The organism is Kocuria sp. CPCC 205231 (genome assembly GCF_040980965.1).
GTDB lineage: Bacteria > Actinomycetota > Actinomycetes > Actinomycetales > Micrococcaceae > Kocuria > Kocuria rosea.
Genome location: NZ_JAVKPP010000002.1, coordinates 227,387 through 340,576, shown reverse-complemented (window position 1 = coordinate 340,576; position 113,190 = coordinate 227,387). Strand labels below are relative to the sequence as shown.

Genomic DNA, 113,190 nt, shown 5'->3' with positions numbered 1-113,190 from the left:
AGGAGTTCCGGGAGCGGCTGCGGACCCTGGAGGAGGGCGACCGGTGAGCCCGCTGACCCGCCGGCAGCTGCTGGCCCTGGGCGCGGCCGGCGCCGGCGCCGCGGCCGTGGGCGGGGCCGGGCTGTGGTGGACCGGCGGCGGGGGTGAGGCCATCGGCGGCGGCCGGGAGCTGCTGCAGCCCGAGGTGCTGTCCAGCCGGGACGGGGCCCTGGACCTGGCCCTGGCGGCGGCCCCCGCCCGGGTGCGGATCGGGGCGCGGACCGCGCACGTGCAGGCGTTCAACGGCTCCCTGCCCGGGCCCACCCTGCGGGTCCGCCCCGGCGACACGCTCCGGGTGGCGATGACCAACGGCCTGGACGACCCGACGAACCTGCACGTGCACGGTCTGCACGTCTCCCCGGAGGGCAACGGGGACAACCCCTTCGTGAGCATCGCCCCCGGGGACTCCTTCGACTACGAGTTCGCCCTCCCGGACGACCACCCGCCGGGCACCTACTGGTACCACCCGCACCACCACGGACACGTGGCCGACCAGCTCGCCGCCGGGCTCTACGGGGCCATCGTGGTCGAGGACCCCGACCCCGTCCCGGTGGCCCGGGAGCGGGTGCTGGTGATCTCCGACCTCACCCTGGACGCCTCCGGGGAGCCGGCCGAGGTGTCCCCGCCCGAGCGGATGATGGGCCGGGAGGGGCAGATCGTGCTGGTCAACGGTCAGGTCCGTCCCGGGGCCACCGCGGCACCGGGGGAGCGGGAGCTGTGGCGGGTCGTCAACGCCTGCCCGTCCCGGTTCCTGCGCCTGAGCCTGGACGGGCAGGGCCTGCGGCTCTCCGGCCGTGACGTCGGCCGGCTGCCCGAGGCGCTCGAGGTCACCGACGTGACCCTGGCGCCGGGCAACCGGGTGGAGCTGCTGGTGGACGCCCGGGCTGGCACCTCCGTCCTGGTGGCCACCCCGGTGGACCGCGGCAGCATGGACGGAATGATGGGCGGGGCCATGCCGGGGGACGGCCCCGGCAACGACGAGCCGATCGAGCTGCTCACCCTGGAGGTCACCGGGGACCCGGTCGAGCCGACCGGGCCCGTGCCCGCCGGGCCGGCGCTGCGGGACCTGCGCGAGGAGCCGGTCGAGGCCCGGCGCACCCTGGACTTCGCCATGGGCATGGGCATGGGCGGGATGATGGGCGGCATGCGCGGCCCCGGGCAGATGATGTCCTTCACGATCGACGGCCGGGAGTTCGACGCCGGGCGCACCGACCAGCGGGTCCGGGTGGGCACCGTGGAGGAGTGGACCCTGACCAACTCCAGCCCCATGGACCACCCGGTGCACCTGCACGTGTGGCCGATGCAGGTCGTGGCCGAGGCGGGCCGCGAGGTCTCCGGGCCGCAGTGGCAGGACGTGGTCAACGTCCCGGCCTTCGGGGAGGTGACGGTCCGGGTGGCCTTCGACGACTTCGCCGGCCGCAGCGTCTACCACTGCCACATCCTCGACCACGAGGACCTCGGCATGATGGGCACTCTCGAGGCCCGCTGAGGCCCGCTGAGGCCCGGCGAGAGTGGGGAAGCCCGGTGCGCGGATCCGCGCCGCGCCCGGACCGGCGCCCCGCCGGGCTCAGCCCATCGAGGTGAGGAGGTCGGCGCAGGCCTGCTCGCAGCGGCGGCAGGCCTCGGCGCAGACCTTGCAGTGCTCGTGCATCTCGGCGTGCTCGGCGCATTCGTCCCCGCAGGCCTTGCACGCGGTGCGGCACGCCTCGAGCAGGGCCCGGCCGACCTCGGCGTTGTTGCCGGTCTGACGGGAGAGTGCCTTGCCGGTGGCGGCGCAGACGTCGGCGCAGTCGAGGTTCTTGCGGATGCACTCGGTCAGCTCCGCGACCATGTCCTCGGCCAGGCAGGCGTCGGCGCAGGCGGTGCAGGTCTGGGCGCACTCGAAGCACGCCGCGATGCACTCGGCCAGCTTCTGCCGGTCGATGTTCCCCAGGTCCTTCGGGTAGGTCTCGAGCATCGAGGTCACGTGGGTCATGGTCTCGCTCCTTCGTCCGTCCTGCCGTGGTGCGGACCGGTCGGAACCGGACCGCCGTGCAACCGACAGTAAACTGCCGATCCGGCGTCGTGAAGTCCTGGGCGTTGAAGATTCCGTGAAGAAACCCCCGGCCACGGAGGGGGCGGACGAACCGGTCGGCGCCGGCCGCCGCTGCCGGTCACGCCGGGGCCGTCTCTCCGTCTCCGGCGCGTGCTCCGGCCTCGCCGAGCCGAGCGTCCCGCCTCCGCCGCGCTGACGGCTCAGCGGGTGCGGCGGGACACGGCGGGCGGGGGGCCGAAGCCGCTCACGGCGTCCCGCAAGGACGGCGGTGCGCCGTGCTCGGGCTGGTGGATCCGCTGCGGACCGCCGGAGGCGACCCAGCGGTTCAGCGCCTCCGCCCGCTGGACGTCCTCCAGCCCGCTCAGCCACACGGTGGGACCCACGTGCCCGCTGGGCCCGTCCCGCCGTGCGACGGCGACCAGCGCGGCCATCTCGCACCGGCCCAGGCACGGGGACGAGATCAGGACGGCCCCGGCCGTGCCCCTGACCACCTCCTGGAGGTCCTCCGCCTGCTCGGCGGTCCCGGTCATCCGGCGCAGGCCGGCGCACCGGTGACCCTGGCAGACCGCGACCAGGGGACCGCTGGCGTCGGTGCTGGTCCTGCGCGGGGCGCTCTTGCGGGTCATCGGGTGCCCTCCTGGGTCGGCGAACGAGGTGGCGGGCCGGCGGCTCCTAAACGCGCTGCCGCCGGTTTTGTTGTTGAGAATGAAACTCATTACCATAAGAACTCGTTGAGACCGGTTTTGGCAAGGGGGAAGCATGCGCGGTGCGACCGGAGTGGACGTGCGGGGGCTCGACGTGGCCCTGGCCGGACGGCCGCTGTTGCAGGGTGTGGGTTTCCAGGTGCCGCCCGGCCGGCGGGTGGCCCTGCTCGGCGCCTCGGGATCGGGGAAGTCCCTGACGGTGCTGGCCCTGCTGGGTCTGCTCGGGCACCGCTTCGGCGTGCAGGGCTCCCTGCGGGTCGCCGGCCGTGAGCTGCCGTGGCGGCAGGCTCCCGGGCGGCGTCCGGGAATGGCCGCGGTCTTCCAGGACTCCCAGGCCGCGCTGAACCCCGTGGTGCGCCTGGACCGGCAGCTGCTGCCCGCCGTGGCCCGCCGGCGCCGGCTCGGTGCGGCGGCCGCCGGCCGGGTCGTGGCGGACCTGCTCCACGAGGTCGGCTTCGAGGACCCGGCGCGGATCCTGCGGGCCCACCCCTCCCAGCTGTCGGGCGGGCAGCGGCAGCGGGTGTGCCTGGCGCTCGCCATGGCCGCCGCCCCGGACCTGCTGGTGGCCGACGAGCCGACCACGGCGCTGGACATGATCAGCCAGCGCCACGTGGTCGAGGCCCTGCGCCGGTGCACCGGCGCAGGCCGCGGCGGGCTGCTGTTCGTCACCCACGACCTGGCGGTCGCCGCCGATCTGTGCGACGACGTCGTGGTCCTGGACCGGGGACGGGTGGTCGAGTCCGGTCCGATCCGGCAGGTGGTCGGATCGCCGCAGGCGCCCTTCACGGCGGCCCTGGTCGAGGCCGCCCGCACCGGTCTCCGGTCCGCCGCGGCTCCGCCGGCTGCCGCCCCGCTGGGCGTGGCCTCGTGAGCCGGGCGGCGGAACCCGCCGCACTGCACGGTCTCGGGCTCACCAGGAGCTACGGCACGCGCTCCGGCGCCGTGGCCGCGGTGCGCGATGTCGACCTCGCGGTGCGCGAGGGGGAGTCGCTGGGCCTGGTCGGCCCCTCCGGATCGGGCAAGTCCACGCTGCTGTCCCTGCTGCTGGGCGTCGAGCGCCCGGACCGGGGCGAGATCCGCTTCGACGGCGTCCCCCTGACCGGCCGGCAGCAGATCCGGCGGGCCAGGCAGGCCGTGCAGTACGTCCCGCAGGACCCCGCGTCCAGCCTGGACCCGCGGCGCAGCGTCGAACGCCAGCTGCGGGAACCGCTGCGCCGCTTCCGCATCGCGGGCGACCACGCCCGCCTGGTCCGGGACGCCCTGGAGCGGGTCGGCCTCGGCGCCGAGCACCTGGGCCGGCGCGCCCACGAGCTCTCCGGCGGTCAGGCCCAGCGCGTGGCGATCGCCCGGGCCCTGGTGACCCGGCCGCGGATCCTCCTGGCCGACGAGGCGGTCAGCGGCCTCGACCTGCCGCTGCGCCACCAGGTGCTGGACCTGCTCCGGGAGCAGCACGTCCAAGAGGGACTGGGGCTGCTGTTCGTCTCCCACGACCTCACTGCGGTCCGCTTCCTCTGCCGCCGGGCGCTGGTGCTCGACCACGGGCAGGTGGTGGAGGGGGGCCCCGTCGACCGGCTGCTCGAGACGCCGCGCCACCCGACCACGCAGGAGCTGGTGGATGCGGTTCCGCACCTGGCCCCCTGAGCCGTCGGCCGCACCATCCCTGTCACCCACCACCGCTCACCCCCACCGAAAGGGCCTCCTGATGCCACCTCGCCCCTCTGCTCCCCGTCCCGCCCGGCGCCGCACCGGGCTCGGCCTCGCCGCGGTCAGCCTGCTGCTGCTCACCGGCTGCTTCTCCGAGGGCTCCGGCACCTCCTCCGCCGGGGGAGCCGGCGGCTCGACCGGCGCCCGGATCGAGCTCGCCATGCTGCAGCCGCCGCGCTCGGGGCTGTCCCCGCTGAGCGACGACGCCTTCAAGCTCTCCCGCTGGTCCACCGCCGAGACCCTGGTCCGGCTGGACGAGGCCGGGGACGCCCAGCCGATGCTGGCCACCGAGTGGGAGCAGCTCGACGACACCACCTGGTCCTTCACGATCCGGGACGGCGTCACCTTCCACGACGGCACCGCGCTCACCGCGGAGAACGCCGCCGCCTCACTCGCCCACGCGGTGGAGGCGGAGCCGGCCCCGCGCATCCTCGACGGGGTGGAGATGAGCGTGGCGGCCGAGGGCGACACCGTGCGGGTCACCACCGCCGAGACCGACCCGCTGGTCCCGCAGCGGCTGTCCAGCCCGCAGCTGTCGATCCTGGCCCCGGCCGCCTACGAGGGCGCCGCCGTGACCCCGGTGGGCCACGGCACGGGTCCGTTCGAGCTCACCGCCGTGGACGGCACCTCCGGGGCCACCCTGGAGCGCTACGACGACCACTGGGCCGGCGCCGCGGTCGCGGCCGGCATCGACGTGTCCTTCGCGCCCGACGGCACTGCCCGGGCCGCCGCGCTGCGCACCGGCGAGGCCGACGTCGTCGAGGCCGTGCCCGTGGGCCAGGCCGCCCAGGTCGAGGAGGACCTCCTCGAGGAGGTGCCGATGCCGCGCACCAACACGCTCTACCTCAACACCGAGGACGGACCGTTCGCCGACCCCGCCCTGCGCGCCGCCGCCCGGGAGGCCCTGGACCCGCGGCGCATCGTGGACGGGGTCTACGAGGGCCGGGCCGACGCGGCCGCGGGACTGCTGGGCCCGGCGATCCCCTACGCCGCGGAGGGCCGGGACACCGACGCCTACCGCGAGGCGCTGGCCGACCGCGCCGAGGCCGGGGACCCGGCCGGGCGGAAGATCACCATCGGCACCTTCACCGACCGGGCCGAGCTGCCCGAGGTCGCCGTCCAGCTCCAGCAGCAGCTCGAGGCCGCCGGCTTCGAGGTGGAGCTCGAGGTGCGCGAGTACCAGTACATCGAGGCCGACGCCCTGGACGGCGACTTCGACGCCTTCGTCCTCTCCCGCGCCACGGTGCTCGACTCGGGCGACCCAGTGGCCTACATGGTGAGCGACTTCGGCTGTGAGGGCTCGTTCAACCTCTCCCGGTTCTGCTCCGGGGCCGTCGACGACGCCCTGACCGCCGCGGAGCAGGCCGCTCCCGGCGAGGAGCGCCAGGAGGCGATCATGGCCGCCGAAGCGGCGATCCTGGCCGAGGACGCGGCGATCCCGATGCTCCACGAGCGCGTCATCCAGGGTGAGCAGGACGGCGTGGAGGGCGCGGTCCGCGATCCGCGCGAGCGCGAGCTGATCACGGCCGAGACCGCCGTCTCCGAGTGACGGGCCGAGTGACGGGCCGAGTGAGGGGACGGGGAGGGGCTGCGGCCCTGATCTCCCGCGCCGCGGCCTTCGCCGCCGTCGTCCTGCTGATCGGGGCCCTGCCGTGGCTCTCGGGCAGCAGCCCGGAGTACACGGTGCTGCGCGCCCGCTACGCGGACCGGCCGGCCACCCCGGAGGTGCTGGCCCAGATCCGGACCGAGCTGGGCCTGGACGGCGGCCCGGTGGCCGTCTTCGCCGACTGGGCGTCCGGCGTCCTCACCGGGGACCTCGGCACCTCCTGGATCAGCGGGCGCCCGGTCCTGCCCGGCGTCCTGGAGTCCATGGGGGTGTCCCTGACGCTGATGGGCGCGGCCCTGCTCGTCGCCCTGCTCGTGGCCGCCGTGACCTGTGTGCCCACCGTCCGCAGCGGGCTCGCCGGGCGCCCCGTCCGCGGGGCCGGGGCGGCGGCCGCCGCGCTGACCGCGCTGCCGGAGTTCCTGCTGGCGGCGGTGCTGCTGATCGTCGTGGCCGTCTGGGCGGGCTGGCTCCCGCCCTACGGATGGCAGGGGCCCGAGCACGTGGTGCTCCCGGCCCTGGCGCTCGGCCTGCCCGGGGGCGGGCTGATCGGCCGGCTGCTCTCGACCGCCCTGGCCGGCGCCTTCACCGAGCGCTGGGTGCACACCTGGGCCGTGGCCGGGCACTCCCGGCCGCGGATCGCGCTCGCGGCGCTGCACCGGGCCCTGCCCGGGGTGATCGGGCAGATCGCTCTCGTCGTCGTCGGGCTCACCGGCGGGGCGGTGCCGGTCGAGGAGGTCTTCGCGATCCCCGGCCTGGGCCGGACCCTGCTCGGGGCCGCGGCGGCCCAGGACATCCCCGCCCTGCAGGCGGGGATCCTGCTCCTGCTCGTGCTCGCCGCGCTGTGCGGTGCCCTGGCCGCCCTGGCCCGCCGGGCGCTGCTGGGGCCGGCCGCCCGCTCCGGGGACCTGCCCGTCCCCGGGCCGCCCCCGGGGCGGCGCCGGGCGTGGTGGACGGTGCCGGTCGTCTCGGGGGCCCTGCTGCTGTGGCTCGTCGTCGCCGGACTGCTCCGGGACCCCTACGCCTCCGCCCACTGGCGGCTCGAAGCGCCCTCCTGGGCGCTCCCGCTGGGGGCCGACGCGTCCGGCCGCGACGTGCTGGCGCGCGTGGGCCACGGCGCCCTGGACACCCTGGGCCTGGCCCTGGTCGTGGTCGCCGCCTGCCTGGTCATCGGTCTGGCCGTCGGGATGACCGGGACGTGGTCCACCGGGCCGGTCGAGGTCACCAACGCGGCACCGCCGATCATCGCCGGCATCCTCGTCGTGGCGGTGGCCGGCCCCTCCGCGGCCGGAGCCGCCCTGGCCGTCACCCTGGTGAGCTGGGCACCGCTGGCCGCCCACACCGCCGCCCTCGTGGCCGAGATCTCGGCCCGGCCCTACGTCCGGGTGCTGCCCCTGCTCGGGGTGGGCCGGACCCGCATCCTGGCCGGGACCGTCCTGCCCACCCTGCTGCCGGAGGTGACCCGGCACGCGGTCCTGCGCCTGCCCGGCACCGCCCTGGCCATTGCCGGCCTCGGCTTCCTGGGCCTGGGGCAGCAGCCGCCGGCCCCGGAGTGGGGGCTGCTGCTGGCCGAGGGCATCGGCTACGTCGAGCGCGCCCCCTGGACCGTGCTCGGGCCCGCGGGTGCCCTGGTGCTCGCCTCCGTCCTGGCAGTCTCACTCTCCAGCGCCGACGTCGCGAGGCGGACGGCCCGTCCTGGGCGGGGGCCTGCCGAGGCGGGACCTGCCGAGACGGGACCTGCCGCCACGGCGTCTCCTGCCGCGCTGTCCGTTCCGCGCCGGGGGGAGGGCGCCGTGCGGTCCGCCGTGCAGCCGGCGCGGCGCTGATCCCGGCGGCACCGGTCCGCCGCGGAACCGGTGCCGAATTGACCATCGTTCTCATTTTCTTGAGAATGGCTCTCATGAAACTTCGATCCACGCCGGAGGCACCGGCCCCCGCGGACCGCTCGGCGATCCGCACGGAGGACCTCACCGTGGTCCTCGGCGCCACTCCGGTGCTGCGCGGGGTCGACCTCGCTGTGGCCGAGGGCGAGGCCGTGGCCCTGATGGGCGGCAACGGCTCCGGGAAGTCGACCCTCATCAAGTCCCTGCTCGGGATCGTGCCCGTCGACTCCGGCGAGGCCCGGCTGTTCGGCGCCGACGTCACCGGCGCGCGCCGGGCCGTGCCGTGGTCGCGCATCGGCTACGTCCCCCAGCGCGTCGGCGTCGGCGCCGGGGTGCCGGCCACCGCGCTCGAGGTCGTGGCCTCGGGGCTGACGGGACGCCGGCGCCTCCGCCCCGGCCCCGGGGCCCGGCGCGCGTGCCTCGACGCCCTGGAGCAGGTGGGACTGGCCGACCGGGCGGGCGAGAGCGTGGCGATCTTCTCCGGCGGCCAGCAGCAGCGGGTGCTGATCGCCCGGGCGCTGGTGCGGCGGCCCCGGCTGCTGCTGCTGGACGAGCCCCTGTCCGGGGTGGACCAGGTCTCCAAGGAGGCCATGGCCCGCATCCTGGCGCAGCTGCAGGCCGACGGCACCACGCTCCTGGTGGTGCTCCACGAGCTGGGCGAGCTGGCCCCCCTGCTGGACCGCGCCGTGGTGCTGCGCCACGGGCGCATCGTCCACGACGGCAGCCCTCCGCTGCCGGCCCCCGGGCACGACGCCCCCGATCACGAGCACCTGCACCCCCACGGGGACGAGCACTCCGCCGTCCCGACCGCCCCCGATCTCCACGGAAAGCCCCAGTGACCATGATCGAGACCCTCGCCGCCATGCTGGCCAGTCCGCTGATGCAGCGCGGCCTGCTGATCGCCGCCCTCGTGGGCGTCTCCGCGCCGGTGATCGGCACCTACCTGGTCCAGCGGCGCCTGGCGCTGCTCGGCGACGGCATCGGCCACGTCGCCCTGACCGGGGTTGCTATGGGCTGGCTGGCCGGCTCGGCGGCCGGACTCACCCCGCACGACGCCCTCGCCGTGCCCGGGGCGGTGGTCGCCGCGGTCATCGGCGCGGTGCTCATCGAGGTGATGCGCACCAAGGGGCGCACCAGCGGCGACGTGGCGCTGGCCCTGCTGTTCTACGGCGGCATCGCCGGTGGCGTGCTGCTGATCGGGCTGGCCGGCGGCACGTCGGCGAACCTCACCGGCTACCTCTTCGGGTCCATCGCCACCGTCACCCCCCTGGACGTCTGGCTCACCGCCGGGCTGGCCGCGGTGGTCCTCGGCCTCGGGCTCGGACTGCGCCCGGCGCTGTTCTCCCTGTGCCACGACGAGGAGTTCGCCCTCGCCACCGGTCTGCCGGTGCGGGCGCTGAACATCATGGTGGCCGTCATGGCCGCCCTGACCGTCTCCGTGTCGATGCGCGTGGTCGGCGTCCTCCTGGTCTCCGCCGTGATGATCGTCCCGGTGGCCGTGGCCCAGCTGGTCACCCGCTCCTTCGCCGGGACCATGGGGACGGCCATGGCCGTCGGGGTCGGGGTCTGCGTCACCGGCCTGTCCATCACCTACTTCCACCCGCTGTCCCCCGGGGCCACGATCGTGGTGCTGGCCATCGCCTGCTACGTGCTGGCGCTGCTCCTCCGCCCCCTCCTGGGGCGCGCCCGGCGCCACGGCGCGCCGGATCGCCTCCACGACGTCGAGGACGACCTCCAGCTGCGAGGGGCGTGACCGTGTCCCGGACCACCCGGCAGCGCTCCGCCCTGGCCGAGCTGCTCGAACGGACCCCGGAGTTCCGCTCCGCCCAGCAGCTCCACGCCCTGCTGGGGGAGCAGGGGGAGTCCGTCTCCCTCGCCACCGTCTACCGCAACCTCGGCGCCCTGGCCGAGGCCGGGGAGGTCGACGCCCTCGCCGCCCCCGGCGGGGAGACCCGGTACCGCCGGTGCCGGCGCACCGAGCACCACCACCACCTGGTGTGCCGCCGCTGCGGCCGCACCGTGGAGGTGGCCGAGACCGCCGTCGAGCGGTGGGCCGCCCAGACCGCCCGCCGGCACGGGTTCACCGAGGTCTCCCACGCCATCGAGCTCCACGGGACCTGCGAGGCGTGCCGGCACGACGTCTGAGGGTCGGCCCATCGCGGCCGTTTTGACAATGATTCTCAGATTGACTGAGAATTGTTCTCATGACCCTGTCGCGTGCCCTCGCCGTCCCGCTGTCCCTGACCGCCGCTCTCGCCCTGTCCTCCTGCGCCTCCGGCTCGGGCGACCCGTCGGCCGCCGGCGGGGGATCGAGCGGGACCCTGAGCGTGCAGGCCTCCTTCTACCCGCTGCAGTACGTCACCGAGCGCGTCGGCGGGGACCTCGTGCAGGTGGACTCGTTGACCCCCGCCGGGGCCGAGCCGCACGACCTGGAGCTGTCCCCGGCCGCCGTCGACGGACTGCGCACCGCGGACGCCGTGGTGTACCTCTCCGGTTTCCAGCCGGCGGTCGACGACGCCGTAGCCCAGGCCGCCCCCGAGCACGCCCTCGACGCGGTGCACGCCGGGGTGGAGGGCGAGGAGGCCCACTCCGCCGAGGAGCACGGGGCCGCGGAGGAGTCCCACGGCGGAGAGGCGCACAGCGAGGAGGCGCCCGCCGGTGACGACGGCCACGGCCACGGCGGGGAGGACCCGCACTTCTGGTTGGACCCGGACCGGCTGGCCGCGGTGGCCGCGGAGGTCTCGCACGAGCTGGCCGAGGTCGACCCGGACAACGCCGCGGCCTACGAGTCCAACGCCGAGGAGCTGGCCGAGGAGCTGGCCGCCCTGGACGAGGAGTTCACCGAGGGGCTGGCCACCTGTGAGCGGGACACCATCGTGGTCTCCCACGACGCCTACGGGTACCTGGCGGACAAGTACGACCTCGAGCAGGTGGCCATCTCCGGGCTCGACCCCGACACCGAGCCCTCCCCGGCCCGGCTGGCCGAGATCGGCAAGGTGGTCGAGGCCGAGGGCGTCACCACCGTGTTCTCGGAGTCCCTGGTCAACCCGAAGGTCGCCGAGACCCTGGCGGCCGAGCACGGGATCGAGACGGCGGTCCTGGACCCGGTGGAGAACCAGTCCGACGAGAACGCCGACTACCAGCAGGTCATGCGCAACAACCTCGAGGCACTGCGCACCGCCCTGGACTGCGCCTAGGGCTGCACAGCCGCCTCCGCGGGGCCCGGGGACGCCCGCGAGGTGATGGACCGTCCCGAGACGGATCCGGCGGTCCCCCACCGCGCACGGGCGCGGTGGGGGAGAATGGGAACCGTGAACAGGACGACGGGGACCGCCGTGGGCGCAGCCTCTCCGCACCGTGCGGCGGACCCGGGCCCCGCCCGGTCCTGAGCGGGCGCCGCCGACGAAGGAGCCACGATGTCCTCACCTCCCGCGGGTCGTGTGCTGGTGGTCGACGACGAGGCCGACCTGGCGCAGCTCGTCGCGGGATATCTGCGCAAGGCTGGACTCGACGTCGCGGTGCGGCACGACGGCACCGACGCGGTGGCCGCGGTGCGGGACTTCGCGCCGCAGGTCCTCGTGCTGGATCTGGGGCTGCCGGGGATCGACGGGGTCGAGGTGTGCCGTCAGGTGCGGACCTTCTCCGACTGCCACGTGCTGATGCTCACCGCCCGCGACGACGAGATCGACAAGATCGTGGGCCTGTCGGTGGGAGCCGACGACTACGTGACCAAGCCGTTCAGCCCGCGCGAGCTCGTGGCCCGGGTCCAGGCCATGCTGCGCCGGGCCCGCACCGGCCCCGCACCCGCCCCGGCGGGGCCGGACCGGGAGCTCGTGGTCGGGGACCTGGTGGTGGACGAGGCCGCCCGGGAGGTCCGCGTGGGCGGGGAGCCGGTGGCGCTGACCCGGATCGAGTTCGACCTGCTGGCCGCCCTGGCGGCCCACCCGCAGGTGGTGCTCTCGCGCCGGCAGCTGGTGGAGATGGTCTGGGACGCCGCTTGGACCGGTGACGCACACCTGGTGGACGTGCACATCGGGCGGATCCGCAAGAAGCTCGGCGACGAGGCCGCCGGCCCGAAGTTCATCCAGACCATCCGCGGCGTCGGCTACCGGATGGGGGCCGGACGGTGAGCACCAGTGCCCCGTCCCGGACCCGGTCATGGAGATCGCTGACCGTGCGGTTGATGCTGGCACAGACCTCGGTGCTGCTCAGCGGGCTGGTGATCGTGATGATCACCGCGGTCCTGGTCGGGCCGGACATGTTCCACGAAGAGCTCATCGACGCCGGTCACTACGACGAGGCCGACGGACTGGATCACCTGGAGGACGCCTTCCGCTCGGTGAGTCTGATGGCCCTGGCCATCGGCGGGCTCACGGCCCTCTGCATCGCCGGGCTGCTCAGCTTCTACCTCTACCGCACCATCGGGCGGTCCCTGGCGTCCTTCAGCACCGCGGCCGAAGAGGTGGCCGCGGGCAACTACGGCGTGCGCGTGACCTCCGCCGCGCTGGGGCCGGAGTTCGACGCCCTGGCCGGCTCCTTCAACGGGATGGCCGCCAAGCTCAGTGCGGTGGACACCACGCGGCGCCAGATGCTCGCCGACCTGGCCCACGAGATGCGCACCCCGCTGGCCAGCCTCAAGGGCCATCTGGAAGGAGTCGAGGACGGGGTGGTCGCCCTCGACGAGCACACCACCGGGATCCTCAACGCCCAGATCACCCGCCTGGAGCGCCTGGCCCGCGACATCCGCCAGCTCACGGCCGCCGAAGAGGGCATGACCCGGCCGCAGCTCACGCTCCAGGACCCTCAGCACCTGGCGGACCTGGCGGTCGCGGCCATCGAGCCCGACGCCGCCGGCAAGGGCGTGTCCATCACCGCGCTGAGCACCGGCCCGGAGGCCGCCCCGGTGCCGCTGGACCCGGAGCGGATGGGCCAGGTGCTGAGCAACCTGCTGGAGAACGCCCTGCGCCACACCCCGGCCGGGGGCACCGTCGTCCTGAGCACCGACCACACCCCGGAGGCGGTCACCTACACCGTCACCGACACCGGGGAGGGCATCGGCGCGGAGAGCCTCCCGCACGTCTTCGAGCGCTTCTACCGCGCGAACACCGGCCGGGAGGCCCACCGCGGAGGCTCGGGGCTGGGCCTGGCGATCAGCAGGGCCCTGGTCGAGGCCCAGGGCGGAACGCTGGAGGCCACCAGCGACGGTCCCGGCCGCGGCGCCAGCTTCCGGATCCACCTGCCCCGCCGTCGCCCCGCCGGCTGAGCCCGCCGGACGCCGGCGACCTCCGGGTCCGCCGCCGGCCTCTCGGGGACCGCGCGTGGGGCTGGTGCCTCCGCCCGCAGGCTCAGACGGTCCTGAGCGTGCGGCTGTCGTCGCGGATCTGCCCGACGAGCTCCTCGAGCATGTCCTCCAGGGTGACGATGCCCTCGGTCCTGCCGCGCCCGTCGAGCACGAGGCCGAGGTGGGCCCCGGAGTTCTGCATCAGGGCCAGGGCCCGGCGCAGGGGCATGTCCCGGTCGATCGTGGGCAGCGCGCGGATCAGGGACGGGTCGATCGGGGTGTCCCGGGCGTCCTCGTCGATCTCGATCAGGTCCTTGATGTGCACGTACCCGGCGAGCTCCCCGAAGACGTCGAAGATGGGGAACCGGGAGAACCCGCCGGAGGCCACCGTCTCGGCCTGGGCGGGGGTGACCCCGGCGGGCAGGGTGGTGACCCCGTCCAGCGGGATCACGATCCCGGTCACGCTGCGCTGCTCGAAGGTCAGGGCCCCGAGCAGCAGCCGCTCGTCGTTGGCCTCCAGCAGACCGCCGTGGCGGGACTCCTCGACCAGGGCCGCGACCTCGTCACGGGTGAACACCGAGGTGACCTCGTCCTTGGGCTCCACCTTCAGCAGCCGCAGGATCACGTTGGCGACGCCGTTGAGCAGCCACAGCAGCGGGCGCAGGGCGGTGACGATGCCCACCAGGACGGGGGCCAGGACCATCGCCATGCGCTCCGGCCCGGCCAGGGCGATGTTCTTGGGCACCATCTCCCCGAACACCACGTGCAGGTAGGTCACCAGGGACAGGGCGATCGCGAAGGCGATCGGGTGCACGAAGGCCTCCGGGACGCCGATCGCGGCGAAGGGCACCTCCAGCAGGTGGGCGATGGCCGGTTCGCTGATGTAGCCCAGGGCCAGGGAGCAGATGGTGATGCCCAGCTGTGCGCCGGCCATCATCAGCGAGACGTTCTCCATGGCCCCCAGGGTCACCTTCGCGGCCCAGGACCCGGACAGCGCCCTGGGCTCGATGATGGTGCGGCGGGCGGAGATCAGGGCGAACTCCGCGCCGACGAAGAACGCGTTGGCGCCCAGGAGCACCACGGTCAGGATCAGGCCGGTGACCTCGCTCATCGGACGGACTCCTTCTGGTGGGCGGGCACTTCCACGGCGCGGTCCTCCGCGCCGTCCTCGGGTGCCGTCCCGTCACCGGGGCGGTGGACGCGGGCGTGCACCGCGGTGATGCGGTGGACGTCCAGCGCGGTGACCTCGAAGGTGATCGTGGCCTCCGGTTCACCGGGCGCGGGGGCGGCCGCCACCGTGACCCGGTCCCCGACCTCGGCCAGTCGGCCCAGGTGCAGGGTCACGAGCCCGGCGAGGGTCTCGTAGTCCTCGTGCTCGGGGACCGCCGCGCCGAGGTGCTCGGCCGCCTCGTCCGGGCGCAGCGCCGCGGAGAGGTCCCAGGACCCGTCCGGCTCCACCGTGACGGGCTCCGGCTCGGGGTCGTGCTCGTCGCGCACCTCTCCGACGAGCTCCTCGACCAGGTCCTCCAGGGTGACCAGCCCGGCGGTGTCGCCGAACTCGTCGATCAGCACCGCCATCTGCAGGCCCCCGGCGCGCAGGGTGTCCATCAGCTCGTCCAGCTCCACCGTGTCCGGGACGAAGGTCACCTCGTCCATGACCGCTCCCACGGTGACGGCGTTCCGCTCGCGGTAGGGCACGGCCAGGCCGTGGCGCACGTGCACCTGGCCCAGGACCGCGCCCTCGTCCGCGTCGAGGACGGGGAAGCGGGAGTGCCCCGAGGCCTTGGCCGCGGCCAGCAGCTCGTGCACGGACGCGTCCGGGGCCAGGGTGGTCATCTGACCCCGGGGGGTCATCACGTCGTGGGCACGGCGGTCGCCGAAGGCGAAGGAGCGCTCGACCAGCTCGGCGGTGGCCGCGGCCAGCGCCCCCCGCTCGGCGGAGTGGCGCACCAGCCCGGCGAGCTCCTCGGGGGAGCGGGTCGAGGCCAGCTCCTCCTGCGGCTCCACCCCGAGGGCGCGCACGATGCGGTTGGCGTTGCCGTTGAACAGCCGGATCGGCCAGGCCAGGGCTCTGGTGAAACCGCGCTGGAAGCCGCTCACGGCGCGGGCGGTGGCCAGCGGCTTGGAGATGGCCAGGTTCTTGGGCACCAGCTCCCCGAAGATCATGGTCAGGCCGGTCGCCAGCACCAGCGCCAGCACGACGGAGGTGGAGCGGGCCGCCACCGGGGACAGCCCGGCGTCGGTGAGCGGGCCCACGATCAGGGCGGCGATGGCCGGCTCGGCCAGGAAGCCGATGCCCAGGTTCGTCACGGTGATGCCCAGCTGCGCTCCGGAGAGCTGCGTGGACAGGGTCTTCATCGCCCGCAGCACCCCGCCCGAACGGCGGTCACCCGTGGCCGCTGCGGCCTCGACGTCGTTGCGGTTGACGGTGATCAGCGAGAACTCGGCGGCCACGAAGGCCCCGCAGGCGGCGATCAGGGCCACCCCGAGGAGGATCGACAGGACTTCCATCAGCCCCACCACCTCGTCACATCTGCACGGCCCGAAGGCCGGGGTCTGTCACAGGGCGCGTCGCAGTGGGCGCTCATGATCTCCGTATCTCACTCGTGCACAGGGCGGTCCAGCAACAGGGCCGCAGGAACCAGGAAATCTAGCAATCCCAGCCGGGAGAAGGCTGGGAAAGATGAAAGGCGGATGAGAACCGGCGCAGCCCGCCAGTAGGCTCGGGCCGTGACCGGACTCAGTGGAGCGGCCCTGCTCGAGGTGCTCAGCGCCGCCGCGACCAACGCCGGTCTGGCCCTGGTGGCGGCGGCCGTGATCATCCGCTGCCTGCACGTCCGGTGGCACCGGACCGAGGCGATCCACGTCCTCCGGGACGGGGCGCACTGCCTGCGCTGGCACACCACGCGCTACGAGATCCACGAGGAGCCCTGGCACCACCCGCCGGTGCCCGCTCCCGACTCCGGGGCCGAGGTCGTCGTCTGGTTCCACTCCCGGCACCCCGAGCAGTGGAGACTGAGCACCCCGCACCGCCCGGTCTGGGCGCTGGCGGTCTGCGGGGCGGGCCTGGTGCTCCTGGGACTGCTGATGCCGGTGTTCCAGTAGGCCCCGGCCCGATGCCCCGGTGCACCGCCGAACCTGTGCGTCAGCCCGGAATGTGGGGCGTCGTCACGTGGGGGCGTCCGACGGCAAATAGACTGTGAGGCGTTCCAGACCCCCGATCATGGAGAGCGTGAACCAGCCCGATGGGCCCATCGCCTGCGAGACCCGGGTCGTCCGACGACCCGGGCGACAGTTGTCCTTTTCCCGCAACAGCTGACCCCCGCCGCAGGCTCCGGCCCGGCTCTCCCGATCCAGGAGTGAGCCCCCGATGATCGGAGCGATTCTCACCCTGCTCCTCGGCATCGTCGTGATCCTGGCGATCATCGCCGCCAACGGGTACTTCGTGGCCCAGGAGTTCGCCTACATGTCGGTCGACCGCGTCAAGCTCGGCGCGCGCGCCGAGGCCGGCGACAAGGCCGCCCAGCGCGCCCTGAGGGTCACGCGCCGCACCTCCTTCATGCTCTCGGGCGCCCAGCTGGGCATCACCGTCACCGGTCTGCTCATCGGCTACGTGGCCGAGCCCATGGTGGGGGAGTCCGTGGGCGTGCTGCTCGGCGCCGCCGGGGTGCCGGCCGCGCTGAGCATCTCGGTGGGGACGGTGGGCGCGCTGGTCGTGGCCGCCGTCGTGCAGATGATCTTCGGGGAGCTGTACCCGAAGAACCTGGCGATCGCCAACGCCGAACCGCTCGCCCGCGGACTGGCCCGCTCCACCACGATCTACCTCGGCCTCTTCGGGTGGCTGATCACCGTGTTCGACCACGCCGCCAACGCGCTGCTCCGGCTGTTCCGGATCGAGCCGGTGCACGACGTCGACACGACCGCGACCGTGGAGGACCTCGAGCGCATCGTCGCCGACTCCCGCGAGAGCGGGGACCTGCCCGAGGAGCTGTCGGTGCTCATCGACCGCATCATCGACTTCCCCGACCAGGACGTGGAGCACGCCATGATCCCGCGGTCGCAGGTCGGCACGGTCTCCCCGGACACCACCGTGGGCGAGCTGCGCGTCCTCATGGCGCAGGAGCACACCCGCTACCCGGTGATCTCCGCGACCGAGGAGCCCCTCGGCGTCGTCCAGCTCGCCGATCTGCTGCGCGGCGGCGTGCCCGATGACGCCGCGGTCTCGACCATGATGGCGCCCCCGCTGGTGCTGCCCACGCTCATGTCGCTGCCGGACGCACTGGCGCAGCTGACGGAGTCGCGCAACGAGCTCGCCTGCGTGATCGACGAGTACGGCGGCTTCGCCGGCATCCTGACCGTCGAGGACCTGGCCGAGGAGCTGGTCGGGGAGATCACCGACGAGCACGACGACGAGCCGCCCGCCACCATCACGCCCGAGCACGGGGACACCTGGCGGATGACCGGCGACATCCACGTCGACGAGGTCGAGCGCGCGGTCGGCCACGAGCTGCCCGAGGGCGACTACGAGACCATCTCGGGCCTGCTCATCGCCCAGCGCGGTGAGCTCCCGGTCTCCGGGGAGGTGGTGCGGGTCGAGCTGCCCGACGACCCCCGCGATCTCGTCCTCGACCGGCCCGTCCACCGGGTGCTCGACGTCGAGGTGCTCGAGCTCTCCCGGCACGTGCCCAGCGAGCTGCTCGTGCGGCTCGTCGAGACCACCGCCGAGGGCGCCGACCCCGCGGAGAACACCACCGCCCGGACCGGCGCCGAGAAGGAGGAGGACCGATGAGCGATCCCCTGGTCGTCACCGCCGTGACCGTGCTGCTCATCGTGCTCAGCGCGTTCTTCGTCATCGTCGAGTTCGCCCTGCTGGGCGCGCGCCGCCACCGGCTCGAGGCCGAGGCGGCGACCAACCGCGCCGCCCGCGCCGCCCTGCGCGGCATCAACGAGCTGACCATCATGCTCGCCGGCGCCCAGCTGGGCATCACCGCGTGCACGTTCGCCCTCGGCGCCGTCACCAAGCCGGCGGTCGACGCGTGGCTCAGCCCCGTGTTCGTTTCCTGGGGCGCGCCCGAGGGGCTGGCCGACGGCGCCGCCTTCGGTCTCTCCCTGCTGTTCGTGACGTTCCTCCACCTCGTGGTGGGGGAGATGGCGCCCAAGTCGTGGGCGATCGCGTACCCGGAGACCTCGGCCAAGCTCATCGGCGTGCCCTCGCGCGGCTTCATCTGGGTCGTGCGGCCGCTGCTGGTGTGGGTCAACGCGATCGCCAACCGGCTGGTCGCGGCCAGCGGCGTCACCCCGGTGGACCGGGCGGCCGTCGGCGGCCAGGACGTCGACACGATCCGGCACCTCGTCGAGCACTCGGCCTCCGTGGGCGCGCTCGACCCGTCCTTCCGCACCCAGCTCTCCGGCGTGCTCGAGCTCGAGCAGCTCACCGTCGAAGCGCTGGTCGCACCGGGCGCGACGCCGACCACCGTGCCGGTCCGGGCCACCGCGGCCGACGTGCAGGCGGCCGCCGCCCGCTCGGGGCACCTGCGGATCCTCGTGGAGGACCCCGGCGCCGGCACGCCCGGAGTGGTCCACGTGCGCGACACGCTGCTCGAGCCCCCGGACCGGCCCGTCCGGGACCTGGCCCGCCCCGCGTTCGTGCTCGACGCCGACACCCCGGTCTACGAGGCCCTGGCCCGGATCCGCGCGGCCGGGGAGCAGTTCGCGGCTGTCGTGCACGAGGGCCGCTTCGTGGGAGTGATCACCCTCTCCGACGTCCTGCGGCGGGTCCTGCCCCGGGAACTCGCCGCCGACAGGCCCACGGGCCGGTGAGGAGGACGGGACCGTCCCACGACCGGGCGGCGGCGGCGTAGCGTAGAGCGTCCGGGCGCGACCGCCCCGTCGTCGTCCCACCGCCCCGCCGCCCCGCTAGGAGACATCACCCGTGGAACCCCTGCTGCTGGAGCCCCTCACCCGCTTCCTGACCGTGGAGCACGCCGCGGACCTCACCGGGCTGGCCGCGCGCATCCCGGGCTCGGGGTTCCTCTGCTTCTACCCCAACGACGAGGAGTACACGGGCTTCGTCGACGGCACGGGCCGGCTGTGGTTGCGCGGCGACGACGCCACGCCCGCCCGGGAGCTGCTGGAGGTCCTCGAGCCGCCGTTCCGCATCGCCTATCCGGTGGCCCCGGCCGTCACCGGCGACGAGGAGGCGGTCGTCTCCGCCGGGGTGCTCCAGACCCCCGAGGAGCTGGAGGCCTACCGGGCCCGCTTCGCCGACGTCGAGGGCGAGGCGGACCTCGACCACCAGGCCCACGCCGTGGACGCGGTCGGCCAGCACTGGACCCTCATGGCCGGCACCGAGCCGGGGGAGGTGCTCGCCCTGTGCTTCGGCCGGGACGAGGCGGGGGTCCCCTTCTCCGAACAGACCACCTTCACCGCCGAGTCCCTGCCCCTGCCGGTCACCGTGGTGGAGCTCGACTGACTCTCCCCTCGACCGGCCCTCTACCGGCCTCCTCGGAGGCGCCCTCGGACCCCGCGTGCCGGGCTCCGGGAAGGTCGCCCCTAGCGGAGGCGGCGGGTCTCCGCGACGGCCAGAAGCCCTCCGACCAGGAACACCACGGTGGCGGCGAGGACGACCAGCAGCGGGACGGTCCACCCCCCGGTGCCGGCGTTGAGGGCCCCGATCAGCGGCGGGCCGGCCGTCGCGGCGAGGTAGCCGCTGCCCTGGATGCGGGCGGAGGTCGCCGCGGCCTCGGCGTCCGTGCGCACGATGCGCGCGACGATCGAGAAGATCGTGGTGAAGCCCCCGCCCTGGGCGACGCCGCCGACGGCGGACCACACGAGGTAGCCCTCGGGGGCGATCAGCAGCCCGACCGGGAGGGTGATCCACAGTGCCCCGATGACGGCCACCGGCACCCACGCCGGGGCGCGGGCGGCCAGCAGCGGCACCCCGAGGGCGCCGGCGATGGCGGCGACCTGGAACAGGGAGGCCCCGGCCCCGGAGGCCGCCAGGCTCAGTCCGCGGGTGTCGGCCAGCAGGGTGGGCAGCCATGCGGTGACGGAGTAGTAGGAGATGGCCTGCCCGCAGAAGGCCAGCGTCAGCCACCAGCCGATGCGCCGGATCTGGGTGGTGCCCCGGGCCTGGCGCAGCGCCCCGGTGGCGGTGTCTGGCTCGGCGGGGGCGGGGGGCGTGTGCGGTGTGCCGGCCCGGCGGCGGGCCACGACCAGCCAGAACACCAGGGCCACCAGTGTCAGCGCGCCCCAGGAGGTCAGTGCTGCCCGCCAGCCGATCAGCGCGGCGAGCGGGGCGGTGCCCAGGGCGGTGATCATCGACCCGAGGTTGAGGGCGGCGGTGTAGGCGGCGGTCACCACGGGGATCCGGCGCCAGGGGACGTCGCGGCGGATGATCACCGGGACCACGATGTTGCCGACGGCGATCGCGGCGCCGATGACCACGGTGCCGGCCAGGACCACCGGGGCGGGTCCGGCCGAGCGGAGCACGGTCCCGGCCAGCACGCCGCTCAGGCACACCAGGACGGCCGCCTCGGGCCCGAAGCGTCCGATCAGCTTCGAGGCCAGCGGGGTGACCAGTGCGAAGAGCAGCACCGGCAGACCGGTGAGCAGGCCCGCGGTCGCCGCCGACAGGCCGAGGTCGGACTGGATCTGGGTGATCACCGGCGTCGGGGCGATGATCGGCCCGCGCAGGCTCAGTGCGACGAGCACGATGCCGACGACCACCCACGGCAGGGCGTGCGCGGGCACGGAACGCTGGCTCATCTCGGTCCTCCCCGACGGTGCAGTGATCTCCTGCCGGCGGGGCAGGTGCTCCTGCCAGCCTGCCAGATCCGCGCCCGGCCCCGGGACGGGCCGTCCCGTTCCCGGCCGGATCGGCCTAAATGAATGTGATGTGGATCACATGAGCGAGCCGAAATGAGATACCATGTCAGGTATGTCTCACCTCAGCCGGCTGCTGGACCTCGGATCGATCTGCCTGGACGAACCGGCGGAGGACTGGCGGGCCGCCATCGCGCTCGCCGGTGAGCTGCTCGAGCGCCAGGGCGCCATCAGCAGCGAGTACACGCAGGCCATGATCACCAGCGTCGAGGAGAACGGCCCGTACATCGTGGTGGCGCCGGGCTTCGCCTTCGCCCACGCCCGGCCCTCGGAGGCGGTCCACCGCACCGCGATGTCCTGGGTCCGGCTGGCCCGGCCGGTGGAGTTCGGGCACGCGGCGAACGACCCCGTGACCCTCGTCGTCGCCCTCTCCGCGAAGGACCAGAAGGAGCACCTCCAGGCCATGCGGACGCTGGCCACGCTGCTGGGCTCGCCGAGGACCCGGACCGCCCTGGACGAGGCGAGGACCCCGGAGGAGGTGCTCGCCGTGCTGACGGAGGAGGCGCCGTCCCGGCGACCGTCGACGACGGACGAGGCGCCGGCCGCGGAACCGGCGGCGGAACCGGCGGCGACCAGAGCGGCGGAGGCGGCCGCGGACAGCCGCAACAAGATCCTCACCGTCTGCGGCAACGGGCTCGGCACCAGCCTGTTCCTCAAGAACACCCTGGAGCAGGTGCTCGACCACTGGGGGTGGGGCAAGTACCTCACGGTCGAGGCGACCGACACCATCTCGGCCCGCGGCAAGGCCAAGGAGGCCGACCTGATCCTCACCTCCGGGGAGATCGCCCGCACCCTCGGGGACGTCGGCGTCCCCGTGAAGGTGATCGAGAACTTCACCAGCACCACCGAGCTCGACGCCGCCCTGCGTGAGCTCTACGACGTCTAGAAGCAGGTGTTCCCGTGAACTGGCTCGTCAGCATCCCCGAGTTCCTGGTCAGCGAGATCCTCGCCGTCCCGGCGTTCCTCATCGGCATCATCACCGCCGTGGGCCTGGCCGCTCTGCGCAAGAGCACCGGCCAGATCATCGGCGGCGCCATCAAGGCGACCCTCGGCTTCCTGCTGATCGGCGCCGGGGCCACCCTCGTCGTCGCCTCCCTGGAACCCCTGGGCGCCATGATCCTGGGCGCCACCGGTGCCCAGGGCGTGATCCCCACCAACGAGGCCATCGCCGGGATCGCCCAGGCCGAGTACGGGGCCCAGGTCGCGTGGCTGATGATCCTCGGCTTCGCCGTGAGCCTGCTGCTCGCCCGCTTCACCCCGCTGCGCTACGTCTTCCTCACGGGTCACCACGTGCTGTTCATGGCCACGATGCTGACCATCATCCTCGCCACCGCCGGGTACGGCAGCTGGGTGACCGTGCTGCTCGGCGCCGTGCTCCTCGGCATCCTCATGGTCTCCCTCCCGGCGCTCGCCCACCCGTGGACCCGCAGGATCACCGGCGACGACAGCGTCGCCATCGGCCACTTCGGCACCGCCGGCTACATCGCCGCCGGCGCCGTGGGCCAGGTCGTGGGGAAGAAGAGCCGGTCCACCGAGGACACGAAGCTGCCGGAGGGACTGCGCTTCCTCCGCGACTCCATGGTGGCCACCGCCCTGTCCATGGCCCTGATGTACGTGGTCCTCGCCGTGCTCTTCCTCGCCCGGGCCGGGACCGAGGAGGCCTTCACCGCGTTCGAGGGCGGCGCCACCGGGGTGGGCAACTACATCATGATGTCGATCACCCAGGGCCTGCAGTTCGGCGTGGCCGTGGCGGTCATCCTCTTCGGCGTGCGCACCATCCTGGGCGAACTCGTCCCGGCCTTCCAGGGCATCGCCGCCAAGGTCGTCCCCGGCGCCATCCCGGCCCTCGACGCCCCGATCGTCTTCCCCTACGCGCAGAACGCCGTGCTGCTGGGCTTCATCTCCAGCTTCGTGGGAGGCCTGATCGGGCTGCTCGTCCTCTCCGTCTGGCTCAACCCCGCCATCGGCCTCGCCCTGATCCTGCCGGGCCTGGTGCCCCACTTCTTCACCGGCGGCGCGGCCGGCGTCTACGGCAACGCGACCGGAGGGCGCCGCGGGGCCCTCGCCGGCGGCTTCGTCAACGGCCTGATCATCACGTTCCTGCCCGCCTTCCTGCTCTCCGTCCTGGGCGCCTTCGGGGAGGAGAACACCACCTTCGGCGACGCCGACTTCGGCTGGTTCGGGATCGCCGTGGGCTCCGCCGCCAAAATCGGGTCCGTCGGCGGCATCGTGGTCATCTCCCTGATCGGGATCGGGGTGCTGGTGCTGGCGATCGTGGTGCAGCGCAAGGTGGTCGACACCCACTGGGACCCGGCCGCCGGCCGTGCCTGGCCCGGGACCGCGGGCGCCCCGGAGACCGAGGACGCGGCGGCTCCGGGCGCCGCCCGCTCGTTCCCCAAGATCGCGCCGCCGAAGGGTGCGCCCGCTCCGCCGCCGCCCCCGAGCTGAGCCGCCGGGCCGGCTCCGCCGCAGCCTCGCGCCGATCCGCCGTGCCCGGGATCGTTCGGCGGTCGCCCGGCGGGCCGCGGGGTCAGGAGTTGCGGCCCCGCGCGGCCACGGTCCAGCGCTCCAGCAGGGCGCCCTCGCGCACCACGGCCACGTCGTCGACGAGGTTCATGGTCAGGCACACGTGGTTGGGGATGACGCGCAGGCGCTCGCCGAGGGCGGGCAGCGGGGCGTCCTCGGGCCAGACGACGGTGGCGTGGTGCTCGGACAGGGCCGTGATCCGGGCGTCCGGGTGGTCCATCAACCGCCCGCAGCCGGTGGCCCAGGCGGGCCGGTCGCTGCCGAGGACCTTGCTGCCGGCGTCCAGGACGGTCCGCCGCGGCACCCCGTTCCCGCCCTCGTGCCGGCTGACCACGGTCGCGGCCACGGTGAGGGCGATGTCCTCGAGGGCGCACCGGCCGAGCTCCAGCTGCTGGGCGTCGCCGAAGACGTAGACCCCCGGCCGCACCTCCGTGGCTGTGGCGCTGTCGGTCAGCAGCGCACTGGGCGTGGAGCCGCCGCTGCGGCGCAGCACCTCGAAGCCTGCGGCCGCCAGCTGCCCGGCCGCCCGGTCCAGGGCCTGCTGCTCCTGCGCGGCCGCCTCGACCGGCATGCCCGGGGCGTAGCTGTGGCCCGGGAAGGTGAAGACGCCCTCGACGCGCAGCCCGGCCCGGGCCGCGGCCCGGGCGACGTCCGCGGCGGCCTCCGGGCGGACCCCGCTGCGGTGGTGGCCGCTGTCGATCTCCACGACCACGGCCACGTCCCCCGCCGCGTCCCCCAGCTGCTCGCCCATGACGGCGGCGGCCTCGGCGGAGTCCACCCCCACGCTGATCCGGGCCGCGGCGCTCAGCCGGCGCAGGCGCTCCGCCTGGCGCGGGCCGACCCACAGCGGGTACGCGACGAAGAGGTCCTCGGCCCCGTGCGCGGCGAAGACCTCGGCCTCCCCGAGCGTGGCCACGGTCAGCCCGGCCGCGCCGGCGGCGAGCTGCAGCGCCGCGATCTCCGGGACCTTGTGCGTCTTGGCGTGCGGGCGCAGCAGCAGGCCCCGCTCGCGCACGGCCGCGGCCATCCGCGCGATGTTGCGCTCGAGCACGTCCCGGTCGATCAGGACGTCCGGGGTGTCGACCTCGTCGGGGATGCGGTGCATGAGTGTCCTTGCGCGGGGTCGGCCGTCTGCTGGGCTCCGCCCATCCTAGGACCCCTCCGCGTCGCCGCTCAGGCGAGCAGCCGCCCGAGGCCCGGTCCCAGGAGCAGGAGGGTGGGCACGATGACCAGGGCGACGGCCGCCGCGATCACGGCGGCGGTCCGCCCGGGCGGGAGCGGGGGAGAGCCCAGGCGCAGGATGCGGTCCCGGGCCTCGTCGACCAGGGCCCGTCCCTCCCCGGCGGCGGGGAGCCCCGGCCGGGAAGGGGCCGCGGCGTGGAACGCCAGGCCCGGCCCGCCGGCGCTGACCAGGGCGATCGCCCGGGCCAGCACGCCGTCCTCGACCGCGCGCCGCGCCCGGTCGTCGGCGAGCATCTCCACGAGCAGCCCGACCTCGCGCTGGGCGCGGCGGGCGATCGGGAACCAGGGCAGGGAGGCCTTCCACGCCCGGAAGAGCACGAGCACGATGTCGTGGCGCTGGTCGGCGTGGGCCCGTTCGTGCTCGACGACGGCGGACAGCTCGTCCTCCTCCAGCATCGAGACCAGTCCCACGGAGAGCACGGTCAGCGTGGTGAACGCCCCCGGCAGGCAGTAGGCCACCGGGGCCGGGTCGTCGAGCAGCCGGGTGCCCGGCGCGTCGGCCAGGGGCGTGCTCAGCAGCAGCACCAGCTGCGCGTGGCGCCGGCGCTCCCGCTCGGCCCGGACCACCGTGACGAGCAGGTTCAGCAGCAGGTGCCCGCCGAGCAGCAGCGCGCCCGAGAGCGCGAGGACCTGCAGCGGACCGAAGGCCCGCCCCAGGTCGTTGCCCTGGAACTGCGCGGAGAAGCTGATCCCGCTGCTCACCAGGTCCGGGCCGAAGGGGGCCAGGCCGAAGGTGACGAGGGCTCCGAGCATCGACAGCCCGCCGGCCAGGGCCACGGCCTGCCACAGGATCAGGGCCGTGGCGGGCGCCCGGGCGGGCCACCGCGCCCGGGCCAGGAGCACGGGGACCGGCCAGGCCAGGGCGACCGCGAGCGCCGCGAGCACCAGCGAGGTGGCGACCACGTGCTCAGGGGCCGCCGAGCAGCCGGCGGAGGGTCTGGGCCTCCTCGGCGCTGACCTGGCCGACGAAGCGCGCCAGGACGGCGGCGCGGTCGTCCGCGGCGCCGAGCACGTCGTGCATGAGGTTGGCCATGTGCTCCTCGCGCGTGGCGGCGGCGCGGTAGCGGTGCGGGCGGAAGGCGCGGTCGCGGTGGACGAAGCCCTTGCGCTCGAGCCGGGAGAGGACGGTGAGCACGGTGGTGGCGGCGCGCGGGCGGGCGCCGTCGCCGGAGTCCGGGAGCCGGTCCAGGAGGTCGTAGGCGGACAGCGGGGTGCCGGCCTGCCAGAGGAGCTCCATGACGGATCGCTCCAGTTCGCCGAGGGGGGCCGCGCGGTTCGGGTCGTTGTGTGGCACTGCCCGATTGTAGCCCGGCCCGGGCGATGTTCTACAGTGCGTAGAAATACTTCTACGCCGTGTAGAAGACGCGTGCCGAAAACCGGCGCGGAGGAGTTGGGGGAGGCAGCCGATGGATCCTCTGGAGATCGCCCGCTGGCAGTTCGGTATCACCACCGTCTACCACTTCGTGATGGTCCCGCTCACGCTCGGGCTCGGGTTGCTCGTGGCGCTGATGCAGACGCTGTGGGTGCGCACCGGCAACGAGCGCTGGCTGCGGATGACGAAGTTCTGGGGCAAGCTCTACCTGATCAACTTCATCATGGGCGTGGCCACCGGTCTGGTGCAGGAGTTCCAGTTCGGCATGGCCTGGAGCGAGTACTCCCGGTTCGTGGGCGACGTCTTCGGCGCCCCGCTGGCCATGGAGGGCCTGCTGGCGTTCTTCTTCGAGTCCACCTTCCTGGGCCTGTGGATCTTCGGCTGGGACCGGCTGCCGAAGAAGCTGCACCTCGCCTCCCTGTGGACGGCCGTGCTCGGCTCCGTGGTCTCGGCGTTCTTCATCATCGTCGCGAACTCCTGGATGCAGCACCCGGTGGGCGTCGAGATGGTCGACGGCCGCCCGGTGATGAACGACGTGTGGGCGGTCCTGACCAACAGCACGGCCCTGGTCGCCTACGCGCACACCCTGGCCGGCGCGGTGGCCGTGGGCGCCGCCTTCCTCGTGGGCATCGCCTGGTACCAGCTGTGGCAGCGCCGCCGGGACGGCATCGACACCGTGGACGGGCGGGGCCGCGTCGTCGTCGGGGAACGCCCCGACATCCCCGGCCGGGACCGCACCGACCACGGCGTGTGGCTGTCGAGCCTGCGCATCGGGGCGGTCGTGGCCGTGCTGGGCTTCGGGGCCGTCGCCGCGAGCGGTGACATCCAGGGCAAGCTGATGTTCGAGCAGCAGCCGCTGAAGATGGCGGCGGCCGAGGCGGCCTGCCACGACGGCACGGGCTTCTCCGTCCTGTCGGTCGGACCTCTCGGCGGGCAGGACTGCGACCAGGTGGTCGACGTCATCGAGATCCCCGGCCTCCTCTCCTTCCTGGCCCACGGCGACTTCGACACCGAGGTCAAGGGCGTGAACACCCTGATCCCGGAGTACGAGGCCGCCTACGGCACCCACCTGCCGGACGACCCGATGTACGGCGAGCGCGCCGGGCAGAGGATCGACTACCTGCCGCTGATGGAGGTCACCTACTGGGGCTTCCGCCTCATGATCGGCTTCGGGATGCTGGCCGCCGGCTTCGCCGCTCTCACGCTGTGGGTCGCCCGGAAGGGCACCGTCCCGGCCTCGAAGCCGCTGATGTGGGCCGCCGTGGCGTCCATCCTGGCCCCGTTCGGGGCGAACATCGCCGGCTGGGTGTTCACGGAGATGGGCCGACAGCCCTTCGTGGTGGCGCCCAACCCCAACCCGAGCGGCGTGGACGGCGTGTACATGTACACCGCCGCGGCCGTCTCCCCGGGCATCAGCGGGCAGGAGGTGATCTTCTCCCTGGCCGTGCTGGGACTGATCTACGCCGTGCTGCTCGTCGTGGAGGTCGTGCTGCTGACCCGGTACGTGCGGGGCGGGGTCGCCGCCGCGATGCCGGAGCTGGCGCACGGCTCCGGCCACGACGACGACCACGGCGACGGCCCCGGCGACGGCCCCGGCGGCGGCCACGGCGGCGCCTCCGGCCGGGGCGACGACGTGCTCGCCTTCGCCTACTGATGCCGGCGCTGCGACCCGCCGCCCCGAGCCCCACGACCGCCCGCCCGACGCAGAGAGCCCGCTGACATGGACTTCCTTCCCACCCTCTGGTTCATCGCCATCGCCGTGCTCTGGGGCGGTTTCCTGCTCCTCGACGGCTTCGACCTCGGCGTGGGCATGCTCATGCTCACCAGCACCCGGGACGAGCGCGAGCGCCGCCAGATGCTCAACACGATCGGCCCGGTCTGGGACGGCAACGAGGTGTGGCTGATCACCGCGGCGGCCGGGCTCTTCGCGGCCTTCCCGTTCTGGTACGCCTCGCTCTTCTCCGCCCTGTACGTCCCGCTGGTCTTCGTGCTCGTGGGACTGATCTTCCGGGCGGTCTCGATCGAGTACCGCGGCAAGGGCTCGAGCGACCGGTGGCGGCGGTGGGCCGACCGCGGCATCGGCATCGGCTCCTTCCTGGCCGCCTTCGGCCTCGGCGCCGCCCTGGCCCTGACCACCACGGGCCTGCCGATCGACGCCAACGGCGACCGGGTGGGCGGCGCCTTCGCCTGGTTCACCCCCTACGCGCTGCTCGGCGGGCTCGCCGTGGTGGGCTTCTGCCTCGCCCACGCCGCGGCCTTCCTGGGGCTGAAGACAGAGGGGGCGGTGCGCCTGCGCGCCCGCCGCCTGCTGGTGCGCCTCGGCCCGGCCGCGCTGCTCCCGTTCGCCGGCTGGGTGGTCGCGGTGCAGCTGCGCGACGGCACGTCCTGGACCTGGCTGCTCGTGGGGGGCGCCGCCACGGCGGCGCTCTTCGGCTGGGCCAGTGCACGCCTCGGCCGCGAAGGACGGGCCTTCGCCGGCTCCGCCGCCGTGCTCGCCCTCGGCCTGGGGTCGATCTTCGCCAACGTCTTCCCGGTGGTGCTGCCCTCCACGCTGGACCCGGCCTGGGACCTGACGGTCGCCAACGCCTCCAACAGCGACTACACGCTGGGGGTGCTGACGGTCGTGGCCGGCCTGGGGCTGCCCCTCGTGCTGCTCTACCAGGGCTGGAGCTACTGGGTGTTCCGCCGCCGCCTGACCACCGACCACCTGCCCGCCGCCCACGCCGTGCGGGCGGCCGTGGCCCCCCGCCCCGGCGCGACCCCCGGCGGCTCCCCGGCCACCGCCCCGTCCGGGGGCGACCGGCCGGCATGAGACGACCTCCCCTGGGCCCCGGCGGAGCCGGGGCCGTGCTCGCCCTCGGCGTCCTGGCGGCCCTCCAGGCGCTGGCGCTGGTCCTCATGGCCGAGGCGGTGGCCCGGGGCGTCGTCGGGGTGCTCGACGGCGCCCCCGAGGCCTGGCAGCGGGCCCTCGTGCTCGGCGTCGGCGCCGGGGCGCTGCGGGCCGCGACCACGTGGGCCGCCCAGTACGTGGCCGCCCGTGCCGCGGGGGACGCCAAGCGCGGCCTGCGCCGGGAGCTCGCCCGCCGGGTCCTCGCCGGCGGCGGCCACGACGTCGGGGCCACCACCGTGGTCGGCACGGTCGGCCTCGACGCCCTGGACGACTACTACGCGCGCGTGCTGCCCTCGGTGGTCACCGCCGCCGCCGTGCCGCTGCTGGTGGGGGCGCGCATCCTGTCCGCCGACTGGGTGAGCGCCCTGATCGTGGTGCTCACCGTGCCCCTGGTGCCCCTGTTCATGGTCCTGGTCGGCCTGCACACCCAGGACCAGGTCGAGGAGTCCTCCGCCGCGCTGCAGCGGCTCTCCCACCACCTCGTGGAGCTGGCCCGCGGGCTGCCCGTGCTCGTGGGCCTGGGCCGGGTCCACGAGCAGGCCGCGGCCCTGCGCGAGGTCTCCGAGCGGCACCGGGAGACCACCCTGGTCACCCTGCGCACCGCCTTCCTCTCCTCGCTCGTGCTCGAGCTGATCGCCACCCTCTCGGTCGCCGTGGTCGCCGTCTTCGTCGGCGTGCGCCTCGTCCACGGCGACCTCGACCTGCTGACCGGGCTCGTCGCCCTCCTGCTCGCCCCCGAGTGCTTCGCGCCCTTCCGGGACCTGGGCGCCGCCTTCCACGCCTCGCAGGACGGGCGGGCCGCCCTGCGCCGCTCCGACGAGATCGTCGGGGAGCCGGTGCCCGCAGACGTCCGCCGCGCCGGCCCGGACTCCTCCCGCGAGGGCCCGCCGTCCGTCCGGGTGCGCGGGCTGGGCGTGCACTTCACCGGCCGGAGCGGCCCGGTCCTGTCCGGGGTCGACGCCGTCGTCCCCGGCGGGTCGGTGCTCAGCGTGGAGGGCCCCAGCGGCAGCGGCAAGACCACCCTGCTCGGCGTGCTCGCCGGGACCGTGCCGGCCCAGGAGGGGAGCGTCGAGGGCATCGACCCGGCGACCGTGGCCTGGGTCCCGCAGCACGTGTCCACCGTGGGGGAGAACGTCCTCGACGAGGTGCTGCTCCACGCCGAGGACGAGGCCGCCGCCCGGGCCGTCCTCGCCCGGGTGGGGCTCTCCCGGCTCGCCGGCGCGGACCCGGACCGGCTCAGCCCCGGCGAGCTGCGCCGGCTGGGCCTCGCCCGCGGTCTCGCCCGCGTGGACGCCGGGGCCCGGCTGCTGCTGCTGGACGAGCCCACCGCCCACCTCGACCCCGCCAACGCCCGCCGCGTCGAGGCCCTCCTCGAGGACCTGCGCGGCCGGGTCACCGTGGTCCTGGCCTCCCACGAGACGGAGGTGACCGCGCTCGCGGACCAGCAGCTCCTGCTGGGGGCCGCGGCCGCCCCCCGCACCGGCAGCGGCCCCGACGCGCCCTCGACGCCGGGGGCCGACGCCCCGCCCGCTCCCGGCGGCCCGCTCCCGGAGCCGGGAGATCCCGCCCCGGACGCGGCGCACCCCGTCCCCCCGCGCGGCGCCCTGCGCGAGCTCGCGGCGTTCCTGGCGCCGGCCCCGTGGCGGACCGCCGGCGCGGTGGCCCTGGGCACCGCCGCGGCCCTGTTCGCCGCCGGGCTCACGACGCTCTCGGGCTGGCTGATCGTGCGCGCGAGCGAGCAGCCCGGGATCATGTACCTGATGGTCGCCGTCGTCGGCGTCCGCTTCTTCGGCATCGGGCGGGCCGTGCTGCGCTACGCCGAGCGGCTGCTCGGCCACGACGCCGTCCTCGCCTGCACCACCGAGCTGAGGGCGCGGCTCTGGGCGGGACTGGCCGTGCGCGGCGTGGCCTCCCGCAGCCTCGCGACCGGCGGCGCGGCCCTGGACCACCTCGTGGCCACCGCGGACCGGGTCCGGGACCTCGTGCCCCGGGTGGTGCTGCCGCCGCTGGTCGGGGCCGGGACCGCGGCCGGCGCCGCCGTCACGGTCGCGGCCCTGCACCCCGGCGGGCTGCCCGCCCTGGCCGTCGCGCTCGCCGGCGGACTGCTCGCCGGACCGGTCGTGGCGCTGCTGGCCGACCGCTCCGCCGCCCGCGGCGCCACCGTGGTGCGCTCCGGGGTGCTCCGCCGGTTCGCCGCGATGGTCGCCGCCGCCGACGAGCTGCGGGCCAACGGGCGCTCCGCGGCGATGCTCGCGCGGCTCGAGGCCCTGGAGGAGGAGGCCGAGGCCGCCGCCCGCCGCAGCGCCTGGGCGCTGGGCCTGGGCAGCGGCACGGCGGTGCTGGCCTGCTCGGTCTCGTCCGTGCTCATGCTCGCCGCGACCGCCGGCCCGGTGGGCGAGGGCACTCTCGCCGCGCCCGTGGTCGCCGCCCTCGTGCTGCTCCCGCTGGGGCTGCTGGAGCCGATGCTCGGCACGGTGGACGCGGTGCAGCAGTGGCCCGCGCTCTCGGCCTCGCTGCGCAAGCTCCGGCCGATCACCGCGGCGGCCCGCGAGGCCGCCGACACCCCGGCGGAGCCCGGCGGTGCGCCGCTGCCCGTGCGCGAGCTCGCCCTGCACGGGCTCACGGTGACGTGGCCGGGGGCGCCCGCCCCGGCGTTCCGGGGGCTCGAGGCGTCGGTGCGGCGCGGGCAGTGGCTCGTGGTGGAGGGGCCCTCCGGGGCCGGGAAGTCGACCCTGCTGGCCGCGCTGCTCGGCCACCTCCCGGCGGCCGGGGGGTGGTGGTCCGTGGACGGCGTCGACAGCCGGGCGCTCGACGCCGGGCGGCTGCGGCGCAGCGTCGCCTGGTGCCCCCAGGAGGCCCACCTGTTCGACTCCACGATCCGCGGCAACCTCCTGCTCGCCCGCGGCCGGGAGGACCCGCCGTCCGACGCCGAGATCCGCGCCGCCCTGGACCGGGTGGGCCTGGGGCCCTTCCTGGCCGAGCTGCCCGAGGGCCTCGGCACCCGGGTCGGCCCCGGCGGGGCGCACCTGTCCGGGGGCCAGCGCCAGCGCGTCGCCGTGGCCCGGGCCCTGCTCACCCGGGCCGACGTTGTCCTGCTCGACGAGCCCACGGCCCACCTGGACGCCCCCGCGGCGCGGTCGCTGCTCGCCGACCTGCGGCAGGGGCTCGCCGACCGCGTCGTCGTCCTCGTCACCCACCACCTCGCCGACGGATCCGCCGGGACGGACGCCCGGCTGCGGCTGCCGGGCCACGAGCCGGACCTCCGGCAGGACGCACGGCCGGTGCACGCCGTCCCGGCCGCCGGCTGATCCGTCCGGCGGGGGTGTTCGGCGGGGGCGTGCGGCTCAGGCGGCGGGCAGCAGCTCCGACCGGTCGACGACGTCCAGGCCGTGGGCCTCTCCGACCGAGCGGTGCGTCACGTGGCCGGCCATCGTGTTGAGCCCGGCGGCGAGCGCGGGGTCGGCGGCCAGCGCCGCCGTCGCGCCGCGGTCGGCGAGGGCGGTCACGTAGCGCAGCGTCACGTTGGTCAGGGCGTAGGTGGAGGTGTTGGGCACCGCGCCGGGCATGTTGGCCACGCAGTAGAACAGGGTGTCGTGCACCGGGAAGACCGGGTCCTGGTGGGTGGTGGGACGGCTGTCCTCGAAGCACCCGCCCTGGTCCACGGCGATGTCCACCAGGACGCTGCCCGGCTTCATCCGCCCGACCATCTCGTGGGTGACCAGCTTCGGGGCCCGGGCGCCGGGCACCAGCACCGAGCCGACGACCAGGTCCGCCTCGGTCACCGCGCGCTCCACCTCGTAGGCGTTGGAGGCGACGGTGCGCAGCCGCCCGGCGTACCGGTCGTCCAGGGCGCGCAGCCGGTCCACGTCGATGTCCAGGATCGTGACCTCGGCGCCCAGGCCCACGGCCATGGCGGCCGCGTTGGTGCCGGCCACGCCCGCGCCGATCACGGTCACCTGCGCGGGGCGGACCCCGGGCACGCCGCCGAGCAGGACGCCCTTGCCGCCGCCGGTGGCGGTCAGGGCCGAGGCCCCGGCCTGCACCGACAGCCGGCCGGCCACCTCGCTCATCGGCGCCAGCAGCGGCAGCCGGCGGTCCGCGGTCTGCACGGTCTCGTAGGCGACGGCCGTGACCCCGGCGGCCAGCAGGGCGCGGGTGAGCTCCGGCTCCGCGGCCAGGTGCAGATAGGTGAACAGGACCAGGCCCTCCCGGAACCGGTGGTACTCGGAGGCGATCGGCTCCTTGACCTTCAGCACCAGGTCCGCCCGGGCCCACAGCTCGTCCGGGTCCACCACGACCTCCGCGCCCGCGGCGGCGAAGTCCTCGTCGGAGAAGCCCGAGCCGAGGCCGGCACCGGCCTCCACGAGCACCCGGTGGCCGCGGCGGCGCAGCTCGTGCACACCGGAGACCGTGATGGCCACCCGGTGCTCGTCGGTCTTCACTTCGGTGGGGACGGAGATGATCATCGAGGGCCTTCCGCAGAAAACGTAGAATGGGTCTCCCAAAACTACGATCCGACACCGTTGCCGGGGCAGAAGTCGACGATCCTTCGGCAATCGGTGCAGAACTGGACGAACCATGGAGAAGGTGACCCCGCCCACGCGGGCCGCTCCGCAGGATCGGCGGCCCCGGGACGAGCTGGACGAGCTCGACCGGCGCCTGCTCGCGCTGCTGCGGGAGAACTCCCGGGCGACCAACCAGGCGCTCAGCGAGGCCCTCGGCGTGGCCCCGTCCACCTGTCTGGCGCGGATGAAGGGTCTGCAGCGCTCGGGCGTGATCCGCCGCTTCACGGTCGAGGTGGACCCCCGGGCGCTCGGGAGCACCATCGAGGCCCTCATCAGCGTGCGCCTGCGGCCGGGGGCCCGGCACCTGATGTCCGCGTTCGGCGAGGGACTGAAGTCGGTGCCGGAGGTGTCCCAGTTCTTCTTCCTGGCGGGCTCGGACGACTTCCTGATCCACGTCACGGCGCGGGACACCGACCACATCCGCCAGTTCGTCCGCGAGCACCTGTCCTCCAACCAGGCGGTGGCGGCCACGCAGACCAGCCTGGTGTTCGAGCACGTCCAGGGGTCCGTGGAGCCCTGACCGCCCCCGAAACCCTCAGCCGCGGCGGGGCGTCCCGGTTGCGGCGCCCTGCGCACGGGCCCGCACGGCGGCGGCCGCCTCCTCGGCCACGAGGTCCGCGTTGATCGCGGCGGCCGCGCCGACCCCCGCCCCCGCCGCGGAGGAGACCATGGCCGAGAGGTCGCCGGCGTTGCCGGCCGCCCACACGCCGGGGACCTCGGTGCTGCCCATCGGGCCCGTGGCGATGAGCGCCCCCGCGGGGTGGTCGGTCAGGGTGCCGCCGAGCTGCTCGTACAGCTCGGCCCGGGCCGCGAACCGGGGCGCCACGACCAGGGCGTCCACCGGGACCTCCTGCCCGTCGTCGAGGACCACGGCGCGCAGCGCGTCCCCGTCGGTGCGCAGCCGCTGCACGGGCCCCTCGACCACCCGGACCCCGAGGGCGGAGAGCTGCTCCCAGGCGTCGGGGCCGGGATCGGGCATCCGGTGCGGGAAGAAGGTGACGTCCTCGCTGAGCTGCCGGAACAGCAGCGTCTGGTGGATGCTCATGGGTCCCGCGCCGAGCACGCCGATGCGCCGTCCGCGGACCTCCCACCCGTGGCAGTAGGGGCAGTGCAGCACGCTCCGCCCCCACAGCTCGGCCACGCCGGGCACGTCGGGCAGCTCGTCGACCAGTCCGGTGGCGAGCAGCAGCCGCCGCGCGCGCAGCACGCCGCCGCCGGCGAGACCGACCGTGAACCCCTCCTCCTCCGCCCGGGCGGTGACGGCGCGGTCCCGGAGGATCTCCGCCCCGTACTGCTCCGCCTCCCGCCGGCCGGCGGCCAGCAGCTCGAGCGGCGGGATCCCCTCCCGGCCGAGGAGGTTGTGCGCGCCGCCGGCCGGGGCGTTGCGGGGTTCGCCCGCGTCCACCACGACCACCGATCGCAGGGATCGCGCCAGGGCGACGGCGGCGCTCAGGCCGGCCGCACCGCCTCCGACGACGACGACGTCGTACGCGGAAATGCTGTTCATGGTCTGCTTCCTCTCGTGCTGGTGGTTCATGGCCGGTGCGCCGCCCAGACGAGGCGTCCGGCGCGCAGCACCAGGTCCTCCCGGTGCAGGACCGCGCCGGGGGAGTCCTCGGTGAGCAGGTGCTCGAGGGCGAGCAGGTCGTCGGCGTCCAGCCGGCCGGCGAGGACCGGGAGGGCGCGGCGGAACGAGTGGTCCGCCCAGCGCCCCGTGCCGGGCGGGGCCGGCCGCGCCTCGACGCCGAACCGGCGCTGCCCCGCCGGCCGGAAGCCGGCCTCCTCCAGGCGGGGTCCCCAGTCGGGCACGGCGTTCCAGCGCGCCCGGGCGAGGACCTCGTGGCAGCGGCGCTCCAGGCCCGGGCGGCCGATCCCGATGTCCTCGGGCAGGAACCGCGGCAGCGCGTCCATCTCCACGACCGCCAGGAGACCGCCGGGGCGCATCCCGGCATGGAGCTCGCGCAGCAGCCGGTCCGGCGCGGCGAGCTCGTGCAGCGAGGAGGCCGCCCAGGCGAGGTCGACCGCCCCGACCCCGGGCCAGGCGGTGTCCAGATCGGCCTGCACCGTGCGGATCCGGTCGGACGGGCCCGGTGCGCCGGCCGCGGCGCGGAGCCGCTCGAGCCTCGGTGCCGACCGGTCGATCGCGACGATCTGCGCCGACGGGAAGCGGCGGGCCAGGAGCCGGCTGCCGGCGCCGGTCCCCGCGCCGATGTCCGCGACCGTGTCCGGCGTGCCGCGGACGTGCTGGCCGACCCAGTCGAGCACCTCCTCCAGCAGCGGGTCCAGGATCTCGGCGTCCAGCTCGAGCAGCTCGGCCAGTCCGTCGTCGTCGTGCTGCTCGGGGTGGGTGTGGTGCCCCGCCGTCGGGTGCGGGGAGTCGTGCGGTGTCATGCCTCCACGGTAGGCGGAGAATGCCTTTGAGGCATACACTCTTGCTCATGACGCAAGAACTCGACCTGGACGCCGTGATCCGTCGCCGCATCCGCGGTCTCCGGCTGGCGCGCGGCTGGTCCCTGGACGCGCTCGCGGCCCGGTGCCACCTCAGCCCGTCCACGCTGAGCCGGCTCGAGACCGGGCACCGCAGAATCGCTCTCGACCAGCTGGTGCCCATCGCCCGGGCCCTCGACACCTCGCTCGACCAGCTGGTCGAGTCCCCCGAGGACGAGGACGTGGTGATTCGCCCGCAGCCCAGCAGCACGCCGGGGCTGACCATGTGGCTGCTGTCCTCCGAGCGGGCCCTGCACGGGATGACCGTGGCCAAGATGCGCATCCTGCCGGGCCCGCCCCCCGCACCGGACCGGCTGGCGGTGCACCCGGGCCGGGACTGGTTCACCGTGCTCTCCGGGACCGCCCGCCTGCACCTGGGCGAGCGGGTCGTGGTGGTCGAGGCCGGTCAGGCGGCGCAGTTCTCCACGATGGTCCCGCACGCCATCATGGCGCAGGGCGGGCCGGTGGAGATCCTCACCGTGCTCGACCACGACGGCGAGCGCGCCCACCTGCACGCGGACGAGCCTGCCGAGGATCGGAGGGTGCGGGCGCCGGCCGACCGCCCGGCACCCGGCCGGGACGGACCCGACCCGGCCGGGTGAGGTGCGGCCGGGGCCGGGGCCGGGGTGCCCGGGCGGCGGGCCGCTCGGCTCAGGCGCCCGGTGCCGCCGGCGCCGTCTCGGCGCGCCCCGACCGCCCGCGCCGCGCGGCCGGACCGGCCGGGCCCGGGAACTGCGGGATCAGCGCCACGGACCCGGCGGCGACCAGGGCCACGGCGGCGAAGACGATGAAGTTCCACTGGAACGGCAGGGCCATCGAGCCGATCCAGCCGCCGATGAGCGGGCCCGAGATCGCGCCGATGCGGGCGAAGGACAGGGCCCATCCGGTGGCGGTGGCGCGGGAGTGGGCGGGGTAGTACTCGGCCACCCAGCCGGTGAGCACCAGCGAGGTGGAGATCGAGCCGATGCCGGCCAGGGCCACGAACACGTAGTTGACCACGATGCTGTTGGGGAACATCAGCAGCAGGATCCCCGCCCCGCCCAGCAGGTAGAAGACCACCAGGATCAGCTTCTTGCCGTAGGCGTCCGCGGCGCGGCCCAGGGCGATGCCGCCGGCGGCGGAGGCGAGGCTGAAGACCACCAGGAACGTCAGGGCCGGGCCGAGCTCGTAGCCGGCCGAGCGCATGATCGAGGGCAGCCACGTGTTGAGGCCGTAGACCAGGACCATGCCGCAGAACAGGGAGACCCAGAAGAACACCGTGGCGGTCAGGTAGCCGCCGGAGAACATCGCCGCCAAGGACTGCTTCCAGCCCACGGACCGCGCCTTCGCCTCCTCGGAGCGCACCGGCGTCCAGTCGCCCTCGACGAACGGGGCCACGTGCAGCCGCTCCGCCAGGCGGGCGGCCTCCTCGCGGCGGCCCTTGCCCATGAGGTACTCGAGGGACTCGGGCAGCAGCCTGGCCACCAGCGGCAGCAGGACCACGGGCAGGAACCCGACGCCGACCACCCAGCGCCAGCCCAGCGTGGGCAGCAGGACGATCGCCACGAGCGCCGCGGCCAGGATGCCGAGGGAGTAGCCGGAGTACATCACGCCGTAGTTGAAGGACCGGCGCCGCGGCGCCGAGTACTCGATGGTCAGGGCCGCGGCCACCGGGATGATCCCGCCCATGCCCAGGCCGCCGAGCAGCCGGAAGAGCCCGAAGACCTCCGGGGTCGGGGCCAGTGCGGCGCCCAGCTGCATGGTGGTGAAGATGGCCATCGAGACCAGCAGCATCCTCCGCCGGCCGATCCGGTCCGAGAGCGTGCCGATGACCATGGCCCCGATGAGCATGCCGACGAGGGCGTAGGAACCGAGGCCGCCGAGCTCCAGCGGGGTGAGGTTCCACTCCCGGTGCTCCGCGAGGGCGGGCAGCACGGCGCCGAGCACGCCGACGTCGTACCCCTCGGCCAGGATCGCGAGCCAGCAGGCGAGCAGCACCCGGTTGGTGGTCTTCGGCGGGACGGGCCACGCGGCGGTGGTGGGACTGGTCATGCGGGGAAGCCCTTCGAAAGGCGGCGGGACGCCGGGGCGCCGGGCGGGGCGCGGGCGCTCGCCGGAGTGACCGGGACCCCTCGATTCTAGGGAACGCCCGGGGCGGGGCGGTGGCGCCGGACGGGTGGCGGGGCCGGCGCGAATAATTGCCGTCCCCGCCCGGTTGTACAGTCGAACAGGCGCCGCCCGCCCGAGGGCGCGCCGTCCCCGCCTCGATCCAGGACCGTGAGATGACCTGTGCCCTGCCGTCCGTCCGGACGCCCCCGACCGTCCCGCCCGTCTCCGCCGGGGGCGACGACGACGCCCGCTGCCTCGGGGTGGACATCGGCGGAACGACCATCAAGTACGCGGTGGTGGACCCGGTCCGCGGCACCACCGTGGGCCCGGTGCGCCGGGTGCCCACGCCCGCGCCGGCCACCCCGGCCGCGGTGGTGGCCGTCCTGCGCGGGGTCCTGGAGAAGCTGGAGCGCGAGCCCGGGCCGGGCGGGCCCCTGGCCGGGGTCGGTGTGGGCGTCCCAGCCATCATCGACCACGGCATCGCCCGCTCCGCCGCCCACCTCGACGACTCCTGGATCGGCACGGACGCACGGGAGCTGCTCGCCGCCGGACTGGGGCGCGAGGTCGCGGTGCTCAACGACGCCGACGCCGCCGGGCTGGCCGAGGTGCGCTTCGGCGCCGCCCGGGGCGCGACCGGGACGGTGCTGGTGATCACCCTGGGCACCGGGATCGGCTCGGCGCTGTTCCTGGACGGGGAGCTGATCCCCAACAGCGAGTTCGGCCACGTGTGGCTGGACGGCCGGGACGTGGACGGCTGGGCCGGCGCCTCCGCCCGGATGGAGGAGGCCCTGGACTGGCCGACCTACACGGACCGGCTCCAGCGCTACCTGTCCCACCTCGAGCGCCTGATCTCCCCGGATCTCATCGTCCTCGGCGGAGGCATCAGCGAACGGCACCAGGAGTTCCTGCCGCACCTGCGGCTGCGCGCCCGCGTGGCCCCCGCGCAGCTGCGCAACGCCGCCGGCATCGTCGGCGCCGGCCGCCAGGCCCACCTCGGCGCCCTGCGGGCGTCCGGCCTCGTCGGCAGCCACTGAGCCGGACCGGGGGCATCAGCCCCTGGTGTGCTCCGGCATCGGAGGCGCCGCCTCGGGCCGCAGGGTGGTCTCCCGGACGGTTTTCCGGGCGTCCAGCGGGCCGGTGCCCGCGGCGGTGGACCGCCGGTCCGGCAGCGCGCCGGGCCGCCCCCGGTCCTGCTGCTCCAGCCGGCAGAGCGCGGCGTTGTTCATGTTGATCGTGATCACGGCATCGACCCCTCGTAGCTCATGTCAGTGAATGTAGGCGCGCGGCAGGGCCGCGGCGCAGACCTCGGGGCGTTCCGTGCGTCACACTCGGCTGTGTCGCCTGTCCGCCCAAGTCAGAAAGGGGTCACGTGCTCGGGAACTGTGACTCTGTGACGCCCGGCGACGGCTGGGACGCCGGCGTCTGCAAGTTCGTGCACCGCGGCCGGCGGCCCGTGGACCGATGCGAAGGACTCTTCCTCTGTGTGACGTGGCTCTCTATCATGGGAAGGGACAGCGTGGTCGAGCACACCCGCCCGGCACCGGGACCTTCTGCAGCTCCCGATGCGCTCGCACGACTGGAGATCCCCGCCATGAGTCTTTCCGAACTGACCCCTGTTCCCGACGACACGGGACCCCTCGACGTCCTCCCCGGCATCGGCGTGGGTCCGGTCGTCGACCCGATCTCCTCCATCACCGTCTCCCACGTGGCGCGCTACCGGATGCGCACCGACCGCGCAGGGCTGAACCTGCGGGCGGGCGAGAAGGTGCTGTGCGCACCCTACGACCCGGTCGAGCTGGGCATGGTCGTCCTGGTGCGCTGCGAGGCCGACGGGTACAGCCCAGGCGCCCTGGTCCCGGCGTCCGACGTCGAGTACCTCGAACCGGCCGGCCCGTCCTTCGGCCCGTTCGTCTGGGGCACTCCCGGCGTCCGCGGCTGAACGCCGCGTCCCGCCCGCCTGCCGCCGCGCCCGTCCTCGGGCCCGCGGCGGGGCCGGTCTCCGGCTAGGCCTCGGTGAGGGCGTCCGCCTTGTGGGTCGCGCGGGCCCCGGAGCTGTCGGACTCCACGATGTAGTGCGGATCGTCCGTGCTCGCGCGGTACGTGCGTCCGTCGAGCTCGAAGTCCTCGGTCTTCTTCTCGACGACCTTCCCCTCGGTCCTGCCCTGCGGGGTGTTCCACGTGACCCTGGTGCCCTTGCTCAGACCCATCCGCTGCTCCTCTGCTCGTCGATTCCGGCGCTCGTCCGGTCCGGTGCGCGTGCGCCCCGTGACCATCGCCCGTGCGCGGTCCTCAGCCTACGGAGCGCTCCGCGCCCCGGCCAGCGCGCCGCGGGCGTTCCGCGCGTCGTCGTCGTCGTCGGCGTCCCGCTCCCCGTCGGCGGCGCGCGGGGCGGCGGGCTCGTCGGCGGTGACCATAAGGCGGCCCTCGGCGAGCGCCTCCGGCTCGACGTCCTGCTCGATCGTGGTGGCCAGCGGCTTCTCGGCGACGAAGCACAGCACGGCGGCCGCCAGCAGGCCCAGGGGCATGATCCACAGGTAGATGGGCGTCAGGGCGTCGTTGTAGGAGGTCACGATCGGGTCCTGCAGCGCCTGCGGCAGGGACGCGACCACGGCGGGGGTGAGCGAGTTGGCACCCCCGGCGCCGCCCTCGAGCGCGGCCGCCGGGACGCGCTCGGCCATCAGCTCGGCCAGCCGGCTCGCGAAGACGCTGCCGACCACTCCCGAGCCGAGGGTGGCGCCGATCTGGCGGAAGAAGTTGTTCGCCGCGGTGGCCGTGCCGACCTGGCGCAGGGGGAAGGTGTTCTGCACGATCAGCACGAGCACCTGCATGGACAGGCCGAGACCCAGGCCGAGGACTGCGATGTAGAGGCAGACGTGCCACACCCCCTGCTCGGAGGTCAGGGTGGCGAGCAGCCCCATGGCCGCGGCCACGATCACGCTGCCGGCCACCGGCAGCCACTTGTAGCGCCCGGTCCGGCTCACGGCCTGACCGGCGAGCACCGAGGTCACGAGCATCGTGCCCATCATCGGCACCATCAGCAGCCCGGACCGGGTGGCGTCGACGCCGAAGACCATCTGCAGGTAGGTGGGCAGGTAGCCGAGGGCCCCGAACATCGCCACGCCGGTGAGCAGCCCGGCGAGGGTGGTGAGGACGAAGTTGCGCTCGCGGAACAGGTGCATCGGGATGATGGGCTCGGCGGTGCGCCGCTCCACGGCCACGAACGCCGCGGCGGTCACGAGCGTCCCGGCGATCAGGCCGAGGAGCACGGGGTCGGTCCAGGCGTACTTGCCGCCGCCCCAGGTGGCGAACAGGACCAGGCAGGTTGTGGCCACGGCCAGCAGCACCATGCCGCCGATGTCCAGGCGCGGCCGGCCGCTGTGCCGGGGCAGCTTGAGGAACAGGACGGCCCCGGCCAGCGCGAGCAGCCCGAGCGGGATGTTGATCCAGAAGACCCAGCGCCAGCCGGGCCCCTCGGTGAAGAAGCCGCCGAGCAGCGGGCCGGCCACCGAGGACACCGCGAACACCCCGCCCATGACGCCCATGTACCTGCCGCGCTCCCGGGCCGGGACCACGTCGGCGATCGCGGCCTGGGAGAGGATGATCAGCCCGCCGCCGCCGAGACCCTGGATCGCGCGAGCCGCGATGAGGACCTCGATGGTGCCGGCGAGCGCGCCGACCACGGAGCCGGCCATGAACACCAGGATCGCGCCCAGGAGCAGGGGCTTGCGGCCCATCAGGTCCCCGAGCTTGCCGTACACGGGCATCATGATCGTCGAGGCCAGGATGTAGGCCGTGATCACCCACAGCATCTCGTCGACCCCGTTGAGCTCGCCCACGATCGTGGGCAGCGCCGTGCTGAGGACGGTCTGGTTCAGCGCGGCCAGCAGCATGGAGAGCATCAGGCCGACGAAGAGCAGCGCGAGGTGCCGGGAGCCGGAGCCCGGTGCGGCGCGGTGGGCGGGGGCGCGGGTCATGCGAGCTTCTCCTGGAGACGGTGGAGGAGGGTGAGCGCCGACTCGTGGTCCTCGGTCGGCAGGCCGTGCGCCGGGGAGTAGCCCTCGGCGGTGATGGCGAAGCGCAGCGGGACGCCGCCGAGCAGGACCAGCATCCGGGCGACCTCGTCCACGCGGTGCTCACCGATCCCGGCCGACCACGCGGGGTCCCGGGCCAGCAGCTCCGCGAGGGTGTGGCGCACCAGGGCCTCGGCCTCGAGCATCAGCTCGTGCCGGCGGCGGCCCAGGCTCGGGTGGTCCTGCAGCAGCCTGCGGCGCCGCTCGGCGTCCCGTCCCGCGTAGGCGCTGCGGGAGACGGCCAGCAGCAGGCGCGAGACCTGACCCAGCAGGTCGTGCTCGAGGGCGAAGCCATCCAGCAGCTCCGGGTCCAGCGAAGGGGCCCGCATGCCCAGGACCGCGTCCTCCTTGGCGGGGAAGTAGTTGAAGAAGGTCCGCGGGGAGACGCCGGCCGCCGCGGCCACGGCCTCCACCGTGGTGCCCTCGACCCCGTGCTGCACCGCGAGGGCGGCGGCCGCCTCGTGGATCGCGGACCAGGTCTCGGCCTTCTTGCGGGCGCGCAGGGTGGGAGGGAGGTCGGCATTCATGCCCAAATTTTTGCACTTCTGCAAGTTTTGCACAACTGCAATATCTGCCCGGCCCGCCCGGCGGCGCCGGGCGGGCCCTCCGGCTCAGTCCTTCAGCGGGTCGTGGCCCCAGTTCATCAGGGAGTAGCGCCACCGGGTCTCGCGCACGTCCCCGTCGGGGCGCTGGGCCAGGTGGCGGTGGACGTAGCCGACCACCTTGCGCATGTGCTCGTGGTCGGCCTCGGTGCGCTCGCCCTTCGGCTTCTGCAGGATCTCCACGATCCGCCGCCCGGAGCGGTGGCCCACCGACTCCCCGCCGTCGCCCTGGCCCACCGAGGTGGACTCGTCGGTGTCCAGCCACGTCGACAGCTGCTTTGCGGTCATGTTGACGGCCTCGTCGAAGTCCTTGCCGGTGGTGTCGTCCTGCTCGCCCATGCCCTGCTCCTCGCTCTCGGACCGGGCGGCCGCCGTGTCGCCGCGCGCCCTCGGCGCCCGGGCACCCCGGGCACGAGGCCCAACCTACCGGCGGACCGGGGTGCCGGCGAGCAGTCGCCGGTGTCGAGCGCGGTGCCGCCGGCGGGCGGGTGCGGACGCCGCACCGGGCCGGGGCTACGCCGCGACGCCCACCTGGATCAGGGTGTTCCAGGGGTCCTCGAAGCGCAGCACGGCGCCGTCGTGCCGGGTGGGGATCCTGTGGTCCGCGAGCCGGGACGCCAGGGCCGCGACGTCGTCGGCGTCCGGCAGGTCGATGTTGACCTGGCCCAGCCCCAGCGAGGCCGCCCGCGGGCCGGCCCCGGCGCTCTGCCAGGTGTTGAGCGCGATGTGGTGGTGGTAGCCGCCGGCGGCGATGAACAGGGCGGAGCCGATGTCGCTCATGACCTCGAAGCCCAGGACGTCCACGTAGAACTGCCGGCCCAGCGGGATGTCGCCCACCTGCAGGTGCACGTGTCCCAGGGTGGCCGGCGGCGCCGGGGGTCGCCCGCTCTGCTCGGCCAGGTGCTCCTGGAGGAACCCGTTCGGGTCCAGGGGGTTGGAGGCCAGGGTCAGCAGGCCGGTGGGCTCCCGCCGCCACGTGTCGCGGGGGCGGTCCGTGTAGAGCTCCACCCCGTTGCCCTCGGGGTCGTCGAAGTAGAAGGCCTGACTGTAGAGGTGGTCGGCGCTGCCGGTGAAGGAGCGGGGCGCCACGGTCGCCACGGACGCGAGCGCCGCGGCCAGGGCCGGCTCGTCGTCGAAGACCACCGCGGTGTGGAACAGGCCGGCCTGCCCGCGGCGGGCCGGCGGGAGCTCCTTGACCTGGCGCAGCCGCACGACCGTCCGGCCGTCCCGGCCCAGGACCGCGGTGTCCCCGGCGTGGGCGAGCACGTCGAGGGTGACGGCGTCCGAGTAGTAGGCGACCATCGTGTCCAGGTCGGAGACCAGCAGCTCCACCGCGCCCATCCGGGTGTCCGCGGACAGCAGGTCCTCGGCGGGGCGCTTCGTCAGGCTCTGGGGAGCGGGGTTCTGGGGAAAGATCGGCATCGCGGGGTTCTCCGTCGGCAGGGGCGGCGCATTGGTTGATATGTCCCCAAGAATAGCCTCAGAAGCTTTCCGGTGCAAGTAAATGGTGGTGCTGTGGGCTCAGAGGATGAAGATCAGGGCGGCGATCACCGCCAGGATGCCCAGGAAGACGAATCCCCACGCCTTGAGGTTGTCGGAGTCGTCCTCCTCGGGCTCTGCCGGGCGCGGCGGCCACCCGCCGGGGCCGGGCCCGAACACCGGCCCGGAGGCGCCTTGGGTGCCGGCACCAGTACCGCCCGGGCCGGGTGCCCCGGGTTCGGGGTGCTGGCCCGGGAACTGCCCGGGCGGCGGCGGGGCCGGGCTCGCGGGGCTCACCCCCCACTGGGGGTTCCCCGGTGAGCCCGCCGGAGGGGCGCCGGGCGGGGGTGTTCCCGGGCGGATGTCACCGTCCGCGGCCGGGCCGGCCGCGGAGGAGGATCCCGCGGTCGGACCCGGCGCCGGGGGAGCCGCCGGCGGCAGGGTCTCGCCCGAGAGCACGGGGCCGTCCTCGCGGTGGCCCCGCTCCGCCTCGTTCAGCAGGGTCACGAACTGCTCGAGCGGCTCGGACCCGTCGTGCTCCCGCGCCAGGAAGCGCTCGGCGCGGCGGCGCACCACCTTGTAGACGCGCCCGTCGTCGGGGATGCCCAGGTCCCGGGCGGCCCGGGCCACGGCCAGCGGGGGCTGCTCCGGCAGGGGGTTGGTGCCCCACTCCAGGAGCCCGGTCAGCAGCGGGCGCTCGAGCACGGCAGCCAGGGCCGCCCGGGCGCCCGGCACCCGGGTCAGCTCCAGCAGCCCGCTCGGCGGCGCGGACGGGCACCCCGGCACGTCGCTGGGCAGCCGGGCGGCGCGCTCCAGCCAGAAGGTGTCGCCGAAGAGGGTGGCGAGCAGCACGGCGGCGGCGAGCCGGTCGTCGCTCGGGGCGGCGTCCTCCGGGAGGCCCTGCTCCCAGTGCGTGCCGAGGGCGCGGCGGGCGGGCTCACCGGCCAGCCGGACGCGCAGCTGCGCGTCCTCCGGGCCGCGGGCGGTCTCCGCGGGGCGCTCCACCGCGTGCCGCACCTGGGGGTCGAGCTCGGGGTCCATGGGCCACCTCTCCGTCGTCGTCCTGCGTCCATGCTCTCAGAACGTGCTGGACGGCGGCGGGGAGCCGACGGTGAGGCGGGCGGGGGGCCGCCCCGGGCTCAGGCGGGGAGCAGACCGCGCAGCTGCCCGGCGGCGGTGCGGGGATCGGGGGCCTCGGTGACGGCGCGGACGACGACGACGCCGCGCGCCCCGGCCTCCAGCACCTGCGGGAGCCGCGTCTCGTCGATGCCGCCGATGGCGAACCACGGCACGGGCAGGACCTCCGGGTCCGCGTCCAGCCGGGCCTCCGTCAGCTCGGCGACCGCGCGGACGAACTCCAGCCCGGTGGCCGGGCGCCCCGGCTTGGTGGGCGTGGCCCAGACGGGGCCGGTGCAGAAGTAGTCGACGTCCGAATCCTCCAGCGCCGCCGTGGCCTGTCCGAGGTCGTGGGTGGAGCGCCCGATCAGCACGTCGGGGCCCAGGAGCCGCCGGGCCTGGGCGGGGCTGAGGTCGTGCTGGCCCACGTGGAAGACGTCGGCGCCCACGAGCGTGGCGATGTCGGCGCGGTCGTTGACCGCGAACAGGGTGTCGTACTCGGCGGCCACCCGGCCCAGCAGCTCCAGCGCGGCGATCTCCTCGTCCGCGTCGATGCTCTTGTCCCGCAGCTGGACGACGTCAGCGCCGCCGGCACAGACGGCGTGCAGGAAGTCCTCGAGGTCGCCCCGGTCCCGGCGGGCGTCCGTGCACACGTACAGCCGGGCGGCGAGGAGTCTGGCCGTCCGGGTCTCTCGCAGGGAGGACTCGGCGGGGGCGGAGGCATCACGGGTAGGCTGGGTCACACGCTGATGATAGGTCAGCGGTTCTGCGGGAGCCCCACCGGGGGCTGAGAGGGCGTCCAGCGCCGACCGCCACACCTGATGCGGGTCATGCCGCCGGAGGAAAGGACGTTCCCTGTGACTGCCGCGCACCCCGCCCCCACGACCGCGCCCCACCCGCTGGTCGACCGGCCCGAGCACGTCCGCGCCGACGTCGCCGTCGTCGGCGCCGGGGTGATCGGCCTGGCCACCGCCTGGGAGCTGCGCCGCCGCGGCCGCTCGGTGGTCGTGGTGGACCCCGAGCCGGGCTCCGGCGCCAGCCGCGCCGCGGCCGGGATGCTCGCCCCGGTGAGCGAGGTCCAGTACCAGCAGGAGCCCCTGTACCCCCTCATGACCGCCTCGGCCGCCGAGTACCCGGCGTTCGTGGCCGCCCTCGAGCAGGCCGCCGGCGGGACGGTGGGCCACCGGGCCACCGAGACCCTCGTGTGCGGCGTGGACGCCGCCGACCGGCAGGCCCTGACGGACCTCCGCGAGCTGCAGGGGCGCCACGGCATGACCGTGGAGCAGCTGACCCTGCGCGCCGCCCGCACCCTCGAGCCGGCCCTGAGCCCGCGGCTGTCCGCCGCGCTGCGGATCCCCGACGACCACCAGGTGGACCCGCGCCGCCTCGTGGCGGGGCTGCTCGCGGCCCTCGTCGCCCCGGAGCTCCCGGAGCTCCCGGAGCCCGCCGGGCCCTCGCAGGCCCCCGGGGTCCCGCCCGTGCGCGACGGCGGACCGGCCCGCCTCGTCCACGGGCTCGCCACGGGGCTGCGCCGCCACGCCGAGGGCGCGGCGACGGGCGTCCGCCTGGCCGGCGGCGGGATGGTCTCCGCGACCTGGACGGTCCTCGCCCCGGGCGCCGGGCTCGGCGAGCTCGAGGGGCTGCCGGAGGACTGGCACCCGCCGCTGCGGCCGGTGCACGGGGACATCCTGCGCGCCCGGGTCCCCGCCGGGGCGCCGGAGCTGCTCGAGCGCACCGTCCGCGGCCTGGTGCACGGGGTGCCCGTCTACCTGGTGCCCCGCGCCGACGGGACCGTGGTGATCGGGGCGACCTCCCGCGAGGACGACCTGAGCGGCCCCAGCGCCGGCGGCGTGTTCCGGCTGCTGCGCGACGCCCAGGCGCTCGTGCCCGGCGTCGCCGACCTCGAGCTGATCGAGGTGCTGGCCCGCGCCCGGCCCGGCACCCCGGACGACATCCCGTACCTCGGCCGGGTCCGCGACCCGGACGGCTCGCCGGTGCCGGGGCTCGTGGTCTCCACCGGCTACTTCCGCCACGGCGTCCTGCTCGCCCCGCTGGCCGCCCGGCTCGCCGCGCAGCTGGTGGCCGGCGGGTCCGGAGCCGATCCGGCCGCCGACGCCGAGCACCTCGCCACCACCGACCCGCACCGCTTCGACCGCCCCGTCGAGGCCCGTCCAGGGGATCCCGCGCCGGCCGCCGCCGGGCCCGGGCCCCGGAGCAGGAGCACCCGATGACCGCCATCACCCTCAACGGCCGCCCGCACCGCGTGGCGGCGGAGGCGACCGTCGTCGACCTCGTCGCCGAGACCGTCGGCCGGGCCCTGGGGCCCGACGGCGCCCCGCTGGACGGCGGGCGCCTCGGCGTGGCCGTCGCCGTGGACGCCGCGGTCGTGCCCCGCAGCCGCTGGCGGCGGACCCCCGTGGCGGAGGGCCAGTCGATCGAGATCATCACCGCCGTCCAGGGAGGCTGACGTGACCGTCCCGCACCCCGACCCGCACCGCGACCCGCTCGTGCTCGACGGCACGGAGCTGGGCTCCCGGCTGATCATGGGCACCGGCGGCCTGAGCTCGCTGCACACCCTCGAGCAGGCGCTGCTGGCCTCCGGCACCGAGCTGACCACCGTGGCCCTGCGCCGCTACGCCCCCGGCCAGGGCGACTCCCTCTTCGCGCTGCTCGAGCGCAACGACATCCGGATCCTGCCCAACACCGCCGGGTGCTACACCGCCCGGGACGCGCTGCTGACCGCCGAGCTCGGCCGGGAGGCCCTCGAGACCGACTGGGTCAAGCTCGAGGTGATCGCGGACGAGGACACCCTGCTGCCCGACGTCGTGGAGCTCCTCGACGCCACCGAGCAGCTCGTGGCCCGCGGCTTCAAGGTCTTCGCCTACACCTCCGACGACCCGGCCGTCGCCCGCCGCCTCGAGGACCTCGGCGCGGCCGCGGTGATGCCCCTGGGGGCTCCCATCGGCACCGGGCTGGGCATCCTCAACCCGCACAACATCGAGCTCATCGCCTCCCGGGCCTCCGTGCCCGTGGTGCTCGACGCCGGGATCGGCACCGCCTCCGAGGCCGCCCTGGCCATGGAGCTGGGCTGCGACGCCGTGCTGCTGGCCAGCGCCGTCACCCGCGCCCAGGACCCGGTGGCGATGGCCACCGCGATGCGCCACGCCGTGCTCGCCGGCCGGCTCGCCGCCGGCGCCGGGCGCATCCCGGCCCGCCGCCACGCCCAGGCGTCCTCGCCGATGGCCGGGCGGATCGACGCGGACGCCGCCGGGGCCGGACCGGCTGACGGGCCGGCCGCCCGCCCGGCGGACGTGCCGCGCGGGGACTGGGCGCCCGTGGGGGAGCGGCCGTGAGCCCGCTGCCCCCGCTCGTGGAGCCCGGCCCCGGGCTGACCCGCGAGGAGCTCGAGCGATACGCCCGGCACCTGACCCTGCCCGGGATCGGGCCCCTCGGCCAGCGGCGGCTGCGGAACGCCCGCGTGCTCGTCATCGGTGCCGGGGGACTCGGGTCCCCCGCCCTGCAGTACCTCGCCGCGGCCGGGGTGGGGACCCTCGGGATCGTCGACGACGACGTCGTGGCGGTCTCCAACCTGCAGCGCCAGGTGGTGCACACCACCGCCGACGTCGGCCGCCCCAAGGCCGTCTCCGCCGCCGAGGCCGTCACCGCGCTCAACCCGCTGGTGGAGGTCCGCACCCACCCCGTCCGGCTGGACGCGGACAACGCCGTGGACATCGTCGGCCGGTACGACCTGGTCCTGGACGGCGCCGACAACTTCGCGACCCGGTACGTGGTCAGCGACGCCGCCGCCCTGACCGGCACGCCCTGCGTCTGGGGCTCCATCCTGCGCTTCGAGGGCCAGGTCAGCGTGTTCTGGGCCGGGCACGGACCCACCTACCGGGACCTCTACCCCGAGGCCCCGCCGGACGGGGAGGTGCCCAGCTGCGCCGAGGGCGGGGTCTTCGGCATGCTCCCCGCGACCGTCGGCGCGGTCATGGTCACCGAGGCCGTCAAGCTCGTCACCGGCACCGGGGAGCCCCTGCTCGGGCGGGTGCTGCTGCACGACGCGCTCGCGATGACCTGGCGCGAGATGCGCCTGGACCCGGATCCCGGCGCCGCCCCGGTCACCGCGGTCGCCGCGCCCGAGGCCGTGTGCGCGCTGCCCGGGGCGGGTCCCTCCGAGACCGTCGCGGCGGCTGAGCTGGCCCGGCTGCTGGAGCACCGGGAGCGCGGGGAGGCGACCTTCGCCCTGGTGGACGTGCGCGAGGACTGGGAGCGGGAGCTCGTGGCCATCGACGGCGCCGTGCCCGTGCCGCTGCAGGAGATCCTGGACCGCGGCGCGGACGCACTGCCCCGGGAGGCCCGCGGCGCGGACCTCGTGCTGCACTGCAAGGCCGGGGCCCGCTCCGCGACGGCGCTCGCCGCGCTGCGGCCGTTCTTCGCCGGGCGGGAGGAACGGGTCCGGCACCTCGAGGGCGGGGTGCTGGCCTGGGTGGCGCAGGTGGAGCCGGACAAGCCGGTCTACTGAGCCGGTCGGCGCCCCGGCCCCGTTCTCCCCCGCCCCTCTTCCGTCCGGGGCGGAGGGCGTGCCGCGCCGGAGCCGTACACCACGCGGGCCGAGGTGACGGTCTGTGACGTCGTCGTGACCTCCGATGACGTCCGGACGTCATCCGGTGGCACCGGACCTCGGTGGTCTGGTGCCATGTCAGACGTCACCATTCAGAGCGGCCGAGAGATCTGGCTCGACGACGCCGCAGCAACCCGTCCTTCCCAGGGGTCAGGGTGCTAACGCCAGAACCGATGGAGATCCCGGATCTGCAGTCGGTCCGTGACGTCAGCGTCCGGCGCTGCCGTCACCGGACCAGCCACTGGCGCGAGTGGGCGGCCGGCAATCCTCGGTGCGACCGAGAGGACCACCGCATGACCCCGAGCACGGTCGAGGAGACCACCGCCCATCCCCGCGCCGGCACGAATCCCGCCGCCGGCCTGCCCGCGGACTACGCCGGGCTGCGGGAGCACTTCCGGCCGCTGTTCGCGGAGATCGCCGCCGGCTCCCTGGACCGGGACCTCCGGCGCGCGCTGCCCTACGCGGAGGTCCGCCGGCTGGACCGGGCCGGGTTCGGCGTCCTGCGCGTGCCGGCGGCCCACGGCGGTCCCGGGGTCAGCCTCGAGGACTTCACCCGGCTGCTGGTCGACCTGGCCGAGGCGGACTCCAACATCGCCCACCTGTACCGCTCCCACCACGGCTTCGTGGAGTCCCTGCGCTTCCTGCCCCGGGAGCTCCAGGAGGTCTGGTACCCGCGGGTGCTGGCCGGGGCCACCGTCGGCAACGCCTCCACGGAGAAGGGCGGCAACGCGCTCGGCACCCTGAACACCGTGCTGAGCCGGACCGCCGAGGGCTGGGAGCTCACCGGCCGGAAGTTCTACGCCACCGGCTCCGTCTTCTGCGACTACACCCGCGTCTCGGCCGCGCTGGACGGCCGGGACGGGCGCCGCTTCGCCGTCGTCGCCACGGACGCCGAGGGCGTGACGCTCGAGGACGACTGGGACGGCTTCGGGCAGAAGCTCACCGGCACCGGCACCGCGGTCTTCGACCGGGTGCGCGTCCCGGACGACGCCGTGCTGGACCGCACCGCCGGCAGCGCGGAGGCCGTCCACGAGGCCGCCTTCTTCCAGCTCGTGCTGCTGGCCGTGCTGGCCGGCATCGCCCGGGCGGCCCGGCGGGACGCGGTGGAGACCATCGCCGGACGCCGGCGGACCTTCAACACCGGGCTCGGCCTGCCGTTCCGCGACGACCCGCTGATCCAGGAGGCCACCGGCCGGATCTCCGCCAAGGCCTTCGCCGCCGAGGCCACCGTGCTGCACGCCGCCCGCGCCCTGGACGACGGGATCGCCGCCGCCGCAGCGGCCGGCGCCGACCGGCCGGAGTTCACCGGGAGCCTCCCGGCGGCGCTGCACGAGTCCGAGATCGCCGTGGAGCACGCCCAGGTCACCGTGCCGGAGCTGGCGCTCGGCGCGGCCCAGGACCTGTTCCTCACCGTGGGCGCCTCCGCCACGTCCACGGCCAAGGGCCTGGACCGGCACTGGCGCAACGCCCAGACCGTGGCCACCCACAACCCGATCGCCTTCCGCGCCCGCGCCCTCGGCGACTACCTCATCAACGGGACCCTGCCGGAGGGCCTGAACGCCATCGGCGACGCCAGGACCGACGCCACGCCCGGTGCGACGACCGATGCCACGCCCGACGCCACGCCCGGTGCGACGACCGATGCCACGCCCGACGCCACGACCGTCGCCGACCGAACCCCAGGAGCCTGACGCATGAGCACCCCGACCCCGACCACGGCCGCGGCCGCCGCGGGACGCACCAGCGTCGTCCACGGCAAGAAGCGCGTCCTGGCCTCGGCCTTCGCCGGCACCACCATCGAGTGGTACGACTTCTACCTCTACGGCACCGCCGCCGCGCTGGTCTTCAACGTCCAGTTCTTCCCCATGGCCACCGAGCTCGGCGGCATCGTCGCGTCCTTCGCCACCCTCGCGGTCGGGGTGATCGCCCGGCCCCTGGGCGGGATCATCGCCGGGCACCTGGGGGACCGGATCGGCCGCAAGGCGCTGCTGGTGGCCTCCCTGCTGCTCATGGGCGTGGCCTCCACCCTGATCGGCCTGCTGCCCACCTACGACGTGATCGGCTGGTGGGCCGTCGTCGGGCTCGTGCTCCTGCGCATCCTCCAGGGCCTGTCCGCCGGCGCGGAGTGGGGCGGCTCCGCGCTGCTGAGCGTGGAGCACTCACCGGCCCGGCACCGCGGGTTCTTCGGCTCCTTCACCCAGATCGGCTCCTCCGCCGGCATGCTGCTGGCCACCGGCGCGTTCTTCATCGTGCAGAACGTCATGAGCGAGGAGCAGTTCGCCGCCTACGGCTGGCGCATCCCCTTCCTGCTCTCGGCCCTGCTCGTGGCGGTGGGTCTGTGGATCCGACTCGGCGTGGCCGACGCCCCGGAGTTCCTGGAGCACCGCGCCTCGGGCAACGTGGCCAAGGCCCCCCTGCGGGAGCTGCTCACCCACCACCGCCGCCCGGTGCTGGTCACGATCGGCCTGCGCCTGGCCCAGAACGCCGTCTACTACCTGGTGACGGTCTACATGCTGACCTACCTGCGGGACGTGCGCGGGGACAGCGCCGCGGGCGTGACCGCGGTGATGATCGCCTCGGCCATCGGCCTGTTCTCCACCCCGTTCTGGGCCTGGCTGTCCGACCGGGTGGGCCGGAAGGTCGTCTCGGTGAGCGCCTACGCGGCGATCGGCGTCTTCGGCTGGGTGCTGTTCGCCTTCCTCGAGACCGGCCCGCTCGCCCTGCTGCCGCTCGTGGTGATCCTCGGCATCAACCTCGTCCACGACGCGATCTACGGCCCGCAGGCGGCCTGGTTCGCCGAGCAGTTCCCCGTGCACGTGCGGTACTCGGGGGTGAGCTTCGGCTACCAGGTCGGCACCGTCCTGGGCGGCGGGCTGATGCCGATGATCGCCGCCCTGCTCTTCGCCGCCGGCGGGGACACCCCGTGGCTGATCGCCGGCTACCTCTCCGTGCTGGCCGTGCTCTCCGTCGTCGCCGCCCTGGCCGCGAAGGACCCCGCCCGCGACCAGCGCGGCACCGAGCTCACCGACCTGCACTCCGGCCGGACCGCGGCCGCCCCGGCCGCCGCGACCCCCGCCGCCGCGAGCGCCACCCGGACCACCCCCGAGAGGACCACCGTATGAGCCGCCCCCTGCTGCTGAACGCCTTCGACATGATGGTGCCCGTGCACCAGTCACCGGGACTGTGGCGCCACCCGGAGGCCGGGGTCACCGGCTTCGACACGCTCGAGTACTGGACGTCCCTGGCCCGCACCCTCGAGGAGGGCGGCTTCACCGCGCTGTTCCTGGCCGACGTCCCCGGCGTCTACGACGTGTACGGCGGCGGGACCGGGGCCACGGCCCGCGGGGGAGTGCAGTACCCGGTGCTCGACCCGCTCGTCGCGGTGCCGGCGATGGCCGCGGCGACCGAACGGCTCGGCTTCGGCGTGACCGCCTCGGTCACCTACGAGGCCCCCTACCTGCTGGCCCGCACCTTCGCGACCCTCGACCACTTCACCCGCGGCCGGGTGGCCTGGAACGTGGTGACCTCCTACCAGGACTCCGCCGCCCGGAACCTGGGCATGGACCGGCAGATCCCGCACGACGAGCGCTACGACCGCGCCGACGAGTACATGGAGGTCATGTACAAGCTCCTCGAGGGCTCCTTCGGCCCCGGGGCCGTGAAGGCCGACGCCGAGGCCGGGGTCTTCGTGGACCCGGACCTCGTGCACCCCGTCGGCCACGAGGGCACCTGGTTCTCCGTGCCCGGCCAGGCGCTGGCCCACCCCGGACCCCAGGGCACCCCGTTCCTGTTCCAGGCCGGCGCCTCGAAGCGCGGACAGCAGTTCGCCGTGGACCACGCCGAGGCCATCTTCTTCATCGGCAACACTCCCCAGCTCGTGCGCCGGTGGACCGACGGCGTCCGGGCCGAACTGGCCGCACAGGGACGGGCCGAGGACTCCGTGAAGACCTTCGCCATGGCCACCGTGGTGGTCGCCGAGACCGACGACGAGGCCCAGGCCAGGCTCGACGGATATCGCCGGCACGTGGACATCGAGGGTGCGCTGTCCCTGTTCGGCGGCTGGACCGGTGTCGACCTGGCCGGGGCGGACCCCGACGCGCCGCTCGAGTACGTGGCCACCGACGCCAACCAGTCCGCGCTCGCGGCGTTCACCTCGCTGTCCCCGGACCGGACCTGGACGGTGCGGGACCTGGCCGAGTTCGTGGCCATCGGCGGCCGCGGGCCCGTCATCGCCGGGGCCCCCGGCACCGTGGCGGACGAGCTCGAGCGCTGGCGCGAGGAGGCCGGCGTGGACGGCTTCAACATCTCGGCGGCCGTGCGGCCGGCGGACCTGGAGCGGTTCACCACGATGGTGTCGCCCGAGCTGCGGCGCCGCGGCCTGCTGCCGGAGCCCGGGTCCGTGCCCGCCGGCACGACGCTGCGCGAGGCCCTGACCGGCGCCGGCCCGAGGCTGGCCGACGACCACCGTGGGGCCTCCTACCGCCGCTGACCGCCGAGCCGTCGGGGCGCACCGCTCGACGGGTCCCGGGGTCGTCCGTCGTCCCGGTTCCTCGGGACGAAGCGCTCCTGCCCGGGAGAGGGCAGGAGCGCTTCACCGCGCCGAGGCGCAGGAGGTGACCCCCGGCCGCCGGGGAACGGCTCGCAGGGGTCGCTGCACCGGTGTGGGGGCCGGTGCCACCCGAAAACTACCAGACGGTAATATGGTGGCGCACCATCCTGTGCAGATGCATGAATTCAAGCGTCTCGGGGCCTCCCGACGTCCTAGCCTCCTTCCCCGTGTCTCGTGCCGCGACGACCGGGGTCGCGGGCAGTCATGTGCCATCGGAGAGGGGAACGAGACGCCACAGAAGTGTGCACGCCTGGTCTGCTAGAAGCCTCGGAGGATCACGTTCCAGTAGTCCCGGGGGAGGACCTCGAGGTCGAAGAACCAGGAGGCGCGGTTCGGGGCCAGCAGCGGCACGCCGGGGATGCTGGGCGCCAGTTCGTTGTCCCGGTCGAACTCGGCCAGCACGGCCCGGCCCCGCCGCACCGTCACGGGGGTCACGGTGTACCCGTCGTAGGAGGCCGTGGGCTCCCGGCCGTCCCGGGCGGCCAGGAGGTTCTCGGTGAGGATCTTCGTCTGGTGGCGCAGTGCCCCGCCGGACGAGGCGGTTCCCAGCGCGGCCGCGTCCCCGCAGGCCCACACGGTGGGCACGCGGCGGTGGCGCAGGGTCTGTGCGTCCACGTCCGCGTAGCCGCCCCAAGCGGTGCCCGGGCCCGGCGCGACGCCCAGCCCCGCGTCGGCGATCCAGGCCGGGGCCCGGTGGACGGGGCAGTGGTGCAGCAGGTCGTAGGACAGGTCCCGCGGCGCCCCGCCGACCGTGGCCCGCAGCCGGCGGGAGCCGGCGTCGATCGACTGCACGTGGGCGCTCGTCAGGACCGTGATGCCGTAGCGCCGGACCCAGGGCTGCAGCACCCGGTCCACGTCCGGCTGGCCGAACACGGTGGCGGTGGGCGTCAGCAGGGTCACCTCGATGTCCTGCAGAACACCCTGGCGCTGCCAGTAGTCGCAGGCCAGGTAGAGGATCTTCTGCCCGATCTGCGGCGTGGGCGCCGGGCCGTCCGGGATCGTGAACAGCGCCCGGCCGCGGCGCAGCCCGCGGATCGGCTCCCAGGTCCTGGGGGCCAGCTCCACGGTGTAGTTGGTCGAGGCGTGCGGGCCGGCCATCGCCTCGGCACTGCCGGGGACACGGTCCCAGTCCGGGGTGGAGCCCGCGCAGATCACGACGTCCCGGTAGCCGATGTGCTCGCCGGAGGACAGCGTGGCCGTCCGTGCCGCCGGATCCAGTGCCTGGACACGGTCCTGGATCCATCGCACGCCGCGAGGCATGACGCGGTGCTGGGCGCGGGACATCTGGGGCACGGTCTTCAGTCCGGCGCCCACGTAGGAGAGCAGCGGCCGGTAGTGGTGCGTGGACTTCGGCTCTGCGATCACGATGTCCGTGATGCCCTTGCGGCGCAGTCGTGCGGCCAGGGAGATCCCGGCATTGCCGCCGCCGATCACGAGGACGTCAGCGGCGTGATCCGAGGGTGCAGTGGTCATCGTGACTCCGTGGGACGAGGATGGCTCCACGGCCCCGATCGGGGCTGCCCGACCATTCGACCACGAGCCGCGGCGCCCACGCCCGGGCGGTGGGCATCCGAGGATTGAGAGGTTCCCTGGATGTCGATGTCGAGGAACTTGCCGGTCAGGGCGGCTGATCGCCGGAGCGAGGTCGGTGCCTGTTCCGCCAAGCGTCCGGATGAAGCGGCGTCCTTCTGCCGAATATGAATGGCGGCGCACCCTGTCCGGTGGGGAGGCATTCTGCGCATAGATTCTCGGACCATCGCTCACTGACAAAGTTGGGCAGCACTCGGGCCGTCTCATCGTCACTGAGCTGCTCCGGACGGTGCCCCGCGGGTTCGTCATTCCGGTTGGGGTGGCCGAAGAACTCACCGCACCGCCACGCAGCGGTCTCAGCGTGCCCCTTCAACTGAAAGCACCCTCCCTGAAGGCTGTGCGGTCCCTCGCCGTGCACGGCCACCGGCCACCGGAGACGCCCGGCTTCACCGAGCAGCGTGGCCGGCTTCCCAGGGCTGGCGACTGTTGAACCTGTACTGCGGTTGAGCTCGCCTCGGGAGTCCTATTCGTAGTACTCGAAGTGCGGCTCACCCTGGACGCCTGCGCGTTGCATCGCCTCCTGCAGTTCCGGCAGTGCCGTGAAGGCGCGGGCCTCGTCGACTGAATCGAAGTAGTGGAGCACGAGCACGTTGTCCGGATCATCGACCATGCGGTGCACTGACTCGCCGGTGATGTTGCTGAATGCCGGTACGTCCGAGACGGAGTCGTAGACCTTTCGCCAGGCGTCGTAGTCGGCCACGCGGTGCCGGATCAGGAGCAGTGCCATAGTGGTCTCCCCGAGGACTGGATTGACGGGCGCGCCCGACCCAATGGTGGGAGGGCGCTGGTGACTACGTGCCACGCTACGCCCCGCTCGGTCGCCCCGGAAGGGGCGACCGAGCCGGGTCCGGGGCAGGACGCGGATGACGCGTCGACACCTGCCGATTCATCAGTCTCTTATGAGCGATTCTCGGTCAGTGGTGCCGCTCGACGCCGCCAAGTGTCGCTTTCAGGAGCCGACCGCACTCTCGGGCCAGTTATCACGTGGATAGTGCGGTCGACCTGTGCTACTGAGACGAAGGATTTTGCTACAAACTCGCCGACCGGCCCAAACCGTCCATTCGGGTGTGAGCCGCGGCGACAAGTGGTGGTGTTGTGACAGAGCTATACGGCGGCATCGAGGTCTTGCCTCTCGATCGGAGTCGTCGGACCGGCCGAGCTCGAGGTAATCAACGGGTTGACCGGCCGCGGGCGACCGTCCCACTTCCTAGGTACTGGGACGCTCGGCGTCGAGATCTATGTTCGGGGACTATGGATATCGATTTGAGTGCCAGAAGTTAGGCCTAGAACTAAGTGCCAGCTAGGCCGTACGGAACCGACTTCCGGTACGCTGAGCGCATGGAATTGGGCTATGCGCGGGTCTCGACGGCCAAACAGGACCTCGACCGGCAGATCGATGCCCTCCGGCAGGTCGGGATAGCGCCCGAGCGGATCTATGTGGACAAGAAGTCCGGGGCCACCACGGAGCGTCCCGGACTGACCGCGGCCCTGGCCTACGCCCGGGAGGGCGATGTGATCGTGGTGCACACCCTGGACCGACTCGGACGCACCGTGCGCGACACCCTCAACCTCATCCACGACCTCGCCGAGCGAGGGGTGGGGGTGCGCAACCTGGCGGATCCAATCAAGGTGGACTCCACCAACCCGAACGACCCGATGGCCCAGCTGGCGGTGGTGCTCCTGGCACTGTTCGGACAGATGGAACGCACCTACACCCTCGAGCGCGCCGCCCACGCCCGTTCGGTGGCCACCGCCAAGGGCCGGCGGATCGGGCGGCCCTCGGTGGTGGACCCGGACAAGCTGGCCTACGCCGCACACCTGCGCGAGTCCGGGCACACGATGGCCGAGATCGTGGCCAAGACCGGGATCACCCGCACCACCCTCTACCGCCACCTCCCGCCCCGGCCCCCGGAGCCGGTGACCGCCGGACCGGTCACCGCCGCCGATCCCGAGTCCGGTCCGGCGGACTGACCCCCGTGGGGTGATGATGGTGGTGCAACTGAGTCCGCAGGAGAAAGCGGCACTGTTGCGCCAGCACCTCGATGACGGGGTGCCGCTGACCCGGCTCGCCGCCCACGCCCAGGTCTCGGTCCGCACCCTGCAGCGCTGGGCCGCCGAGTATCGGGCGGACTCCTCCGCGGCCGGGCTGCAACGCCAGGTCCGCAGCGATCGCGGTCACCGCCGGCTACCTGCGGAGCTGATCGCGGTGATCGAGGCCCTGGCGCTGCGCCGCCCGGCACCGACGACCACGTTCATCCACCGCCGGGTGTGCGACCTGGCCCCGGAGCGCGGCTGGGCGCCCCCGAGCTATTCGAGCGTGCGCAGCGTGATCGCCGCCATCGACCCCGGGCTGCGCACCCTGGCCCTGGAAGGAGACACCGCCTACCGGGACCGGTTCGAGCTGGTGCACCGGCGGTCGGCGGTGAGGCCCAATGAGCAGTGGCAGGCCGATCACACCCTGCTCGACGTCGAGATCCTCGACCACCGGGGGCGCCCGGTGCGGCCGTGGCTGAGCGTGATCCTCGACGACTACTCCCGCGCGGTCGCCGGCTACACCGTCTTCACCGGCGCCCCGAATGCCGAGCAGACCGCCCTGGCCCTGCACCAGGCCGTGCGGGCCAAACCCGACCCGCGGTGGCCGGTCCAGGGGCTGCCCGAGGTGCTCTACAGCGACCACGGGGCCGACTTCACCAGCACCCGACTGGAGCGGGCCTGCCTGGACACCCACATCCGGCTCATCCACTCCCGCGTCGGGGTGCCGCAGGGCCGGGGGAAGATCGAACGCTTCTACGGCACGATCACCACCGAGGTGCTCCCGCACCTGCCCGGCCACATCCCGCACGGCACCGGCGGCACCCCCACCTCACCACCCGCCCTGAGCCTGGAGCAGCTCGACGCGGTGGTCCAGCGCTACCTGATCGAGGACTACCACGCCCGGGTGCACTCCGAGACCGGACAGGCCCCGGCCACCCGCTGGATCGGGGCCGGGTGGATCCCGCGCACCCCGGCACGGGGCGAGGACCTCGACCTGCTGCTGCTCACCGCTGCGACCACCCGCATCGTCCAGCGCGACGGCATCCGCTTCCACGGCACCCGCTATATCTGTCCAGTGCTGGCCGCCTACGTCTCCGAGACCGTGACCATCCGCTACGACCCCCGCGACGCCGGTGAGGTGCGCGTCTACCACCAGGACACCTACCTGTGCCGGGCGATCGCCCCCGAACTGGCCGCCGAGACCATCACCCTCCAGCAGCTCCAGCAGGCCCGGAGCGCACGCCGCAAGGAGCTCAAGCAGCAGCTGCGCGCCCGGCGCAGCCTCGCCGACGCCCTGCCCGCCGACGACCGCTGGGCACCACCACCCGCCCCGGTTCCGGGCCCACCGGCTGACCCGCCGGTGGATCGGGCGCCCCGACACCGGTTGCGGACCTATGCCACCGACTGATCCCGACTCCTCCCGCAGCCTGTTGGGCAAGGGCGACGACGGCCGGCGCTTCCTCTCCGGCACGTTCGGGGAGATCAACGGGCTCACCTCACCCCCGCCCCCGGGCTCACCGCCGTTCCTGCCCACCCGCGAGCACCGCCGCTTCACCGAGTTCGCCGACACCGTCCGCACCCACCGCTACATCGGCCTGTGCTGGGGCCCACCTGGGGTCGGCAAGACACTCTCGGCCCGCCACTACGCCGGGGCCTCGCAATGGGAGCAGTGGCAACGAGACCTGGGCGAGGACCGCGACCCCGGCCCCATCCCCGAGCGGGTCCTCCAGGCCCGCACCGCGCTGTGGACCCCGACCGTCACCGCCAGCCCCCGACAGGTCGACCAAGCCCTGCCGCGGGCCTGCCAGCAGATCTCCTACGCCATCGACTACCACCGCCACGGCCGCGTCGACCCTTTTGTGCACCCCGACTCGCGCTCCTCCGGGCTCACCGAGCTGCTCATCATCGACGAGGCCGACCGGCTCAAGACCACCGGACTGGAACAGGTCCGCGACTACTACGACCGCCATACCATCGGGGTGATCCTCATCGGGATGCCCGGCATCGACAAGCGCCTGGGACGCTACCCCCAGCTCTACAGCCGTGTGGGCTTCGCCCACGAATACCGCCAGCTCACCCCCGAAGAGCTCACCGCCGTCCTGGCCCGTCGCTGGCACACCGATGGACTGGCCGACGGCGACGAGTTCACCCGCACGGTCGCGATCGCCACCATCGCCCGGATCACCGGCGGCAACTTCCGCCTCGTCGACCGCCTCCTCACCCAGATCAAACGCATCCTGGACATCAACCAGCTCGAGACCGTCACCCCAGAAGTCGTCGAAGCCGCCCGCGACGCACTCCTCATCGGCCACTGAGCAGCGGAGTGGGCCACCAAGGCAGCCCGCCATCCCAGAGTCCCTGCTGCCCACTGCGCACCATTCGTCTCGGGCACGTCCCGTCGGTACGGCTCCGACGTTGCAGTGGAAGTTTCCTATCGCCAAGTCCTTTGACGTTCTACCCTGAAGGCACGCGATGACGAAGGAGTCCGCCATGTTGCCCCTGCTTCCCTCCGCCACGACTACCACCGCTTCCTCCAGCTGGGTCTTTCTGACGGTGATCGCAGTCCTCGCCCTGTTGTGCATTGCCCTGCTGGTCATCGACCGACGCCGTCGCCGAAACTCTGGTGCCGACAACTCGGGGCCCCGTGATCGCAGTGTTGCCCCGGAAACCCACTCGGTCGGACTGTGGGGCGCCGGCGGAGGAGCCGGCACCGGAGACATGGGCTGAAGCCCGGCGCAGCAAGCCATCCCCCCCGACATGAAGAACGTGGAACGGCGACCGAGACAGGCCAGACCATCAATCACTTCGAACCAGGCTGACCAGCTGGCCCGCTACTGACTACCCCGCCCCGAAGCGGTCATTTAGCTCTGTCAGAACACCGCCACTTATCACTGCGGTTCACACCCCGCATGTTCCCGCGGTTTCGCCTGTCTCGCATCCTTGTGCTTTATCGATGCCCCTAGAATCGGATACTCAACGTTAGTTGCGAGACAGATGGGGTTGCTTTGGGGAAGCTGATCGGGTACGCCCGAGTGTCGACACGGCAGCAGGACGCTGACCGTCAAGTGTCTGACTTGCTGGCTGCCGGCGTGCGGCGCGATGACGTCTATGTGGACAGTGGAGTGTCTGGAGGGCGTGCGTCCCGTCCGGCATTCGACCGGGCGGTGGCTGCGCTCGAGGAGGGCGACACGTTGGTCATCACCACGCTGGACCGGTTGGGGCGGTCGACGCAGAACATGCTGGCCTTCGCCGAAGCGCTACGAGGGAGACGCGCCGGGCTGCGGGTGCTGAACCTTGGTGGGGGAGACGTGGACACGGCCACCCCGATGGGCTCGATGGTCTTTACCGTCATGGCCGCCCTGGCGCAGATGGAGCTGGAGATCAAACGGGAACGCATCACCGACTCGGTGGCCAAGCGCCGGGCTGCCGGCAAGGACCTCGGCGGGCGCCGCCAGACCTTCACCGACTCCCAGATCCGCAGCGCGCTGCGGCTCATCGAATCGGGGGAGCCGGCCACCCAAGTGGCTCGGGACCTCGGGATGTCCCGGGCGACCCTTTACCGGCGGATCCGGGAGCTGCCGCAAGCGACGACCATCTGAGGCCGTCATTGCCTGTGGACACCGAGATGCGCATGAGGCACCTGAGCTGGCATTTCATGGCGCGGGGTAAACGGGCATGGCAACCGCCTCTGGTTGCCTGTGCTCCGCATGGGCGCATCCGGGCCCGCTTGAGGCCCTCTTGCGTGCACAGTGACCGCCACGCAGGGTCGTGCGGGGGTCCTCGGCGTGCCAGGAGCTATGTTCGTATTCCCGAGGGCTCGGGCAGCAGAGTCCCTGCTCGAGAGGACATGATGAGCGAGCCACCCATCACCGTCGAGGCTCCCCTGCACGGGCCGTGGGGGCAGATCCAGGCCTGGTTGCAGGCCGGCCCTCCCGAGGCCCAGCGGCTGCTGGAGCAGGTGGCGTTCTCGCCGGTGTTCACCGACCAGTCCTTCGCCCCCGGCGACGAGGAGCTGCGCGAGCTCTGGGGCACCGGTGGGTGGGTCAGCTGGCTGGGAGGTCCCGCCGCAGCACCTCTGGACAGGTGGCCGCGCACGGTCGACGGCACCGCCCTGGCCCACGTGCTCACCCTGGATCTGGCCGACCTGTCCGGGGTGGTCGATGACCAGGGCAAGGCCGTGTGGCCCGGGCTGCGTGAAGGCCTGCCCACCGATGGGGTGCTGGAGGTTTTCCATGACCTACGCACCTTCGGTTACGACGCCGCCGACCGGGACACCGGTGCCTGGATGGTGCGCTGGGTGGTCGACCCTGCGCGCACCGAGCTGGTGGAGCCACCACCGGAGGCGGACACGCCCTCGGCGGCGTGCCAGGTGGTACTGGCCCTGCCCGGGTTCACCCTGCCACCGGCCGCCGATGCCGCCGGCGGGCCGGCAGAGGACTTTGAGACCGCCCAGGCTCTGGAGAAATCTCTGCAACGGGCTTGGCTGGCCCAGCGCACCGGCTCCACGCAGGGCCATTCGATCCCGGTCAGCCACGTCTACGGGCACAGCCAGTACGGGGAAATCCATGCCCGTGCCCTGCTGGATAAGGTGCTGCCGCTGAGTGTGCCCGGTGATGAGCACCGCCTGGTCCTGGACCTGGAAAGCTGGACAGCCCTGAAGGGGTGGTTCGGCGACGCCGGCAACCTGGAGGTGTGGATGCGCGGATCCGATCTGGAGTCCCGTCGCTTCGACCACGCGTGGTGCTTGATCCGCACCGACTGAACCGCATCCACGACCAAGGTGCTGAGCGACTCATGGATAGATTGACCCCATGCACAAACTGGTTCCCTCCCTAGCGCTAATTTTGCTGGGGCTCACCGTGACCGCCGCTCTGATGGCCAGCATCGCTACCCGGGCGATTCTGGTGGATGAGACCGGTTCACACGGGCACATTCTTATCGTCGAGTTCCTCGGCCTGGCCGCTGGTGTGGCACTGACCCTCTGGGGCCTGATGGGCGCATTCGTCACCGCAACGCGCCAGCCTCAGGTCTAGGGGGCCGCAAGATTAAAAGCCCAAAAAGGTCTGCTCCACGCCATCTGTCCCATTCGCAGAGCTAGTCCGTTGCAGTTGGGGTTACCTGGTGGGCACGGCAGAGCCTTCGGCTCCGGGTGCTGCCGGCCTGCTTCGGCGGCGGGAGAGCCCGGCGCCCAGCAGGACCAGGAGCACGGCGGGTATGGCGTGGATGACCATGAGCAGCGGTGTCGATTCCAGCATCTGGGCCAGCTGCTCCACCGGCATCTGCAGTGCGTACTGCCAGATGCCCAGCAGGTAGCCGTAGACCTGGTTCACGACGGCGACCAGGGCGGCGACCACGGCCCACAGGGCCACGGTGTACCGGGTGGGCACCCAGCGGTATCCGTCGACGGCCGCCCAGATACCGGCCGGCACGAAGCTCAGCAACCCGGCAACCAGACCGGGGGTGTTCGGGGCGGTGGCGAACCAGTCGTTGCGCAGGAACACCTCGAAGCTGCCCTGCAGCACGACCACGATCGGCACGACACGGATCAGTACCTGCAGCCCCGCGTGGCGGGGCCGTGGGCGGGTTCTGGTGGTGGGAGTGGGTGCAGGCTCCATCCACCCACGGTAGGCGTCCACCCCGGGTGCGCGGCGGAAGCCCTGGTGGCGGGCGTGGCCACACACCACCGTCACCTCGGAGGGGCGGGGCGTGTTCCCCATGGAGGGGACAGGTGCCCTCGGGTGCACCGGGCCAGTCCCGCGCACGGGACTGCCGCACCGGTAGGTGCCAGTGAGGATCTCATGCCGCGAGGGTCACGGCGAAGGGCCCTGTCTGGCCACCACAAAACCCCGGATGCCGCACCAGTCCTTTTTACCGGTTTACATATGGCCCGGTTAGCGGCCACTGACCTCTCCTACCCCTCGTCTTCTGAGGATGAGCGGTCAGTACTGGAGGGTCACATCGCGTTGGTGGGGCGGTTCAGGGCCGGGATCAACAGTGGTTGTGTCCGCTCCCTGTCATCTGCTGTGAATGGTGCAGCAGTCAGCCGTTGTACTGCTTCTGTCGTTGCTTGCGTTGCGTAGCGGGCGGCCTCGCTTTTTGCGCCGTCCATGGATGGGGCAATGTCGAGCAGTGAAGCGGCAGAGCGTATACCGGCTGCAGATAGCTCATCTTCCGTGAGCGTCATCTGCCCGGCAATCGCCACGACGGGGATGCCTCGAGCTGCTGCTAGTAAGGCAGCCGCAAGCGGAGCTTTGCCCTGCAACGACTGTTGGTCCATGGACCCTTCACCCACCACGAGCAGGTCCGCGCCTTCTAGTTGATGCTCGAGCCTTACGAGGTTGGAAACGAGATCGAAGCCGCGTTCTAGTCGCGCAGGGGTTAGGGCGAGGAAACCGGAGGGGAAGCCTCCGGCCGCTCCGGAACCGGGGCCCAGGAAGCGGGAATCGCTGGCCATAGGCCTCAACAGGGCCGCCCAGTGTCGGAGTGCCTCATCCAGTTCGTGCTGAGCTGCCGGGTCCGCTCCTTTCTGCGCGGCGAAGACGTGGGCGGCACCGTCGGGTCCGTGCAGCGGGTTCTGGACGTCCACCGCCAGCCGTACCCGTACCGTGCGCAGCCGCCGGTCCAGCCCGGAGGCATCCAGCCGGCTTGCGGTTAGCAGTCCTATCCCACCTAGGGAAACGGGAGCATCAACTTTGTCGAGTACTCGCAAGCCCAGGGCTCGCAGGGCGCCTGAACCTCCGTCAGTCATGGCTGATCCGCCTAGCCCGATGACGATGTCCGTGGCATGCACGTTCAGGGCGGCCTGGATGAGTTGGCCGCAGCCGTAGCTGTGCGCCGCCCGTGCCGAGGCGGGGCTGGGGTGAACCTGATCGAGCCCGCTGGCCTGGGCGGACTCGATCACTGCTGTGGCTGAGGCACCGGAGGAGTCCCGGAACAAGGCCCACCGCGCCCACACCTGCTGACCGAGTGCTCCGGTGACGCGTGCGCACCGTTCCTCAGCGCCCGCCGCGAGGGCAGCTTCGATGGTGCCTTCACCGCCATCGGCGAGCGGAACCGTGCTGACCTGGGCTTCGGGCCAGTGCTGCCGCACTCCTTCTGCCAAAGCGATCGCGGCTTCGCTGGCGGTCAGTGACCCCTTGAACTTGTCGGGGGCCACCACCACTCGGGGACGGGCGCTGAGAATCGGAGGCATGTCAGCCGGCCACCTGAGCAGGCTCGCTGGCCAGGGACGGCAGCACGATGGACTGCCACCGTTCCTTCATCAGGGTCAGGGTGGTGTCGGGATCCTGGTCGAAGATCTCCTGGTTGAAGATCTCCACCTCCACTGGTCCCGTGTACCCGGCGGTGGCGACCCATCGACCGATCGAGGTGAAGTCGATCACTCCGTCCCCCATCATCCCGCGGGAGAGCAGGGCGTCGGTCGCGATGGGCAGGTTGAAGTCGCAGACCTGGTAGGACGCCAGCCGGCCTTCTGCCCCGGCCCGGGCGATTTGGGTCTCCAGCTCGGGGTCCCACCAGACGTGGAAGGTGTCCACGACCACGCCCACGGCGTCCACCGGGTGCGGGGCCGCGAGGTCGAGGGCCTGCTTGAGGGTGGAGAGCACGGCCCGGTCGGCCGCGTACATCGGGTGTAGAGCCTCGAGCACGAGGCGCACCCCGTGCTCCCGGGCAAAGGGCGCGAGCTCGGCCAGGCGCTCGGCCACACGCTGCCGGGCGGCGACGACGTCCTTGTCCTGGCGGTCGCCGGTTCCGCCAAGGACGTGGGCGGCGGCGGGCAGGCCGCCGACCACCATGATCAGCTCGCTCGTGCCGAGAGCCTGGGCCTCGCGGATCGCGGCCTTGTTGCTCTCCAGCGCTGCTCGCTGGCCGGCCTCGTCGGCGGAGGTAAGGAACCCGCCGCGGCAGAGGCTGGAGACCTTCAGGCCGGCGTCGGAGATCATCCGTGCGGCGTTGTCGAGCCCGGCCTCGGCGACCCGGTCACGCCAAACGCCGATGTGCTCCAGGCCTGCCCGGGCGGTGACGTCCACGGCTTCCTGCAGAGTGAGGTTGCGGGTGGTGCCTGTGTTGAGTGACAACTGGAAATCGGTGGTCATGCTGCACCTCCGGTGCTGCCGGTGGAGGCGAGAGCCGGCGCGCCGATCCCTGTCCCCTCGAGAAAAATGGTCATCCGCCGTGCGGCCAGGTCGGGGTCCAACAGGAGCCCGGCCTGGTCTGCCAACTCGAACACCTGGACCAGGTGGGGTACGGAACGGCCCGAGTGCAGCCCGCCGACCATCTGGAAGCCGGGCTGGTGCCCGTTGAGCCAGGACAGGAACGCGATGCCGCACTTGTAGTAGAAGGTCGGGGCGCTGAAGATGTGGCGCCCGAGGGCTTCCGTCGAGTCCAGGATCGCTCGTGCCTGCTCCGGTCGCCCGGCGTCATAGGCCTGCAGCGCGGTGGACGCCGCCGGGTAGATGCCGGCGAAGATGCCCAGCAGCGCGTCGGAGTGCCGGGTGCCGTCGCCGTCGATGAGCTCGGGGTAGTTGAAGTCGTCGCCGGTGTAGAGGCGGACCCCTTCCGGCAGGGCCGCCCGCAGCCGGGTCTCGTGGGCGGCGTCCAGGAGGGAGACCTTGACGCCGTCCACCTTGTCCGCGTGGGAGCGGATGAGCTCCAGGAACGTGTCCGTGGCCGTGTCGACCGCTGCGCTGCCCCAGTACCCGGCCAGTGTCGGGTCGAACATCGTGCCGAGCCAGTGCAGGATCACCGGTTCCCGGGCCTCGCCCAGCAGCCGGGAGTAGACCCGCAGGTAGTCGTCGGCGCCCCGGGCGGCCTTCACGAGGGCGCGGGAGGACATGAGGATGACCTTTGCCCCGGCGCCTTCGACCACCTCGAGCTGCTCCCGGTAGGCGTCGACGACGGAGCGCAGACCGGGCTCGCCGGGGACGACGCCGGCCGGGTCCAGCTGGTCGGTTCCCGCCCCGCACGCGATGAGGTCGCGGACGGTTCTGCCCTCCAGAGCCGGATTCCCGGCGGCCAGCGCCGCTGAGGCCTCGGCGGTGGAGCGCCGGATCAGCTGCTGGGTGGCGGTCCAGTCCAGGCCCATGCCGCGCTGGGCGGTGTCCATGGCGTCGGCCACGCCCAGCCCGTAGGACCAGATGTCGTGGCGGAAGCCCAGGGTGGCGTCCCAGTCGAGCTGCGCCGGGGCCCCGGGGGTGTTGTCCCCCAGGACCAGCGGCACCACGTGCGCGGCGGCGTAGGCCTTGCGCGAGGTCAGGGGAGCCTGCGGGCGGGTCCAGTGCCCCGGTTCCGAGAGGACGTGGTCGGTGAGGGACCCGCCGGCGCCGGGCAGGAGCACGGCGCTCATCGGGCGGCCTCGGCGGTCTGCAGGCCGGCGGGGGAGAGGACGATCTCGGGGATGTCGATGGTGCGCCGCTGGGCCGAGGACTGCAGGCCCAGCTCGGCCAGCTGCACGCCGCGGGCTGCCGAAAGCAGCCCAAATCGGTGTTCGCGCCCGGCTACGACGTCGGCCAGGAACTCCTCCCACTGCAGCTTGAAGCCGTTGTCCAGCTCCGCGTTGGCCGGCACCTCCAGCCACTGGTCGCGGAAGGACTCGGTGACGGGCAGGTCCGGGTTCCAGACCGGTTTGGGCGTGTGGGCCCGCTGTTGGGCGACGCACTTGTTCAGCCCGGCGACCGCCGAGCCGTGGGTGCCGTCCACCTGGAACTCCACGAGCTCGTCGCGGTACACGCGCACGGCCCAGGAGGAGTTGATCTGGGCGACCACGGGGTCGCCCTCGGGGGTCTCGAGCTCGAAGACGCCGTAGGCGGCGTCGTCGGCGGTGGCCGGGTACTCGTGGCCCTGCTCGTCCCACCGCGCGGGGATGTGCGTCACGGCCTTCGAGGTGACGGACTTGACCGGGCCCACGATGCCCTCGAGGACGTAGTTCCAGTGGCAGTACATGTCAGTGGTCATGGAGCCGCCGTCCTCGCGGCGGTAGTTCCAGGACGGGCGCTGGGCCTCCTGGTGCTCGCCCTCGAAGACCCAGTACCCGAACTCCCCGCGCAGGGACAGGATCCGGCCGAAGAAGCCCTCGTCCACGAGCCGGCGCAGCTTCACGAGACCGGGGAGGTAGAGCTTGTCGTGGACCACGCCGGCGGTGACGCCGCGCTCCTGGCCGATCTGCGCCAGCTCGACGGCCTCGTCCAGGGTCTCGGCGGTCGGCTTCTCGGTGTAGACGTGCTTGCCGGCGCGCATGGCTTTCTTCAGCGTCTCCGCCCGGAGGCTGGTCATGGAGGCGTCGAAGACGATGTCCACGGTGGGGTCCTCGATGACCGCGTCCAGGTCGGTGGTCCACTGCTCCACGCCGTGTTGGCGGGCCAGCTCGGCGACCTTGGCCTCGTTGCGGCCCACGAGGATCGGATCCACGGTCACGCGGCTGCCGTCGGGCAGGGTGATACCGCCCTGGTCCCGGATGGGCAGGATCGAGCGCAGCAGGTGCTGGCGGTAGCCCATGCGGCCGGTGACGCCGTTCATGGCGATGCGAAGAACTCGGGTCTCAGACATCTCAACTCCTAGGTGTACATTTTGTAGGAAAGCGCTTTCCAACCTATGGTTAGTGCGATGTGATTGTCAACACACCCCCATGGAAATGTTCACGGCGGAGGCGGAGAGTCCGCTGGCCGCAGTAGAGAGAAGGAACCTTTGAGTGCAGTGACTCTCTCGCTGGTGGCCCGACACGCTGGCGTGTCTCTGGCGACAGCATCCCGGGTGCTCAATGGCTCTGACCGCAAGCCGGCGGAGGACATTGCCGAGCGTGTCCGTGCTTCGGCCAAGACGCTGGGCTATGTGCCCAACGCCCAGGCCCAGGCCCTGGCGCGGTCGACGACCGGGCTGATCGGCCTTGTAGTGCACGACATCTCGGACCCCTATTTCTCCTCCATCGCCAAGGGGGTGCAGCGCCGAGCCTTCGCTGATCGTCACCAGCTGCTGCTGGCCGCGGCCGATGGGATCGATGAGTTGAGCACGGTGGGGGCCTTCATCGCCCACCGCACGGAGGCGATCATCATGGCTGGTTCCCGGCGACAGGAGATCAATCCCGAATTGGTTGCAGAGCTGTCCCGCTACCAGCAGAACGGGGGCAGGGTGGTGACCATCGGCCAGTGGTGGTTGGACGGAGCCGGTGCGGTCACCATCGACAATCACAACGCTGGTCTTGAACTGACGGAGACCCTCATTCAAGCAGGCCATAGGCGTTTCGCATTCCTGGGAGGACCGGAGGACCTGGTCAGCGCAACAGATCGGCGCGACGGTTTCGCCCTCGCGATGGGCAGGACAGGCCTAGTAGCGGAATCGATCACCTCCAACGCGTTCACCAGTCAGGGCGGCTATGAGGCGGCGACATCCCTGGTGGAGCGTCGCGGCGCTGATGGTGCCCGGGGACTGACGGTCATCGCTGGAAACGACATCATGGCCTTGGGCGCGATCGCAGCCTTTCGACATGCCGGCCTCGTCGTGCCTGGTGACTTGCGGGTGGCCGGCTTCGACGACATCCCCAACCTCAGGGACTACTCTCCTGGTCTGACCACCGTGCGATTTCCCCTGGAGGAGATCGGTGTGATGGCCGCCGATATCTCGCTGAGCCACGCAGAACCGCGGACGGATCGGGTCGTGGGTGAAGTCATTCGACGGGAGAGCGCCTAGGGTTTCCATCCCGGGATCGTTCAGGAGGGTTCCATCGGCGGACGCGTAGCCCGGCGCCGGGCGGTTGACGGTGGTCATTGAAGTGACGGCATCTGCCGCGGTGACCTGTGAGGGGCACCCATTCACCTGAGCGATCCGTCGGAAGAATCTCGGTTTCGGCGCCGGGTCTGGCGCCCCATCCTGAGGACGTCTGTGGCGCGCATGCCGAACGTCAGCCAGCTCCGGGGTCGAGAAGGCAATCACTGAGATTCCTGATCGACCTCGGAGCTGGCTGGCGACTGCACCAGACGGCGGACCTTCGAATCAATACCTAGTCGCCTGCGTGGGAGGCTCCGAGCAGGTCTCGGACGCGGCCGGCGATCTGCACGAAATTCGGGTTCTCCATGCTCTCGGCGTAGTTGCGGTGATCGCCCAGAGGCACCTCAAGGGTCTCCAGGATCCGACCCGGCCGTGCGCTCATGACCACCACACGATTGGCCAGGTACACGGCCTCAGCCACCGAGTGGGTGACCAGGATGACCGTGGTGCCGGTCTCCCGCCAGATCCGGTGGAGCTCGATGTTCATCCGCTCACGGGTGAGGGCATCGAGGGCGCCGAACGGCTCGTCCATGAGCAGGACGTCAGGTTCGTGAAGAAGTGCCCGGCACAGGGAGACGCGCTGCTGCATGCCACCCGAAAGTTCGTGTGGCAGGGAGTTCTCGAAGCCTCGCAGCCCGGTCATCTCGATCAGGTCATCGGCGCGGCGGGCGGCCTTGGTCTTGTCCATGCCGCGCATCTCGGCCTGCAGCAGGATGTTCCCGCGGACGCTGCGCCATTCCAGCAGGGCTGCGCGCTGAAAGACGTATCCGATGTCCCGGCGAGGACCGGTGACCTGCTGGTCGCGCAGCTTCACCGTTCCGCCGGTGGCCCCGGTCAGTCCAGCGATCACCTTCAAGAGGGTGGACTTGCCGCAACCGGAGGGGCCCGCGATCGAGATGAACTCCCCGGGGGCCACATCGAGGTTGATGCCGTCCACAGCGGTGACCTGCCCGCGCTTGGAGGAGAAACGGACGCTGAGGTCTTGGATCGCGACCACCGGCTGGGTGGTGGCCAGGGGCTTCTCATCAATCGTGGTGCTCATGTGCTGTCGTCCTTACTCGGGCTGGTACTGGGAGTCGTAGTACTTGGCGGTGTCGCCGGCGGGATCCACCAGGCCCGCTCCGGAGAGGATCTTGAGCGTGGAGGCCCAGTCAGCGGGGTCGTTGACACCAGGGTTCTTGCCCTCGGTCTTCTCCGTGTTGAGCAGCTTGACGGTCTCGTTCCACTGGTCGAGGACGACCTCCTGCGCCGGAATCTGCGGGTCCTTGCCCTCCATGGCCTTGGCGGCTTCCTCGGGGTTCTCGATGGCCGCCTCGAAGGACTCCGAGACGGCGGCCATCATGTCGGTGGCCAGCTCAGGGTTGTCGGACAGGTAGTCGTCGGAGGAGATCAGCCCGTTGGAGTAAAAGTTGATCCCCTGATCTGCGTAGCGCAGATAGTTCATGGACTTGCCGCTCTGATGAGCCAGGGTGGGTCCCTGATCATGGGCGAAGCCGATGAGGCCGTCGACCTGCCCCGACAGCGTGGAGGCCATCTTGCCGGCGGGATCCAGGTTCTGCTGCTTGACGTCGTCCTCGGTCAGGCCCGCGGCTTCCAGGAACAGCGGGAAGGTGGTGGTGGGGGCGTCGCCGGCGGACACCGCGATGGTCTTGCCCTTCAGGTCCTCCACCGTCTCGATGCCGGTGTCCTCGAACACCTGCACCGCAGATGGGGTGGTCTGCAGGTAGACGCCCATGCTTTTGACCTTCACGCCCTTGTCGATGTTGGACAGCACTGCCGGAGTGTCTGCCCAGCCGAAATCGACGTGGCCCTGGCCGACGGCTTGGACCGTCTTGGTGGATCCCTGCCCGGCCTCGATCGTCAGATCGATGCCGTGCTTTTCGAAGATGCCCTCCTGAACGCCGTAGTAGAAGGGGGCGTGCTCCCCGTAGGGATACCAGTTGAGCATCAGCGTCGCGGACTCCATCTGCTCACCCTCAGCTCCTGTTGAATCGGCGGAGCTGTTGCTTCCGCAGGCAGACAGGGCCAAGGTTCCGACGGCCATCACGGCGATCAGCGACTTACGAGTGAAGTTCATGTCTTTCTCCATAACGTGGGCGGTTAGTGACTAACAAAGGAGGATGAATCAGGCTCCGGAGGTGGAGGCGGTGGTGCGCCGGGAGGCGTGCCAGGGAATGAGGAACCATTCGGCGATCTGGATGATGGCGAACAGCAGCACTCCGAGCAGGGACATGATGATCAGTGCGGCGAACAGCATGGCGGTGTCGATGTTGCCGTTCGCCTGCAGAATCACGTACCCCAGACCCTCGTTGGCTCCGACGAACTCCCCGACCACGGCGCCGGTCACGGCCAGGGTCGCTGCCACCTTCAGGCCGGACATCAGCTGGGGGAGGGAGGCGGGCAGACGGACCTTCAGGAACGTCTTGAGCGGATTAGCACCCATGGTCGACGTCAGCTCCAGGATCTCCGGGTCCACGGAGCGCAGCCCGGCCATCCCTGAGATGACGATCGGGAAGAAGGCCATGAGAACGGCGACAAAGATCTTTGGTTCCATGCCGAATCCCAGCCAGACCACGAACAGCGGGGCAATGGCGATCTTGGGAATGACCTGGGCGAACAGGATGATCGGGTACATGGTCTTTTCCAGCGACTTGGAATACACCATCAGCACGGCCACGATCTCGCCGAGCACGAAGGCGATGAAGAACCCGAGAATCGTCTCGATGCTCGTCACCGTGGTGTGCTGGGCAAGATAGCCGGCGTTGTCGACGACCGCACCCCACGTGTCCTGGGGGCTGGGCAAGATAAACGGCGCCACCCAGTTGCGGGCCGTGACCAGCCACCACAGCAAGCACAGGGCGACCACGAAGGTCACCGGACGCCACAGCTCCGCGCTCCACCGAGCAGCAACACGGGAGAGGGTGCGATGAGGACGGTTCTCCCCCTCTGGTGAAGGGCTAGAAGGCTTGGATGGTTCTCCGGCCACAGCGGTCGGATCCTGAATGTTGCTGGTGACAGTGGACATGGTGGATGCTCCGCATCGTCAGGAGTGGAGTGTGGAGAGAGCTTAGAAGAAAGTTGGGAATGCGCTTTCCCATGAGCGTAGGGTGACCCGCAACACATGTCAACGATGTGAAGTGCGCTGGCTCACACAGTCGCGCATGGGCATCCACTGTGGAGAACGAGCTGCCGAAGCCTCGGGGAACGCCGAAGACGGTTCACTCCTGTGCCACGGAGGACGAGGGCATCGGCGAAGCATCCGCTCAAGGACAAGCTTGACCTGGCACCGCTGCAGGGAGCGCGAGGCCCGTTCGCGACTCGACTGCCATCAACCTCGGTGAGACGTGCGGCCCCAGGTTCACCCCTGTCACCGAACCGCCCTGCCAAAGGCCCACAGGCACCGCTGTTGTTGTTCAGTTACGCACAGCGATCTGGAAATCGATTGCGGTTTTTGCACACAGATTGCGTGCAGCGCAATCACCGACGGAAAAGTCCAGGCTGGAAGCCGAATGGGCACGGCAGGCACAGGCGCCATTCGCGTCACGTGCGGCACGTCATTCTCCGGCGACCAAACAGGATAAGCCCAGGTCAGGAGCCGGCTGGGGGAGCATCTGAGCTGTTACCCGGAACCTCACGATGTGCAGAAACCGCGAATAAAGTCGTTGTGGCTTTACATATGGCCGGTTATTGGTCATCGCGATAGCCCAGATGTGACTGAATTATGTGACCGTTCCTTTTGTCAAAGGGTCAGGGACCATAGGCCAAGGCGGTGTTGAATGGGTCAGTCGCAGGGACAGCACGCCCGCATTTGATAAGGCCGGACGTCACAACTCTCGACCGACTCTTCCCTCGTAGGCTGGCTCTCACGCGCGAGGAACAGGAGGCCGAAATGGCCGAGACGACAGTGGCCGAGGTGCTGGCCGAGCTGGCCGCGCTCGAGGACCCCAGAGTGCGCGCGGTGAACGAGCGGCACGGCGACGACCACGGGGTGAAGCTCACCCAGCTGCGGGCGGTCGCGAAGCGCCTGGGAAAGCAACAGGACCTCGCGCTCGAGCTCTGGGGGAACGGGGACACCGCGGCGCGACTGCTGGCGCTGCTGATCTGCCGGCCGAAGTCGTTCGAGCGGGACGAGCTGGACGCCATGGTGCGCGAAACGGTCACCCCTAAGGTGCACGACTGGTTCGTGAACTACGTGGTGAAGAAAAGTCCGCACGCCGAGGACCTCCGCGTGGCGTGGCTGGCCGATCCGGACCCCGTCGTCGCGAGTGCCGGCTGGGCGCTGACCGCCGACCGCGTGGTCAAGACGCCCGAGGGCCTCGACCTCGCCGGCCTCCTCGACGTCATCGAGGCGCAGATGAAGGACGCCCCGGAGCGTCTGCAGTGGGCGATGAACACCTGCCTGGCGCAGATCGGGATCGAGCACCCCGCCCACCGGGCCCGCGCCCTCGAGATCGGCGAGCGCCTGGAGGTGCTCAAGGACTACCCGACGCCGCCGAACTGCACGTCCCCGTACGCCCCTGCCTGGATCGCCGAGATGGTGCGCCGGCAGGACGCTCCGTAGCAGCACCGGCCCGCAGTGGGGCTAGCGTGAGGTGAGTGCGGTCGTGCCGCGCTCACCAGTCCCGCCGTGAAAGGCCCACATGTTCCTCCGCTCCGGCACCGCGCCCCGCCGTCGTCCCGTGCTGCCCGCGAAGGCGGCCTTCTGGGTGCAGGCGTCCGTGCTGGTGGTGGTCATGGCCGCCTCGAGTGCGCCCAGTCCGCTGTACCCGCTGTACCAGGACCTGTGGGGCTTCCCGCCGGTCGTGCTGACCGTCATCTTCGCCGCCTACGTGGTGGCGCTGCTCGCCGCCCTGCTGACGGTGGGGGCCCTGTCCGACCACCTCGGGCGGCGCCCGGTGCTGCTCGTCGCCCTGGTCCTGGAGATCGCCGCGATGGCCGTGTTCGTGCTCGCGGACAGCGAGGCGACCCTGGTGGTGGCCCGCCTCGTCCAGGGCGTGGCGACCGGCACGGCGACCGGGGCGCTCGGCGCCTACGTGATCGAGCTGGAGCCGGAGGAGCGCCGGGGGCTGGGGACCGTGATCACCGGGGCAGGGCCGGTCCTCGGCCTGGCCGGCGGGGCGGTGGCCTCGAGCCTCATCGTCGCGGCCGCCCCGCAGATGATCGACCTCATCTTCCTCGTGCTGCTGGGATTGCTGATGCTGCAGGCCGTGGGCACGACGCTCGGCCCCGAGACCGTGGAGCGCGCACCCGGGGCGCTGGCCTCGTTGCGTCCGCGGGTCTCCTTTCCGCCGCAGGTGCGCCGCTCGGCGGTGTGGGTGCTGCCCGCCACGGCCGCGTGCTGGTCCCTGGGCGGTTTGATCATCTCCCTGGGGCCCAACCTGGTCCGCTCGCTGACCGGGGCGGACTCCGTGGTCCTGACGGGCCTCGTGGTCGCGGCGCTGACGGGCACCGGCGGGATCGCGATCCTGCTCTTCGGCGCGACGGCGCCGGAGCGGGTGCTCGCCGTGGGCATGAGCGTCCTGGTGGTGGGCATGGCCGCCACGATCGCCGCGCTCGTCGTCGGGTCCGTGGGGCTGTACTTCGCCGCGACGGTGGTGGCCGGCGTCGGCTTCGGCGCCGGCTTCCTCGGGGTGCTGCGCACGCTGCTGCCGCAGGCGGCCCCGCACGAGCGGGCGGGGCTGCTCTCGGCGATCTACGTGGTCAGCTATCTCTCCCACAGCATCCCGGCCGTGGCGGCCGGTGCCGTCGCGGGTGCGGTCGGTCTGGTGCCCACAGCCGTCGGCTATGCCGGCATGGTCATGGTGCTGGCCGTGGTCGTGCTCCTCGGCCTGCTGCGGAACCGCACGCGCCGCTCATGACCTCCGGCGGTGGTGGAGGACGAGCAGCCGCGCGTAACCGTCCGTGAGGTGGTCGATGAGGTCGACCTTCAGGTACTCGTGCTCCGAGAGCCGGCGCACGGTGTGCAGAGAGATCCCGTCGTACTGCACGGGGTGGGGCAGCTCGCCCCGCCCGCCGGGAGGCTCCACGTCCAGCCGCCACGCGTCCAGGTCCTTCTGGGGTGTGGGGTCGTGCAGCGGCGTACGGGTCCACAGCCGGCCGTCCGTGCTCACGACCAGGCCGCGGATCACGTGCCATCCGTCGCCGCACGCGACCCGGGAGAACGCGTGGCCGATCAGGGGGTAGGACCGGGCGCCCTCAGGGACGTGCACGAGCTTGGCCGGCTTCAGGCCCTCGCGGCGCAGCAAATCGCTCGCCTCGACCCCGACCTTCCGCACCTCGTCCAGGGCCCGCTCGAGGGCGGCCTCGCGCGCACCGCGGTCGTGCGGGGTGCGGCGGCGCGGCTCCGGCTGGTGCGGTGCCCGGGCGGCAGCGCGGGTACGCCGTTCGTCCTCGATGCTCATGCCAGCCCCTTGCCTCGGTGGCCTCGATTCTATGTGGTCCACCTCACTCGGGTCGGGATCCCGGCCGGACGGGATGTGCGTCAGTCCCGTGCGGGCAGCCGCCGCTGCGCCGCCGTGGGGAAGCGCTGCCGCGTCCTGGTGATGAGCTCAGGGCGGATGTCCGCGACAGTGAGCGAAGGGTCGGGGCCGAGCTCGGCAACGGTCGCGCCCATGGGGTCGACCACGAGGGAGTGCCCGATCGAGATCGGCTTGGCCTGGCACGAGCCCACGACGTAGGCCCCGTTCTCGATGGCCCTGGCCGTGGACAGCGCCTGCCACTGCCGCAGCTTGTGCTCGCCCGGCACCCACGCCGCGCAGCTCAGCAGGACCTGCGCCCCGACGTCGGCCAGGGACCGGGCCAGTTCCGGGAAGCGCAGGTCGTAGCAGGTCAGGAGTCCGAAGCGCAGCCCTTCCAGGTCGAAGACCACCGGTGTCGGTTCGGCGGCCGCCTGGATGAAGCGGGACTCCGCGTAGCCCTGGGCGTCGAAGAGATGGATCTTGCGGTAGCTCACCACCCGCCGCCCCGCGGCGTCGTGGACCACCAGCGTGTTGTGCGCGCGCCCCGGAGTGCCGGAGGCCTCGACCGTGCCCGCCACCACGGCCACCCCGTGGAGCGCGGCGAGGCGTCCCAGTTCCGTGTCCACGGGGCCGTCGAGCGGTTCGGCCACTTGGGGGAACGTCTCGTCGACGGCCTTCTTCAGGTACGTGGCGTACTCCGGCAGCACCACCATCCGGGCGCCGTGGCCGGCGGCCTCCTCGACGAGGCCCGCGATGGCCGTCAGGTTCGCCGCCACATCCGGGCCGGACCGGAGCTGGCCCAGGGCGATCCGCATCCCGTGCGTCCTTCCGCGAAGAGGAGTCAGGCGACCTCTTGGGTGACCTGCTGTTCCGTGGCCGACATCTCCGGCGGCGCCGTGCGGAAACCACGGGTGACCACGGCCAGTGCGATGATCCCACAGGCCAGCCAGATGGAGCCCAGCGTGAGGGCGTTCGCGTCGAGCTGGGAGAGCAGGAAGGCGCACACGAGGGCGCCTCCTGCGGGCACCACCACATAGCTCAGGACGTTGAGCTGGTTCCCGGCGCGGCGTTCGCGCACGAAGTGGAAGATCACGGCGAGGTTCACCAGGGTGAAGGCGGTGAACGCCCCGAAGTTGATGAACGACGTGGACGTGGCCACGTCCAGGAAGACGGCGATCAGTCCCACCGCCCCGGTGATGACCAGGTTCAGGACGGGGGTGCGGAAGCGCGGGTCCAGCCGGCCGAACACGCCCTTCGGCAGCACGGCGTCGCGGCCCATGGCGTAGAGCAGCCGGGAGGCGCTCGCCTGGGCGGCGAGGCCGGAGGCGAACTGGGCGACGACGAGACCGGCGAGGAAGACCGCCCCGAACAGCTGACCGCCGATCTGCAGGGCGATCTGGGACGCCGCGGAGGCGGTGTCCTCGAACTGGCCTCCGGGGTGGACCAGCTGCGTCACGTACGACACGACGACGAAGATGCCGCCGCCGATCAGAGCGATGAGCATGATCGCGCGGGGCATGTTCTTGCGCGGCTCGACGGCCTCCTCCGTGAGCGTGGTGACCGCGTCGAAGCCCAGGAAGGAGTAGGCGGCAATGGCTGCGCCGGCCGTGACCATCCCGAGGTCGGAGGTGCTGTTGAGGAACGGCTCGGTGCTCACCAGGCCGCCCGGTCCGCCGGACGAGACCACGTAGGTGATCGACAGCGCGACGAAGAACGTCAGGACCAGGAGCTGGAAGGCCATCAGCAGGTAGTTGGCCTTGTCCGCGACCTTGATCCCGAGCACGTTGAGCACCGTGGTGATGACGATGAACCCGATGATCCACGCGGCGAAGGGAACTCCGGGGAACTGGGCGTCGAGGTAGGAGGCGCCGATCAGCCAGATGACCATGGGCAGGAACAGGTAGTCCAGCAGCACCGCCCACCCGACGAGGAAGCCCGCGCGTGAGTCGATGGAGCGGCGGACGTACGTGTAGGCGGAGCCGGCCACCGGGAAAGCCGCGGCCATGCGCCCGTAGCTGTGCGCGGTCAGCAGCATGGCCGCCAGGGCCACGAGGTAGGCAGCCGGCGCCGCGCCGCCGGCGGCCTCGGAGATCACGCCGAAGATGCCGAGGACGATGATCGGGGTGAGATAGGCCAGTCCGAAGAGGACGAGCGAAGGCAGCCGCAGCGTGCGGGTCAGGGTGGTGGTGTCCATGCTGGGTTCCTCAGGAGTCGAAGGGTCGCGGTGTCCACGTCGCCGGGTCCATCCGGCCCCCGTAGACGGGAAGTTCGATGGGGCTCTCGCCGGCGCGGAACTGGGACCACATGCGGTTGATCCCCTCCGTGCCCTCGGTGCGCACGCGCTCGACCTGGCTCAGGTCCAGCTTCACCTCGAGCAGCTCCGGCCGGTCACCGGCGGCGGATGCGAGAATCCGTCCCTCCGGGTCGACGACCACGCTCTGCCCGGCGCCCACGGGCCCGGCGCAGTTCACGCTGACCATGAACACCTGGTTCACGATGGCGTTGGCCTGCGCCAGGACCAGTTCCTGGCGCCGGTCCGGGGTGGTGGTCTTCACGACGTTGAGGATGACGTCGGCACCCATCCAGGCCAGTTGACGGGTCACCTCGGGGAACCACGCGTCGTAGCAGATGTTCAGTCCCAGTCGTCCGACGCCGTCGATGTCGACGGTGCTGAACCGGTCGCCGGGATCGTACGGTTCGTGCGGTCGCCAGGGGAAGATCTTGCGGTAGTAGCCGGCGAGCTCTCCTGCGGGGGAGAGCACCAGCAGGGTGTTGAAGAGCTGACCGTCCGGGCCGCGCTCGCACACGCTGCCGGGCACCAGCCAGATCCCGAGGTCACCGGCCAGCTGCTGGAGCTCCCGCGTGCGGGGTCCGTCCAGCGGCTGGGCGCTGTCCTGCAGGGCCTCGGTGCGCTGCTGGTCGGGGTCGCCGTCCGCGAACAGATGCAGCTCGGGGAAGACCACCAGTTCGGTGCCAGTGCGGGTTCGGAGGATCTCGGTGACCTCGTCGGCGAAGGCGGACACGGGCTCGCCGATGAGGCGGGGGGCGGCCTGCGCTGCGACCAGGGGAAGCGTGCGGTGCATGTGGGATCCGATCTGCTGGGCCTGCGTACGCCGGTTATATTAGATCTAAATGATCTATTAAGGGAAGAGGTGTGATGCGGAGCCGTACAGTGGGCGGCGTGGCCCACGACAACGAACCGACAGGCGGCCTCGGGGACGGGGTGCTCGGCGGTCTCGAGCGGCGCAACGCCATCGAGGCCGTGCGCCTGAGGATCGGCATGGCCATCTCGTTGGGCATGCTGCACCCCGGGGAGCGGCTGCCGGACCAGGAGGACGTGGCCCGTGGGCTCTCCGTCAGCCCCATCACGGCCCGGCGGGCGCTGACGAGCCTGGCGGAGGACGGGGTGCTGGTCCGGCGACGCGGGCGCACCGGAGGAACGTTCGTCGCAGATCCCCCCAACGCCGAGGCACTGCGTCAGCTGGTGGTCCCTGCGGCGGAGACCGTGGAAGTGCACGGCCTCATCGATCGCCGGATGCTCATGGAGTGCGCACTGGCGCACTTCGCCGCCCTGCGGGCCACCAACGAGCAGGTCCAGCATCTCGAAGAGCTGACCCGCCGCATGGCCGAGGCGCAGAGCTGGTCCGCATACCACCAGGCCGACGACGAGTTCCACCGCTCCGTCGCAGAGGTCGCCGCCGTCGGGACGGCCACGGCGGAATACCTGAAGGTGCTGGAGCAGCTGTACGGCTACTTCATCCCCTACCCCATCGAGCAGCTGCACGTGTCGAACCACGACCACATCGGGCTGGTCCGGGCACTGGCCGCACGCGACTGCGCAACGGCCGTGGAGATCTCCCATCAACACGTGGACCGGCTGCACCGGACCATGTTCATGGGACTCCTGGAGGCTCACCCGGTGGGGAACTCCTCCGACCCCGTGTGACGCGCCGCCGGCCGGCCCGGACCGGGACCGAGGAGGCAGACGTACCATGTCAGCCACCGGCCCGCCCTGCCGATGCCGCACCCGGGCGGGGCCCCCGGCCCCGGGGACCTGGTCGGTGGATGCCCACGACGCACAGGAGGCCTCCGATGACCCGCACCGTCTTCTACACCGCCACCACCCTGGACGGCTACCTCGCCGACGAGCAGGACTCCCTCGAGTGGCTGTTCCGGCAGGACTCGGACCCCGAGGGCCCGTTCCGCTACGACGAGTTCATCGCCGGGGTCGGGGCGGTTGTGATGGGCCGCACCACCTACGAGTGGGTCCGCGCGCACCTGCAGGCCTCCGGCGAGGACTGGCCCTACGCCATGCCCACCTGGGTGGTCACCCACGCCGAGCTGCCGGGGATCCCCGGGGCGGACCTCCGCTTCGCCCAGGGGGAGGTGGCGCCGATCCACGCCGCCCTCGCGGAGGCCGCCGGCGGGAAGGACATCTGGGTCGTCGGCGGCGGCGACCTGGCCGCCCAGTTCGCCGAGGCCGGACTGCTGGACCGGCTGATGGTCTCCATCGCGCCGGTCACCCTCGGGGCGGGCCGCCCCCTGTTCCCCCGCCGCTTCGACCTGGAGCTGGAGGACGTGGCCCGGAACCGGGCGTTCGTCTGCGCAACCTACCGCGTGGTGGGCCCGATGGCGCCCGCGGGTGGAGGACCGACCGCCTGAACCCGGCCCCGGCTCAGATCTCGATCCGGTGCGCCTCCCGCAGGTTCACGAAGCGCTCGGGGTTCGAGGTCAGCACGATCACCTGGGTCCGCTCCCCGGCGGTGGTGATGGCCGAGGCCAGCCTCCGGAGCCGCTGCGGGTCGGAGTGGCCCAGGGCGTCGTCGAGCAGCACCGGCACCCCGTCCTCCGGGTCCACGAGCAGGGCGGTGGCGAGCCGGATGAGGATCACCAGCTGCTCCTTGGCCCCCGTGGAGAGGGAGGCGAACGGCAGCCAGTCGCCGTCGAGCTTGCGCTGCTCCACCTCCAGGGACCCGCTCACCTGGACCTCGAAGTCCGGGCCGTAGACCGACCTGCCGAGATGCTCCACCTCGGTGCGGAACGGCTGGACGTACTGGGCGTGGGCGCGCTCGCGGTGCTCCAGCAGCGTCCGCTCCAGGAGCAGGGCGGCCTCGGCCCGCCGCTCGATCCCGGCGAGGTGACGCCGGGCGGCCTCGAGCCGTGTCCCGGCCTGGTCGTGGGCCAGCTGCACCCGGTCCCGGCCCATGCCCTCGAGCCGGCCAGCCAGGGACTGGTGGCGTCCCCGCCGCTCGCCCAGCAGCGTCTCGAGCCCCTCGATCTCATCCGCGACGTGCTGCTGGTCGGACAGCACCCTCTCGGCGTCGAGGCCGGCGAGAGCCGTCTCGTGCCCGTCGATCTCCGCCTGGACCGCCGCCAGCGCCTCGGCCGCCGCGGTGGCGGCACGGTCCAGGTCTTCGTCCGGCACCTCGCGGCGGGCGTCCTCGAGCCGGGTCCGGGAGCCGGCGAGGGCGCGCTCCTGCTCGAGCGCGGCGCCCTGCAGGGAGTGCAGCGTCGTCTGGGCGGACTGCAGGGCGGACCGGGCGGCTTCGGCAGCGGCCTCGGCGTGGAGCGCGGCGTCCTCGGCGTCGTTGAGGGCGGCCTCGGCGGCCTCAACCGTTTCCTGGGCGGCACCGGCGGTCTCCGGCAGCGGAGCGCCGCGGTCGCGTCGGTCGCCGTACTGCTCGATCGCTGCGGCGAGGCGGTCCCGGTCGTCGCGCAGGCGGCTCTCGTCCTCGCCGTCGAGCAGCCGGTCGCGCTGGGCCACGGCCTCGCGCACCTGCTGCGCCAAATCCTGCGCGGCACGCCACTCGGTGCGGGCCGCGGCGACCGACTCGACCCCGTGTCGGGCCAGCAGCGCGGTGAACCGCTCGCGGGCCGTGCGGGCGGCGTCCCGGCGGGCCGCGATGCCCTGCTCCGGGAAGACCCGCAGCCGCCACTCGCCGGGGATCTCCACCTCGACCTCGTCCGTCACCGGGACGGACCACGGCTCCTCCGGGGCGATCTCCTCGGTGCTGTCGCCGCGAGTGATCGGGCGCGCGCGGCCCAGCGCGGTCAGCTCCACCCGGGCGCTGCCGGCCGCCAGCTCCGCCTCGGCCTTCTCCGCCGCCCGCTCGGCCCGCTCCAGCTCGTCCAGGACGTCCTCGTCGATCTCCGTGCCGGGACGGGACCGCAGCTCGGCCAGCTGCGCCCGGACCGCTTCGAGCGAGTCCAGGATCTCGAGCACGCGGCGGTGGCGCTCGACGTCGTCGAGGTGCTTCCGGTCCTCCCGGGCGGAGCGGTGGGCCGCCCGGGCCTCCTGCACGGCGGCCTGGGCCGCGGTCCGGCGCTCCTCGGCCTCCTCGGCGTGCTCCCGCACCGGGGCGAGCTCCTGCTCGCAGGACCGCAGGTCCTCGGCGAGTGCTGCGCTGCGCTCCTCGTCGGCGGTCAGCGCGGCCACGAGCTCCGCGCGGCGGGCCGAGCGCTCCCGGGCGCGGTCGAGCTCGCCCTGGGCGGCGTCCCGCCGGCGCTGGGCCTCCTGCCGCTGCCGCTGGACGGCCTCGATCTCCCCGGCGGCACGGTCCAGATCCGCCTTCTCCGCGCGGGCAGTCCCGAGCTTCCGGCCGGTGGCGGCGATCTCCTCGGTGAGCTCGGCGAGCTCCTCCTCGACCACCGCGATGCCCCGCAGCTCCTCGGCGGCCTCCGCGGCCGCGGTCCCGGCCGCACGGCAGTCGGTCTCGGCCTGGAGGTACTTGGCGTTCTTCTTCCGCGTCGAGGTCCAGTACCTGTCGCACTCCGCACTCACGCGTTCCAGGAGGGAGGCGACCTCGCGGTCGTCGCCCTGGGCCTGACCGGCGTGGCACTCCAGGGCCCGGCGCAGGGCCGCGCTGTCGGTGAGGGCGTTCTGGGTCAGCCCGCCGGCCTGCATGAAGCGCAAGGCCTTCCACAGCGCGGTGTCGGCCCCGCCCCACAGCTGCTCGGCGGCGTCGTGGGCCTCGCGGCTCGTGAGCTTGTGGCCGCTCCGGGGGCCCGAGATGTACTCCAGGGTGGTGGACGGCCGCTTCAGCCACTGCTTGGTGTAGACCACGCGGGTCGTCCCGATCGAGAACTCCGCCTCCACGAGGACGGGCACGTCCCGGCCGGCGGGCTTCGCCCCGGTGATCTTCTTGTGCTTGCTGTTGTCCGGGAGCTCGATCAGCGCGTCCAGGGCGTCGATCATCGAGGTCTTGCCGATCTCGTTGCGGCCGGTCAGCACCACGACCCCGGCGTCGGGGAAGACGACCTCGCGGGCGGTCACGCCGCGGAAGTTCTCCAGCTTGAGACGGTGCAGCTTCATCGGGTCGGTCCTCCCACGAGGCGGTACAGGAGCCGGAGCGCGTCCCCGGCGACGGGCGCGTCCTCGGACTCCGAGCCGGCCAGCTCGCGCAGCTCGGTCACGGCGTCGGCGGCGTACCCGCCGACGTCCAGGTCTTCGAACTCGTGCTCGTCCGGGATCACCACCAGGTCGGTGTGCCGCTCCCACGCGTTGAGGCTCGCGAAGATCTCCGCCTGCTCCTCGAGCAGATCGTCCAGCTGCGCGGACTCGGAGAGGTTCAGGGTGCCGGTGAAGACGGTCTTGAGGATGATCCGCTCCTTCGGGGTGAGGGCGGCGAGCTCGGCCCGCAGCGTCTCGACGTCGTCGGCGCCGTCGAGCTGCCGGTGGAGGACGCGGTGCTCCCACTGGCCCACCTCGTGGGAGGTGACGTCCACGGTGCTCCCGTCCAGCGCCACCTCGAGGACGTGGCCGCGGCCGTGCTCGCGGAAGCCCGTGGACTCGTGGGTGCCGGAGTAGTGGATGGCGCCGCGGTCGTCCTCGGGCCAGCGGATGTGCCGGTCGCCCAGCGCCACGTAGTGGATCGCCCCGCGGGCCAGGGCCTCGTCCAGGGGCGCTCGACGTACGGTCACCTGGGAGGTGCGGTCCGGGTCCAGTTCGTCGAGCATCCCGTGGCCGACGACGACGCGCAGCGTCCCGTCCGGGGCCAGCCCCTCCAGGGCCGGGGCGACCGGGTCCGCGTCGGGCCGCTTGCTGCGCCAGGGCGCGGCCACCAGCTCCACGCCCTCGGCAACCGGCCACGGGCCGGTGTCGTCGAGCAGGGTCACGTTGTCCGGCTTCAGATCACGGAAGGCGTCCTGCGCGTAGATCGAGCCCGGTCCGAGCGGATCGTGGTTGCCGGGCAGCAGGTACACCGGCAGCCCCACCGAGCCCATGGCGTCCAGGGCGCGCCCGACGTCCCGGCGGCTGAGGTTGGCGTGCTCGAAGACGTCGCCGGCCACCACCACGAACGCGCATCCCCGGGCGCGGGCCAGCTCCCCGATGCGGCGGATCGTCTCGACCCGGTCACCGGTGTAGCGGGACTGGGCCTCGCCCTCGAGGTAGTGCCGGGTCATGCCGAGCTGCCAGTCGCTCGTGTGGAGGAATCGGATGCTCGTCATCGAGGCTCCTCGTGCGGTCGGGGGGTGCTCTCCCAGGGGGTGGGTCCAGTGCCACGCTATCGGGATTGGCGGACACCGAAGGCCCCGGCACCCCGGCGTGTGCTTCGATGGGGCTCATGGAGTCGAGCAACCGGAACGACCTGTGGGCGGCCGTCCACGCCGAGCGCGCGCGCCTGGCCGAGGACCTGGCCGGACTGGACGAGACACAGTGGGCGGCGCCGTCCCTGTGCGGGCGGTGGACCGTGGAGGACGTCGTCGCGCACCTCACCGCGGCCGCGAGCATCGGCCGGCTCCGCTGGCTCCGGAGCGTGCTGGGCGCCCGCTTCGACTTCGACCTGCACAACCAGCGCCGCCTCGAGGAGCACCGGGGCGCCACCCCGGCCGAGACCCTCCAGCGGTTCCGGACCGCGGCCGGCAGCACCGCGGCGCCCTCCAAGGACACCGCGGCGTGGCTGGGGGAGGTCGTCGTCCACGGCCAGGACGTCCGCCGCCCGCTGGGGCTGCCGCGCACGCCGCCGGTCGGGACCGTGACCGCGGTGGCGCGGTTCTACGCGGGCAAGGACTTCGCGGTGCCCAGCCGCAGCGCCGCCCAGGGCCTCCACCTGGTGGCCACCGACGGTCCGTTCGAGTCCGGCGCCGGGCCCCTGGTCAGCGGGACCACGCTGGCGATCGTCATGGCGCTGGCCGGCCGCGCGGCGTACTGCGACGACCTGACCGGCGAGGGCATCTCGATCCTGCGGTCCCGCTGCTCGCCCGCCTGAGCGAGCTACCTGAGAGAGTGGGGAAGGGCCGGCCGCGCGCCGGTCCCGCACGACACCACGCACCCGAGCAGAGGAGACACCTTGGCCGAGACCATCGCCGGCATCACCGTTCCGGACTCCGCCCTCGTCCGCGAGACCACCGAGCTGGTCCGGCGGGCCGCCGACGAGAGCCTGTTCAACCACTCCCGCCGGGTCTACCTCTTCGGCATGCTCAAGTCCGCCGCACGCGGACTCGAGGTGGACCCGGAGCTCGCCTACGTGGGCGCGATGTTCCACGACCTCGGCCTCACCGACGAGTACCGCACCCAGGACCAGCGCTTCGAGATCGACGGCGCCGCGGCGGCACAGGCGTTCCTGCGCGACCACGGCCGCTCCGCCGAGGAGGCGCGCAACGTGTGGCTGGCGATCGCCCTGCACACCACGCCGGCCATCCCGCTGCACCTAGAGCCCGAGGTCGCTGTGGTCACCCTCGGCGTCGAGACCGACGTGCTGGGCCTGGACCTGGACCAGATCTCCGAGGAGCACCGCGCCGAGGTCGTCGCCGCGCACCCCCGGCCGGACTTCAAGAACAAGATCCTCCGCGCGTTCTACGACGGCATGGCCGACCGGCCCGAGACCACCTTCGGCACCATGAACGACGACGTGCTCGCCCACTTCGACCCCGACTTCCACCGGGAGGACTTCGTGCGCATCATCCAGGAGAACGCCTGGCCCGAGTGAGCACCGCGGGGTCTCCGCAGCCCGGCGGAGACCCCGCGGCCTGCGGGCCCGCAACGGGGCGGTCACACCGTTGTGCCGTCCTCGAGCCGGGGGGAGCATGGAGTCCCGGCCCGCCGAAGCTCCAGGAGTTCCCGTGGCGTACAGGTTCTTCCCCCACATCCCCGTCGCCGACCTGGAGCGCTCGCGGTCCTTCTACCAGGCCCTGGGCTGGCGCACGGCCCCCGGCATGGCCGAGGGACACAGCCTGATCCTGGATCTCGGGGAGGACTTCGGGGTCACGCTCGTCGAGCGGCGGTTCATGCAGCAGGCCATCGGCGAGGACCAGGAGCTCGCGGACCCGAGCCGCACGGTGAGCGGCAGCTTCGCCCTGCTCGTCGACATCCCCGAGGAGGTCGACGCCCTGGTCGAGCGGGCGGTCGCCGCCGGCGCCACCGCGGGGCACCGCAAGGACGACAGCTACACGAGCCACCGGGTGTTCGCCGACCTGGACGGCCACCGGTGGAACATCGTGTGGGCGGACCCGATCGTGGCGACCCGGGACTGAGGCATGACCCGTTCTTCGGAGCAGTATGTTGGAAACGTCAGATTCACAAGATTCACAAGATTCACCGACATTCACCGACATTCACAGGGGCAGCGTGGAGAATCCTTTTCGTCCCACGGCCGGGGCCTCCCCGCCCGAGATCATCGGACGGGCCGGAGTCCTGGACGAGTTCGCCTATGGACTGCGCCTCCGTTCGGGAGCGCCCGGGCTGCTGACCATCTTCACGGGGGCCCGAGGAGTGGGCAAGACCGTGATGCTGGGCGCCGCCGAGGACCTGGCCCGGGCCGAGGGCTGGGCCATCGTGTCCGAGACGGCGACACGGGGATTCATGGGCCGCATCGGCAACTCGATGCGTCGGCTGGCCGACGAGCTCGGCAGCGGACCCCAGGGCCGGCGGCTCACGTCCGTCACGGCGGCCGGCTTCGGCTTCACCACTCAGCTGCCACCACACCAGCAGCTGGAGTGGCGCGAAGAGGGGCTGCGACTCCTGCGCCTGTTGGAGGAGCAGCGGACGGGACTGCTCATCACCGTGGACGAGATCCATGCCGCAGACCGGCAGGAGATCGCCCAGCTGGCCGCGGACGTGCAGCACTTCATCCGGGCGGACCTGCCCATCGGTCTGCTCTTCGCCGGCCTGCCGGCGGCCGTGTCGGACCTGCTGAACGAGGGGGTGGCCACGTTCCTCCGCCGCGCCGACCGGATCGACCTGCACGCGGCCGCGGTCGGCGACGTCCAGCAGTCCTACCTGGAGACCTTCGCGGCGGGCGGCTTCGCCCTCGACGACGATCAGGCCCGCCGTGCCGCCGAGGCCACCGGAGGCTATCCCTTCCTGATCCAGCTGGTGGGGTACTTCCTGTGGCAGGAGGCGGAGAAGGTCTCCGCCGCGGTCACGGACACCATGGTGGACCACGCCGTGACCGCCGCTCGCCGCCGGAACGAGCGCGTGGTCATCGAGGCGGCGCTCTCGACGGCCTCCCCGCGCGATCTCGACGTCCTCCGGGCCATGGCGCAGGACGACGGTCCGTCCACCGCCGGGGACATCGGCGCCCGGATCGGGGCCAGGCCGAACACCGTCGGCAACTACAGGACCCGGCTCATCGACGCCGGATTGATCGAGCCCGCGGGGTACGGACTGGTCCGCTTCGCCATTCCCGGACTGCGCGAGCACCTGCGACAGCCTCCGCACCAGGACGTCCGGGGTGCCGGCAAACCGTCTGTCCCCTAATCAGGGGATAGAAGGGGATCCGAAGCGAAGGCCGTAACGCCGATCTCCGTCATGAAGCGAACGTTGGCAGTGGTCAACGGCTGATTTCGAGTCCTTGGTACCCATGTTGCCCTGCCGAGTGATCACCCTTCTTATGATGCACAGACAACGAATTACATGTGCACACACTTGGAGGATCACCATGAAGAAGACCGCAGCAGCAGTGGCCGCACTGGCCGTCGCCGGATTCACCGGACTGTCGATGGCCCCGGCCTCGGCGCAGATGTTCCAGAACTGCACGGCGGCGAACAACGCCGGCTACTACAACATCCCTGCCTCGTCCGCCGCCTACAGTCCCGACCTTGACCGCAACAGCGACGGCGTGGCGTGTGAAGGCGGCGGCACCACGGTCTACATCTCCCCGGCGGTCGACGCGCCGGTCGCGCCGGACACGTCCGACGTCGTGCAGAACACCGCCGTGTTCGACAACTGCACCGAGGCTCGCGCGGCCGGCCGGGTCAACATCCCCGCCGGTGACCCCGCGTACGGCCTGCACCTCGACGCCGACCGCGACGGCTTCGGCTGCGACGCCGACGGCACCGACGACGGCGTGCAGTACCAGGAGATCATCGACTGGGTGCCGGCGGACTGGGCCGACGGAGGCCAGGGCTACGACCAGGTCGGCCAGGTGCCCGCCGGCGGCGCCGACACCGGCGTTGAGGGCGAGTCCGCCGTGCCGGGTCTCGTGCTCGCGGGCGGTCTGACCGTGATGGCGGCCGCCGGTGCGACCGTCGTGGCCCGCCGCCGCGCCACCCAGGGCTGAGCTCCGGGCAGGTCCGCGACAGCGGGGTAGGTTCGTGCCCGTGCTGATGTTCTCCCGCGACCGCCGCAACAGCTTCCTCGCTGCTGCGGCGGTCGCTGCCCTGCTGCTCACCGGATGCGCCCAGGAGTCGCCGGCTGAACCAGGAGTGGGCGCGGCCGGTCCGGCGTCGTCGTCCTCCTCGTCCGTGCCTTCGCCCAGGGCGACACCGTCGGCGGGGGCGACCTCCGCGCACGCCTCCGCTCCGACGCCCGGGACGACCAGCGGGCCGACGGGTGAGCCGACAAGCGGCCCGCGGCCCATGGCGGAGTCGGAGCCGCTCTCGGTCGACATCCCCGCCCTCGGCCTCGGCTCCGAGCTGCTGCACCTGGGCCTGCGGGGAGACGGTGCGCTGGAGGTGCCACCCGGCGATCCCGGTTCGCCCGCGTCCTGGTACGACCAGTCGCCCACACCGGGAGAGCAGGGACCGGCGATCCTGCTCGGCCACGTCAACGCGACCGACGGCGGCCCCGGCGTCTTCGCCGGCCTGCGCGACCTGGTGCCGGGGGACACCGTCGAGGTGACCCGGGCGGACGGCTCCACCGCCGTGTTCGCCGTGGAGCGCGCCGAGCAGTACTCGAAGGACACCTTCGACACCCGTGCGGTCTACGGCAACACCGAGGGCCCCGAGCTCCGGCTCATCACCTGCGACGGCTACAACCTCTTCACCGGCGAGTTCGACGACAACTACGTCGTCTTCGCGACGCTCGTCGGCTGAACCGCGTGTTCCTGCCGGGCACAGCGCCCTGTCGGTCAGTCCGGACGGCGGCGCCCGCCCCGGCTCATCCGCGCCGGTAGGCGTGGCCCATCTCGGTGTGGGACCAGCGGGTCTCGATCCGGGCGTCGCCGCTGCGCCGCACGGCCTCGGCGGTCTCCCGGTCCAGCTCGGAGCGCCACTCCTCGATGGTGAGCAGGTCCGAGGACCGCAGCAGCGGCTGCCGGTAGATGTTCAGGGCCCGGGTCACCTCGCCCTGCTCGAGAGCGGTCCGCAGCTGCAGGACGTCGCTGGTGACGGCGGCCGGATCGGCGAAGCGGTAGGGGCCGGTGGTGATCACCGCCCCGAGCCGGCGGCGGACCCGGTGGATCTCGGTGCGGACCGTGCCGGGGGTGCCGTGCTCGCCGTAGAGCTCGTAGGCCATCTCCTCGGCGCTCCACCCGCGCTCGCGCAGGCTGAGCAGCGCGAGGATCTCCGCCGAGCGAGTCGGCAGGGGGAACCAGTCCCCGCCGCCCACCCGGGCCGCGGCCGGCTCGGCGAGCAGACGCAGCTCCAGGGACGGCGTGCCGGCCGTGCCGGCGGGGTGTCGTGAGTCCGTCCGGGCGGCGAGCAGCGTCTCGACGACGCGCGCGGCCGAGCGGACCAGGGCCCTGGTGTCCGGGGTGGCGGTGCCCCGCGGCCCGGACAGGTCGATGACGCCGAGCACCTCCCCGCTGCCTGGGTGTCGCACCGGGGCGGACGTGCAGTCCCAGGCGCTGTGGGACCGGGCGAAGTGCTCCGTGCCCCGCAGCTCCTCCGCGGCCCCGCTGCGCAGCGCCTGGGCGATCGCGTTGGTGCCCACGCCGTGCTCGTCCCAGCCGGCGCCCTCGACGAACCCGAGCCCGTCGGCGCGTCCCAGCGGTGAGCGTCCCCCGCGCCGCCACAGCACGGTGCCGTCGGGGCCGGTGAGGACCGCGACCCGGGCCTCGGCGGCGTCACGGACGACGCCCAGGAGATCGGCGACGACGTCGACGTGCGCCCCCAGCGGGGAGAGCGCGCGCAGCTGCTCGACCTCGTGGTCCGGGAGCACCTCCCGCGGGCCGTCCAGGTCCCGGGACATGCCCCGGGCGGCGCACCGCTCCCAGGCCGAACGCACCGGTTCCGGTGTCCTCGCCGATCCGCAGCTGTCCACAGCGCGCTCCTCCGTCCTCTGCGCCCGTCCTGACGTCACCGGGTTCGTCACGGCGTCCGTCGTGATGCAACGCCGAGGAAACCCCCTGGGCTCCACAGTGGTGACACGCATCACATCGGACCCTATGCCACTGGGCGTCCGGCGTACACCGAGGAGGAACCATGACCACGATCGACACCGGCGTGGGAGCCGGCACGGACACCGCCCGCTCCTGGCTGGCCGCCCTGGAGGACGCCCTCGCGGCCGGCAACGCGGACGCGGCGGCGGGCTTGTTCGCCGAGGAGAGCTATTGGCGCGACTTCCTGGCCTTCACCTGGAACCTGAAGACGCTGGAGGGCCGCGAGCAGATCTGCCGGATGCTCGCCCAGACCCTGCCGCACGTCCGGCCCTCCGGGTGGGAGGTCGAGGGCGAGCCCACCGAGGCGGACGGGGTGACGGAGTGCTGGGTGCGCTTCGAGACCTCCGCCGGCTCCGGGTGGGGTTACCTGCGGCTGCGCGACGGGAAGGCGTGGACGCTGCTGACCACGCTGCAGGACCTGCGCGGCTTCGAGGAGCAGAAGGGGCCGCGTCGGGACCGCGGGGTGGTCCACGAGATCACCCGGGAGCGCACCACCTGGCTGGAGCGGCGCCGGGCGCGGGAGGAGGCCCTCGGCCGGACGGAGCAGCCGTACTGCCTCGTGGTCGGCGGCGGTCAGGGCGGGATCGGCCTGGCCGCGCGGCTGCAGCGTCTCGGCATCCCCACGATCGTGGTGGACAAGCACGAGAAGGCCGGCGACGCCTGGCGCAACCGCTACAAGTCCCTGCACCTGCACGACCCGGTCTGGTACGACCACATGCCCTACCTGCCGTTCCCGGATGACTGGCCGGTGTTCCCCGCCAAGGACAAGGTCGCCGACTGGCTGATGCACTACGCCGACATCATGGAGCTCAACTACTGGGCGAGGACCGAGTGCCGGTCGGCCGAGTGGGACGAGCAGACCGGGACCTGGACCGTCGTCGTGGACCGCGACGGCGAGGAGGTCGTGCTGCACCCCACCCAGCTGGTCTTCGCGCTGGGCGTCTCCGGGTACCCGAGGATCCCTGACTTCCGGGGCGCCGACGTCTTCCGGGGCGCGCAGCACCACTCCTCCGCCCACGCCGGCGGCGACGACTGGGCGGGCAAGCGGGCCGTGGTGATCGGCTCCAACAACTCCGCCCACGACATCTGCGCGGACCTCTGGGAGCACGGGGCCGAGGTCACCATGGTCCAGCGCTCCTCGACCCACATCTCCCGCAGCGAGTCGCTCATGGACCTGGTCCTGAAGCCGCTCTACTCCGAGGAGGCGCTGGAGGCCGGCATCACCACGGAGAAGGCGGACATGCTGTTCGCGTCCTGGCCGTACCGGGTCCTGCCGGACGTCCAGCGGCCCGCGTTCGAGGCGATGGCCGAGCGGGACCGGGAGTTCTACGACGCGCTCGGGGCGGCCGGCTTCGACCTCGACTTCGGGGAGGACGGCTCCGGGCTGTTCCTGAAGTACCTGCGCCGGGGCTCCGGGTACTACATCGACGTGGGCGCCTCGCAGCTGATCATCGACGGACGGGTCCAGCTGGCCACCGGCCAGGTCGACCACCTCACGGAGGACGCGGTGGTCCTCGACGACGGGACCGAGCTACCGGCGGACCTCGTCGTCCACGCCACCGGCTACGGGTCCATGAACGAGTGGCTCGCGGACCTGATCTCCCCGGAGGTCGCCGACCGGGTGGGCAAGTGCTGGGGCTACGGCTCCGACACCACCCGGGACCCTGGGCCCTGGGAGGGCGAGCTGCGGAACATGTGGAAGCCCACCAACGTGGAGAACCTCTGGATCCACGGCGGGAACCTGCACCAGAGCAGGCACTACTCCAAGTACCTGGCCCTGCAGATCAAGGCCCGGATGGAGGGCCTGCCCACCCCGGTGTTCGAGCTCGAGGAGTCCCACCACCCCCGGTGATGCCGGCCCGGCCGCGTTGACGGGGCGCCGGAACGGATCGACCGTTCCGGCGCCCCGCCGGGCGGGTCACTCCTCGAGCTTCCGGGCCTGTTCGTCCCAGGCGGTGCGGGCGTCCCGGCCCGCGGTGGGGTGGTGGGTCTCCCGCAGGGCGCGGAGCGCGGCGGTGCGCTGCTGGGCGAGGGCCTCCGCGGCGGCCCTCGTGGCGGCGTCCTCGCGGGCCTGGGCCCGGGCGGCGGTCACGGCGTCCATGATGAGGTCCACGCCCAGCGCGCCGCCCTCCAGGTACGCGGCGCGGACCTGCCGGTCCGGGTGGTAGAGGTACTGGTCGTTGACCTGGCCGAGGGCGGTGTCGAACTCGGCGTCGGTCAGGTCGGAGATCATGGCGACCACCCGGTCCAGCCGGGCGTGCAGCTGGTCGAGCAGGTCGTGCCGCCGGGCGCTGCGGCGCAGGGACCACAGCGCCCGGCCGTGCGTGCGGAGCCGGTCCACGTCCCAGTCCGCCTGCGGCACCACGGACAGGGTGCCCGTGAGGAGCCGGGGATCCCGGGAGTCCTCCGGCGGGGGCAGGGAGCGGAGGTGCCACGAGATCCAGGCCGTGCGCATGTTGGACGCCCCGGCCGCCCGGGCCTCCTCCACCGACGTCCGCCCGGTCTGCGGGCCGGCGAGCGGCGGCCCGGCGTCGTCGTCCTCGGGCGCGGTCTGCCGCGCCGCGCGGTTCTGGCTCGTGATGACGCCGGCGCTGAGCCAGACCAGCAGGCCGACCAGGGCCAGGCCGAGCAGGGCCACCCCGCCGAGGAGCACGAACCGGAACAGGCCGACGAGCACCACCGCGGCGACCAGGGCCACCACCCAGACGGTGGCTCCGCTGCTGCTCCCGGTGTTGTTCATGACGGCTCCCGAACGACCACGTGCGTGCTGGGCGCCCATTCTACCGCCGCGGCCCCAGCGGTCCCGGGAGCTCAGGACCGCTGGGGCAGGCCCTCGCGGAAGACCCGCTTGAGCTCGGTCAGCTCCGGGCCGTGGCCGGTGCCCTCGGTGTTGAGCGCCGGCTGGTTCGCGGCGACCCAGTGCTGCTCGAGGGCGTCGACCTCGTCCTTCGTCCCGCACTCCGCCCAGCCGAGGAGCAGGTGCTCCTGCATCCACGCCGTGAGCCGCTGCTCGTGGGCCTCGTCGAGGACCACGCGGCCCCGCCCGTCCACGGCGGCGCCGTCCCGCCAGGACGGGTCCCCGGGCAGGAGGGCGGCGAGCAGCGTGCGTCGCAGCGCGGAGGAGCGGGTGCGCCGCAGGTGCTGGCCGGTGATCCGCCGGTGGAGGTCGCGCCGGGCGCGGCCCACGTAGAGCAGCTCGGCCCTCCCTGACGAGTGGCGGAGCCGTGGCACCGCGGGCAGGTGCAGCCCGGCCGCCTCCGGGGTGGGGGAGCGGGCGGTGTCCAGCCACCAGGCGTAGACGCCGCGGGCGTGGCGGACCTCCGCCGCCAGCGGCGTGCTGAGCGGGAGCGCGGCGAGGCCGGGCTGCGTGCTCATGGATCACCACCTCCCAGGGACGTTCTCTTCTGCAACTCTGCTTCGACTGTAGGCGCAGGACGCGGCGGTGCCCACCCCGCCCGACTCGCGCCGTTGTTTCCGGCGCCGCGCTTGCATACCTAGCGCTGCTAGGGTTCAATGCGTAGCACACCTAGGTATCAGGAGGCGCAGTGCGCATCGACAAGGACCTGGTCGCCGCCTCGGCCACCCCGCTCGTGCTGGGGATCCTGGCGGACGGCGACCTGTACGGCTACGCGATCCTCAAGCGCGTCAGCGAGCTCTCCGGCGGCTCCATGCAGTGGACCGACGGCATGCTCTACCCGCTGCTCCACCGGCTCGAACGCCTCGGCCACGTGTCCTCCTCGTGGGGCACGTCCGAGGCCGGGCGCCGGCGCAAGCACTACGCGATCACGGACTCGGGCCGGGCCGCGCTCGCCGACCGGCAGGAGCAGTGGACGGTCGTGGCCGACGCGCTGCGTCAGGTGTGGCAGGCCGCGCAGCAGCCGCCCGCCACGACCGAGCGGTGGGCGTGATGGAGCTGCACGCGGAGCAGGAGGCCCAGATCGGGCGGTGGCGCGGCTGGGTCCAGCGCCGCCAGGCGATCTCCCCGGCCGACGTCGACGAGCTCGAGGACCACCTGCGCGAACAGGTCGCGGACCTGCGGGCCACCGGGCTCGACGACGACGAGGCCTTCCTCGTCGCGATCAAGCGCATGGGCAATCTCGACGCCGTCTCGCACGAGTTCGCCCGCGAGCACTCCGAGCGGCTGTGGAAGCAGCTCGTGCTCCTCCCGGAGGACGCCGAGGAGGCCGGCGCACCGCCGTGGCGGGAGCTGGGCGTCGTCCTGGCGCTCGCGGTCGGGGCCGGGCTGGCGGTCAAGGCCGGCACCGCCTGGCTCGGCGACGAGGCGGTGCTGGCGCGCAACCTCGGTCTGCTCGTCCTGCCCTTCCTCGCCGGCTACTTCGCGTGGAAGCGCCGGCTCACCGCGCGCGTGGTGGCGGGGCTGCTCGTCCCGTTCGCGCTGCTGGCGGTGGTGCTCAACGTCTATCCGTTCGTCCCCGGCGGGTCCACCGAGCTGCTCGCCGTCCTGCACGCGCCGGTGGTCCTGTGGCTGCTGGCCGGGATCGCCTACACGGGCGGGAGGTGGCGCTCCGACAGCCGGCGGATGGACTTCGTCCGCTTCACCGGCGAGCTCCTGATCTACTACACGCTCCTGGCCCTGGGCGGGGCGGTGCTGGTCGGACTCACGTTCGGGGCCCTCCAGGTCCTCGGGATCGACCTGGAGCCGGTGCTGGAGGACTGGATCCTGCCGTTCGCCGTGCCCGGGGCCCTCGTGGTGGCCGCGTGGCTGGTCGAGGCCAAGCAGAACGTCGTCGAGAACATCGCCCCGGTCCTCACGCGGGTCTTCACGCCCCTGACGATCCTGATGCTGCTGGCCCTCCTGGTGGTGCTCACGGCGGCCGGCGGGCTCGTCGACGTCGACCGCGGGCTGCTGATCCTGATGGACGCGATCCTCGTGCTGGTCCTGGCGCTGCTGCTCTACTCGATCTCCGCCCGGGACCCGCTCGAGCCGCCCGGTATCTTCGACGGCCTGCAGCTGGTGCTCGTCGTCGCGGCGCTGGCGGTGGACGCGGTGATGCTGACCGCGATGCTGACCCGGATCGCCGAGTTCGGCTCCAGTCCCAACAAGATCGCCGCGCTCGGGCTGAACCTGCTGCTGCTGGTGCACCTGCTCCGGGCGGGGTGGCTGAGCGCCGGGTGCCTGCGGGGACGCCGTCCGTTCGCGGAGCTCGAGCGCTGGCAGACGCGCTACCTGCCGGTCTACGGCGTGTGGGCCGCGATCGTGGTGGTGGTGTTCCCGCTGGTCTTCGCCTTCGCCTGAGCGGCGGGCTCCGCGCTCGCGCCGTGGAGCGGCTGCCGCGGGCGGAGGGGGGCCTGCGCGTCCCGGTGGCAGGGGAGTCGCCCCCCGACGACTGACCAGTTGGTCCGAGGCCCGCTGCCACCAGGACGGCGGCATCATGATCGTCGTCGTGCCGGCGGCCTTGCGGCCGGTCGTTCCGACGCGATCCTCACGCGGCGGCTCAGCCCCCCGGCTGATCACCTGCGTGATGCATCAACACTAGCACTGGCTTATTACCTGATCGATTCGCATTCTGTCCACAGTTGCGCCGACTTGCCCCGGAGATCCGCCCCGCGCGTTCAGCGCATCCACTCAGTGGACCGCCGGGCTTGGCGGGCGCGCCGTCGTCGTCTTCGATGGGGCCATGGACTCCGTGACCCGACCGCAGCAGCCTGCCCCCGCGCACGACGTCGCGGCGAAGATCCCGCCCGCCTCCGAGGTCGCCGGTGTCTTCGGTCTCTCCGACGGGGAGCGTCGGATCTGGGCCGCGGCCAAGGCCTGTCTGGACGTGCGGAACAACGACGTCCACAGCCTCTATGCCTACGGCATCGCCCGGCAGCTGCTGCCCCTGGTCCCCGAGGCGGACCCGGAGGTGGTGCTGCCGGCCATCCTGCTGCACGACACCGGCTGGTCCCAGGTCCCGCGGGAGCTCGTCCTCTCGGCGATCGCCCCGGGCGGCGGCCGGCCGGACCTGGTGCGCACGCACGAGATCGAGGGGGCGCGGATCGCCGCCGAGATCCTCGAGGGCGTCGGCTATGACCCTGCGCTGACCCGGCAGATCACCGCGATCATCGACGGCCACGACTCGCGCCGCGAGGCGCTCTCCGCCTCGGACGCGGTGGTCAAGGACGCCGACAAGATCTGGCGTCTCACCCCGCACGGGATCACCACGGTGATGGGCTGGTTCGGGCTCAGCCACGAGCAGGCCCACCGGCTCTGCGGCTACCGTGTGCATGACCACCTCTTCACCGATGCGGGGCGGATCATGGCGGCGGGCTTCGCCGCCGTCGCCTCGATCGACGACGAGCCGGAGCGCCTCGCCCTGTCCTGAGCGCCCGGCGCAAAGGAGACGCGCATGGCCGGCGGGTCCAGCGAGCCCGGGCGCTCGGTGCTCTCCAAGGCGCTGTCCGTCCTGGAGGCCTTCGAGAACGACCGTCGGGCTCTGACGCAGCGCCAGATCGTGGAGCTCACCGGCCTCCCGCAGTCCACCGTGCACCGGCTGCTCGCGGAGCTCGTCGAGTGGGGGGCGCTGAGTCGCGACGCCAACGGCCGCTACCAGATCGGCATGCGCCTGTGGGAGCTGGGGCAGAACGCGGGCCGGCAGCTGCGGGAGATCGCCCGGCCCTTCGTCCTGGACCTCTACTCCCTGACCCGCGAGACCGCGCAGGTCGCGGTGCGGGACGGCACTGACGCGCTCTACATCGATCGCGCCTACAGCTCCAAGCGGGTGCCGCGGGCCTCCCGGGTGGGCGGGCGCCTGCCGCTGCACGCCACCGCCGTGGGCAAGGTGCTGCTGGCCCACGAGGAGGACTGGGTGCGCGACGCCTACCTGCAGCAGGACCTGGCGGCGGTCACCCCGCACACCCACGTGGCGCCCGGGCGGCTGGCCGAGGAGCTCGAGGCTGTGCGGGAGCGGGGCTGGGCCGTGACCGCGGAGGAGGTCCGGCTCGGGGCGTGCTCCATCGCCGTGCCCGTGTTCCACCGGGAAGGCAGGGTGGGGGCGGCCCTGGGGCTGGTCATGGCCTCCAACCAGGCCGCCACCATGAGCCGTCACCTGCCCACGCTGCGGGGCGTGGCCCGGCAGATCGAGGCCGCCACCGCGCACGTGCCCCTGAACACCATCCGGCGGGTCGCCGACCCGAGGGGCGGCGTCCGCCCCTGACCCGGGGCGATGCTCCGACGGGCGGGACCGTAGGCGGACGATATCCACTCAGTGGATGAGCGGCATAGGTGTGACCCGGCTCACGGGACATGCTGGGGATCAACCGCACTGCCTGTCCCGAAGGAGCAGCGATGACCACCGCACAGGACCAGACGCCCACGACGGCCGCCGCCGGCGGGTGCCCCGTGGCCCACCACGGCTACGAGCCCTTCCAGCAGAACGACCCCTTCCCGGCCTACCGGAACCTCCGGGCCGAGGAGCCGGTGATGTACGACGAGCGGATCGGCTACTGGGTGGTGACCCGCTACGAGGACGTCAAGGCCGTGTTCGGGGACTGGGAGACCTTCAGCTCCGAGAACGCCCAGGCCCCGGTGCGCGAACGCGGCGCCGAGGCCAGGCGGATCATGGAGGAGGGCGGGTTCACCGCCTACTCGGGCCTCTCCGCCCGCGTGCCGCCGGAGCACACCCGGATCCGGGCCATCGTGCAGAAGGCGTTCACCCCGCGCCGCTACAAGAGCCTCGAGCCGTTCATCCGCGACAACGTGGCCCGCCTGCTGGAGCGGATGCTCGAGCGCGAGGACCGCACCGGGGACCTCGTCCGGGACCTGGCCTACGACGTGCCGACCATCACGATCCTGACGCTCTTCGGCGAGGACATCGACCAGATCGAGAAGTTCAAGCGCTGGTCGGACTCCCGCGGCGCCATGACCTGGGGGGACCTCTCCGACGAGGAGCAGGTCCCGCACGCCCACCACCTCGTGGAGTACTGGCAGAAGTGCCTGAGCCTCGTGGAGAAGGCCCACCGGGAGGGCGGCGACCACCTGGTGGCCGACCTCGTGAAGGCCCAGGAGGCCGGCGGCGAGATCTCCGACCACGAGATCGCCTCCGTGTGCTACAGCCTCCTGTTCGCCGGCCACGAGACGACGACGACGCTGATCTCCAACACCCTGCGCATGCTGCTGGCCCACCCCGAGCAGTGGCAGCGGCTCCTGGAGGAGCCCAAGAAGATCCCCTCCGCCGTGGAGGAGGTGCTGCGCACCAGCCCCTCGATCGTCGCGTGGCGCCGCAAGGCCCTGCGCGAGGCCGAGGTCGGCGGCGTGACGATCCCCGAGGGCGGGCAGCTGCTGCTGGTCATGGGCTCCGCCAACCGGGACGAGGCCGTCTTCGAGAACGGCGAGGAGTTCGACATCGACCGGCCGAACTCCCGCGAGCACCTGGCCTTCGGCTACGGCATCCACTACTGCCTCGGCAACATGCTCGCCAAGCTCCAGACCCGCATCACGGTCGAGGAGACCCTGCGGATCGCGCCCCACCTGCGGCTCAGCGAGCCGGACGCCATCACCTTCGGCGAGAACCTGTCCTTCCGAGCACCCGTCGCGGTGCCCGTCACCTGGGAGTCCTGAACCGTGCAGAACACGCGATACATCGAATTCTTCGACGGCGGCACCGAGCCGCGCCTCGAGCGCCTGGGCGGCAAGTGCGCCTCCCTCGTGTCCATGACGGCCGCCGGCATGCCGGTGCCCCCGGGCTTCGCCGTGACCACGGACCTCTACGACGCGTTCCTCGAGTCCGCCGGGATCAAGGACGACATCCGGCGGCTGCTCGACGGGATCGACCCCGACGACGTCGCGCACGTCGAGGAGGTCTCCGCCCGGATCCGCGAGGAGATCTGCTCCCGCCCGGTGCCGGAGGACCAGCGGCAGCAGACCATCGACGCCTACGAGGCGCTGCAGGCGCGCTTCGAGCAGCCCGCGCCGCTGGCCGTGCGCTCCTCCGCGACCGCCGAGGACCTGCCCGAGGCGTCCTTCGCCGGCGCCGCGGACACCTACCTGTGGCTGACCGACCGGCAGTCGGTGCTCGAGCACATCCGCAAGTGCTGGGCGTCCCTCTACACCGCCCGGGCCATCCTCTACCGGCTGCGCAACGGCATCCCGGAGGACGGGCTGTCCATGGCCGTGGCCGTGCAGAAGATGGTCAGCGCCGAGACCGCCGGCGTCGCCATGACGCTCGACCCCTCCACCGGGGACCGCTCGAAGATCACCATCGACGCCTCCTGGGGCGTGGGCGAGATGGTCGTCTCCGGGCAGGTCACCCCCGACAACCTGCAGCTCGACAAGGTCACCTTCGCGGTGGTCACCGAGCACATCGGCGACAAGCACGCGGAGCTCGTCCCCGACGCCGCCAGCGGCTCCCTCATCGAGGTGGAGGTCGACGCCGAGCGGCGCGCCCGCCGCTGCCTCACCGACGACCAGCTGTGGCAGGTCGCGGAGATGGCCAAGCGCGCCGAGCAGCACTACGGCTGCCCCCAGGACATCGAGTGGGCCTTCGACCGGGACCTGCCGGCCGGGGAGAACCTGCTGCTGCTGCAGTCCCGTCCCGAGACCGTCCACTCGAGCACCCCCGCGGAGACCGCGCAGGCGGCGGGGAAGCCGGGTCTCGGTGTCGTGGCCGAGCGGGTCGGCGCCGCCGACGACGTCGCGGTCAGGTCCTTCCCCAGCCCCTTCAGCGTGCAGACCCCGGACGGGGCCGAGGGCTGGGAGCAGCTCTACCCCTACTACCTCGTCTTCCAGGAGGCCCTCAAGGACCAGGACGGCGAGGAGTTCTGGTTCCAGAACTCCCAGCAGTGGCCCGTGGTGCTCAAGCCCTTCGAGACGATCGGGTGCGAGTTCGCGATCCGACAGCTGGGCGAGTACAACTCCCGGCACCTGCTGATCCCCACCGCCAACGGCATCGACTACCGCATCCACCAGGGCTACCTCTACATGAGCCCCATCGCGGTGCCCGAGGAGGAGGTCGCCGAGCGCGCGGCCCACTTCGAGGAGCGCGCCGGCCACTACTACCGCAACTGGGACTCCCTGCTGGAGCAGTGGTACGTCAAGGTCAAGGACACCATCGGCGAGATGGACCAGCTCGAGTTCCGGCCGCTGCCGCAGATGGTGCCGCTCGAGGACGTCGTCTCCGGCAGGGGCAAGGACGGCTCCGAGGAGCTGTTCCGCTCCTACGACCGGCTGATCGACCTCGCCTACCAGCTCTGGCAGTACCACTTCGAGTTCCTCAACCTCGGCTACATCGCCTACCTGGACTTCTTCGGCTTCTGCAAGGAGGTCTTCCCCAACATCCCGGACCAGAACGTCGCCACCATGGTCCAGGGCGAGGACATGGAGCTGTTCCGCCCCGACGACGAGCTCAAGAAGCTGGCCCTGCTGGCCCTGGACCTCGGCCTCGAGGACATCTTCGACTCCCCCGAGGACGCCGACGGCACGCTGGCGCGGATCGAGGCGGCCGACGGCGGCGAGCAGTGGCTGGCGCAGCTCGAGGAGTCCAAGGACCCCTGGTTCAACTTCACCGTGGGCAACGGCTTCTACGGCCACGACCGCTACTGGATCGACCACATGGACATCCCGCTGACCTTCATCGCGGACTACATCCGCCGCGCCAAGGACGGCGCTCAGCTGATCCGGCCGACGGACGAGCTCGTGGCCGAGCGCGAGCGGATCATCCGCGAGTACCGGGACATGCTCGGGACCGAGCAGCAGGAGGCCTTCGACGAGAAGATCGCGCTGGCCCGCACGGCGTACCCCTACGTGGAGAACCACAACTTCTACATCGAGCACTGGGGCATGGGCACGTTCTGGCGTAAGGTGCGCGAGCTGTCCGCGCTGTTCGTCGACGCCGGGTTCTGGCAGGACCCCGCCGACATCCTGTACCTCAGCCGGGAGGAGGTCCGCGCGGTGCTGTTCGACCTCGTCAACGCGTGGGGCATCGGCGCCAAGCAGCCGATCGGGCCCGCCTACTGGGGCGCCGAGATCCCGCGCCGGGCGCAGATCGTCGACGCGCTCAAGGCGCACCGGGCGGCCCCGGCCTTCAACACCCCGCCGGAGTTCATCACCGAGCCCTTCACCACGATGCTCTACGGCATCACCACCGACCAGGTCGCCCAGTGGCTGGGCCAGGACGAGCAGCCCGAGGGCGTGTTCACCGGCATGGCCGCGTCCCCGGGGGTCGTCGAGGGCATCGCCCGCGTGGTCACCTCCGCCGACGAGCTGGGCTCCCTGCGGGACGGGGAGATCCTCGTGGCCCCCAACACCTCCCCGTCCTGGGGCCCGGTGTTCGGCAAGATCAGGGCCACCGTCACCGACATCGGCGGCATGATGTCCCACGCGGCCATCGTGTGCCGGGAGTACGGGCTGCCGGCGGTGACCGGCGCCGGCTCGGCCTCGCTCGAGATCCGGACCGGGCAGCGGCTGCGGGTCGACGGCACCAAGGGCGTCGTGACCGTCCTCGAGCAGAGCGCGGAGGAGGCCGGACCCGTCGACGGCATCGAGGAGACCCGGCCGGAGACCCGGCCGGAGACCGTGCTGGAGGCGGCGTCGTGAGCCCGTCCCCCGAGACCCCCGCGCCCGGCGCCGCCGGCCCCCGCGCCGACGGCTCCGCGCCCACCGTGGTGGTCACGGGCGGGGCCGGCGGGCTCGGCCGGGCCTTCGCGCTCGGCTTCGCGGGCCGCGGTCACGACGTCGTCGTCGCCGACGTCAACGCCGAGGGCGCCGCGGAGACGGCCCGGCTCGTCGAGGCCGAGGGCCGCCGCGCCCTGGCGGTGACCGTGGACGTCACCTCGCCGGAGTCGACCGAGGCCATGGCCCGGGAGGCCGCGGCCTTCGGCGGCGGCCGGATCGACGTGCTGGTCAACAACGCCGCGATCTACGCGACGGTGACGCGCTCGCCGCTGGAGGAGATCGACCCGGCCGAGTGGGACCTCGTGATGGGGGTCAACCTCAAGGGGCCCTGGCTGTGCGCCCGCGCCTGCAGCCCCTACCTCGGGGAGGGCTCCAGCGTGATCAACCTGTCCTCGGCGACCGTCTACAGCGGCTCCGAGAACTGGCTGCACTACGTGGCCTCCAAGAGCGGGGTCATCGGGCTGACCCGGGTCATGGCCAAGGAGCTCGGCCGGCGCGGGATCACCGTCAACGCCGTCGCCCCCGGCTTCACCCTCACCGAGGCCAGCTACGGGCTGATGCCCGATGCCGCCACGTACGGCGTGGACCGCGGCGCCCTCAAGCGGGCCAGCGAGCCGCAGGACATCGTCGGGGCGGCCCTGTTCCTCGCGGGCCAGGACAGCGACTACATCACCGGCCAGACCCTCGTGGTCGACGGCGGCCGGCAGTTCATCTGACCACCGCGCCGGCTCCCGCCGGCGCCACCGAAAGGCCGAACCCATGCCCACTGTCACCTTCACCGACCACGAGGGCGCCCAGCGCGTCGTCGACGCCACCGCCGGCGACTCCGTGATGGAGACCGCCGTGCGCAACGGCGTGCCCGGCATCGTCGCCGAGTGCGGCGGATCCCTGTCCTGCGCCACCTGCCACGTCTTCGTCGACGAGCAGGACCTCGGGCAGCTGCCCCCGCTGGAGGACATGGAGGACGAGATGCTCTACGGCACCACCGAGGACCGCCGGGAGAACTCCCGCCTGTCCTGCCAGCTCCCCGTCACCGAGGAGACCGACCTGCACGTGACGACCCCCGAGACGCAGGTGTGACCATGGCTCACGACCAGAACCACGGGCTGCTCATCATCGGCGCCAGCCAGTCCGGTGTCGCCCTCGCCGGGTCCCTCCGGGCCCTCGGATACGAGGACCCCATCACCCTGCTCGGCGACGAGGACCACCGCCCCTACCAGCGCCCGGCCCTGTCCAAGGACTTCCTGCAGGACAAGGTCGACAAGGAGAAGCTGATCTTCCGGGCCCGCCAGTACTGGGAGGACCACGGGATCCGTCTGGTCCAGGGCGAACGGATCGAGCGGATCGAGAAGAACCCGGACGGCTCCGGGACCGCCCGCTCCAGCACCGGCGCCGAGTTCCCCTTCGACCGGCTCGCGCTGACCGTCGGCGCCCGCGCCCGCCGGCTCGACCTCGAGGGCACCGAGCTGGACGGGGTGCTCTACCTGCGCAACGCCGACGACGCCCTGGGGCTCAAGGCGAGGATGCCCTCCGCCGAGCGCCTCGTGGTCATCGGCGGCGGGTTCATCGGCCTGGAGGCCGCCGCGAGCGCCCACGCCATGGGCAAGCAGGTCACGGTCCTGGAGGTCGGCCCGCGGCTCATCGGCCGCGCGGTGGGGGAGGAGACCTCCCGGTTCTTCCTCGAGGCCCACCGCGCGGCGGGCATCGACGTGCGGCTCGGCGTGCAGCTGTCCCGGGTCGTCGGTGCGGACGGACACGTCACGGGTGTCGAGCTGGGCGACGGCACCGTGGTCCCTGCCGACATCGTGCTGGTCGGCATCGGCGTGGTGCCCAACACCGAGCTCGCCGAGACGATGGGTCTGGTGTGCGAGAACGGGATCCGCGTGGACGAGTACGCCCTGGCCTCCGACGGGCACACGGTGGCCATCGGCGACTGCGCCAACATGCCCAACCCGACCCCCGGCGCCCCCGCCGACGAACGGCTGCGCCTGGAGAGCGTCAACAACGCGGTGGAGCACGCCAAGGTCGCCGCGTACTCGCTCACCGGCCGCCGCGAGGAGTACCGCTCCGTCCCCTGGTTCTGGTCCAACCAGGGCGCGCACAAGCTGCAGATCGCCGGGCTGTCCGTCGGCCACGACCGCACCGTGGTCCGCCGCGACGGGACCGACGGGAAGCTGTGCGTGCTCTACTACCGTGACGGCCGGCTGATCGCCGCCGACTGCGTCAACAGCGGTGTGGACTTCCTGGACGTGAAGGCCGCCCTCACCAAGGGCCTGACCGTCCCGGCCGAGGACGCCACCGACACGGACCGGCGGCTCAAGGAGATGGCCGTTGCCGACGCCCCCGAACCCCTCCCCTCGACTCCCAGGAGCTGACCCCCATGCCCATCGACACCGCCCTGGCGGTCGACACCTCGCCCATCAGCACGACACCCTCGACGGCCACCGACCTCGACCCGATCTGGGCGCGGGTCGTTCCCGAGACCCGCGCCCGCAACAACGACATCCACCTGCCCATCTCGCTGGCCTACGCCGAGCGGCTGTGCGCGGTCCACCCCGAGGCGGACGCGCTCGTGGTCCGGGTGGCAATCCTGCTCCACGACACCGGCTGGGGCCGGGTGGACGAGGAGCGGATCCTCTCCGAGGGCTTCTCCGGGGACTGGCGCAAGGCCGACATCCGCTACGAGCACGAGCGCCAGGGATGCCTGATCGCCGAGGAGGTCCTCCCGGAGCTGGGCTACGACGAGGCGTTCGTCGCCCGGGTGACCGCCATCATCGACGGCCACGACACCCGGCCCGAGCCGCGGTCCCTGGAGGACTCGCTCGTGCGGGACGCCGACCGGCTGTGGCGCTTCGACCACACCGGGATCGCCCTGGCGCACCACTGGTTCAAGATGACCCCCTCGGCCTACATGGACCGGCTCGAGGCCGAGATCGTCCCCGAGCTGCAGACCTCGGCCGCCCGCCTCATGGCCGAGGCCGACCTGGCCCGCTCCCGAGCCCTCCTGAAAGCGAGCGTCCTGCGATGACCACCACCGGCACCACCGTGCCCGGCACCCGCGCGGAACCGGCACTGCCCTACGCCCACGTCGACGACCACTTCATCGACGGCGCCTACGTCCGCTCGACCGGCGAGCAGCGCAACGACGTCGTGGACCCCACCACCGAGCAGGTCTGGGCGTCCGTGCCCAACGCCACCGCGGAGGACCTCGACCGTGCCGTGACCGCCGCGGACCGCGCCTTCGCCGGCTGGGCGGGGCTGAGCCCCGCGGAGCGCGCCGCGGTCCTGCTGCGGGCCGCCGACGAGATCGAGGCCCGCCGCGAGCCGATGGCCCTCACCAACACCCGCGAGAACGGCTCCCCGATCTCCGAGACGCTCGGGGCCGCGGCCAACGCCGCCGGGATCTTCCGCTACTTCGCGAGCCTGGCGCCCTGGCTGGAGCGGGAGGACGTGCGCCCGTTCCCCAACGGGGCCGGCCAGACCCGGGTGTACCGGGACCCGGTCGGGGTGTGCGCGCTCATCGCCCCGTGGAACTTCCCGATCAACCTGGTCGTGGCCAAGCTCGCCCCCGCCCTGCTCGCCGGGTGCACCGTGGTGATCAAGCCGGCCTCGCCCACGCCGCTGTCCGTGCGGTTCGTCGTGGACGCGCTCGCCGCGGCCGGCGTGCCCGCCGGCGTCGTCAACCTCGTCACCGGCAACGGCCGGATGGGCGACCAGCTGGTCCGCCACCCGCTCGTGCGCAAGGTCGCCTTCACCGGCTCCACCCCCGTGGGGCGGAAGATCGCCGCCGCCTGCGGCGAGCAGCTCAAGCCGGTGACCCTGGAGCTGGGCGGGAAGTCCTCCGCGATCGTGCTGCCGGACGCCGACCTCGAGCACATGTCCTCCGTGCTGATCCGCTCCTGCCTGCGCAACACCGGGCAGACCTGCTACATCTCCACCCGCATTCTCGCCCCCGAGAGCCGCTACGAGGAGGTGGTCGAGATGGTGGGGCGGACGATCGCCGCGGCCGAGCAGGGCGACCCGCTGCGGGAGACCACGGTCTTCGGGCCGATGGCCAACCGAGGCCAGTACGACATCGTCCTGGGCTACCTGGACACGGCCCGCCGGGAGGGCGCCCGCGTGGTGACCGGCGGCGGTCCCGCCGAGGGCACCGGGTTCTTCGTGCGGCCCACCGTGCTGGCCGACGTCACCCCGGACATGACCGTGGCCCGGGAGGAGATCTTCGGACCGGTCATCACCGTCCTGAAGTACCGGGACGTGGACGAGGCGGTCGACCTCGCCAACAACACGCCGTTCGGTCTGGGCGGCATCGTCTTCTCCGCCGACGAGGAGCACGCCCTCCAGGTGGCGCGGCGGATGAACACGGGGTCCGCGGGCCTCAACTTCTTCGCCTCCAACCACGCCGCGCCCTTCGGCGGGCGCGGGGACTCCGGCCTGGGCGTGGAGTTCGGCGTCGAAGGCCTCAGTGCCTACCTGAGCCCGCAGTCGGTGCACCGCAGAGTCAGCTGACGGGCTGGGGCACCGCCGCGCCCGACGGCGTGCTGGTCCTCCGGTCCTGCGGTGGGGGCGTCCGGCGCTCAGGCGCTCGTGCGCACGACGAGCTCCGGGGGGAGCCGGACGCTCTCCACGTCCCGGCCGTCGAGAACGTCCATCAGCATCTCGAAGCCCTGCCGGCCGATGCTGTGCATGGGGGAGCGCACGGTGGTGAGCCCCACGCTGCCGGCCAGCGGCGTGTCGTTGAACCCGACGAGGGCCAGGTCCTCCGGGACCGTGATCCCCTCCCGGGCGAACACGCCGAGCGCGCCGATCGCCGCGAAGTCGTTGACCGCGAACACCGCCTCGGGCAGCGGCCCGGCGGCCAGGATCCGGGCGGCGGCCGCGCTGCCGGCCGGGGCGTCGAAGCCGCCGGGGACCACGCGCTCCGGGTCCACCCCGAGGCCGTGCCCGGCGAGCGCGTCCAGGAAGCCGGCGCAGCGGTCGATCGACGTCGAGGCCCGCGGATTGCCCGCGATGAGCCCGAAGGTCCTCCGGCCGGACGCGACGAGGTGCTCCGCGACCATGCGTCCTCCGGCGTAGTCGTCGCAGGTCACGGACCGGTGCCCCGGGGACCGTCGGCTCACCAGCGTGAAGGCCACGCCGCGCTCGGCGAGCTCGTCCAGGAAGGGGTCCTCGAACAGGGCGTCGCCGAAGATCAGGCCGTCGGCACGGCGGTCCAGCAGCTTCTCCCCCTTGGCGCGGTGGGCCGCGGGGTCGTCCAGGGAGTTGGAGACCACGGTGAAGTAGCCGTGCTCGGAGGCGGCCTCGTCGATGCCCTCGTACATCGTGGCCAGGACGTAGTCCTGCAGGCGGGGCACGACGACCCCGATCATGTGCGACTTGGCCGTGCGCAGCGACGCGGCGTAGGGGTTCTTGCGGTAGCCGCGCTCCTCCGCGAGCGCGAAGATCCGCTCCGTGGTGTCCGGCGAGGCCCACTTGGAGCCGAGGCCCTTGGGGTCGTTGAGCACCCGGGAGACCGTGGAGGGATTGAGGCCCAGCTCGGCCGCCAGGGCCTTCAGCGTGACCGCCGGTCGTGCGCCCATGTCCACCTCCTCGCGGCTGTTTCCACACAGTAACGGACGTTAAATTCTCGTGAATGTGTTGCGCATCACTCTAGAGGCGCTCTATGGTCGATCCCAACATCGTACGCAATCGATTGCGGCATTCGTTTGCATAGATCGTTGACGCTCCCGCGGAGCGGGACGACCCCACGGAAGGGAGGCGGCACGTGCCACACATCCAGCTGCTCGGCACGGGGGGCACCATCGCGTCCCGGGGCGGCGGGTCCACGGGCTCCGTGGCCACGGACACGGCGGCCGACCTGTCCCGGAACCGGTACGGCGAGCTCACCGTCTCCGCCCGGGACGTCCTCACCACGGGCAGCTACCGGCTCACCCTGGGAGAGCTGCGGGCGATCGCCGAGGCGGCCCGGGACGCGCTGGCCGATCCGGCCAACGACGGCGTGGTGGTCACCCACGGGACCGACACCCTGGAGGAGACGGCGTTCCTGCTGGACCTGGTGCACGGCTCCCCGAAGAGCGTGGTGCTCACCGGCGCCCAGCAGCCGGCCGACAGCCCGGCCCCGGACGGCCCCCGCAACGTCGAGGAGGCGGTGCTGGCCGCCGCCTCGCCCGAGCTGCGGGGCAGCGGCGCGCTGATCTCCTTCGACGGGACGGTCCGCTCCGCCCGCGGCGCCCGGAAGGCGCACACCACCGCGAGCAGCGCCTTCCAGGGCGGCGCCGAGGTGGCGCACATGGCCGGGTCCGAGCTCGTCGTCACGGCCAGGCCGGTCCGCCGGGAGCCGCTGCCGCTGCCGCCGGCGGCCTTCGACAGCACCAGGGTCGAGATCATCACGGCCCACACCGGCGCCACCCCGGACCTCTTCGACTTCGCCGTGCGCTCCGGCGCGCAGGCCGTGGTCCTCGCCGGATCGGGCGTCGGCAACGCGGGCCCCGGCTTCGCGGAGTCGGTGGCCCGTGCGGCCGGGGCCGGCTGCGCCGTGGTGCTCAGCACCCGTGCCCCGTGGGGACCCGTCGTCCCGCTCTACGGCAACGGCGGGGGCATCGACCTCGTGGCGGCCGGCGCCGTCCCCTCCGGGGACCTCAACCCGCTCCAGGCGCGCGTCCTCGCCGCCCTCCTGCTCTCCCTGGGGACCTCGGCCGCCGAGTTCCCCGGGGCCTTCACCGCCCACCTCTAGAACACCACCCACCTCTAGAACACCACCCACCACCAGAGGAGACATCATGTCCAAGAAGATCTACGTGTCCGTCGGCATCGACGTCGACGCCGTCGGCGGCTGGCTCGGCTCCTACGGCGGCGAGGACTCCCCGGGCGACATCTCCCGCGGCCTCTTCGCCGGCGAGGTCGGCGTGCCGCGGCTGCTCCAGCTCGCCCAGCGCCGCGAGATGCCCGTCACCTGGTTCTGGCCCGGCCACTCCGTGGAGACGTTCCCGAAGGAGTTCGACGCGGTCGTCGCCGCCGGTCACGAGATCGGCGTCCACGGCTACAGCCACGAGAACCCCATCGCGATGACCCGCGAGCAGGAGACCGAGATCCTCGACTACTGCACCGACCTCATCGAGCGGCGCTCCGGGAAGAAGCCCGTCGGCTACGTGGCGCCCTGGTGGGAGTTCTCCGGGGTGACCAACGAGATCCTGCTCGATCGCGGCTTCCTCTACGACCACTCGCTCATGCACGACGACCACACCCCGTACTACGTGCGGGTCGGGGACACCTGGACCAAGATCGACTACGACGCGGCCTCGGCCCAGGAGTGGATGAAACCGCTGGTGCGCGGCGAGGAGACCGACCTCATCGAGATCCCCGCCTCGTGGTACCTGGACGACCTCCCGCCGATGATGTTCATCAAGTCCAGCCCGAACAGCCACGGCTTCGTGTCCCCGCGGGACATCGAGCAGCTGTGGAGGGACCAGTTCGACTGGGTCTACCGCGAGATGGACTACGCGGTCTTCCCCCTCACGATCCACCCCGACGTCTGCGGACGCCCGCAGAACCTGCTGATGCTCGAGCGCCTCTTCGACCACATCCAGGGTCACGACGGCGTGGAGTTCGCGTTCATGGAGGACGTCGCCCGCGACTTCGCCGCCCGCAGTCCCCGCACCTCCGCCTGATCCCACCGGCACGAAGGAACACCGCCATGTCCGCTCTGCGCTCGAACCCGACGCCCTCCGGCGTCGAGCCCTGGAACGTGCCCATCACCCCGAAGGTGGTCAAGCAGGTCTCGATCGTCTGCTTCATCGCCTGAGTGGCCTCCGTCTACGACTTCACCCTCTTCGGCACGCTGCTCCCCGTGATCGCCGAGGACTTCGGCTGGTCGGTGGCCGAGTCCACCGCGATCAACACCTACGCCACGATCGGCGTGTTCATCGTGGCCCTGGCCGTGGGCACGATCATCGACAAGATGGGCCGCAAGAAGGCGCTCATCGTGCTCATGCTCGGCGGCGCCGTGGCGTCCGGTCTCACCGGCGCCGCCATCGGCGCCGCGAGCCTGGTCATCATCCGCTCCTTCTCCGGCTTCTCCATGTCCGAGGAGGTCGTCAACGCGGTCTACCTCAACGAGATCTACAAGGAGGCCAAGAGCCGCGGCCTCATGTACTCGCTCGTCCAGGGCGGCTGGCCGGTCGGCGCGCTGGTCTCCGCGGGGCTGTCGGCCCTGACGCTCCCGCTCATCGGCTGGCGCTGGAGCTTCGTGGTCGCCGCGGTGCTGTCCCTGATCGTCGTCGGCCTGGCCCTGCGCCTGCCGGAGTCCCCGACCTTCGCCGCGATGAAGGAGGTCCGGCGGCGCCGGGCCGCCGGCGACACCGCCGGTGCCCACGCGCTGGCCGACGAGCACGACCTCGAGGAGGCGGCCCACCACGCCACCGGCGTGAAGGACGTCTTCACCCCGGAGCTGCGCCGGCACACGACCTGCCTGTCCCTGGCGTGGTTCTTCAACTGGTTCGGCATCCAGGTGTTCTCCGTCCTGGGCACCACCATCCTGGTCGAGGCCAAGGGCGTCTCCTTCGACAACGCCCTCATCATCCTGGTGCTCTCCAACGCGGTGGGCTTCGTGGGCTACGTGTTCCACGGCTGGCTGGGCGACAAGATCGGCCGCAAGCCGACCGTGGTCCTCGGCTGGATCGCCGGCGGCATCGTCAGCCTGGCGATGCTGCTGGGCCCGGGCACCTCCGGCTACATCATCCCGCTGTACGCCATGACGCTGTTCTTCCTCACCGGACCGTACGCGGCGCTGCTGTTCTACATGGGCGAGTCCTTCCCGCCCCAGGTGCGCGGCATGGGGGGCGAACGTGGCCCACGTGATGGCGCCGCTCGGCGGCATCGCCGGCTCCGGGCTGCTCACCATCCTGCTGACCGCAGGGGTGGACACGGCCACGGCGGCGATCATCACCGGCTCCGGCGGGCTGATCCTCTCGGCGCTGTGCATGGCCGGGACCCGCACCCTGAAGGACGCCCACCTGAAGACCACGGTGATCGCATGAACCGCGACGACGGACTCGAGGGAAAGGTCGCCGTCATCTCCGGCGGCGGCAGCGGGATCGGCCGGGCGCTGGCGGTGGCCTACGCCCGGGCCGGGACCCACAGCGTCATCGGCTACCTCCCCTCGGACCCCCACGACGCGACGGACACCGTCCGCGCCGTGGAGGCCGCGGGCGGGCGCTGCACGGCCGTCCCCATGGACGTGCGCAGCTTCGAGGACACCGAGAAGCTCGCCCAGGCCGCGCTCGACGAGTTCGGCCGGCTGGACATCTCGGTGGCCGCGGCCGGCATCCTGCGCCGTGCCGCGCTCGCGGACATGACCGACCAGGCGTGGGACGACATGATGGCCGTCGACCTCTCCGGGGTGATGCGCGTCTTCCGCTCCTGCAGCACGCGGATGACCCACGGCGGGGCGATGGTGGCGACGTCGTCGATCGCCGGCGGCGTCTACGGGTGGGAGGAGCACAGCCACTACGCGGCGGCGAAGTCCGGGCTCATCGGCCTGTGCCGCTCGCTGGCCGTGGAGCTCGCCCCCCGGAAGATCCGGGTCAACGCCGTCATCCCGGGGCTGATCGAGAGCCCCCAGTCCCTGGACCCGGTGAACTCGCTGGGCCGCGAGGGCCTCGACGCCGCGGGCTCGATCATCCCGTGGGGCCGCGTGGGCAACGTCGACGAGGCCGCGCGCACCATCCGCTTCCTCACCGGCGACGACTCGGCCTACGTCACAGGTCAGCAGCTGATCGTCGACGGCGGGCTCACCGTCCGCTGGCCGAGCTGAGCCCACCAGGAAAGGCAGACATGGAACAGCAACTGACCGGAAAGGTCGCCGTCGTCACCGGCGGCGGCAGCGGCATCGGCGCGGCGATCGCCCTGCTCTTCGCCCGGGAGGGCGCGGACGTGGCCGTGCTGGACCGCGACGAGCAGCACGCGGCGGCCGTCGCGGAGGAGAGCGGCAGCTTCGGCGGGCGCACCACGGCGATCGCCGTGGACGTCACCGACGGCGAGGCGGTGCAGCAGGCGATGGCACGGGTCGTCGAGGAGCTCGGCGGGATCGACGTCCTCGTCAGCGCCGCCGGCATCCTCGACGAGACGCCGCTGCTGGAGATGACCGAGGCGACGTTCGACAAGGTCCTGGCCGTGGACCTCAAGGGCGTCTTCCTGGCCGCGCGCTGGGCCGCGCCCCACATGGTGGAGCGCGGCGGCGGGCGGATCATCAACATCGCCTCCCAGCTGGGCATCAAGGGCGGCACCGGCCTGACGCACTACGTGGCGGCCAAGGCCGGGGTGATCGGCATGACGAAGGCCATGGCGCTGGAGCTCGCCGAGCACCGCATCCTCGTCAACTCGATCGCGCCCGGTCCGGT

Annotated in this window: 105 protein-coding genes and 2 riboswitches (2 of these 107 only partly in view); of the genes, 65 read left to right on the top strand and 40 right to left on the bottom strand. The window is 72.6% G+C overall.

The features are described from left to right. Both RF640_RS03220 and RF640_RS03215 read left to right on the top strand, forming a co-directional pair. Positions 1-47, top strand: the final stretch of a protein-coding gene (locus RF640_RS03220) for an SHOCT domain-containing protein (RefSeq protein ID WP_017831871.1). It extends 226 nt beyond the left edge of the window; the window shows 47 of its 273 coding nt (coding positions 227-273); its start codon lies off the left edge, out of view; it ends in the stop codon at positions 45-47. Further along, the gene (locus tag RF640_RS03215) at positions 44-1,528 is read left to right on the top strand and encodes a multicopper oxidase family protein (protein WP_368826580.1); all 1,485 of its coding nucleotides are present in this window, start codon (positions 44-46) and stop codon (positions 1,526-1,528) included. Before RF640_RS03220 ends, RF640_RS03215 begins: the two co-directional genes overlap by 4 nt. 78 nt (positions 1,529-1,606) lie before the next feature. On the opposite strand, the gene RF640_RS03210 is transcribed toward RF640_RS03215, so the two are convergent. Both RF640_RS03210 and RF640_RS03205 read right to left on the bottom strand, forming a co-directional pair. Then, positions 1,607-2,014: a four-helix bundle copper-binding protein gene (locus RF640_RS03210; protein WP_017831873.1), complete on the bottom strand. Its 408-nt coding sequence runs from the start codon at positions 2,012-2,014 to the stop codon at positions 1,607-1,609. Positions 2,015-2,274: 260 nt separating this feature from the next. Continuing rightward, on the bottom strand, positions 2,275-2,700 hold the full coding sequence (locus RF640_RS03205) for a hypothetical protein (protein WP_017831874.1): 426 nt from the start codon (positions 2,698-2,700) through the stop codon (positions 2,275-2,277). A 133-nt stretch (positions 2,701-2,833) separates the two neighbouring features. On the opposite strand from RF640_RS03205, the gene RF640_RS03200 reads away from it, so the two are divergent. The 10 genes from RF640_RS03200 to RF640_RS03155 all read left to right on the top strand — a co-directional run bounded on the left by RF640_RS03200 (position 2,834) and on the right by RF640_RS03155 (position 13,231). Next, positions 2,834-3,649: an ATP-binding cassette domain-containing protein gene (locus tag RF640_RS03200; RefSeq protein ID WP_368826578.1), complete on the top strand. Its 816-nt coding sequence runs from the start codon at positions 2,834-2,836 to the stop codon at positions 3,647-3,649. Further along, positions 3,646-4,419 (top strand): ABC transporter ATP-binding protein, encoded by a 774-nt coding sequence (locus RF640_RS03195; RefSeq protein ID WP_368826577.1) that lies wholly within the window; start codon positions 3,646-3,648, stop codon positions 4,417-4,419. Before RF640_RS03200 ends, RF640_RS03195 begins: the two co-directional genes overlap by 4 nt. Positions 4,420-4,480: 61 nt before the next feature. Further along, positions 4,481-6,031 carry an ABC transporter substrate-binding protein gene (locus RF640_RS03190; RefSeq protein ID WP_368826576.1) on the top strand — a complete coding sequence of 517 codons (1,551 nt, stop codon included), beginning with the start codon at positions 4,481-4,483 and terminating at the stop codon, positions 6,029-6,031. Between the two features lie 20 nt (positions 6,032-6,051). Then, entirely contained in the window at positions 6,052-7,911 is a 1,860-nt protein-coding gene (locus RF640_RS03185) for an ABC transporter permease subunit (RefSeq protein ID WP_368826575.1), read from the top strand. Positions 7,912-7,985: 74 nt separating this feature from the next. After that, positions 7,986-8,807, top strand: coding sequence for a metal ABC transporter ATP-binding protein (locus tag RF640_RS03180; protein ID WP_017831879.1), 822 nt, complete (start codon positions 7,986-7,988; stop codon positions 8,805-8,807). A 2-nt stretch (positions 8,808-8,809) separates the two neighbouring features. Then, complete coding sequence (locus tag RF640_RS03175; RefSeq protein WP_035924571.1) at positions 8,810-9,721, top strand: metal ABC transporter permease; 912 nt, start codon at positions 8,810-8,812, stop codon at positions 9,719-9,721. A gap of 2 nt (positions 9,722-9,723) precedes the next feature. Continuing rightward, positions 9,724-10,113: a Fur family transcriptional regulator gene (locus RF640_RS03170; protein WP_109222976.1), complete on the top strand. Its 390-nt coding sequence runs from the start codon at positions 9,724-9,726 to the stop codon at positions 10,111-10,113. A gap of 59 nt (positions 10,114-10,172) precedes the next feature. Continuing rightward, positions 10,173-11,165 carry a metal ABC transporter substrate-binding protein gene (locus tag RF640_RS03165; RefSeq protein ID WP_229587801.1) on the top strand — a complete coding sequence of 331 codons (993 nt, stop codon included), beginning with the start codon at positions 10,173-10,175 and terminating at the stop codon, positions 11,163-11,165. Between the two features lie 219 nt (positions 11,166-11,384). Beyond that, on the top strand, positions 11,385-12,098 hold the full coding sequence (locus tag RF640_RS03160) for a response regulator (protein WP_368826573.1): 714 nt from the start codon (positions 11,385-11,387) through the stop codon (positions 12,096-12,098). Positions 12,099-12,151: 53 nt separating this feature from the next. Then, entirely contained in the window at positions 12,152-13,231 is a 1,080-nt protein-coding gene (locus RF640_RS03155; RefSeq protein WP_017831884.1) for a cell wall metabolism sensor histidine kinase WalK, read from the top strand. Positions 13,232-13,313: 82 nt separating this feature from the next. Here the strand turns inward: RF640_RS03155 and RF640_RS03150 are convergent, their stop codons facing one another. Beyond that, positions 13,314-14,360, bottom strand: a complete 1,047-nt coding sequence (locus RF640_RS03150; protein ID WP_368826571.1) for a hemolysin family protein — start codon at positions 14,358-14,360, stop codon at positions 13,314-13,316. Next, positions 14,357-15,760 carry a hemolysin family protein gene (locus RF640_RS03145; protein WP_368826569.1) on the bottom strand — a complete coding sequence of 468 codons (1,404 nt, stop codon included), beginning with the start codon at positions 15,758-15,760 and terminating at the stop codon, positions 14,357-14,359. The genes RF640_RS03150 and RF640_RS03145 overlap by 4 nt, the downstream gene beginning before the upstream one ends. 219 nt (positions 15,761-15,979) lie before the next feature. Here RF640_RS03145 and RF640_RS03140 point away from each other — a divergent pair, with 219 nt between their 5' ends. From RF640_RS03140 to RF640_RS03125, 4 genes are all read left to right on the top strand, one after another. Then, on the top strand, positions 15,980-16,354 hold the full coding sequence (locus RF640_RS03140; RefSeq protein ID WP_017831887.1) for a hypothetical protein: 375 nt from the start codon (positions 15,980-15,982) through the stop codon (positions 16,352-16,354). Positions 16,355-16,619: 265 nt separating this feature from the next. Beyond that, positions 16,620-18,038, top strand: a complete 1,419-nt coding sequence (locus tag RF640_RS03135; RefSeq protein WP_368826567.1) for a hemolysin family protein — start codon at positions 16,620-16,622, stop codon at positions 18,036-18,038. Further along, positions 18,035-19,069, top strand: coding sequence for a CNNM domain-containing protein (locus tag RF640_RS03130; protein WP_017831889.1), 1,035 nt, complete (start codon positions 18,035-18,037; stop codon positions 19,067-19,069). Before RF640_RS03135 ends, RF640_RS03130 begins: the two co-directional genes overlap by 4 nt. 112 nt (positions 19,070-19,181) lie before the next feature. Beyond that, a complete protein-coding gene (locus RF640_RS03125) occupies positions 19,182-19,721 on the top strand; it encodes a hypothetical protein (protein WP_017831890.1) in 540 nt (179 codons plus the stop codon). A gap of 80 nt (positions 19,722-19,801) precedes the next feature. Here RF640_RS03125 and RF640_RS03120 read toward each other — a convergent pair whose 3' ends face one another. After that, on the bottom strand, positions 19,802-21,016 hold the full coding sequence (locus RF640_RS03120; RefSeq protein WP_368826564.1) for an MFS transporter: 1,215 nt from the start codon (positions 21,014-21,016) through the stop codon (positions 19,802-19,804). A 172-nt stretch (positions 21,017-21,188) separates the two neighbouring features. On the opposite strand from RF640_RS03120, the gene RF640_RS03115 reads away from it, so the two are divergent. Further along, positions 21,189-22,019, top strand: a complete 831-nt coding sequence (locus RF640_RS03115) for a PTS sugar transporter subunit IIA (RefSeq protein ID WP_272026321.1) — start codon at positions 21,189-21,191, stop codon at positions 22,017-22,019. 14 nt (positions 22,020-22,033) lie between these two features. Next, positions 22,034-23,581, top strand: a complete 1,548-nt coding sequence (locus RF640_RS03110; RefSeq protein ID WP_272026320.1) for a PTS ascorbate transporter subunit IIC — start codon at positions 22,034-22,036, stop codon at positions 23,579-23,581. Positions 23,582-23,663: 82 nt separating this feature from the next. Here RF640_RS03110 and RF640_RS03105 read toward each other — a convergent pair whose 3' ends face one another. The 3 genes from RF640_RS03105 to RF640_RS03095 all read right to left on the bottom strand — a co-directional run bounded on the left by RF640_RS03105 (position 23,664) and on the right by RF640_RS03095 (position 26,195). Further along, the gene (locus RF640_RS03105; RefSeq protein ID WP_017831897.1) at positions 23,664-24,764 is read right to left on the bottom strand and encodes an alanine racemase; all 1,101 of its coding nucleotides are present in this window, start codon (positions 24,762-24,764) and stop codon (positions 23,664-23,666) included. Between the two features lie 68 nt (positions 24,765-24,832). Next, positions 24,833-25,804: a M56 family metallopeptidase gene (locus tag RF640_RS03100; RefSeq protein ID WP_368826561.1), complete on the bottom strand. Its 972-nt coding sequence runs from the start codon at positions 25,802-25,804 to the stop codon at positions 24,833-24,835. Between the two features lie 4 nt (positions 25,805-25,808). Further along, a complete protein-coding gene (locus RF640_RS03095; protein ID WP_368826559.1) occupies positions 25,809-26,195 on the bottom strand; it encodes a BlaI/MecI/CopY family transcriptional regulator in 387 nt (128 codons plus the stop codon). Between the two features lie 112 nt (positions 26,196-26,307). On the opposite strand from RF640_RS03095, the gene RF640_RS03090 reads away from it, so the two are divergent. The 3 genes from RF640_RS03090 (at position 26,308) to cydC (ending at position 32,471) form a co-directional block, all read left to right on the top strand. Continuing rightward, on the top strand, positions 26,308-27,927 hold the full coding sequence (locus RF640_RS03090) for a cytochrome ubiquinol oxidase subunit I (protein ID WP_368826557.1): 1,620 nt from the start codon (positions 26,308-26,310) through the stop codon (positions 27,925-27,927). Between the two features lie 66 nt (positions 27,928-27,993). Further along, the gene (cydB, locus tag RF640_RS03085) at positions 27,994-29,085 is read left to right on the top strand and encodes a cytochrome d ubiquinol oxidase subunit II (protein ID WP_368826555.1); all 1,092 of its coding nucleotides are present in this window, start codon (positions 27,994-27,996) and stop codon (positions 29,083-29,085) included. Beyond that, a complete protein-coding gene (gene cydC, locus RF640_RS03080; RefSeq protein ID WP_368826553.1) occupies positions 29,082-32,471 on the top strand; it encodes a thiol reductant ABC exporter subunit CydC in 3,390 nt (1,129 codons plus the stop codon). The genes cydB and cydC overlap by 4 nt, the downstream gene beginning before the upstream one ends. Positions 32,472-32,507: 36 nt before the next feature. Here cydC and ald read toward each other — a convergent pair whose 3' ends face one another. Then, positions 32,508-33,629, bottom strand: a complete 1,122-nt coding sequence (gene ald, locus RF640_RS03075; protein WP_368826551.1) for an alanine dehydrogenase — start codon at positions 33,627-33,629, stop codon at positions 32,508-32,510. A 112-nt stretch (positions 33,630-33,741) separates the two neighbouring features. On the opposite strand from ald, the gene RF640_RS03070 reads away from it, so the two are divergent. After that, positions 33,742-34,248 (top strand): Lrp/AsnC family transcriptional regulator, encoded by a 507-nt coding sequence (locus tag RF640_RS03070; protein WP_035930346.1) that lies wholly within the window; start codon positions 33,742-33,744, stop codon positions 34,246-34,248. A 15-nt stretch (positions 34,249-34,263) separates the two neighbouring features. Here the strand turns inward: RF640_RS03070 and RF640_RS03065 are convergent, their stop codons facing one another. Then, positions 34,264-35,235, bottom strand: a complete 972-nt coding sequence (locus RF640_RS03065; RefSeq protein WP_368826549.1) for an NAD(P)/FAD-dependent oxidoreductase — start codon at positions 35,233-35,235, stop codon at positions 34,264-34,266. Between the two features lie 26 nt (positions 35,236-35,261). Continuing rightward, positions 35,262-36,119: a trans-aconitate 2-methyltransferase gene (locus RF640_RS03060; protein ID WP_176337178.1), complete on the bottom strand. Its 858-nt coding sequence runs from the start codon at positions 36,117-36,119 to the stop codon at positions 35,262-35,264. 47 nt (positions 36,120-36,166) lie between these two features. On the opposite strand from RF640_RS03060, the gene RF640_RS03055 reads away from it, so the two are divergent. Beyond that, on the top strand, positions 36,167-36,817 hold the full coding sequence (locus RF640_RS03055) for a helix-turn-helix domain-containing protein (protein WP_368826547.1): 651 nt from the start codon (positions 36,167-36,169) through the stop codon (positions 36,815-36,817). A gap of 49 nt (positions 36,818-36,866) precedes the next feature. Here RF640_RS03055 and RF640_RS03050 read toward each other — a convergent pair whose 3' ends face one another. Then, positions 36,867-38,246 carry an MFS transporter gene (locus RF640_RS03050; RefSeq protein WP_035930331.1) on the bottom strand — a complete coding sequence of 460 codons (1,380 nt, stop codon included), beginning with the start codon at positions 38,244-38,246 and terminating at the stop codon, positions 36,867-36,869. Positions 38,247-38,476: 230 nt separating this feature from the next. Between RF640_RS03050 and ppgK the strand changes: the two genes are divergently transcribed. Then, positions 38,477-39,337 carry a polyphosphate--glucose phosphotransferase gene (ppgK, locus tag RF640_RS03045; RefSeq protein ID WP_035930328.1) on the top strand — a complete coding sequence of 287 codons (861 nt, stop codon included), beginning with the start codon at positions 38,477-38,479 and terminating at the stop codon, positions 39,335-39,337. A gap of 15 nt (positions 39,338-39,352) precedes the next feature. Here ppgK and RF640_RS03040 read toward each other — a convergent pair whose 3' ends face one another. After that, on the bottom strand, positions 39,353-39,544 hold the full coding sequence (locus tag RF640_RS03040; protein ID WP_035930325.1) for a hypothetical protein: 192 nt from the start codon (positions 39,542-39,544) through the stop codon (positions 39,353-39,355). A gap of 350 nt (positions 39,545-39,894) precedes the next feature. Between RF640_RS03040 and RF640_RS03035 the strand changes: the two genes are divergently transcribed. Next, entirely contained in the window at positions 39,895-40,242 is a 348-nt protein-coding gene (locus RF640_RS03035) for a hypothetical protein (RefSeq protein ID WP_035930322.1), read from the top strand. A 64-nt stretch (positions 40,243-40,306) separates the two neighbouring features. Here RF640_RS03035 and RF640_RS03030 read toward each other — a convergent pair whose 3' ends face one another. The 7 genes from RF640_RS03030 to thiE form a co-directional block, all read right to left on the bottom strand. Beyond that, complete coding sequence (locus RF640_RS03030; protein WP_133411606.1) at positions 40,307-40,510, bottom strand: DUF2945 domain-containing protein; 204 nt, start codon at positions 40,508-40,510, stop codon at positions 40,307-40,309. Between the two features lie 87 nt (positions 40,511-40,597). Then, a complete protein-coding gene (locus tag RF640_RS03025; protein ID WP_081994567.1) occupies positions 40,598-42,277 on the bottom strand; it encodes an MDR family MFS transporter in 1,680 nt (559 codons plus the stop codon). Continuing rightward, complete coding sequence (locus RF640_RS03020) at positions 42,274-42,900, bottom strand: TetR family transcriptional regulator (RefSeq protein WP_052133089.1); 627 nt, start codon at positions 42,898-42,900, stop codon at positions 42,274-42,276. Before RF640_RS03020 ends, RF640_RS03025 begins: the two co-directional genes overlap by 4 nt. Before the next feature lie 84 nt (positions 42,901-42,984). Further along, positions 42,985-43,314 carry a DUF3140 domain-containing protein gene (locus RF640_RS03015; RefSeq protein ID WP_035929510.1) on the bottom strand — a complete coding sequence of 110 codons (330 nt, stop codon included), beginning with the start codon at positions 43,312-43,314 and terminating at the stop codon, positions 42,985-42,987. Between the two features lie 174 nt (positions 43,315-43,488). Next, the gene (locus RF640_RS03010; protein WP_229588604.1) at positions 43,489-44,397 is read right to left on the bottom strand and encodes a VOC family protein; all 909 of its coding nucleotides are present in this window, start codon (positions 44,395-44,397) and stop codon (positions 43,489-43,491) included. Between the two features lie 99 nt (positions 44,398-44,496). Continuing rightward, entirely contained in the window at positions 44,497-45,495 is a 999-nt protein-coding gene (locus tag RF640_RS03005) for a hypothetical protein (RefSeq protein WP_176337181.1), read from the bottom strand. A 98-nt stretch (positions 45,496-45,593) separates the two neighbouring features. Next, entirely contained in the window at positions 45,594-46,223 is a 630-nt protein-coding gene (gene thiE / locus RF640_RS03000; RefSeq protein WP_368826591.1) for a thiamine phosphate synthase, read from the bottom strand. A gap of 105 nt (positions 46,224-46,328) precedes the next feature. Then, positions 46,329-46,432, top strand: a riboswitch (TPP riboswitch). Between thiE and RF640_RS02995 the strand changes: the two genes are divergently transcribed. From RF640_RS02995 to RF640_RS02965, 7 genes are all read left to right on the top strand, one after another. After that, positions 46,428-47,801 carry an FAD-dependent oxidoreductase gene (locus RF640_RS02995; RefSeq protein WP_368826542.1) on the top strand — a complete coding sequence of 458 codons (1,374 nt, stop codon included), beginning with the start codon at positions 46,428-46,430 and terminating at the stop codon, positions 47,799-47,801. It overlaps the preceding riboswitch by 5 nt. Then, complete coding sequence (gene thiS, locus RF640_RS02990) at positions 47,798-48,037, top strand: sulfur carrier protein ThiS (protein WP_109244369.1); 240 nt, start codon at positions 47,798-47,800, stop codon at positions 48,035-48,037. The genes RF640_RS02995 and thiS overlap by 4 nt, the downstream gene beginning before the upstream one ends. 1 nt (position 48,038) lies before the next feature. Beyond that, entirely contained in the window at positions 48,039-48,923 is an 885-nt protein-coding gene (locus RF640_RS02985) for a thiazole synthase (protein ID WP_368826540.1), read from the top strand. Next, on the top strand, positions 48,920-50,095 hold the full coding sequence (gene moeB / locus RF640_RS02980) for a molybdopterin-synthase adenylyltransferase MoeB (protein WP_368826539.1): 1,176 nt from the start codon (positions 48,920-48,922) through the stop codon (positions 50,093-50,095). The genes RF640_RS02985 and moeB overlap by 4 nt, the downstream gene beginning before the upstream one ends. 184 nt (positions 50,096-50,279) lie before the next feature. After that, positions 50,280-50,374: riboswitch (SAM riboswitch) on the top strand. Between the two features lie 113 nt (positions 50,375-50,487). Continuing rightward, positions 50,488-51,885, top strand: coding sequence for an acyl-CoA dehydrogenase family protein (locus tag RF640_RS02975; RefSeq protein WP_368826537.1), 1,398 nt, complete (start codon positions 50,488-50,490; stop codon positions 51,883-51,885). Positions 51,886-51,888: 3 nt separating this feature from the next. Then, a complete protein-coding gene (locus RF640_RS02970; RefSeq protein WP_368826535.1) occupies positions 51,889-53,316 on the top strand; it encodes an MFS transporter in 1,428 nt (475 codons plus the stop codon). Next, positions 53,313-54,683 (top strand): LLM class flavin-dependent oxidoreductase, encoded by a 1,371-nt coding sequence (locus tag RF640_RS02965; protein WP_368826533.1) that lies wholly within the window; start codon positions 53,313-53,315, stop codon positions 54,681-54,683. The genes RF640_RS02970 and RF640_RS02965 overlap by 4 nt, the downstream gene beginning before the upstream one ends. Before the next feature lie 378 nt (positions 54,684-55,061). On the opposite strand, the gene RF640_RS02960 is transcribed toward RF640_RS02965, so the two are convergent. Together RF640_RS02960 and RF640_RS02955 are read right to left on the bottom strand one after the other, a co-directional pair. Continuing rightward, positions 55,062-56,276, bottom strand: coding sequence for an NAD(P)/FAD-dependent oxidoreductase (locus tag RF640_RS02960; RefSeq protein ID WP_368826531.1), 1,215 nt, complete (start codon positions 56,274-56,276; stop codon positions 55,062-55,064). A 580-nt stretch (positions 56,277-56,856) separates the two neighbouring features. Next, on the bottom strand, positions 56,857-57,120 hold the full coding sequence (locus tag RF640_RS02955; RefSeq protein ID WP_017831920.1) for a hypothetical protein: 264 nt from the start codon (positions 57,118-57,120) through the stop codon (positions 56,857-56,859). A 611-nt stretch (positions 57,121-57,731) separates the two neighbouring features. On the opposite strand from RF640_RS02955, the gene RF640_RS02950 reads away from it, so the two are divergent. The 6 genes from RF640_RS02950 (at position 57,732) to RF640_RS02925 (ending at position 63,460) form a co-directional block, all read left to right on the top strand. Beyond that, on the top strand, positions 57,732-58,364 hold the full coding sequence (locus RF640_RS02950; RefSeq protein ID WP_368826529.1) for a recombinase family protein: 633 nt from the start codon (positions 57,732-57,734) through the stop codon (positions 58,362-58,364). A 55-nt stretch (positions 58,365-58,419) separates the two neighbouring features. Further along, entirely contained in the window at positions 58,420-59,835 is a 1,416-nt protein-coding gene (locus RF640_RS02945) for a Mu transposase C-terminal domain-containing protein (protein ID WP_368826527.1), read from the top strand. Further along, a complete protein-coding gene (locus tag RF640_RS02940; protein WP_368800849.1) occupies positions 59,822-60,742 on the top strand; it encodes an AAA family ATPase in 921 nt (306 codons plus the stop codon). The genes RF640_RS02945 and RF640_RS02940 overlap by 14 nt, the downstream gene beginning before the upstream one ends. 690 nt (positions 60,743-61,432) lie before the next feature. Continuing rightward, the gene (locus RF640_RS02935) at positions 61,433-62,026 is read left to right on the top strand and encodes a recombinase family protein (RefSeq protein WP_368826524.1); all 594 of its coding nucleotides are present in this window, start codon (positions 61,433-61,435) and stop codon (positions 62,024-62,026) included. A 251-nt stretch (positions 62,027-62,277) separates the two neighbouring features. Then, positions 62,278-63,189 (top strand): DUF1963 domain-containing protein, encoded by a 912-nt coding sequence (locus tag RF640_RS02930; RefSeq protein ID WP_368826522.1) that lies wholly within the window; start codon positions 62,278-62,280, stop codon positions 63,187-63,189. 49 nt (positions 63,190-63,238) lie between these two features. Further along, on the top strand, positions 63,239-63,460 hold the full coding sequence (locus RF640_RS02925) for a hypothetical protein (protein WP_368826520.1): 222 nt from the start codon (positions 63,239-63,241) through the stop codon (positions 63,458-63,460). Between the two features lie 81 nt (positions 63,461-63,541). Here the strand turns inward: RF640_RS02925 and RF640_RS02920 are convergent, their stop codons facing one another. From RF640_RS02920 to RF640_RS02900, 5 genes are all read right to left on the bottom strand, one after another. Then, positions 63,542-64,042, bottom strand: a complete 501-nt coding sequence (locus tag RF640_RS02920) for a hypothetical protein (protein WP_368826518.1) — start codon at positions 64,040-64,042, stop codon at positions 63,542-63,544. A 338-nt stretch (positions 64,043-64,380) separates the two neighbouring features. After that, a complete protein-coding gene (locus RF640_RS02915; protein ID WP_368826516.1) occupies positions 64,381-65,619 on the bottom strand; it encodes a glycerate kinase in 1,239 nt (412 codons plus the stop codon). A gap of 1 nt (position 65,620) precedes the next feature. Continuing rightward, positions 65,621-66,520, bottom strand: a complete 900-nt coding sequence (locus RF640_RS02910; RefSeq protein ID WP_368826515.1) for a sugar phosphate isomerase/epimerase family protein — start codon at positions 66,518-66,520, stop codon at positions 65,621-65,623. Continuing rightward, a complete protein-coding gene (locus RF640_RS02905; RefSeq protein ID WP_368826513.1) occupies positions 66,517-67,770 on the bottom strand; it encodes a dihydrodipicolinate synthase family protein in 1,254 nt (417 codons plus the stop codon). Before RF640_RS02905 ends, RF640_RS02910 begins: the two co-directional genes overlap by 4 nt. Next, complete coding sequence (locus RF640_RS02900; RefSeq protein ID WP_368826512.1) at positions 67,767-68,969, bottom strand: Gfo/Idh/MocA family protein; 1,203 nt, start codon at positions 68,967-68,969, stop codon at positions 67,767-67,769. Before RF640_RS02900 ends, RF640_RS02905 begins: the two co-directional genes overlap by 4 nt. Positions 68,970-69,116: 147 nt before the next feature. Between RF640_RS02900 and RF640_RS02895 the strand changes: the two genes are divergently transcribed. Beyond that, positions 69,117-70,106, top strand: coding sequence for a LacI family DNA-binding transcriptional regulator (locus tag RF640_RS02895; protein WP_368826510.1), 990 nt, complete (start codon positions 69,117-69,119; stop codon positions 70,104-70,106). A gap of 310 nt (positions 70,107-70,416) precedes the next feature. Here RF640_RS02895 and RF640_RS02890 read toward each other — a convergent pair whose 3' ends face one another. From RF640_RS02890 to RF640_RS02880, 3 genes are read right to left on the bottom strand one after another with little or no spacing between them, the layout of a single operon-like run. Beyond that, positions 70,417-71,226: an ABC transporter ATP-binding protein gene (locus RF640_RS02890; RefSeq protein ID WP_368826508.1), complete on the bottom strand. Its 810-nt coding sequence runs from the start codon at positions 71,224-71,226 to the stop codon at positions 70,417-70,419. 12 nt (positions 71,227-71,238) lie between these two features. Continuing rightward, a complete protein-coding gene (locus RF640_RS02885) occupies positions 71,239-72,261 on the bottom strand; it encodes an ABC transporter substrate-binding protein (RefSeq protein ID WP_368826506.1) in 1,023 nt (340 codons plus the stop codon). 48 nt (positions 72,262-72,309) lie between these two features. Continuing rightward, on the bottom strand, positions 72,310-73,209 hold the full coding sequence (locus RF640_RS02880; RefSeq protein ID WP_368826504.1) for an ABC transporter permease: 900 nt from the start codon (positions 73,207-73,209) through the stop codon (positions 72,310-72,312). Positions 73,210-74,073: 864 nt separating this feature from the next. On the opposite strand from RF640_RS02880, the gene RF640_RS02875 reads away from it, so the two are divergent. Continuing rightward, positions 74,074-74,745, top strand: a complete 672-nt coding sequence (locus tag RF640_RS02875; protein ID WP_368826502.1) for a DNA alkylation repair protein — start codon at positions 74,074-74,076, stop codon at positions 74,743-74,745. Between the two features lie 79 nt (positions 74,746-74,824). Further along, entirely contained in the window at positions 74,825-76,042 is a 1,218-nt protein-coding gene (locus RF640_RS02870; RefSeq protein WP_368826500.1) for an MFS transporter, read from the top strand. Here RF640_RS02870 and RF640_RS02865 read toward each other — a convergent pair. From RF640_RS02865 to RF640_RS02850, 4 genes are all read right to left on the bottom strand, one after another. Beyond that, positions 76,037-76,585 (bottom strand): hypothetical protein, encoded by a 549-nt coding sequence (locus RF640_RS02865; RefSeq protein WP_368826498.1) that lies wholly within the window; start codon positions 76,583-76,585, stop codon positions 76,037-76,039. The two genes, RF640_RS02870 and RF640_RS02865, sit on opposite strands and share 6 nt — an antisense overlap. Positions 76,586-76,665: 80 nt before the next feature. After that, positions 76,666-77,457 carry a carbon-nitrogen hydrolase family protein gene (locus RF640_RS02860; protein ID WP_368826496.1) on the bottom strand — a complete coding sequence of 264 codons (792 nt, stop codon included), beginning with the start codon at positions 77,455-77,457 and terminating at the stop codon, positions 76,666-76,668. A 26-nt stretch (positions 77,458-77,483) separates the two neighbouring features. After that, positions 77,484-78,836: an APC family permease gene (locus RF640_RS02855; protein ID WP_368826494.1), complete on the bottom strand. Its 1,353-nt coding sequence runs from the start codon at positions 78,834-78,836 to the stop codon at positions 77,484-77,486. A 10-nt stretch (positions 78,837-78,846) separates the two neighbouring features. Then, positions 78,847-79,725 carry a carbon-nitrogen hydrolase family protein gene (locus RF640_RS02850; RefSeq protein ID WP_368826492.1) on the bottom strand — a complete coding sequence of 293 codons (879 nt, stop codon included), beginning with the start codon at positions 79,723-79,725 and terminating at the stop codon, positions 78,847-78,849. Between the two features lie 98 nt (positions 79,726-79,823). Between RF640_RS02850 and RF640_RS02845 the strand changes: the two genes are divergently transcribed. Next, complete coding sequence (locus RF640_RS02845) at positions 79,824-80,588, top strand: FadR/GntR family transcriptional regulator (RefSeq protein ID WP_368826491.1); 765 nt, start codon at positions 79,824-79,826, stop codon at positions 80,586-80,588. A gap of 146 nt (positions 80,589-80,734) precedes the next feature. After that, entirely contained in the window at positions 80,735-81,304 is a 570-nt protein-coding gene (locus RF640_RS02840; RefSeq protein WP_368826489.1) for a dihydrofolate reductase family protein, read from the top strand. A 13-nt stretch (positions 81,305-81,317) separates the two neighbouring features. Here RF640_RS02840 and RF640_RS02835 read toward each other — a convergent pair whose 3' ends face one another. Continuing rightward, on the bottom strand, positions 81,318-83,954 hold the full coding sequence (locus RF640_RS02835) for an AAA family ATPase (protein ID WP_368826487.1): 2,637 nt from the start codon (positions 83,952-83,954) through the stop codon (positions 81,318-81,320). Further along, a complete protein-coding gene (locus RF640_RS02830) occupies positions 83,951-85,090 on the bottom strand; it encodes an exonuclease SbcCD subunit D (RefSeq protein ID WP_368826485.1) in 1,140 nt (379 codons plus the stop codon). The genes RF640_RS02835 and RF640_RS02830 overlap by 4 nt, the downstream gene beginning before the upstream one ends. A 116-nt stretch (positions 85,091-85,206) precedes the next feature. Between RF640_RS02830 and RF640_RS02825 the strand changes: the two genes are divergently transcribed. The 6 genes from RF640_RS02825 to RF640_RS02800 all read left to right on the top strand — a co-directional run bounded on the left by RF640_RS02825 (position 85,207) and on the right by RF640_RS02800 (position 89,896). Continuing rightward, complete coding sequence (locus RF640_RS02825) at positions 85,207-85,851, top strand: maleylpyruvate isomerase family mycothiol-dependent enzyme (RefSeq protein ID WP_368826483.1); 645 nt, start codon at positions 85,207-85,209, stop codon at positions 85,849-85,851. Between the two features lie 81 nt (positions 85,852-85,932). Beyond that, a complete protein-coding gene (locus tag RF640_RS02820) occupies positions 85,933-86,571 on the top strand; it encodes an HD domain-containing protein (RefSeq protein WP_368826481.1) in 639 nt (212 codons plus the stop codon). Between the two features lie 133 nt (positions 86,572-86,704). Beyond that, positions 86,705-87,115: a VOC family protein gene (locus RF640_RS02815; RefSeq protein ID WP_368826479.1), complete on the top strand. Its 411-nt coding sequence runs from the start codon at positions 86,705-86,707 to the stop codon at positions 87,113-87,115. Between the two features lie 94 nt (positions 87,116-87,209). Beyond that, positions 87,210-88,340: an AAA family ATPase gene (locus RF640_RS02810; protein WP_368826477.1), complete on the top strand. Its 1,131-nt coding sequence runs from the start codon at positions 87,210-87,212 to the stop codon at positions 88,338-88,340. Between the two features lie 181 nt (positions 88,341-88,521). Then, complete coding sequence (locus RF640_RS02805) at positions 88,522-89,142, top strand: excalibur calcium-binding domain-containing protein (RefSeq protein ID WP_368826475.1); 621 nt, start codon at positions 88,522-88,524, stop codon at positions 89,140-89,142. Between the two features lie 298 nt (positions 89,143-89,440). After that, positions 89,441-89,896, top strand: a complete 456-nt coding sequence (locus RF640_RS02800) for a class F sortase (RefSeq protein ID WP_368826473.1) — start codon at positions 89,441-89,443, stop codon at positions 89,894-89,896. 64 nt (positions 89,897-89,960) lie between these two features. Here RF640_RS02800 and RF640_RS02795 read toward each other — a convergent pair whose 3' ends face one another. Next, positions 89,961-91,028, bottom strand: a complete 1,068-nt coding sequence (locus RF640_RS02795; RefSeq protein WP_368826471.1) for a GAF domain-containing protein — start codon at positions 91,026-91,028, stop codon at positions 89,961-89,963. 197 nt (positions 91,029-91,225) lie between these two features. Between RF640_RS02795 and RF640_RS02790 the strand changes: the two genes are divergently transcribed. Further along, positions 91,226-93,034 (top strand): flavin-containing monooxygenase, encoded by a 1,809-nt coding sequence (locus RF640_RS02790; protein ID WP_368826469.1) that lies wholly within the window; start codon positions 91,226-91,228, stop codon positions 93,032-93,034. Between the two features lie 66 nt (positions 93,035-93,100). On the opposite strand, the gene RF640_RS02785 is transcribed toward RF640_RS02790, so the two are convergent. Together RF640_RS02785 and RF640_RS02780 are read right to left on the bottom strand one after the other, a co-directional pair. Beyond that, positions 93,101-93,922, bottom strand: a complete 822-nt coding sequence (locus tag RF640_RS02785; protein WP_368826468.1) for a hypothetical protein — start codon at positions 93,920-93,922, stop codon at positions 93,101-93,103. A 71-nt stretch (positions 93,923-93,993) separates the two neighbouring features. Next, complete coding sequence (locus RF640_RS02780; protein WP_368826466.1) at positions 93,994-94,557, bottom strand: GIY-YIG nuclease family protein; 564 nt, start codon at positions 94,555-94,557, stop codon at positions 93,994-93,996. A 170-nt stretch (positions 94,558-94,727) separates the two neighbouring features. Between RF640_RS02780 and RF640_RS02775 the strand changes: the two genes are divergently transcribed. The 11 genes from RF640_RS02775 (at position 94,728) to RF640_RS02725 (ending at position 107,302) form a co-directional block, all read left to right on the top strand. After that, entirely contained in the window at positions 94,728-95,090 is a 363-nt protein-coding gene (locus RF640_RS02775) for a PadR family transcriptional regulator (protein WP_133409767.1), read from the top strand. Continuing rightward, entirely contained in the window at positions 95,081-96,439 is a 1,359-nt protein-coding gene (locus tag RF640_RS02770; protein ID WP_368826464.1) for a permease prefix domain 1-containing protein, read from the top strand. The genes RF640_RS02775 and RF640_RS02770 overlap by 10 nt, the downstream gene beginning before the upstream one ends. A 382-nt stretch (positions 96,440-96,821) precedes the next feature. After that, entirely contained in the window at positions 96,822-97,508 is a 687-nt protein-coding gene (locus tag RF640_RS02765; RefSeq protein WP_368826462.1) for an HD domain-containing protein, read from the top strand. 24 nt (positions 97,509-97,532) lie between these two features. Further along, positions 97,533-98,339, top strand: a complete 807-nt coding sequence (locus RF640_RS02760; protein WP_368826460.1) for an IclR family transcriptional regulator — start codon at positions 97,533-97,535, stop codon at positions 98,337-98,339. A gap of 131 nt (positions 98,340-98,470) precedes the next feature. Beyond that, entirely contained in the window at positions 98,471-99,742 is a 1,272-nt protein-coding gene (locus tag RF640_RS02755) for a cytochrome P450 (protein WP_368826459.1), read from the top strand. Between the two features lie 3 nt (positions 99,743-99,745). Further along, the gene (locus RF640_RS02750; protein WP_368826457.1) at positions 99,746-102,715 is read left to right on the top strand and encodes a PEP/pyruvate-binding domain-containing protein; all 2,970 of its coding nucleotides are present in this window, start codon (positions 99,746-99,748) and stop codon (positions 102,713-102,715) included. Beyond that, the gene (locus RF640_RS02745; RefSeq protein WP_368826455.1) at positions 102,712-103,509 is read left to right on the top strand and encodes an SDR family NAD(P)-dependent oxidoreductase; all 798 of its coding nucleotides are present in this window, start codon (positions 102,712-102,714) and stop codon (positions 103,507-103,509) included. The genes RF640_RS02750 and RF640_RS02745 overlap by 4 nt, the downstream gene beginning before the upstream one ends. A gap of 43 nt (positions 103,510-103,552) precedes the next feature. After that, positions 103,553-103,873, top strand: a complete 321-nt coding sequence (locus RF640_RS02740; protein ID WP_368826453.1) for a 2Fe-2S iron-sulfur cluster-binding protein — start codon at positions 103,553-103,555, stop codon at positions 103,871-103,873. A 2-nt stretch (positions 103,874-103,875) separates the two neighbouring features. Further along, entirely contained in the window at positions 103,876-105,168 is a 1,293-nt protein-coding gene (locus tag RF640_RS02735) for an NAD(P)/FAD-dependent oxidoreductase (RefSeq protein WP_368826451.1), read from the top strand. A 5-nt stretch (positions 105,169-105,173) separates the two neighbouring features. Next, positions 105,174-105,821, top strand: a complete 648-nt coding sequence (locus RF640_RS02730; protein ID WP_368826449.1) for an HD domain-containing protein — start codon at positions 105,174-105,176, stop codon at positions 105,819-105,821. Continuing rightward, positions 105,818-107,302, top strand: coding sequence for an aldehyde dehydrogenase (locus RF640_RS02725; RefSeq protein WP_368826447.1), 1,485 nt, complete (start codon positions 105,818-105,820; stop codon positions 107,300-107,302). The genes RF640_RS02730 and RF640_RS02725 overlap by 4 nt, the downstream gene beginning before the upstream one ends. A 68-nt stretch (positions 107,303-107,370) precedes the next feature. Here RF640_RS02725 and RF640_RS02720 read toward each other — a convergent pair whose 3' ends face one another. Continuing rightward, positions 107,371-108,372 (bottom strand): LacI family DNA-binding transcriptional regulator, encoded by a 1,002-nt coding sequence (locus RF640_RS02720; protein ID WP_368826445.1) that lies wholly within the window; start codon positions 108,370-108,372, stop codon positions 107,371-107,373. A gap of 185 nt (positions 108,373-108,557) precedes the next feature. On the opposite strand from RF640_RS02720, the gene RF640_RS02715 reads away from it, so the two are divergent. The 4 genes from RF640_RS02715 to RF640_RS02700 all read left to right on the top strand — a co-directional run. Further along, positions 108,558-109,526 carry an asparaginase gene (locus RF640_RS02715; RefSeq protein WP_368826443.1) on the top strand — a complete coding sequence of 323 codons (969 nt, stop codon included), beginning with the start codon at positions 108,558-108,560 and terminating at the stop codon, positions 109,524-109,526. 46 nt (positions 109,527-109,572) lie between these two features. Further along, positions 109,573-110,460, top strand: coding sequence for a polysaccharide deacetylase (locus RF640_RS02710; protein ID WP_095650177.1), 888 nt, complete (start codon positions 109,573-109,575; stop codon positions 110,458-110,460). A gap of 134 nt (positions 110,461-110,594) precedes the next feature. Further along, positions 110,595-112,604: an SDR family oxidoreductase gene (locus tag RF640_RS02705; protein WP_368826441.1), complete on the top strand. Its 2,010-nt coding sequence runs from the start codon at positions 110,595-110,597 to the stop codon at positions 112,602-112,604. A gap of 20 nt (positions 112,605-112,624) precedes the next feature. After that, positions 112,625-113,190 carry the 5' portion of an SDR family NAD(P)-dependent oxidoreductase gene (locus RF640_RS02700; protein WP_035923584.1) on the top strand. 187 nt of this gene lie beyond the right edge of the window, so 566 of the gene's 753 nt are visible here — the first part of the coding sequence; its start codon is at positions 112,625-112,627; its stop codon lies off the right edge, out of view.

Bases quoted from the DNA above. Each gene is read 5' to 3' on its own strand.
- RF640_RS02900 (WP_368826512.1), bottom strand. From the start codon at position 68,969: ATGTCTGAGACCCGAGTTCTTCGCATCGCCATGAACGGCGTCACCGGC.
- cydB (WP_368826555.1), top strand. From the start codon at position 27,994: ATGGACTTCCTTCCCACCCTCTGGTTCATCGCCATCGCCGTGCTCTGG.
- RF640_RS03190 (WP_368826576.1), top strand. From the start codon at position 4,481: ATGCCACCTCGCCCCTCTGCTCCCCGTCCCGCCCGGCGCCGCACCGGG.
- RF640_RS02765 (WP_368826462.1), top strand. From the start codon at position 96,822: ATGGACTCCGTGACCCGACCGCAGCAGCCTGCCCCCGCGCACGACGTC.
- RF640_RS03065 (WP_368826549.1), bottom strand. From the start codon at position 35,235: ATGAACAGCATTTCCGCGTACGACGTCGTCGTCGTCGGAGGCGGTGCG.
- RF640_RS02805 (WP_368826475.1), top strand. From the start codon at position 88,522: ATGAAGAAGACCGCAGCAGCAGTGGCCGCACTGGCCGTCGCCGGATTC.
- RF640_RS02960 (WP_368826531.1), bottom strand. From the start codon at position 56,276: ATGACCACTGCACCCTCGGATCACGCCGCTGACGTCCTCGTGATCGGC.
- RF640_RS03120 (WP_368826564.1), bottom strand. From the start codon at position 21,016: ATGAGCCAGCGTTCCGTGCCCGCGCACGCCCTGCCGTGGGTGGTCGTC.
- RF640_RS03130 (WP_017831889.1), top strand. From the start codon at position 18,035: ATGAGCGATCCCCTGGTCGTCACCGCCGTGACCGTGCTGCTCATCGTG.
- RF640_RS03050 (WP_035930331.1), bottom strand. From the start codon at position 38,246: ATGACCAGTCCCACCACCGCCGCGTGGCCCGTCCCGCCGAAGACCACC.
- RF640_RS02850 (WP_368826492.1), bottom strand. From the start codon at position 79,725: ATGCACCGCACGCTTCCCCTGGTCGCAGCGCAGGCCGCCCCCCGCCTC.
- RF640_RS02870 (WP_368826500.1), top strand. From the start codon at position 74,825: ATGTTCCTCCGCTCCGGCACCGCGCCCCGCCGTCGTCCCGTGCTGCCC.
- RF640_RS02840 (WP_368826489.1), top strand. From the start codon at position 80,735: ATGACCCGCACCGTCTTCTACACCGCCACCACCCTGGACGGCTACCTC.
- RF640_RS03015 (WP_035929510.1), bottom strand. From the start codon at position 43,314: ATGGGCGAGCAGGACGACACCACCGGCAAGGACTTCGACGAGGCCGTC.
- RF640_RS02780 (WP_368826466.1), bottom strand. From the start codon at position 94,557: ATGAGCACGCAGCCCGGCCTCGCCGCGCTCCCGCTCAGCACGCCGCTG.
- RF640_RS02940 (WP_368800849.1), top strand. From the start codon at position 59,822: ATGCCACCGACTGATCCCGACTCCTCCCGCAGCCTGTTGGGCAAGGGC.
- RF640_RS03175 (WP_035924571.1), top strand. From the start codon at position 8,810: ATGATCGAGACCCTCGCCGCCATGCTGGCCAGTCCGCTGATGCAGCGC.
- RF640_RS03035 (WP_035930322.1), top strand. From the start codon at position 39,895: ATGAGTCTTTCCGAACTGACCCCTGTTCCCGACGACACGGGACCCCTC.
- RF640_RS02905 (WP_368826513.1), bottom strand. From the start codon at position 67,770: ATGAGCGCCGTGCTCCTGCCCGGCGCCGGCGGGTCCCTCACCGACCAC.
- RF640_RS03205 (WP_017831874.1), bottom strand. From the start codon at position 2,700: ATGACCCGCAAGAGCGCCCCGCGCAGGACCAGCACCGACGCCAGCGGT.
- RF640_RS03060 (WP_176337178.1), bottom strand. From the start codon at position 36,119: ATGACACCGCACGACTCCCCGCACCCGACGGCGGGGCACCACACCCAC.
- RF640_RS02725 (WP_368826447.1), top strand. From the start codon at position 105,818: ATGACCACCACCGGCACCACCGTGCCCGGCACCCGCGCGGAACCGGCA.
- RF640_RS02800 (WP_368826473.1), top strand. From the start codon at position 89,441: ATGGCGGAGTCGGAGCCGCTCTCGGTCGACATCCCCGCCCTCGGCCTC.
- RF640_RS03005 (WP_176337181.1), bottom strand. From the start codon at position 45,495: ATGGACCCCGAGCTCGACCCCCAGGTGCGGCACGCGGTGGAGCGCCCC.
- RF640_RS02790 (WP_368826469.1), top strand. From the start codon at position 91,226: ATGACCACGATCGACACCGGCGTGGGAGCCGGCACGGACACCGCCCGC.
- RF640_RS02880 (WP_368826504.1), bottom strand. From the start codon at position 73,209: ATGTCCACTGTCACCAGCAACATTCAGGATCCGACCGCTGTGGCCGGA.
- RF640_RS03150 (WP_368826571.1), bottom strand. From the start codon at position 14,360: ATGAGCGAGGTCACCGGCCTGATCCTGACCGTGGTGCTCCTGGGCGCC.
- RF640_RS02830 (WP_368826485.1), bottom strand. From the start codon at position 85,090: ATGACGAGCATCCGATTCCTCCACACGAGCGACTGGCAGCTCGGCATG.
- RF640_RS03165 (WP_229587801.1), top strand. From the start codon at position 10,173: ATGACCCTGTCGCGTGCCCTCGCCGTCCCGCTGTCCCTGACCGCCGCT.
- RF640_RS02730 (WP_368826449.1), top strand. From the start codon at position 105,174: ATGCCCATCGACACCGCCCTGGCGGTCGACACCTCGCCCATCAGCACG.
- thiS (WP_109244369.1), top strand. From the start codon at position 47,798: ATGACCGCCATCACCCTCAACGGCCGCCCGCACCGCGTGGCGGCGGAG.
- RF640_RS02755 (WP_368826459.1), top strand. From the start codon at position 98,471: ATGACCACCGCACAGGACCAGACGCCCACGACGGCCGCCGCCGGCGGG.
- RF640_RS02970 (WP_368826535.1), top strand. From the start codon at position 51,889: ATGAGCACCCCGACCCCGACCACGGCCGCGGCCGCCGCGGGACGCACC.
- RF640_RS03200 (WP_368826578.1), top strand. From the start codon at position 2,834: ATGCGCGGTGCGACCGGAGTGGACGTGCGGGGGCTCGACGTGGCCCTG.
- RF640_RS03145 (WP_368826569.1), bottom strand. From the start codon at position 15,760: ATGGAAGTCCTGTCGATCCTCCTCGGGGTGGCCCTGATCGCCGCCTGC.
- RF640_RS03160 (WP_368826573.1), top strand. From the start codon at position 11,385: ATGTCCTCACCTCCCGCGGGTCGTGTGCTGGTGGTCGACGACGAGGCC.
- RF640_RS02865 (WP_368826498.1), bottom strand. From the start codon at position 76,585: ATGAGCATCGAGGACGAACGGCGTACCCGCGCTGCCGCCCGGGCACCG.
- RF640_RS02950 (WP_368826529.1), top strand. From the start codon at position 57,732: ATGGAATTGGGCTATGCGCGGGTCTCGACGGCCAAACAGGACCTCGAC.
- RF640_RS03010 (WP_229588604.1), bottom strand. From the start codon at position 44,397: ATGCCGATCTTTCCCCAGAACCCCGCTCCCCAGAGCCTGACGAAGCGC.
- RF640_RS03115 (WP_272026321.1), top strand. From the start codon at position 21,189: ATGTCTCACCTCAGCCGGCTGCTGGACCTCGGATCGATCTGCCTGGAC.
- RF640_RS02965 (WP_368826533.1), top strand. From the start codon at position 53,313: ATGAGCCGCCCCCTGCTGCTGAACGCCTTCGACATGATGGTGCCCGTG.
- RF640_RS03180 (WP_017831879.1), top strand. From the start codon at position 7,986: ATGAAACTTCGATCCACGCCGGAGGCACCGGCCCCCGCGGACCGCTCG.
- RF640_RS03025 (WP_081994567.1), bottom strand. From the start codon at position 42,277: ATGACCCGCGCCCCCGCCCACCGCGCCGCACCGGGCTCCGGCTCCCGG.
- RF640_RS02735 (WP_368826451.1), top strand. From the start codon at position 103,876: ATGGCTCACGACCAGAACCACGGGCTGCTCATCATCGGCGCCAGCCAG.
- RF640_RS02975 (WP_368826537.1), top strand. From the start codon at position 50,488: ATGACCCCGAGCACGGTCGAGGAGACCACCGCCCATCCCCGCGCCGGC.
- ald (WP_368826551.1), bottom strand. From the start codon at position 33,629: ATGATCATCTCCGTCCCCACCGAAGTGAAGACCGACGAGCACCGGGTG.
- RF640_RS02740 (WP_368826453.1), top strand. From the start codon at position 103,553: ATGCCCACTGTCACCTTCACCGACCACGAGGGCGCCCAGCGCGTCGTC.
- RF640_RS02760 (WP_368826460.1), top strand. From the start codon at position 97,533: ATGGCCGGCGGGTCCAGCGAGCCCGGGCGCTCGGTGCTCTCCAAGGCG.
- RF640_RS02925 (WP_368826520.1), top strand. From the start codon at position 63,239: ATGCACAAACTGGTTCCCTCCCTAGCGCTAATTTTGCTGGGGCTCACC.
- RF640_RS03090 (WP_368826557.1), top strand. From the start codon at position 26,308: ATGGATCCTCTGGAGATCGCCCGCTGGCAGTTCGGTATCACCACCGTC.
- RF640_RS02860 (WP_368826496.1), bottom strand. From the start codon at position 77,457: ATGCGGATCGCCCTGGGCCAGCTCCGGTCCGGCCCGGATGTGGCGGCG.
- RF640_RS03210 (WP_017831873.1), bottom strand. From the start codon at position 2,014: ATGACCCACGTGACCTCGATGCTCGAGACCTACCCGAAGGACCTGGGG.
- RF640_RS03105 (WP_017831897.1), bottom strand. From the start codon at position 24,764: ATGCACCGCATCCCCGACGAGGTCGACACCCCGGACGTCCTGATCGAC.
- RF640_RS03020 (WP_052133089.1), bottom strand. From the start codon at position 42,900: ATGAATGCCGACCTCCCTCCCACCCTGCGCGCCCGCAAGAAGGCCGAG.
- RF640_RS02930 (WP_368826522.1), top strand. From the start codon at position 62,278: ATGAGCGAGCCACCCATCACCGTCGAGGCTCCCCTGCACGGGCCGTGG.
- RF640_RS02910 (WP_368826515.1), bottom strand. From the start codon at position 66,520: ATGACCACCGATTTCCAGTTGTCACTCAACACAGGCACCACCCGCAAC.
- RF640_RS03135 (WP_368826567.1), top strand. From the start codon at position 16,620: ATGATCGGAGCGATTCTCACCCTGCTCCTCGGCATCGTCGTGATCCTG.
- RF640_RS03030 (WP_133411606.1), bottom strand. From the start codon at position 40,510: ATGGGTCTGAGCAAGGGCACCAGGGTCACGTGGAACACCCCGCAGGGC.
- RF640_RS03070 (WP_035930346.1), top strand. From the start codon at position 33,742: ATGGAGAAGGTGACCCCGCCCACGCGGGCCGCTCCGCAGGATCGGCGG.
- RF640_RS03155 (WP_017831884.1), top strand. From the start codon at position 12,152: ATGCTGGCACAGACCTCGGTGCTGCTCAGCGGGCTGGTGATCGTGATG.
- RF640_RS02720 (WP_368826445.1), bottom strand. From the start codon at position 108,372: ATGGGCGCACGACCGGCGGTCACGCTGAAGGCCCTGGCGGCCGAGCTG.
- RF640_RS02885 (WP_368826506.1), bottom strand. From the start codon at position 72,261: ATGAACTTCACTCGTAAGTCGCTGATCGCCGTGATGGCCGTCGGAACC.
- RF640_RS02710 (WP_095650177.1), top strand. From the start codon at position 109,573: ATGTCCAAGAAGATCTACGTGTCCGTCGGCATCGACGTCGACGCCGTC.
- RF640_RS02855 (WP_368826494.1), bottom strand. From the start codon at position 78,836: ATGGACACCACCACCCTGACCCGCACGCTGCGGCTGCCTTCGCTCGTC.
- cydC (WP_368826553.1), top strand. From the start codon at position 29,082: ATGAGACGACCTCCCCTGGGCCCCGGCGGAGCCGGGGCCGTGCTCGCC.
- RF640_RS02920 (WP_368826518.1), bottom strand. From the start codon at position 64,042: ATGGAGCCTGCACCCACTCCCACCACCAGAACCCGCCCACGGCCCCGC.
- RF640_RS03055 (WP_368826547.1), top strand. From the start codon at position 36,167: ATGACGCAAGAACTCGACCTGGACGCCGTGATCCGTCGCCGCATCCGC.
- RF640_RS02785 (WP_368826468.1), bottom strand. From the start codon at position 93,922: ATGAACAACACCGGGAGCAGCAGCGGAGCCACCGTCTGGGTGGTGGCC.
- RF640_RS02825 (WP_368826483.1), top strand. From the start codon at position 85,207: ATGGAGTCGAGCAACCGGAACGACCTGTGGGCGGCCGTCCACGCCGAG.
- RF640_RS02835 (WP_368826487.1), bottom strand. From the start codon at position 83,954: ATGAAGCTGCACCGTCTCAAGCTGGAGAACTTCCGCGGCGTGACCGCC.
- RF640_RS02875 (WP_368826502.1), top strand. From the start codon at position 74,074: ATGGCCGAGACGACAGTGGCCGAGGTGCTGGCCGAGCTGGCCGCGCTC.
- RF640_RS02890 (WP_368826508.1), bottom strand. From the start codon at position 71,226: ATGAGCACCACGATTGATGAGAAGCCCCTGGCCACCACCCAGCCGGTG.
- RF640_RS02915 (WP_368826516.1), bottom strand. From the start codon at position 65,619: ATGCCTCCGATTCTCAGCGCCCGTCCCCGAGTGGTGGTGGCCCCCGAC.
- ppgK (WP_035930328.1), top strand. From the start codon at position 38,477: ATGACCTGTGCCCTGCCGTCCGTCCGGACGCCCCCGACCGTCCCGCCC.
- RF640_RS02955 (WP_017831920.1), bottom strand. From the start codon at position 57,120: ATGGCACTGCTCCTGATCCGGCACCGCGTGGCCGACTACGACGCCTGG.